The organism is Polynucleobacter sp. 86C-FISCH, from assembly GCF_018882415.1.
Taxonomy (GTDB): domain Bacteria; phylum Pseudomonadota; class Gammaproteobacteria; order Burkholderiales; family Burkholderiaceae; genus Polynucleobacter.
Genome location: NZ_JACVOL010000001.1, coordinates 115,344 through 228,852, shown reverse-complemented (window position 1 = coordinate 228,852; position 113,509 = coordinate 115,344). Strand labels below are relative to the sequence as shown.

The window sequence follows — 113,509 nt, the reverse complement described above, 5'->3', positions numbered from 1 at the left end:
ATTCGCGGCAAAGTGGTTTGGGAAACTTGGAAGCAATTGCCTAAGTACTGGGCTACTTCATTACGCAGCTGCTTAATTGGTTGCTGGATGGGTATTACTCCAGGCGGTGCAACACCTGCTTCTTTCATGGCTTACGGCGTTGCTAAGCGCGTATCCAAAGATGGAGACAAGTTTGGTACCGGCAAGATGGAAGGTATCGTTGCTCCAGAAACTGCAGCTCACGCTGCTGGTACTGCAGCACTTCTCCCAATGTTGTCACTCGGTATTCCTGGTTCACCAACAGCAGCGGTATTGCTCGGTGGCTTGTTGATCTGGGGCTTGCAACCTGGTCCTTTGCTTTTCGTAGAGAAGCCAGACTTTGTTTGGGGCTTGATCGCTAGTATGTACTTGGGTAACTTGGCTGGCTTGTTTGTTGTATTAACTTGCGTGCCACTGTTTGCCTCCATCTTGAGAATTCCATTCTCAATCATTGCACCAGTCATTATTGTGATTTGTGCGGTTGGTGCATACACCGTTCATAACGCCATGTTTGACGTTTGGTTGATGATGGGCTTCGGTATTCTGGGTTATGTCTTTAAGAAACTGGACTACCCAATGGCGCCAATGGTCTTGGCCTTGGTATTGGGCGACCGTGCAGAAGATTCGTTCCGTCAATCCATGTTGTTCTCACAGGGTAGCTTAGATATTTTCTTCTCTAACCCATTGGTAGGCGGCATTACATCTTTGGCTTTATTGCTCCTCTTCTGGCCATTGATTGGCAAGTTTGTAGGCAAGAAAAAGTCTGCTGCAGCATAAGTAACTCGCTAGAAATAGCGATTTCACAGGAAAAAGGGGCGTCAGCCCCTTTTTTCATGCGAAAGACAGAAGAAATACAAAATTCCGATAAAATTCCCCCATCATGAATTTCCATAAAAACCGCCTCATTCACTGGATTGCTGCATTTGCAATCGCAATGAGTGCGCTTGCGCCCGCTGTTTCTCAAGCAGTCTCCCTTGCTAAGCACGGTCAAGGTTTTGCGATGGAGATTTGTTCGGCTGATGGCAACAAGCTTCAGATTCAAGTGCAGGGGGATGAGCAAGAAGTAGCGGAGCAAGCTCAGCCATGTCCATATTGCGTAGCTCAAAATAGCATCACACCAGCCTTTAATACCAATCTCACTTTCCAAGCGCCGCAAACTTTAGCTTTGCTGCCACAGCTTTTCTATCAATCACCTAAACCACTCGCAGTTTGGGTAACACCTCCCTCAGCAGCTCCACCAGTAAACGCCTAATTAAATTTAGGGCATAGCCTAGCTATGTAGTTGGCAACGATTCATTTAAGACGTTGTCGCATTATCAAGTGGAGTAGTAAATGTTGTTTCAGCAAAAGAAAATTAGCGCATGCGTAGGCATGCTATTTGGTTCGGTATTCATTAATGCACAGGCGCAAATTGCGCCACCGCCAGACTACGATCAGAAGTTAAAGAGCGTGACCGTAACAGCCACCCGCTCAGGCACCCCATTGGATGAGATTCCCCTCAATACAACCGTTCTCACTAAAGAGGCGCTAGAAGTGGCGCCAGATCAGACCATTGATCAAATCTTAAAGAATGTACCTGGCGTGATCTTGAATGACCAGCCGTATTACCAAAAGGATCCAACGGGTCAAAGTATTAACGTGCGCGGCCTTGGTAATGCGCGTACTTTGGTGTTGATAGATGGATTGCCAGCTAATGACGCCTTTTATGGAACGGTACAGTGGAATTTGGTACCGATGTCCTCAATTGACTCTGTTGAGTTTATTCGCGGTGGCGTTTCCAGCTTATGGGGCAACTACGGCATGGGTGGCGTAATTAATATTAAGACTAAAACCCCAGTTAATAGTCAACAAGAGGTTTCTGCGAGTTATGGTGCGTTTGGTACTGGCAACGTAGCTGCATCCAAAGACCTCATTGCCTCTGAAAATCTCCAATTGCGATTCTCAGCTGATTATTTCAATACTGATGGCTATCAAAATATTGCAACAATCTCGCCAGCCTCACCAGCCAACATTAAGAATGGCCAAGGGCCAGCATCTTCACATAACTCTAACGTCAGAATGCAGGGTTACTTTAAGGCGACTCAAGATACCAATGGCTTCTTCCGTGTGGGCTATCACACAATGTCTGATCTCTCTTCTGGTTATGCATTTGCAACCAATCTTACGCAAGAGACAGATGTAGCTGGAGGTACAACTACCCGCTTGGACGATAAGTCAAAAGTGGATGTCAATTTCTTCTATGAAAATACTAATTTCAATAAGCAGAATGGCTCCACCACTACAAGCAGGTCAAACAATATTCCTGCCAATACGCCATATATCAATGCAACCTATAAGGACCCGTACAGTACAGTAGGTGCATCAGCCCAGTACACCCAAGAAGTTACGGGTTTAATCAATCAGTATGTAGTAGGTGTTGATGCACGCAATATTGCTGGGTCAAATTTAACAAATAACTTAAATAACAACGGCACTTCAGCTGCCGTGAATTATGGGCAAGGTCAACAATCATTTTATGGTTTGATGGGGCAACTAAAGTCTAATGCTGAATCTTTTCCGCTAGAAACAACATTAGCCGCCCGTGTGGATCAATGGAATAGCCAGACTCCTACCAACTACAACGCGGGCTCTAACGGCGCAAACCCTTCATATCAAAATGTGCCCAACCAAAGCAAGACACAATTGAGTCCTACCTTGGGATTGTTATATAAGATGAGCAAGAATTGGGATTTACGTTCTGCTGCCTATCAGGCATTTCATGCGCCTGGTATGAATAACACCCTACGCTCTTATGGCTCATCAAGTGGTTATAGTTTTGCCAACCCAAATCTAACGCCTGAAACGATGACGGGTTATGAGGTCGGTACAGACTATCGATGGAAGGGCGGCTTTGCGCAATTAACTGCATTTAACAACTATATTCAGAATGCAGTTGCAACTTATAGCCTCTCAAGTCAAAGCACAAGCGACGTAGTCTTAGCTAGAAGTCTGTGTGGCGCTACAGGAAACCCCTTGGCCGGAACTGGAAATGTTGGGATATGTAATTCAAAAAATATTAGTTACTACACCAATAACCAGAATCTCTTAAGTCAGGGTATTGAGTTTCAGTTTCATCACGACATTAACTCGAAGTGGGCTACTGATGCGAACTATGCATTTACTAGCACTAAGTTAACAATGAGCGCTACAAGTGACCCGATTAATAAGCAGGTTGGCGGCGTTCCGCAAAATATTCTGGGTGGTGGCTTAACCTATTATCCAGTGCCGCAAGCAAGCTTTACTGCCACAGTTCGTTATGTGGGGAGCTCTTGGTTGAACACTGCTAATACTTTGCCAGTGGCTTCTTATGCGGTGGTAGGTTTACGTGCTAACTATGAGGTGACTAAAAACGCTACTGTTTATGCCTCCGCAGTGAACTTGTTTAATCGTCAGTACATTACCTTTGGCACGGGTGGTAGCTCTACTTCCTATACACAAGGTATGCCACAAGCTATCTCAGTCGGTGGGCGTATTATCTTTTAATCATGATGCAAATCAATCGCTTGTTCAAATGCTCTGTATTGCTTTGTGCACTTCTTTTAGGTGTGCTAGGGGCTTTTGGGCAAGCGCAAGCACAGATGGACCATTCTTCGGGGATGGCCGGCGCCATGAAGACTAAGCCTAATGATGTTTGTCAGGGCGATGGATTGCAATGTGCGAATGCTGCAACGCCATTTTTTGGTCAGAATGGAAAACTACTATTGGCGTGGACGGCTAATGGAGTGGTTTCTGTAGCCCAATCGACAGACTTGGGGAAAACTTTTACGCCTGCAACCAAAATTGCGGAGCATGGAAAGTCGCTAGATACCGGTAGCGATGCAAGACCACAAATTGTTGCTGACAAAAATGGTAATGCATTTTTAGCCTATAGCTTTTTCAAAGATTCAAATTGGAATGCACAAATCAATACCGCCCGATCTGAAGATGGGGGCGCTACATTTACAGCATCAGCATCGCTGGTAAATGACAGTTCAAGCCAGCGCTTTCCATCGGTTTTGATAAAACCAGATGGCAATATCTTTATCTCTTGGATTGATAAACGTCTGGTTGCAGCAGCAAAGAAGGGTGGCGAGAAGCGTTTGGGTGGCTCTATTGCGTATTCAAGCTCTCAAGATGGTGGCAAGACATTTCAGGTGGAGCGTTTTGCCAATGAGAGTAGTTGCGAGTGCTGCCGCATTGGCGCAGCTCTGGATCCACAAAACCAGCCGGTCATCGTCTATCGAGCCATCTTCCCCGGAGGAATAAGGGATCAAGCCTCTCAGGTGATCTCTAGCAAGGGTGCTGAGACTGTTCGCAAAGTCGCTGATGACGACTGGAAGACGGATGCATGCCCGCATCACGGCCCATCTATTGCTGTTTCTGGCACTGGAAAATTCCATGTCGCTTGGTACACACAGGGTAGTAAGCGTTCTGGTGTCTTCTATGCCAACTCTAGTAACCAAGGATTAACTTATTCAAAGCCAAGCAGGATTGGTGCAGAAGCATCTAACGTTGCAAGACCTTATCTTTTTGCCTCAGGTCAGCAAATATGGCTGGTATGGAAAGAGTTCGATGGCAAGAAGTCATCTGTATACATGCAAGACTCAGCTGATGATGGAAACACTTGGAGTTCATCGAGAGTATTAGCAAGTACTGAAGGGTATAGCGATCACCCCTTGTTGTTATCTCATGGAGATGCGGTCTTTTTATCTTGGTTAACGCGAGCTGATGGTTATCAGCTAATCAATATTGGGCATAAAAAATGAAAAAGTATTGGATAGCATTGCTCTTGAGTTTATTTATGGTCAATATTGGGTTGGCCGATACTAATGCTCTGAAGCCATATCAAGCCGGGGATTGGAGTTCTCTAGTAAAGACTGCTAATGGCGCCCCCCTGGCGGTTCATTTTTGGGGCGTGACTTGCCCAGCCTGTGTAAAGGAGATGCCGCAATGGGGGAGCTTCGTAAAAAATAATCCTACTGCTAAGGTAATTTTTATTCAGGTGGATGATGTACCGGTTGATTCAATTAAAAAGATGTTGAACAAAGCAGGGCTGGAAAAAGCCAATAACTTATATGTGGCCGCCCCATTTGATGAGCGCTTGCGTTATGAGATCGATCCGAAGTGGCATGGTGAGACCCCTACAACGATCATGATCGATAAGAGTGGCAAAGCAACCCGTAAGACTGGATTGATTGATTTTCAAAAGCTACAAAAGGCTTTGATATTGGGTGGTTAAGTTTTGATATTGGAAATATTATTAAGGAGCAGGAATGAATTTGAAGTTTATTAAGTTTGGAATCGTTGCAGTTCTAACAAGCATTACGCTTTCATCCCAGGCGGGCGATAACGACCCTCTATTTATTAACTTAAGCACAGATGAGCCTGGCCGTTCTTCGATGGCGCTGAACTTTGGTAAGCACCACTCATCAAATGGTCACCCGTTAACGGTTTTCTTGAATGACAAAGCTGTTATTTTGGGTGTGAAAGCGGGCTCCGAGAAATATGCTGCTCAGCAAAAAGAGCTATCCGATATTGCTGCCAAGGGTGGTCTGGTAATTATGTGCCCAATGTGCCTTAAGCAAGCTGGGTATACAGAATCAGATCTTATTTCCGCGGTAAAAATTGGTGGTCCAAAGGTTACTGGCGATGCTTTATTTAAAGATGGCACTAAGACAATGAGCTGGTAATAAGCATTTATTAATGGCTTATGAGTTATCTAGCAGAGAATTTTTAGTATTAAATTAGTAACCATAGTTTGTAAATTTGCTCAAGAGGATTGGGCTTAATCAATGATTGTTAAAGAGGAGATGGCATGAAACGAAATACATTAGCTTTGTTATTACTGGCCTTAGGTTTGAGTTTTTCAGCTCACGCACAAAACGCTAAAGTAGGTAGCGTACAAATTGAGAACGCCTATACCCGCGCTACTGTTCCTGGACAGCAAGTTGCTGGTGGCTTTATGAAGATTGAAAACAAAGGCGCTGCTGATCAATTGGTATCCGCAAGCTCACCAGTTGCTGGCGAAGTGCAATTGCACGAAATGGCGATGGACGGCAACGTCATGAAGATGCGTCAGGTAAAAGATATCGCCGTGCCTGCTGGCGGTGCTGTGGAATTAAAGCCAGGCGGCTTGCACCTCATGTTTATGAACATTAAGGCCCCGTTGACAGCCGGTGAAACTGTTCCAGTCAAACTCAAATTTGCTAAAGCGGGTGAAGTAGAAGTAAAAATGCCTGTAAATGCGATGGGTAACCCAGGCGCTGGTCATGGCGGAGCAATGAAACACTAAGATTTGTATTCAGTAGCAATGCTGAGGTAATAAAAAAGCCCCTAGTTTTACTTTGGGGCTTTTTCTTTAGCGAAGCGGTTTAGATTTCTAAATCCAAATCCGTTACCGCACCTTTGCTGGCGCTACTTGCAAGACTTGCGTATTTTGCTAGCAGACCACGGGTATAGCGTGGCTTAGGCTGTTTCCAGACTGCACGACGCTTCGCAATTTCTGCTTCATCTACGTTGAGTTGAATCAGTAGCTTATGCGCATCGATTGTGACGGAGTCGCCTTCGTTGATGAGGGCGATGGTGCCACCGACATACGCTTCAGGAGCTACGTGACCAACTACCATGCCCCATGTGCCACCAGAGAAGCGACCATCGGTAATGAGGCCTACAGACTCACCTAAACCTTGGCCAACCAGGGCAGAGGTAGGGGCAAGCATCTCACGCATACCAGGACCGCCTTTAGGGCCTTCATAGCGTATGACCACGATGTCACCATCTTTAATCTTTTGCGCCATGATGGCTGCCATCGCATCATCTTCAGAGTCAAACACGCGGGCTGGGCCAGTAATAGATGGGTTCTTCAAGCCGGTAATCTTCGCAACGCAACCCTCAGGAGAGATGTTGCCTTTGAGAATGGCCAAGTGACCTTGCTTGTATAAAGGATTGTCTAAAGTGCGAATCACTTTCTGATCGGCGCGTGGCACTGATGGAACATCTTTCAGTACTTCAGCAATTGTCTTACCAGTGATGGTCATGCAATCGCCGTGGAGCAATCCACCGTCGAGCAAAATCTTCATCACTTGTGGAATACCGCCGGCCTGATGTAAATCAGTTGCCAGGTAAGTGCCTGATGGTTTCATATCCACGATTACTGGAACGCGCTTACGAATACGTTCGAAGTCGTCAATAGTCCAATCGATCTCAGCAGCGCTAGTAATGGCCAAGAAATGCAATACCGCATTGGTAGAGCCGCCAACAGCCATGATGACGCTCACTGCGTTCTCAATAGACTTCTTGGTGATGATGTCGCGTGGACGCAGGTTGTTTTTAACCGCTTCAACCAAGACACGTGCTGACTCAGCTGCGCTGGCTACCTTCTCAGCATCCACGTTAGCCATTGTGGAGGAGTAGGGCAAGCTCATGCCCAAAGCCTCAAATGAGGAGCTCATGGTGTTCGCTGTATACATGCCGCCACAGGAGCCGCTGCCTGGACAAGCGTGTTGTTCAACACCTTTTAAGTCTTCTTCGCTAAGTCGACCAGAAGTAAATTCACCAACTGCTTCAAATGCAGAAACAATATTGAGTTCTTTACCCTTGTAATGGCCTGGCTTAATTGTGCCGCCATAAACATAAATACCAGGAACGTTCGTGCGGGCTAAAGCCATCATGCCGCCTGGCATATTTTTATCGCAACCACCAATAACGACTACACCGTCTTGCCACAGACCATTGACACACACTTCAATACTGTCAGCAATGACTTCGCGAGATACGAGGGAATACTTCATACCCTCAGTACCCATACCGATACCATCAGAAACTGTTGGCGTACCAAATACTTGTGCTTTTGCGCCGGCTGCTTCAAGAGCCTCAACCGCAGCATCAGCTAATTTTTGCAAGCCACTATTACAAGGAGTGATAGTGGAGTGACCATTCGCAACGCCAACCATTGGCTTTACGAAATCCTTTTCTTCGTAACCCATTGCGTAATACATCGAACGATTAGGTGCGCGAGCGACTCCTTCGGTGACCATGCGCGAGCGTTCATTTAGGCGTTTCATGCTTATTACTCCAGAAAAGGTTTGTGTCGAAAGGCTCTATTGTGCCGTGAGATGGGTTTGAGGGTCCCATGGAGGCAGTGGAGAGTCTAAATGTTGCATTGCAATACAAATATACCAATGAAATCATTGATTTAGGTCTAAATATTAGCTAGATAGCTAATAGCTTCCTGAAAAGCACTGCAGTACATTAGCTCATCTATTACTTTTTCCTTTGAATTCAATGACTAAAGTCGGCCACATATACCTAATTGATGACGATGAATCGATGCGCATTTCTCTCTCAAGAATGCTGCGGGAACTGGGCTATCTGGTTGAAGACTATGCCTCTGCAACCCTGTTCTTAGAGAAGTCTGTTCCGGTATCCCCAGCAGTCATTCTTTTGGATATGCAAATGCCAGATATGACAGGTCTTGATTTGCAGGAAAAGCTCCTGAAGTTCGGACGCAAGACCCCCATCATCTTTGTTAGTGGACAAAGCCACCCGCATCAGATTGTTCAGGGGCTGAAGAAGGGTGCGGTAGATTTCTTATTTAAGCCATTTAACCTAGAAGAGCTCTTAAAAGCGGTTGCAGATGCAATTGACTTTGATAGTCGCCAGCTCAAGCGTGTTTCTTTAGATGTTGAGGCTAAGAAGGATTACGAAAGCTTGACCCCAAGAGAGCGTGAAGTGTGTGGATGGCTCGTTAAAGGCCTTTTAAACAAGGATATTGCAGTAAAGCTAGGGACAACCGATGCCACGATTAAGGTTCACAAGGCTAGGGTGATGGACAAAATGCACGCGGATTCAGTGCAGGTTTTAGTGAAGAAGTACCTTGAGTCCAATCTTGAGAGCCACCCTTTAAATAATTAGCTTGGCGGCTAATTACCCTTGCACCATTTTGGTATTACTATCAATCTTGTTACTTCCATATGAGATGGTTATTGCTTAGTGATTAATTCAGAAAAACTTCCAGAGATTCGTAAAGAAGCATTTACTAAGGCTAGAGAAAGTCTTGGTTTAAGCCTGAAAGATTTGTCTGGGATGTCATGCTTCTCGGTTCGCCAAATAGAGCAAATTGAGAGTGGTGAAAGCAGCAGTTTCTATGGCGCACAAGTTAAATTCACGGCAGCAAAAAAGGTTGCTGAATTATTAAAAATAAAACCAGAAGAGGCATTTGATTTTTCTGGAGTGGCGCAACCTGTTAACCCGGCTGAAGTAGAAGAAAAATTGCAGGAGGAGACAAAAGCCTCTGCAGCAGAGAAAAAAGCAAAGCCTGAAAAAGCTCACGACTCAAATGAAGTAAAAGAAAAAACAGCAGAAAAAGAAGCTGCGCCAGTAGCCAAAGTTGTGGAGCCTAAAGCTGAAAAACCTAGCGCAAGAAAAGTAACTGAGAGCATTCTTGATTACAGCGTGAAGTCAAAAGCATCTGTTGATCCCAAAAAGAAAATCATCCTCTTATTAGCAATTGCTGCTGCGGTGATTTTTTCCGTGGTGAACTTACGTCCACTATTTTTCCCTGAGCCAGTCAAAGAAGAAGTAGTCATCATTCAAGAAGTTGCTCCAGAGACTCCGCCAGCAAGCGCGCCTGCTGAGCCTGCGCCAGCTGCCCAGCCAGCAACACCTGTTCCTGCTCCGGCTGCTCAGCCTGTAGCGGCACCCGTTTCAGCTGAGTGCCCAGCTGCCGATGCTTCAGCTTTGAATTACAAACCAGACGCACCTAAAAAATCAGGTGACAATGTGTATTTGCAATCCAAGACTGCGCAAACTGTTTGTGTGGTCGATGCAACCGGTAAAACTCAAAACAAAATGCTTGAGCCTGGTGTTGGAGCCAGCGTGTATGGCAAGCCACCGTTCAAGGTCTTAACTGGTGGATTAAATCAAGTGGATTTGTATTTCCAAGGTGCGAAGGTGCGCACTGGCAATACGAGCAGCAAGACTATTATTTTGGAGCCAGCTGAAATTGTTCAGTCCGTAGCTCCAGCCGCCTCTACAGACTCTCAATTACGTTGATTCAAATAAAAACAGCGGCTAATTAAGCCGCTGGTTTAGGTAATGCATTTAATCGATCGTTAAACTGCTGCGTTATCAGTTTCGCCGGTACGAATACGAATCACTTGCTCAACTGCAGTAACGAAAATCTTTCCGTCACCAATCTTGCCAGTACGAGCAGCTTTAGTAATGGCTTCGATAGCAGCGTCTACGCGGTCATCGGCAACTACAGCTTCTACTTTTACCTTAGGCAAAAAGTCGACTACATATTCAGCGCCACGATAGAGTTCAGTATGACCTTTTTGGCGGCCAAAACCTTTAACTTCAGTAACGGTAAGGCCTGTAACGCCTACTTCAGCCAAGGATTCACGGACTTCGTCGAGCTTGAACGGCTTAATGATGGATGTAATTAATTTCATTTATTCCCCCTAATGCAGTAATCATACCTAGAACTTCAATAGCTTGCCAAAAAATGGCTATTTTCTGGGTGTCTAGGCTCTAAATTGTGATGTGATTGGGTAACGCCAATCCCGACCAAAAGCGCGGGTAGTTACACGGACCCCTGGAGGCGCCTGACGGCGCTTATATTCATTGAGCTTAATGAGGCGGGTAACCTTTTCTACACTCTCCGCATCAAAGCCTGCGGCAATAATCTGGGCGATAGATTGGTTTTGCTCCATATAGCGTTCAACGATCCCATCTAATACTTCGTAGGAAGGTAGGCTATCTTGATCTTTTTGGTCAGGGCGCAATTCTGCTGAAGGGGCGCGAGTCAAAATGCGCTCCGGAATGATGGGCTTAATACTGTTGCGATAGGCGCATAAGCGATACACCAAAGTCTTTGCAATATCTTTAATGACTGCAAAGCCACCGGCCATATCTCCGTAGAGCGTGCAGTAGCCAACCGCCATTTCGCTTTTGTTACCCGTGGTTAAAACGAGTCGACCAGTTTTATTGGATAGAGCCATGAGCAGGGTGCCACGCACACGTGCCTGAATGTTCTCTTCAGTAGCGTCAACATTTAAACCTTTAAATTGCTCAGCTAAGGATGCCTCTAAAGCATCAACCGGTCCGCTGATTGGAATCTCATCGTATTGCACGCCTAGGTTCTGTGCCATCTCCCGCGCATCGATCCAAGAGATGTCTGCGGTATAGCGTGAGGCCATCATGACGGTGCGTACCTTGTCGGCACCTAAAGCGTCTACAGCAATTGCTAGAACCAATGCTGAGTCCACGCCGCCAGATAGTCCAATAATCACACCAGGGAAGCGATTTTTAGTGACATAGTCACGTACACCCAAGACCAGCGCTTGATAGGCCTGTGCCTCAACAGACTGGGGTGGGGTAATCAAGCCTTTTTCTAATTCACCGGATGGGGAGGTTGCAACAATGCCTAAGCCAGTTTCAAACTGGGGCATCGCCATCACAACTTCACCTTGGCTATTTAGAGCAAATGAGCCACCATCAAAAACCAATTCATCTTGTCCGCCAACGGCATTGACATAGACCAGCGGCATTTTGGTTTGGGCAATATGGCCACGCAACACATCAATACGTAGCGCTTCTTTTTTCAAATGATACGGAGAAGCATTCGGCACGAGTAGTACTTGTGCGCCAGCAGCATGCGCTTGCTTAGCTGGACCAGCATGCCAGGCGTCTTCACACAAAATTAATCCGTAACGAATGCCGTCGCATTCAAATACGCAAGCTTGATTGCCGGGCACGAAGTAGCGCACTTCGTCGAATACTTCATGGTTAGGCAATTCTTGTTTCGCATAGCCTGCAATCACTTTGCCGTCTTGTAAAACGGATGCATAGTTTTGCAAACCTGCGGATGTCTTTTTGGGGTGCCCCACGATAACGGTCAGACCAGAGTGCTGAGCGAGCTCTTTCATCAAGAGTTCAAGTTGCTCCTGCGCCGCTTCAATAAAGGCAGGGCGGAGTAATAGATCTTCTGGGGGATAGCCTGTGAGCGAAAGCTCAGGGGTTACTACGAGTTTGGCGCCTTGAGAATAGGCGTCTAGAGCGGCCTTGTGAATCAGCTGCGCGTTGCCAGCCAAATCACCCAGTAATGGGTTGATCTGGGCTAAAGCAATTTTCTGTGCGCTCACTCCGATTCACAAAGCCTATCAATAATTTAAAAAATTACTTGTTCTCTTTGTTGTAGCGGTCGATGCCCTCAAGAATTTCTTGATGAGCTTCTGCAATGCCGCCCCAACCTTTAACTTTTACCCACTTACCTGGCTCGAGATCTTTGTAGTGCTCGAAGAAGTGTTGAATTTGGTTTAAGCGTAAAGGATTGATGTCCTCTGGTTTTTGCCAGTGAGTGTAGATAGGCAAAATTTTGTCTTCTGGAACAGCCAACAATTTCGCGTCTTGACCGCCTTCATCTTCCATTTGTAAAACACCAATTGCGCGGCAGCTAACAACCACACCTGGGATCAATGGAAATGGAGTAATCACGAGAACGTCAACAGGGTCGCCATCACCAGCGATTGTTTTGTTGATGTAGCCATAGTTACATGGATAGTGCATTGCAGTACCCATAAAACGGTCAACGAAAATTGCGCCACTCTCTTTGTCAACTTCATACTTGATTGGATCCGCATTCATTGGGATTTCAATAATGACGTTGAAGCTTTCAGGGATCTTTTTACCTGGCTTGACTTTGTCGAGACTCATAAATACTCCGAATAATGATTAGTAAATACCCTGATCCTATAAAGGGGGCGCAGGGGTGATTCTGTTACATACTGGTACTGCTTAAAGACCATAGTTTAAAGCTTTCGGGAACCAGGTCTACCTAAGTGCAGGTTATGCAAATCAATAAAGATTAACAAATGATTAACTTTAGGGAGTTCAAGCATGAGTAATGTCACTTTAGGCTTGTATTTTGCCTTGGCATGCGGTGTCCTAGCCGTAATTTACGGTTTTTTGATGCGCGGCTGGATCTTGAAGCAAAGTACTGGTAACGCCAAGATGCAAGAAATTGCGGAGGCGATTCAGCAGGGTGCGGCGGCCTATTTGTCGCGCCAATATAAAACGATCGCCATTGTTGGGGTAATCCTGACCATTTTGATGGCGCTCTTCCTCGATTTTGCGACTGCCATAGGTTTTGTTGTCGGCGCCGTCCTTTCTGGTGCTTGCGGCTTTATCGGCATGAACGTCTCGGTACGAGCAAACGTTCGTACTGCAGAAGCGGCTACCAAGGGAATGAACGAAGCGCTCAATGTGGCGTTTAAAGGTGGCGCCATTACTGGCATGTTGGTAGTGGGTCTTGGCCTCTTGGGTGTCGGCTTGTTCTTTATGTTCCTTGTATCGATTGGTGCAGGACAAGACCTCTCTTCTGTTCTTCATCCACTCATTGGTTTGGCATTTGGTTCGTCACTGATTTCGATCTTCGCTCGTTTGGGCGGTGGCATCTTCACTAAAGGTGCTGACGTTGGTGCTGACTTAGTCGGAAAAGTTGAAGCAGGTATTCCGGAAGATGACCCACGCAATCCCGCGGTGATTGCTGACAACGTTGGCGATAACGTGGGTGACTGCGCAGGTATGGCGGCTGACTTATTTGAAACTTATGCGGTAACTTTGATTGCAACCATGGTGTTGGGTTCACTCATGGTGACTGGTGCACCAGTAGCTGCAATTATTTATCCATTAGTACTCGGTGGTGTTTCAATCATCGCCTCCATCATTGGCTGCTCATTTGTAAAAGCAACGCCTGGCATGAGAAACGTCATGCCTGCTTTGTATAAAGGCTTGGTTATTGCTGGTGGTTTATCGCTGATTGCTTTCTACTTTGTAACCAACTTCATCATGCCGGACGATGCCTTGGGTATTCCAGGTAGCCAATGGCGCTTGTTTGGTTCAACTGTAGTGGGCTTATTGCTAACAGCTGGGTTGGTATGGATTACTGAGTACTACACCGGCACCCAATTCAAGCCAGTGCAACATATTGCAGAAGCATCTACTAAGGGCCACGGTACGAACATCATTGCTGGTTTGGGCATTTCAATGAAGTCGACTGCTTATCCAGTGCTGTTTGTGTGTGCCGCAATTTTTGCAGCGTATTGGTTGGCTGGTTTGTACGGTATTGCGATTGCAGCAACCGCCATGTTGTCGATGGCCGGTATTGTGGTTGCACTTGATGCCTACGGCCCAATCACTGATAACGCTGGCGGTATTGCAGAGATGGCAGGTTTGCCACAATCTGTACGCGACATTACTGATCCATTAGATGCGGTAGGTAACACTACTAAAGCGGTGACCAAAGGTTATGCGATTGGATCTGCTGGCTTGGCATCACTCGTGCTGTTTGCTGACTACACCCATGCCTTAGAAGGCATTGGCCAACAAGTGTCGTTTGATCTGTCTAACCACATGGTGATCATTGGTCTCTTTATTGGCGGCATGATTCCTTACTTGTTTGGTGCGATGGCAATGGAAGCAGTTGGTCGTTGCGCTGGCGCAGTGGTTGAGGAAGTGCGTCGTCAGTTCCGTGAAATTCCTGGAATCATGGAAGGTACAGCTAAGCCAGAGTACGGCAAAGCAGTGGATATGCTCACCTCAGCTGCGATTAAAGAGATGATCATTCCTTCACTCTTGCCAGTGGTTGCCCCAATCGTAGTTGGCCTCTTGCTAGGACCTGCTGCATTGGGTGGCTTGCTTATGGGCACGATCGTGACTGGCTTGTTTGTTGCAATCTCGATGTGTACCGGTGGCGGTGCTTGGGATAACGCCAAAAAATACATCGAAGAAGGTAACTTCGGCGGCAAAGGTTCTGAAGCTCATAAAGCGGCAGTAACTGGCGACACTGTGGGCGACCCTTACAAAGATACTGCGGGTCCTGCTGTTAATCCGCTGATTAAGATCATCAATATCGTGGCATTGCTCATCGTGCCATTGTTGCCAGTGGTCTCACGTTAAGCAATCAAGCCGTAATAAACAAAAACGCCTAGCAATGCTAGGCGTTTTTTATTTTGAAAGCACTTGACTATGGTAGGCCATTGGCCTACCATAGTGCTAATGGATTTTGAATGGGATTTGGCTAAAAGTAACTCATGCCAGATCTCTCGAAATTTTGATTTCGCATATGTGATATCAATTTTTAAAGATCCTACGATACTTATTGAGCATGACCAAAGGTGGGATTACGGGGAAGAGCGGTATCGCGCAATAGGAGCAATTGATAAAAGGGTCTTCGTAGTTGTGTTCACTAGAAGAGTTAAGGCCATCAGAATTATTTCAGCAAGGAAAGCTAACAACAGGGAGGTCAAGCGATATGAAAAAAATAGTACGAGTTAGCGTTGATCTAAATAACCCAAAAAGTTTCCCCAAGGGAGTTGTAAATAAGAAGTTATTAGATGCAACTTCTGAGCGCCTCATTAAGTTACACCAACAGCAAGACGATGACGAGGCCATGCAAGATGCTGCAAAGTATGCAAAGCGAGTCCGTGAACGGATTGGCTTGTCTCAACAAGAGTTCTCAAATCGCATAGAAGTCTCCTTGGAAACTATCCGAAATTGGGAGCAAGGGAAAAGAAGTCCAACAGGCGCAGCAAAGGCGCTGCTAAAAATATTGGATCGTGCGCCTGAGGTGGCTTTACTCGCCTTGAGCGTATAAGAAATCTCAAATAAAAACGCCTAGCATCGCTAGGCGTTTTTATTAGTGCAACTCTGAAAACTTATTCCAATGTTTCCAAGTAACGCTGTGCATCTAATGCAGCCATACAGCCTGTGCCAGCGCTGGTAATTGCTTGACGGTAGATGTGATCTTGTACGTCGCCCGCTGCAAATACACCAGGGATATTAGTGGCAGTAGCATTGCCTTCAAGTCCTGAGTGGGTCTTGAGGTAACCGTTTTTCATATCGAGCTGGCCAACAAAGAGCTCAGTGTTTGGCTTGTGGCCAATGGCAATAAAGGCACCAGTTACGGCGATGTCTTCAGTGCTGCCGTCTTGTGTCTTAATGCGCACACCAGTAACGCCTTTTTCATCGCCAAGCACTTCATCAAGAGTGGCGTTCAATTTCAACTCCACTTTGCCTTCAGCCACTTTCGCCATTAAGCGATCGTTCAAGATTGGCTCAGCACGGAATTTGTCGCGACGATGAATGACAGTTACTTTTTTAGCAATGCCTGTGAGGTAGAGCGCTTCTTCAACAGCAGTGTTACCACCACCCACTACGCAAACATCTTGATTGCGGTAGAAGAAACCGTCACAAGTTGCGCAACCAGAAACACCGCGACCCATGAATGCCTCTTCACTTGGTAAGCCAATGTATTGAGCAGAAGCACCAGTAGAAATAATTAAGGCATCACAGGTGTAAGTTCCAGAATCGCCAACCAAACGAATGGGTTTCTCTTTTAATGCTGCTGTATGAATGTGATCAAAAATGATTTCAGTATTGAAACGTTCGGCATGCTTCAAAAAGCGATCCATGAGCTCAGGGCCTTGAACGCCATCGGCATCCGCAGGCCAGTTTTCCACGTCGGTCGTGGTCATTAATTGACCGCCTTGAGCCAGTCCAGTAATGAGGGTAGGGTTCAAATTGGCTCGGGCAGCGTAGACAGCGGCTGTGTAGCCAGCAGGGCCTGATCCGAGGATGAGAACTTTGGAGTGTTTTGGGGTATTTGTAGTCATATTCAAATTATAGATTTGCTTGATTACAATCGGTAGAACATGGCAAGAACCACATATCCGAAGTCCAAGGCTCCATTGAGCCCCGAGCCCCCAGAGAACGGCGGGCAGGGCAGGATGCCCCGCCTCTTATTAGAGGCCCGCTGGTTCATTTCCCTAGGCCTTTGCCTGGGCTTATTTGCCATTTTGCTGACCTATTCCAAGGCTGATCCAGCCTGGTCCCATGCCAGTTTTGAGGATCCCAAGAACCTAGGTGGTCGTTTTGGGGCCTATTTAGCCGATTTAATGCTGTATGTCTTTGGTATTTCTGCCTTTTGGTGGGTAGCCCTGTTTGGACGCCGCGTCCTCAATGGCTGGCGTGAGCTTTGGAGCATTCCCCTGCCGCCGGATCCAGAGGCTAAGCCAGACTCCCTATTAATGCGCTGGTTGGGTTTTGGCCTGACTTTAGCCTGCAGCATGGGCCTTGAGTCTATTCGGATGCATTCGCTGTCCTGGGAGCTTCCTAGACCTCCTGGTGGCATTTTGGGTGAGCTGATTGGCGACCCATTGCAAATGTCCCTCGGATTTACCGGTGCCACTCTCGTTTTGTTATTCGGCCTATGCGCCGGCCTCTCCCTATTTCTACATTTCTCCTGGTTAGATGTCGCTGAAAAAGTAGGGCGTTTCTTAGAGGTATCTTTCCATCGTATTCGTGAGCGTCGCGATAGTGAAGAGGATCGCAAGCTAGGTGAAGCTGCTGCAGAAGAGCGCGAAGAATTTGTAGAAGAATTCCGTGGACGCGTTGAAGTTGCCGCGCCAGTACAAATTGTGCGTGCGCCTATTGAGATTCCAAAGAGTGCTCGAGTTGAGCGTGAGAAACAACAACCATTGTTTGTGGATATTCCAGATTCTGAGTTGCCACCGCTCGCATTGCTTGATCCAGTACCAGAAGCAAAAGAAACCATCTCTGCTGAAGTATTGGAATTTACTTCTCGTTTGATCGAGCGCAAGTTAGCCGAATTTAATGTTCAGGTAACCGTCATCGCCGCGTACCCAGGACCAGTGGTAACGCGCTACGAGATTGATCCAGCGGTTGGTGTGAAGGGTAGTCAGATTGTCAATCTCTCACGTGACTTGGCTCGCTCATTAGGCGTAGTCAGCATGCGTGTAGTAGAAACCATTCCTGGCAAGACTTGCATGGCTTTGGAGTTACCAAATCCAACACGTCAATCTGTTTACCTGTCAGAGATTCTGACTTCACAGGTTTACAACGACAACCACTCATTACTAACACTTGCTTTAGGTAAAGATATTTCCGGTAGCCCAATGGTGGCTGACTTAGCGAAGATGCCGCACTGCTTGGTTGCGGGTACTACCGGTGCTGGTAAGTCTGTTGGTATCAACGCCATGATCTTGTCACTGCTCTTTAAGGCTAAGCCTGATGAAGTGCGTTTGATCATGATCGATCCGAAGATGCTAGAGATGGCAATCTACGACAAGATCCCGCATTTGTTATGCCCAGTAGTAACAGACATGAAGCAGGCTTATAACGCGCTCAATTGGGCCGTGAATGAGATGGAGCGTCGTTACAAACTCATGAGTAAGTTTGGCGTGCGTAACTTAGCTGGCTTTAATAAAAAGATTTTAGAAGCAGAAGAAAAAGGTGAGAAGCTCACCAATCCATTTAGCTTGACACCGGATGATCCAGAGCCAATCTATAAAGCGCCAGTAATCGTCATCGTGATCGATGAGTTGGCTGACTTGATGATGGTCTCCGGTAAGAAGATTGAAGAGCTCATTGCACGTATTGCACAAAAAGCACGTGCTGCTGGCATCCATTTAGTTTTAGCAACACAACGCCCAAGCGTGGACGTGATTACTGGTTTGATTAAAGCCAACGTACCTACCCGTATCTCATTCCAGGTGAGCTCGAAGATCGACAGCCGTACGATTCTGGATCAGCAGGGCGCGGAAGCGTTGCTCGGTATGGGTGACATGCTTTATATGGCACCAGGTACTGGCTTGCCAGTGCGCGTGCACGGTGCCTTTGTATCCGATGATGAAGTGCATCGTGTAGTTGAGTGGCTCAAAGAGAAGGGTGAAGCCAACTACATTGATGGTGTTCTCGAAGGCGCTGAGGAATCCAATGTCGATGCATTGACTGGCGAGAGCGGTGGCGAAGCCGACCCGCTCTACGATCAAGCTGTTGCTATCGTTCTCGAAAACAAACGCCCATCCATCTCATTAGTGCAGCGTCATCTGCGCATTGGTTACAACCGTGCCGCACGTCTCCTTGAGGATATGGAAAAAGCAGGCCTCGTATCCAAGATGGGTAACGGTGGCAATCGCGAGATTTTGCATCGTCCTTCAGAATAAGAATCCATGCCAAGATTTCTAATTTCAGCAATTCTTGCGATTGCAAGCATTCTGTTTGCAGGTACAGCGCTCTCACAATCTGAAAGTGGTGCTGAGCAACTACGTCAATTTGTGCGTAACTCCAAAACTGCCGAAGGCGATTTTGTTCAGCAGCAGTTGCGCGCACCTAAGGCCAATGAGCCACAAGACAAAGGCTTGAAAGTTCTACGTCAAACGCAAGGACATTTTGTATTCCAGCGTCCAGGTCGATTTATTTGGGAAACGCAAAAACCTTACGAACAAAAGTTGATTGCTGATGGCAAACAATTAATCTTGTGGGATAAAGATCTAAACCAGGCAACTTTTCGTCCAGCAGGGCAAGCTTTAGCATCTACGCCGGCAGCCATTCTATTTGGTGAAACTTCACTAGACCAACACTTTGATCTAGTAGAGGGTGAAGAACGCTTGGGAATGAAGTGGGTTTCACTGACGCCTAAAAAAGATCCGAATGCGAAGAGCAAAAATGATCTGCCTTATACAAAGATCTCTATTGGCATGGCTAATGGCTTACCAAAGGCGCTTGAATTAACTGATGGACTAGGAAGCGTAGTCCTGGTTACCCTGGATAAGATCCAGCTCAATGTCAATTTACCCGCCAATCGCTTTACCTTTACTCCGCCTGCCGGGGCAGAAGTCTTGCGCTTAAACTAGAGTCACAATATTCACTCAGCACTAAAACAGAACAAACCAAACCAGAGCAACATATGATTGATCCGCAATTACTCCGTAAAGATATCGCCGCAGTTGCTGCACGTTTAGCTACTCGCAAATTCCAACTTGATGTTGAGAAATTCAACGCCCTGGAATCGGAGCGTAAATCACTTCAAACCCGTACCGAAGAATTGCAAGCCAAGCGCAACCAATTGTCTAAAGCGATTGGCATGAAAAAAGGTAAGGGTGAGGATGCTTCAGCTGAAATGGCTGAAGTTGCGCAAGTCAATACCGATATGGAATCTGGTGCAGCTAGATTAAGCACGCTCCAGGCGGAGATAGCTGATTTCTTGATGGGTATTCCAAATCTCCCGGATGAGTCTGTACCGACTGGTAAAGACGAAACCGATAACAAAGAAGTAAAGCGTTGGGGTGAGCAGCCCCTTTTTGATTTTGAGATTAAAGATCACGTAGACCTCGGCGGTCCATTGGGCCTCGACTTTGAGGTCGCGGCCAAGATTTGTGGCTCACGCTTTGTAGTACTCAAAGGACCAATCGCCAGATTGCACCGTGCTTTAGCGCAGTTCATGATCGATACCCATGCCACAAAGCATGAGTACCAAGAAGTCTACGCACCCTATATGGTTAACGCTGCTTCCATGCGCGGCACAGGCCAGTTGCCGAAGTTTGAAGAGGACCTATTTAAAGTTCCCCGCCAAATGGGTGGTGAAGATGAGGGTGGCGAAGCAAAAACAGAAAACTTCTACCTAATACCAACAGCAGAAGTGCCGGTGACCAATCTAGTTCGCGATGAAATCGTGAACGCCGATAACTTACCAATGAAGTTTGTAGCTCACACACCATGCTTTCGCTCAGAAGCGGGTAGCTATGGTCGTGATGTGCGCGGCATGATTCGTCAGCATCAGTTTGACAAGGTAGAGTTGGTGCAGATCACCAAACCAGAAGATTCTATGCAAGCCTTGGAAGATCTCACAGGACATGCGGAAAGAATCCTAGAACTTCTGGAGCTGCCTTATAGAAAAGTATTGCTCTGCACGGGCGATATGGGCTTTGGTAGCACTAAGACCTATGACTTAGAGGTTTGGGTGCCTTCACAAAATGCTTATAGAGAAATTAGCTCATGCTCAAGCATGGGTGATTTCCAAGCGCGCCGCATGCAAGCTAGATTTAAAGCTGGCCAAGGCAAGCCAGAGTTGGTGCACACCTTAAATGGCTCAGGCTTAGCAGTGGGTAGAGCATTGGTAGCTCTGTTGGAGAACAAGCAGCTGGTGGATGGCTGCATTGCTATTCCGAAAGCGCTGCAACCATACTTGGGCGGCTTAGAAGTGCTCAAGCCTATTTAATGTTTTCGCAAATGCATAAGCTCTCATTATTTCTAGCTCTCATCTGTGCGGTATTGATTTCTCCTGTTGTTTTAGCAACTGAAAAAACCTATCGATGCGAGGTTTTGAGTGACGCCTACATTAAAAGTAATGGAGAGTTAGATATCGTTAAAGACAGCCCCAGAATTGGTCAAGAATTTGCAGTGGTCAAGAAAACCGGGGAAGTAGTTGGTGATGTGATGGATTCTTTAGGGAAACCAAAAGTCATCGCATCTGGAAGTAACGGTAATGCTTACAAAGTCATCTGGACGCAAAAGTCTGCAGGTAAGAATGGCGCCTTTGTGGACTATCTCAGCATAGAAGGCTTTGCAAAAGATGGTAAGAAGCCTTTTGGATTCTTTTCTGGCGCACTGCTAATGACAGGCGTTTGCGACCAATAGATCAAAAAGCAGTAGGCAGAATCATCGTTTAAGTTTTATCTTAGACACACCGGAGAGGTGGCAGAGTGGTCGAATGTACCTGACTCGAAATCAGGCGTAGGGTCAAACCTACCGAGGGTTCGAATCCCTCCCTCTCCGCCAACTTCTTATGCAATCATTAATTGCATTTAAGGTATTTATTCTTCTTGGCATCCAGAAGATATCCATCAAATACTAGCAATGGATCAAACTGTTTTTCACCCAGAATCGCAAACCGAAACCCCTTAGGCGTCGCTTGGTTTGAGCCAAACCATGAGTAAGCGGTCATGTAACGAGCTGTCTTGCCATTGATTATTAGATCAACATCAGATGCAGTGCCATTCTTTTCTGGGTTAATCAGGCGATATTCAACAACGGTCTTGCCGTGACAGTACACAACACCTTCAGGCTTTTCTATGGCATTACTTAGGCCGGGCTGAAGTGCGAGCAATAACATTACGTATAGATACATTAATTTCTTCATCAATTTATTTCCTGAGATTAATTTGTAAGCTGGGTTTGATGTCATCCAAGCATGCTTGCGCATTTGCATTGTTCATCACGGCATTTCGGTATCCCACATAGTAGAGCGACCAGATGGCATAACAACGCGCCTCGATTTCATCATATCCAAAGTGGGTTAGGGCATCAGTAATGGGTTTAATCATTTGCATCACCTGTCCAATGATTAACGCTTCATACTTCCCTGACCATAGCCATCCAAATGCAGCGCCTTCTTTACGAATAGTCTTAATGGCTACATCCTGCTTGTATAGATCCAATAAATAGCTCTCGATAAAAACAACTGGATCCTTGTGCTTTGAAGATGAAAAAGGTTTGATCTTTTTAATAACTTCTTCATTCACTTGAAAAATGACTTCTGCCAATAGGTCCTGTTTGTCTAGACCAAGTCGATATACCTGTATTGGGCTCATACATGCCGCTTCAGCGATTTCTCGCATCCCAACCTTCTCAAAACCGCGACTTTCAAAAAGGCGATGAGCTACATCGACTACTTGCTTAAGGCGTAGTTGATTCTTTTCGCTTCTGGTTGATGTTGGGTCAGTCATTTTGCTTAAAAGGGCGGGGTCTGTATGTAATAATTATGCCTATATTTGATAACATGTTAACAAAATGAAGAACTTGAAGAGAATTTTCTTTGGCTTAGCGGCAATCATCGCCCTGGCTTCTTGTACTACCTATCGCTACGAATACATTGCGCCACCAACTGAGCATGGCAAAACCTGCGCAATGCAATGTATGACCACTAAGCAGGTTTGTTACAACAGCATGCAGCAGCAGGCTCAGAACAGCACAAACAACTGTCAGCAACAAAACCATTTGAACTATCAGGCTTGCGTCAATCGCGCTCAAAGCCATGATGATGTGAAAAAGTGCAACCCTAATGGCATGTACTGCCAAGCGCATGCCAACAATTGGCAGTGCGATGAATCCTATAGACAGTGTTTTGCTGCTTGTGGCGGAACGGTTAATGTATTTAAAAACGAGTAATCAATGCCATCAAAAATTACCCCATTTGTTATTAAGTTTTGTATTTTTCTTGGAGGGCTAGGTGCATTTAATGCTGCCTTTGCACAATGCTCTACCAGTGGCGACCCAGTTTCCATTACGGGAACAAATTGCCCAAACGTAGCTATAACCACCAATAAGTCGGAAGTAACTGTTCAATCTGGGGCTTATGTTGGAACCACTGCTTGGCTTCCAAATCCTGCGCTGTTAATTCAGAATGCAAATGTTGAAAATCTAAACAATTCAAGCCTAATTCAGGGTCAAACCACTAATACAAGCGGTATTCAGGTGGATGGCACAGCGGTTGTAAAAAATCTCAACAATGCAGCTCAAATTAATGGCGCTCTATATGCCATTCAACTTACCGGCTCTGGAAGTATTACAACAATAAATAACACCGGCTCCATTTACAACAATGGGAATAATGCGATCGCCCAAGGTATCTTTATGTCAACGGCCGGCGGATCGACATCCATTGGCACTATCAATAATTCTGGTGCTATTAATGGTTCCGCTGGCGCAATTTATCTTGATACGGCATCTGGTTCAAATACTGCATCGATAGGAACTATTAACAATAGCGGCTCGATAAATGGTGGACAGGATGCCGGCATCCTTGTTGGCACAGGCAATACTATCAATGTTATTAACAATAATTCTGGTGGAGATATTCGCGCTGGCGCTTGTAATGGACTTACTTGCTATAACTCAATTCGAAACTGGGGCACCATAAATGAAATTAATAACTTGGGCAATATCGCTGGCAGTACGGGCTTTGGCTTTACAGGTTACGGCATAGAAAATAATGGTCTCATTAAGACAATTAATAATGCGCAGTCAAATCTGACTTATACCGGCGTATTGCCAACTAACTACAACATCATTATTAATAGCGCTAGTAATTACGGCAAAACTACTTTTTCAAATGTCTCAGGTGGCCCACTAACCTTTGGCTTTGGTTCTGGTTCAGCGATTAGTCGATCAGGCACTTATGCGGATGTATTAAGTGGGCTTACAGCTCAAAATTTAGCAAATACATCCGGCTCTCTTGGTGGCGGCATTGTATTGACGCAATGGGTCTTATCAAATTCTTCTGGCACGAATTGGAGCTTAACTACAACGCCTGGCACTCCTGTGGCCCCATCCGTTCCAAATAGTTTTGCTGCAACGAAACTAGCGGCAGCCTTAACGGTTGCATATTCAGCAGCTGCGAGTGGGGGCTCAAATCCAACACTCTCCAATGGAACAAGTTTGGCTGGTGCTGTTCAGGGTCTAACGACCAGCCAGGTTAATCAGTTAGTCAACGTTCACGCAGAAGGTTACTCATCCAACATGACTATTGGTCTTGAGCAAATGAGTCATATCACTAATACAGTGATGGATCGCATTCATGCACCAATGGCTGCTTCACCTTCAACCAAGGTTTATCAGGATGATGAGGGAAGGTATGTTTGGGCTGATGCTGCTGCAGTCAAAGGTACAGTCAATAATTACAACAACCTTGCAGGATTTGGTTACAACTTGTACGACCTCATTATTGGTGGGGATATCAAGCGCTCTAAAGAGGGTGGTTTTGGTGTGTTTGCCGGCACCGGCTCCACTTCAATGACTGAGAGTCAGCAAGTAACTCAAAATTTCAACACTACAAACTTCTATGCTGGTTTGTATGGTGCACGTAATTTTGATGCTCAAGTGAAGTTATCTGGCGCCTTGGGTTACATGTATGGCAATACCAATGCAAACCGTAGCGCTCCTAATGTTGGATTATTTACAGGCGGCAATGCAACTAGCTCTTACAAAACAAACGGTATGTATGCGGCGGCAAAATTAGCCAAAGCCTATCAAGCTGAAAACTTTACCGTTTCTCCGTTTGTAGGTGCATCCTACTCTCAGTTAAGGATGGGCGGTGCTAGTGAGCAGGGCGGTAATGACTTTAACTTTGCTATTAGCTCTGCATCTGCATATACAGCAGTTACTTTTGCGGGATTGGATTTTGTTTATCCATTACTTAAGGGTACGAACGATCCACTGTCATTAATCGGTTTCTATAAGCTGGGTTATGACTGGTATGCCAATAGCAATTCGGCTCATTCAATTAAGGCTACAAGCCCAACTTATGGTGCCTTCACTCAGGTTGGCGCCAATATGGGTCCAGTCTCTAATATGGTGGGCCTAGGCATTCAGGGCGGCATTACCAAGGATGTATCTGCCCGTATCGGTGCAGTTGCTTCTTACAACACCTACGGTCATGAATACGGTGGTGGGGCAGAAGTTCGATTTAAGTTCTAAGTCTTGTTGGGGAGTCTCTTTATGAAAGAGACTTGGCTTTTGGGGCTCGACTTTTTTGACCGCTTAGCTTCAAGTCTAAATAGCGCTCTGGACTCAATGCAAGCTCGAGAACATGGGTAATTTGGTTACCTATGGGCTGTTAGCACAAACTGTTCGCATGCAATGGCGAGAGAATTACACTTCATCTCCCATAAGTATGTTTTCACTTTACAGTTGAAATATGACACCTTTATGTGAGTTTTATGACATTTCATAGGCTGAAATGATCTCAACTGTTCTTTTAAGGTTTTGGCTGATTCATGTTTTGTCTTAGCAGAATAGGGGTAAAGCTAAAGGGCTGCTCAGCCTTGGGGTCTACTTTTATCTCTACTGCCTGTACTTGATCGGCCCCCATAATCTGTAAGCGTAGAACGTTCTCGAGAATATGTTTTTGATCGACTGTTTTTAAGGGTTGATCAAGAATCAGCCGGTGACTATCCCCGTGAATTAATAGCACAGGCTTTTTGTATTCTTTTGCATTTTTGCTTAGAGCATGTAATGTGTCGCGATAGCCACTATCTTCACTGACTGCTTGAGCTGCCGTATAAAACGTATCGGCCTGATAAGCAAAAATGATACCTAAATATCCTTTGCTTGAGGCAAGTTCAAAAGCACCTTTTATCCAATCTAAGTTGGCCTGGTTGCGCTCATAGTACTCACTCTTTGCGCGCTCATCACGCTCAAAGTTATTGTTAGAGCCGGGGATATGTATGCTTACAAATAAAAATTGATTCTTTACCCAATAGGAATTTTCAACAAACTTCTGATAACGTGGGTCTGTATCGGCTTGTCTAATAAGGTCTAACTGACGTTTGCCAAAACTCTTATGAGTATTAAAAAAGATGGCTCTAAGATTATTTAAGCGCTCAATCGGATCGTAAGACCCCGCTAGCGGCCGATGGCAATCGGTCCATTCATTATCACCAACGCTGTAGATCAGCGGAGAAGTGAATTGATTAAAGTAGGTCTTGACCTTTTGATTGTATTCATCGCTACAAGGGGTAGATCCCGATTTTGTATCGCCAATAAAGATGCTGAAACTCGGATTCTTCTTATTGATTTCCGAAATCAGTCTTTCATAACGAACGTAATCCTCTGGGAGCTTGTAGGGCATATCACCTAAGGCTATGAACCTGAAGGGCTCAGATGATTGAGCCAAAACCCCAAAAGAGCAGACCAGGAAAATGCTGGCGACGAGTGTCTTAATAAAGTGAGTATTCATTTATACGAAGTAGGCGCTTCATCCAATGCCTTAATTTCGAGCTCCCCAAATATATAGGACTCAGAATTAATTTTTCTCCATCCTAGGTCGCAGTAAACATCTTCATAGCTTTTGGAAAACTTGCGGCTGCTTTGATAAAAGATGTCAGTTAATTCGTCTTGCTCATCTTCTTGGACAGTATCGGAGAAGTAAATAACTTTTTCTTCCCCATAAGTTTTTTCTAATGCTCCGCCTGGGATATCTTCTATACAAATCCCAATATTGGGGTCATAAGCCTTAAGGAAGACCGGTTTGATTGTGGTGATAACTGATCCTAGTTTCCAGACTGTGCCGCATTTAATTTCTTTATTTTCTTGTTGGAAAATATTGCGCTCTACTAATGAGCCCATCTCCAGAGGAATGATTTGATAGTGCATGCTTGACTCCAATTGAACTGCATTATGAGTTAGCCTAAGTTTGCTACGATATTGTGACAATTTGATTTTTCATGAAAATGGGGCATTTAGAACCTCCAGGTAATGCCCGCTTCAGTGCGTGTTGCGCCAGACTCTTGAGCGCCTATGGTAGCCCCGAAGCTTTGAGCAGTTCTCATATATGAAAGCCCTAAATCAACACTCTCATTGATTGAAAAAATAGCAGCAACCAAGGAGTAGTAGCTTAGGTATTGATCGTTGACTGGTGGATTTGTTGTGGCGCCTACATCCAAGGCTATGCGTACGTTTGGAGCCACCGTCCAGACGGGAGCAAGTGATAAAAGAAAGATGTCTGTTCTGCTATTGTCGGCTGCGTGCCCAATGCTGTAATTAGTATTGTATGGAGATCGCATGTACATAGCATTGAAGTGGAGTTCTACGCCATCCCAGTATTTTGAGGCAATAAAGTTAGCGCCATAATTGAATGCAGCCAAACCAAGGCCCTCTACTTGCTGTTGTTTGCTCGCGGGCAAAACTACCGTAGGTTTAATGGCAAAAGCATAACCAAGCTGTTCGTCTTCAAAAAAACGCCATTTACTAGCGAATACATAGTTTGAAAGTCTTGAGTAATTTCCGCTGGGACTGCTGTAATAGGTTGTTGATATAGACGCCTCAACTGTGTCGCTTAGACCTCTCGTATATGTAAATGGAAAGGCTTTTGCATCTGCGTTGCCCGTGTACTCTTCGCCAGGCGTAATAATATCCGACTGTTGTGACCCACCATGCCGATTAATAGAGAAAAAATATTGCTCTATCTGATTGCCATCTGACCTAACCGTACCTGCATCATCTGTATTTAAGGGTTCAAATGCAAAGACTAATACTGGAATCAGTAGGAGAGCAAGGCCTAAACTTTTCATGAGAATCTTGCTGGTCTATCGATAAAGGAAACCATTTATATAGAGTAATTTCATGTCATTTTGATGTCACGTGGGTGTCTTACACTTTCGCGATGACTACAGAAGTAATTTCAAAACCCTTTCCTGTTGCTGGTGTTGTATTTGCTTGGGCAATGCCTTCATCTGGCAACGGCTATGAAATTCCTTTATTTGAGATTACTGATGCGCTCGAAAACCCTGATATTTCTATATGGCTACATCTCAATTTATCTAACTCGCAGATCCAGAGATGGCTTGAAAATACACCGCTAATTCCTGAGCGCGTAGTAGAGATGATTCAAGAGGGCGTCAACCTTAGTCGCTTAGAGCGCATTGAAAAGCTGAATGACTGTCTCTTGATGGTGATGAATGACTTTCAGCAAGAGTTTGGAGATGAGGGGCTTGACTCTAGCTTGGGAACCCTCTGGGCGATTGTTACACCAAGATTAATGATCTCATTGCGCAACAACCCACTGAGAACGACCGACAAATTACGATATGACCTCAGAAGCGGCCAGTTAAATCCCGTCTCCGCTATTGAGCTATTTCATGAACTGCTTGATTTGCGCGCAGAACAATTGCGTACTTTATTAACGCATCTTTCGGCCGACATGGATGAGCTTGAAGAGAATCTGCTAAAGGGCAGGGAGTTTCCTGAACATGAAAGCTTAGGCAGAATCCGCATTCAATGCAGCCGTCTGCGCAGGCAATTTTCACCAGAATTAATCGCTTTACACCGCCTGCTAAAGCGTTTGCCGTATTGGTTTAGTGATGAGGATAAGAATGGTCTAAATGATGATTTAGATTTACTTACTTATTTGGTGCAGGAGATTTCCAGTCTTTATGACAGGGCGAAGGTGCTTCAAGATGAACAGGCTGCCCATGTCGCTGAATTCAATGCCAAGAATTTACAAGTCCTCTCCGTGATGACGGTCATTTTCTTGCCGATGACCTTGATCTCAGGGATTATGGGAATGAATATGGAGGATTTGCCTGGTTTAAAAGGGTCTTTCTATGAGGTGATGATTGTTATGTCTATCGCTGGTGCTGCAGTCTATGCGTCTTTGAAGTTAAAAAGAATCATTTAATTCACCATCTTCAGCATTTCCCCAAGGCTTGAAGTGACTTTCCTCCCAATGGATTCGGATTCCTTAAGATATTGATTTATAAAGATTATTTTCTATATTTTCTCTATGTCATGAAACCGTCATAGTGAAAACGTATCTTCCTACTATCGCAATGTTGCGTTATTTCAATATTAGGAACAATCACATGAAATCTTTTTTGAAAAAAGCACTAGTTATTAGCGCTATTTCACTTGCTCCAGCAGCTTTTGCTGTGGATATGACAGGTGCAGGCGCAACATTCCCATACCCAATTTACGCAAAGTGGGCTGAAGCCTTCAAAGCTAAGACTGGTTCTAACTTGAACTATCAGTCTATCGGTTCATCTGGCGGTATTAAGCAAATCAAAGCAAAAACTGTGGATTTCGGTGCAACTGATAACCCAGTGAAATTTGATGACTTAGAAAAAGACGGCATGGTTCAGTTCCCTGCCATCATCGGTGGTGTGGTTCCAGTGATTAACGTTGAAGGCGTAAAGCCGTATGAACTCAAGTTATCACCAGATACTTTGTCTGATATTTTCCAGGGCGTTATTACTAATTGGAACGACAAGCGTATTGTCTTGAACAACCCAGGTATGAAGATGCCTGACTTGGCAATCACTGTAGTTCATCGTGCTGATGGTTCTGGTACTACTGCAATTTTTACTAACTACTTAGCTAAAGTAAGTCAAAACTGGAAAGATGCTGTTGGTGAAGGTGCTGCAGTTAAGTGGCCTGCGGTTTCTTCTGTTGGCGGCAAAGGTAACGAGGGTGTTGCCGCAAACGTATCACGTGTTAAAGGTGCGATCGGTTACGTTGAATATGCATACGCCAAGAAAAACAAAATGACCAGCGTATCTTTGAAGAACAAAGATGGTCAATTTGTGCAGCCTGATGATGTTACTTTCGCCGCAGCTGCTGCTGGTACTGATTGGGCAAAGATTCCTGGTATGGGTACATTCATTACCAATGCTTCTGGTGCTAAGTCATGGCCAATCACTGGCGCCTCTTTCATCTTGCTTTACAAGAATCCTGAGAACAAAGCTAATGCAGCTGAAGTAATCAAATTCTTCGACTTTGCATTCAAAGATGGCAAGAAATTGGCGGAAGATTTAGATTACGTTCCAATGCCAGATGTTACTACTGACTTTATTCGCAAGAACGTATTCTCAAAAGTAGTAACTAAGTAATATTTGGAACTGACATTTTTAGTTTCTTACATAGCGGCTCCACCAATGGTGGGGCTGCTTTTAATTTAAATAAGCTCAAATATGATTGAATCATCTCAGTCGCACTCAGCGCCAACGCCGCAGGCTCTACGGATTGCTAAGTTACAGCGTATTCAAGACTTTTTATTTCACGGCATTACACAATTTTTTGCGCTGTCAGTGCTGATTGCTCTGGTAGGCATCATCATTTCATTGATTATTAATGCTTGGCCAGCGCTAGACAAATTTGGAATTGGATTTTTCTTTACCAAAGAGTGGGACATTGTTAATGGTGAGTTTGGTGGATTAATTGCAATTTACGGTACCTTGGTTACATCCTTAATTGCACTTCTGATCGCAGTCCCATTAAGTTTTGGTATTGCAGTTTTCTTAACTGAGTTATGTCCAGGGCCACTACGCAGACCACTAGGTACTGCGGTTGAGTTACTCGCTGCTGTACCTTCGATTATTTATGGAATGTTTGGCCTTTTTATATTTGCGCCACTTTTCGGGGAATATATTCAGCCAGCTTTGGCAGCCACCCTTGGACAAATTCCTGGCTTAGGAATTTTGTTCTCAGGCGCATTTAATGGTATTGGTATCTTGTGTGCAGGCCTTATTTTGGCGATGATGATTCTGCCTTTCATTGCATCTGTCATGCGCGATGTATTTGAAATCGTTCCACCAGTTCTGAAGGAGTCTGCTTACGGAATTGGCTGCACTACCTGGGAAGTGGTTAAGAATGTTGTGCTTCCATACACCAAGGCTGGTGTTATTGGTGGCGTGATGCTTGGGTTGGGTAGGGCGCTTGGAGAAACAATGGCTGTCACCTTTGTAATCGGAAATGCTCATCGCCTTTCAGCGTCTTTGTTTGCCCCTGGAAATTCAATTGCATCGACATTAGCAAACGAGTTTGGTGAGGCTGAGCTTGGCCCACATTACTCTTCCTTGTTTGCTCTTGGCCTTGCTCTATTCATGATTACATTCGTCGTTTTAGCGATCGCTAAGTGGATGTTGATGAATATGGAGAAAAAGCAAGGACTTAAAACATGAACGGTATTTCAAATATCAATCCCTCAATTTTTGCTAGACGCAAGCGTGCCAATAAGATTGGCTTAGTGCTCTCTACTGGGGCTATGGCTCTCGGTATGATTTTCTTGTTATGGATCTTGAGTGTTCTATTTATTAAGGGATTTTCATCTATTAATTTAGATGTCTTTCTGAATAGCACGCCCGCTCCTGGCTCTGAAGGTGGTGGCTTAGCTAATGCCATCGTCGGCAGCCTCATGATTGTGACAAGCTGTACCTTGATTAGTACTCCTATTGGCGTATTGGCTGGCTTGTACCTTTCTGAGTATGGTGATAGAAGCAAAGTTGCTTCTATCACACGCTTTGTTACAGACATCATGCTTTCAGCTCCTTCCATTGTGATCGGTCTATTTGTGTATGCAATCGTGGTAGCCCAGGTTCGTCACTTCTCAGGATGGGCCGGAACAATTGCCTTGGCCTTAATTGCAATTCCAGTGGTAGTTCGTACTACTGAAAACATGCTGCGCTTAGTTCCTGGAAGTCTTCGTGAGGCAGCCTATGCTCTTGGTACGCCTAAATGGAAAGTGGCATTCATGATCACTTTAAGAGCGGCGCAAAGTGGTGTTATCACTGGCATCTTATTGGCGCTTGCACGCGTTAGCGGTGAAACAGCGCCTTTATTATTTACAGCGTTAAACAACCAATTTTTCTCAACTAATATGAATGCGCCAATGGCAAACTTGCCTGTGGTGATTTTCCAGTTTGCGATGAGTCCATATGACAATTGGGTTGATTTGGCATGGGCAGCAGCGTTATTAATTACATTTGCCGTTCTTGGCTTAAATATATTAGCGCGAGTCGTATTCCGTGAGAAGGTGCAAGCATGATGAGCAATATGAACACAATGTTTGACTTAAATAAGATCGATAGTCAAGGGGGTAGAGTGGATACAACAAATCAACAACCAGCGCAGGCAGCTATCAATGCGCTTGAAGTCAGAAATCTGAATTTCTTTTATGGCTCCTTTCAGGGCTTAAAAGATATTAATTTGGATATTGAGCAAGGTAAAGTTACAGCCTTTATTGGCCCTTCAGGTTGCGGTAAGTCTACTTTGTTACGCACCTTGAATCGTATGTACGATCTCTATCCTGGTCAGCGTGCCGAAGGTGAAATCAATTTCTATGGTCAGAATATTCTTGAGCCAGGACAGGATTTAAACCTGCTGCGTTCACGTATTGGTATGGTTTTTCAAAAGCCAACCCCATTTCCAATGTCGATTTATGAAAATATTGCCTTTGGTGTTCGTCTCTATGAAAAGCTATCACGCTCTGAGATGGATGAGCGCGTTGAGTGGGCGCTTAATAAAGCTGCGTTATGGAATGAAGCTAAAGACAAGTTAAACCAAAGTGGTTTATCTCTATCTGGCGGACAACAACAGCGCTTATGTATTGCGCGTGGTGTTGCGGTAAAGCCTTCAGTCATTTTGCTAGACGAACCAACCTCTGCTTTGGATCCAATTTCAACTGGAAAAATTGAAGAGTTGATTAATGAACTCAAACATGAGTACACGATTGCAATCGTTACTCATAATATGCAACAGGCCGCCCGTGTATCTGACTACACTGCCTATATGTATCTTGGTAGCTTGGTCGAGTATGGTAAAACTGACGAAATATTTATTAAGCCTAAGCGCAAAGAAACAGAAGACTATATAACCGGCCGCTTCGGTTAATTGGAGACACTAAATGCCAGATAAACACTTATCATCACAATTTGATGCTGACCTCAATTCACTTTCAAGCCGTTTGCTTGAAATGGGCGGACTGGTTGAGTCACAAATTGCTACAGCGATGCGTGCTTTTACGCAAATGGACATTGATACTTGCAACATCGTAATTGATAACGAAAAGCTAGTTAATGATCTTGAGATTCAGATTGATTTAGCCTGCACGGAAGTCATTGCACGTCGTCAACCTACGGCCCGCGATCTTCGTTTGGTGATGGCAGTATCTAAAGCGATTACTAATCTAGAGCGTGCAGGTGATGAGGCGGAACGCGTTGCTAAGCGCACAAAACGCTTGATTGAATCTGGCGCGCCACACAATATTAATGTTGCCGAAATTCGCCTGTCAGGGCAAATGGCGATCAATTTATTGCGCCGTAGCTTAGACGCATTCGCCAGACTAGATACAGTTGCAGCAGCAGAAGTTGTAGCTGAGGATCGTCAGATTGATGAAGAATTCAGAGGCTTCGTTCGTAAACTTATTACTTACATGTCTGAAGACCCGCACACGATTAGTACCGGCCTAGATATGCTAACTATTGCCAAGGCAATCGAGCGTATTGGTGATCATGCTAAGAATATTGCTGAATTTGTAATCTACATTGCAAAAGGTTCTGATGTTCGTCACATTCCGCATGCAGATTTGGTGCGCGAAGCTACTAAAGAATAAATCGACCTATCCAAATGACTCACCGCATACTAATAGTTGAAGATGAGCCATCGATTGCGGAGCTAATCGCAATTAATTTGACCCATGCTGGTTATGAGGTTGAACGTGCAATGCAAACTGATATTGCTCAAGGCATTCTGAAAGATCGCCTACCAAGTCTGATTATTTTGGACTGGATGCTGCCTGGAAAGTCAGGTGTTCAGTTTGCTAAAGAGCTTAGGGCAAATGAGCGCACAAGAGGCTTGCCTATTTTGATGTTGACGGCTAAAAGCGAAGAGGCCGATAAGGTAATGGGCCTAGACTCGGGGGCGGATGACTATGTCACCAAGCCTTTTTCACCCAAAGAGTTAATTGCTCGGGTTAAAGCGCTGCTGCGTAGACAGACTCCGACAGAAGATACCGGACCCCTTACGGTTGGTCCATTGAAACTGGACCCAAGTTCCCATAGGGTCTTAGCAATCTGGCCTAATTCAGACCCTAAGCCAATCTCCCTAGGCCCTACGGAATATAGACTTCTGCAATATTTCATGGCCAATCCAGAGCGAGTGCATTCCCGAACAAGCCTGCTGGATAATGTTTGGGGTAACGAGGTTTATATTGAAGAGCGCACTGTGGATGTCCATATCAAGCGCTTGAGAGCTGCATTAAGTGCTGTAGATTGTGACCGCTTCATTGAGACGGTTCGGGGCAGCGGGTACCGTATCACTAAGATGCCAACCGAAGTCTAAAGCCGATTTTCCAGGCTTTTTACGGCCATTTCAAGGTTGTCCTTGAGATGGTCTAACATTGCAATATGATTTCTGCCTTAACCCGCTTTTTCTTTCTTATTTGCCTCGCATTTATAGTCGCATTAATAGTCCTTTATAACTGGGGCGCACAATGGGCTATCTTCTCGGCGATTGCGCTGCTATCTATCCCTCTGGTGTACTCCTACATCAATCTAGCCCGCCTGGAAAAAAGTATTCAATCGGACTCACTGGAGAGCATGTCTTTACCCAGCGGCTTTTGGGAAGAAGTTTTATTTAGGTTGCAGCGATTAGTCAAAGCTTTGAAGCAAAAGATGCGAACTGTTGAGCAGCAGCATAATCGTTTCATTGAGGCTTTTCAGGCATCCCCTAACGGCATTTTGATGTTAGATGAAAACGATCAAATTGAATGGTGCAATGCGATTTCAGAACGTTTTTTTGGGCTGAACTTCAAGCGAGATGTAATGCAGCGAATTAACTTCCTCATTCGTCGTCCAGAATTCATTCAATACATCAATAAGCGTAACTTTGATGAACCCTTGCTTCTCGAAAGAATGGGGCCGAGTAGTAGCCTGAGTCTCATGTTGCAATTATTTCCATTCGGTAACCAGCGCCACTTATTACTAGTTCAAAACGTCACCGACCTTCAAAAAGCAGATGCAATGCGACGAGATTTCGTTGCAAACGTTTCGCATGAGATGAGAACGCCTATCACTGTCCTCATGGGGTTTTTGGAGACAGTCCAAACCTTAGATCTTGAGAAGGGTCAACGTGATCAGTACTTTGACATGATGATGTCTCAAGCTCAACGCATGAAAAGTTTGGTTGAGGATTTATTAACCCTCGCCAATTTAGAGGCCAATTCATTGCCTGCGGCGAGCAAAGTCATTAATCCTGAAATGTTGATGGCTTTAATTAGAAATGATGCTGAAGCCTTGTCTCAAGGTAGACACAGTTTTAGTTTTGAAGTGCTCAATCAATGCTCCATATTGGGAGATGAAAGAGAAATACTCTCTGCATTTAGTAATTTGGTTTCAAATGCAATTCGTTATACCCCAGACATTGGTTCGATCAATGTGAAGTGGGATATTAATGCTGAAGGGTTTGGTGAGTTTTCTGTAACAGATACTGGTCCTGGTATCGCCTCTGAGCATCTCTCAAGACTCACTGAACGTTTTTATCGTGTCGATAGGAGTCGTTCAAGGGATACAGGTGGAACAGGATTGGGTTTGGCAATTGTTAAACATATTGCAAGTCGCCATCAAGCTCAACTCATTATTGAAAGTACGCCAGGCAAGGGCAGTACTTTCATACTGCGCTTTCCAAAAGAGCGGATTGCGCCCTAAGATTTAATCTTTTTTCTTTTTCTTCTTCTTTTTAGACTCTTTAGGAAGTTTTTCAGTTTTGCCGCCGGCGTATAGGCACCAAACTTTGATTTCTTCAAAAAGCTCTACAAGATCCTCGTGAGGAAGACTTTTCAGGTCCACCAGGCCAATAGCACCACTTTCCTGTAGCTGTTTTACTGCATCTGCGTATCTATATTCACTCATGGCATTTGATTGTCATTGTTGGGATGACTAATGCTAGCAAAGTAATATGACAAAACTGCATTTTTTGACTGTTTAAGTGGGTTTTAGTCAGGATCCCCCGAAATTTCGGAGCCTCTTTTGACGCCACTGAGCTGAGCAACCAGCCTTTCCAGCGGTCCACCAAGGGCTAAAGTAACCAAAATAGCCCCTAAAGAGAGCCCCCCAAGCGCAAATTGTCCGGCTCCAAAGGCTGCCCCAATGAGGGCGCATGCCCAAAGGCTGGCGGCAGTAGTAAGGCCGTGGACTCTTTGAGACCGTTGCTCATGAATAATGACTCCGGCACCCAAAAATCCTAATCCAGTAATCAGGCCCTGAAGGACGCGACTCACTGATTGAGCATCGTCTTGCACAAAGTCGCTGATGAGCATTACGGCTGTTGCAGCGCCAATGGCTACTAAAGAGTGTGTGCGAATTCCAGCTGATTTATGGTGCAACCAGCGATTGAGCCCAAGAATAGCTCCGACTAATAAAGCTAAAGCCAGGCGAAGTGCAATAGTTCCGTAGAGATTCCAATCGAGCATGTCATTTCCTTATTGGATATGCATTGATGTATCACTCAGTGTATCTCAGCCACATCATTCGGTCACAAAAGCGTCTTCACCTTGTCACTTGCCGCGTGAATAATTGAGTTGCAGTAAGAATCACATCTCTACAAGATAGAGTTGTGCAAAAAAATCTTTCACCATAAGGATGCAACATGAAAAAATTAATATTACGTATGTGGCAAGCATGGAATGAAGCGAAAGCTGCTTATGTCAATCGTTATGCAAGACATCAACTAGGAAGTTAGTCATCATAGTGACACAACCTTAAATTACATTGAATTGTCGGGGAGTATCCGGCCAAGATAAAGTGTATGTTTCCTTCACAACCCAGCACGTGCTGGGTTTTTTCTTGCCTAGGTTGTTAATAAAAGTGAAATAAATAAAGCCTAGGATGTCGATATTCATTATTTCTTAGAAAGAAAATCTCATGAATCACAAGCTCACTAAATATTTATCGGATGTATTTAGAAATGAAGTGCAAGAGAAATCCTTCGTAGGTTCGAAAGAATGTGACCCTAAGGGCACTTCATTAAGAGATCCAAAAATAAATCATTTTCTACTGGATAGAAAATATACATTGCGACTTGACGAAATCATTTGAAATCACCAGCTGATGACTCGACCTTACAACATTCTCTTTCTCTGTACTGGTAATTCAGCGCGTTCAATTTTGGGGGAGGCGCTTGCCACTACGCTTAGTCATGGGCGCTTTATTGGATATTCTGCAGGCTCGCAGCCAAAATTATTTGTACATCCAATCGCATTAAAACTTGCAAGGGAGATGGGTTATCCGCTTGAATTGCTGAGAAGCAAAACATGGGATGAGTTTGGCCGACAAGATGCTCCTCATATGGATTTCATCATCACCGTTTGCGATTCTGCTGCTGGCGAAGAGTGCCCATATTGGCCTGGCCATCCTACAACTGCTCATTGGGGGTTCATGGACCCAGCTGCGGTCGATGGCAGCGAGCATGATATGTGGGATGCTTTTAGAAAAGTTGAAATGGGTTTACGTAACCGTATTGAACTGCTGATTGATCTCCCAGTAGAAAAATTAGATCATTTGCAGATTAAAGAAGAATTGCATTCTATTCATCATCGATTTAACTAGGAATAGACCGTCTCAGCCTGTGGTATTTCCCTAATTTGAGTCCATTATTTATATAGGCGTTAATATCGTTGGGTATACCCTTTAGCTAGGTAACCCATGCCCTCCCAGAAGAAACCACAATTTGCTGTTTTGAGATCGGTAGAGTCCTTTAAGGACCCGCGTCCAAGTATCAAGAGGCGTATGGCAGATGGCAAGGCATTACGCAAGGTGGTGAGTATTGCAGACCAAGGGATATATACGCCCCCTAAAAATCGCATTGATCCTATACAAATATTAGAGGCGCAAGCCAAACAACGTATCGAATCTTTGATTCCAATTCGTTATGAACGCATGTTGCAATCGCCCTTTGCTTTTTATCGTGGCGGTGCCGCCATCATGGCGCAAGACCTTGCTAATCAGCCGACCACTAATATCACTGTCCAGCTTTGTGGTGATATGCACGTATCCAATTTTGGATTATTTGGTACCGCTGAGCACCGCTTGGTATTTGGTATTAATGATTTTGATGAGACTTTGCCGGGAAGCTGGGAGTGGGATATCAAACGTTTGGTTGCTAGTGCATTAATTGCCTCAGATAGCATGGGTGGCAATAAAGCATTGGGTAAAAAATTGGTTTATCAGATTACATCTGAATATCAAAAGCGTATTGAGCAATACGCAAAAATGCCGTATTTAGATTTGGCACAGGAGTTTATCGGCGAAAAAGATATTCGCAAGCACTTTAGTAAAGAGCACCAGAAGAAATTGGATGTGTATTTAAGGGAAACTAAAGGGCAGGGCAATATACAAGTGCTAGAGAGCTTGACGACTTTAGTGGGGAAGAATCGAAAAATTATCAACAGGCCCCCATTGATTGAGCATTTTAAAAAAGATGCCTACGGCACCTCTCTGATATCTTTAATTGATAAAGCCTTACTTAATTACGCCAGTAGCCTGCTGGCTGATAGGAAAATACTATTTCAGCGCTATTCCTTAAAAGATTTTGCCCGAAAGGTTGTGGGGGTTGGTAGCGTCGGTACTAATTGTATGGTTTTATATTTCGAGGGCGATAGTGGGGAGGACCCTTTATTTCTTCAATATAAGGAAGCCCAGCGATCTGTCTTAAGTCCATATCTTGGTGAATCCATCTATCGCGATATGGGGCAGAGAGTGGTAGCGGGTCAACGTTTATTGCAGGGTGCGCCCGATATCTTTTTAAACTACGGGGCAGTTCAATACGATATCAATAAAAGCCAGGGCTTCTATCTGCGTCAATTACGAGATATGAAGGGCGGTATTGGAGTTGGCAGCGGTGGAGTGACTTTAAAAACATTCCCAGACTATGCAAAGTTATTTGGCTGGGCTCTGGCCTTGGGTCATGCACGTTCCGGTGATGCCGCCATGATTGCGGGATATTGTGGTCAATCTGATGGGTTAAATGAGGCTTTATATGCTTTTGCAAAGTCTTATGCAAAGCAGAATATGAAAGATTATGAGCAGTTTTGTAAAGCTGTCAAATCTGGAAAATTGAAAGCAGCAAAGAAAAAAACAGCTTTGTAAGACAGGTAATATCAAGGGTCATCAGAATGTCATGAATTTGGGAGATATTGTAATTTGCCCAAATTTTTTGACTATTTTTACTTCATGATAAGTCTCCATTCTTTTAAATCGTTCGCCCTCATTCTGCTGGGATCAATTGCTGGCTTTGCGCATGCTGCTGCTATCTATCCAATCGATCAAGCGAGTATTTTGGCAGGTTCAAAATTTGATATCAAGATTGAGTTCAATCAGGTTGCTATCCCTAGCGATGTCATCATTGAATTAAATGGATTACCAATTAATAAATTAGTCTCCAGTAAATCTGAATTTATCTCTGATGAAAATGGCAAAGGTAGTGCGGTAATTTATCGAGATGTGCAATTGCCAAAAGCAGGCAAGTACGAACTAGTGGCGCGTACTGCGCAAGAAAAGTTAAAAGTGACTTGGGATGTTTACGCTAGCGGTCCGCGAAAAGTAAAGAACGTGATCTTATTTGTTGGTGATGGAATGACGATCGCCAATCGAACTGCTGCCCGCGTTTTATCAAAAGGTATCAGCGAAGGAAAATACCAAGGTCGATTGGCTTTCGATAACATGCCCAGTACTGCAATGATTGGGACTTCTGGTTCAGATTCTTTAATCACTGATTCTGCTAACTCCATGAGCGCCTACACCACTGGACATAAGACCGCTGTTAATGCAATGGGTGTCTATGTATCTCGTGCTAGCGATAACTTATCGCATCCTAAAGTAGAAACCATTACTGAACTTATAAAGCGCAATACCAAAATGTCAGTTGGTATCGTGTCAGACGCGGAATTGCAGGATGCTACTCCTGGAGCAATGGTTGCACATACACGCCGTCGAGCTGACAAGCAGTACATTGCAGATCAACTGCTGAAAAGTGGCGCAGAAGTCATTTTAGGTGGTGGGTCAGCCTATTTTTATCCGCAATCGATAAAGGGTTCGAAACGTAAAGACGATAAGAATTTAGTGGATATATTCAAAGCTGATGGATATCAGCTCGCTTTTACAAAGCAAGAGTTGGTAGCGGCTGCTGAAAATAAGAGCACTAGGAAGTTGTTTGGTGTTTTTCATCCGGGCAATATGGATGGGTCTTTAGATCGTCTCTTTCTCAAAAAGAATACCGTTGCTCAATACCCAAGTCAGCCTGATCTCACCGAAATGACTCAGTCTGCAATTGAAGTGCTGTCTCGAAACCCAAATGGATTCTTTCTGATGGTGGAGGCTGCTTTAATTGATAAGTTCAACCATCCACTCGATTGGGAGAGAGCGGCGTTTGACACCATCATGCTAAGTAATGCAGTGCAAATAGCCAAAGACTTTGCAAAAAAGAATCCAGATACATTAATTATTGTGACGCCTGATCACACTCATAGCGGCTCCATCAGCGGGGTAGTACATGATGATAAACCTGGGCCATTGCGTGAAAAAGTAGGCGTCTATGCAGCTGCTGGATATCCTAATTATCCTAAGGCTGATGTGCAAGGCTACCCAAGTCAAATTGACGTTTCTAAGCGCCTCGCATTCTTCTATGGCAATTATCCGGATCACTACGAGACTTTGCACCCAAAGCTGGATGGTACGTTTGTGCCTGCAGTAAAAGATGATTCTGGAAAATTTGTGGCGAATTCTAAATACATTCAATTGCAGGAAGATGCAATTCATGTGGGCGGAAATTTGCCATCACATCATGAGGTGGGAGTACATACTGCCGATGATGCCGTGTTAAATGCAATCGGCCCTGGATCAGACAAATTTAAAGGGTTCATGGATAACACTGAGGTATTTAAGGTGATGGTAGAGTCATTGGGTCTTAGCTCAAAACAATAAATCGCTCTATGGAATTTACGAACAACATTAACTATGTATCGTTAACCGATACTGCAATCAGCCTAACGGCTGCTTTTTTCTTTGGCGGATTAATCGGGCTAGAGCGTCAATATCGCCAACGAACTGCTGGTTTAAGAACGAATATTTTGGTGGCTATCGGGGCGGCGATCTTTGTGGATGCTGCCAATAGACTTACGGGTCATGAAGGCGCCGTCCATGTCATGGCCTATGTGGTTTCAGGTATCGGCTTTCTGGGGGCGGGCGTCATCATGCGCGAAGAGGGCAATGTCCGAGGGATTAATACGGCGGCTACTTTATGGGCTTCTGGCGCTGTAGGTGCTTGTGCTGGAGCCGACTTGATTTTAGAGGCTGGGTTGGCAACCATATTTGTATTAGCAGCCAATACTCTTTTGCGACCTGTAGTGACCTTTATCAACCGCCAGCCTCTAGATACCATCTCCGTTGAAGTGACAAACTCGGTTTACATCATTACCCCAAAGCATGCGCAAAAACAGGCGCTTAAGCAATTCATCAAGACTTTAGAGGGGGCCGGTTATCAAACGCAAGATGTTGAAGTACATCAATTCGGTAGCGATGATGTCGAGATTCAGGCGGTATTAACTGCCTCAGCCGTAGATGGGGATGAAATGGATCGTCTGATTGCAAAAATTGCCGATCAAGAATTTGTCTCCCAGGCTTTCTGGAGCCCAAGTACAACCGATTGATGCTCTTTGGTTTTCAATTTAATTTGACATACTATTGACACAATTTTGCTTCAGTATTTCATTGTGAATAAGACTATCCAATATCCGCAAGCTACTGTGACTTGCCCTCATTGCCAGACCTCTGAGATCATTACTTCCGAAGAGGGTGCCCAGCATTTTTATCGTTGCAGATCATGCAGTGCAATTTTGAAGCCTAAATCAGGGGATTGCTGTATTTTATGCAGCTTTGGTAACCGCGATTGTTCTAGTTCAGAGCAAAATTTAGCAGCTTAGACCAAGGTTCCGCGCCCTATATACAGGGCATTGCTGTGCATTTCATGAATATGTCATTGTTTTTACATAAAATAGACATAATTAGTGCAGCAATCAATATTGAGGAACATTTTGGCAAGTAATCCCGTAGATCCTTTAATAAACTCCGCAGAGCTTGTTGCTGCTGTCGATTTAGGATCCAATAGCTTTCGTATGTTAGTTGCTCAGGCGGTAAACACCCCCTCGGGTACCCAGTTGCGCCCCATAGATACGCTCCGCGAAACTGTTCGTTTGGCAGCCGGCCTTACTGAAAATAAATTGCTTGGCAACGATGCCTACCAGCGCGGCTTAGTTGCTATTAGACGATTTGGAGAGCGCATCCGGGGGTTTGATCCTTCCAATGTTCGAGCGGTTGCTACCAATACTTTGCGGGTTGCAAAAAATGCTCCGCAATTTGTAGAGGATGCGCAGGCTGCATTGGGATTTCCAATTGAAGTGATTGCGGGTGTCGAAGAGGCGCGTTTGATTTATATCGGAGCTGCGCATGAGGTTCAGGCTGTTCAGGGCAACAGGTTGGTCATCGATATCGGTGGAGGCTCTACAGAATTTATTATTGGCAAAGGTTATGAGCCAAAGTTAATGGAGAGCCTCTATATTGGCTGTGTGTCACATAGTTTGCGTTTTTTCCCTAAAGGGAATATTGATGCGCATGCCTTTAAAGAGGCTGAGTTGGCAGCTCGTCGTGAAATACAAGTCATTTCAGGTGCTTATTTAAAAAGCGGCTGGAAGCAAGTTATTGGATCCTCTGGAACTGCCAGGGCTTTAGCTGATTTGATTGCAAGCAATAACTTCAATAGACATGATGATGGTTTAACCATGGGTCGCGTCAACGGAACAAGTGGGCTTATCACTCGCGAAGGCTTGAAGAATCTTAAAAAGCATCTCCTGAAGTATGAACATGTAAATCAGGTTGAACTTGAGGGATTGAAGGATGATAGAAGGGCCGTATGGCCTGGAGGTTTAGCGATTATGCTGGCCGCCTTCGATGAATTAGGTATCGAAGAAATGGAAGTGACAGACGCTGCTTTACGTAGCGGTGTTTTATACGATTTGCTTGGCCGTTCTCAACACCATGACATGCGCTATGTCACTGTAGAGCAATTTATGCAACGATATGCAGTCGATCGTGAGCAAGCAGATAGGGTGGGTAAGTTAGCAGCAGATTTTCTTCAGCAACTACCTAAACCTCAATCTGAAAGTAGGGCAGACAATGTCGCCTTATTACAATGGGCCGCCAATCTCCATGAAATTGGATTATCAATCTCCCATAACGGATATCACAAGCACTCTGCCTATATAGCGGGTAATGCAGATATGCCTGGTTTTTCTAAGAATGACCAGGCAAGGCTTGCAGCGCTATTGATCGGGCATACCGGTAAGCTTGGTAAGTTAGCCAATAATCATGGCTTTGAAGACTGGCGTATGCTTTTTTGTTTACGTTTGGCTCAAGTGCTCTGCCGTGGACGAAGTGATATCAGCCTCCCTAAGGTAAAAGTTTCTGAGCATGATGGCTCGTATTTGGTGAGCCTGTCAAAAGAGTGGGCTGCCGAACATCCTCTGACTGAATTTAGTCTTTTAAAAGAGGCTGCAGAGTGGGAGAGAGTTGGTCGTTCTTACCAAGTGAGCTTTAAGTAAGTTTTTCCATTAAGCATAAAACGCCACTTCGATTTGAAGTGGCTTTTTGTTTAGCTCATGCTGCGCATAATTTATAAGCCTAAGAAGTGCTTCGCATATCGTGGGTTGATTTCAGACAGTCGCAGCATTGTTAATAGATCAGCGGTATTAAAGTCTGGATCCCAAGCAGGGGCGCTACAAATTTTAGCGCCAAGCTTGAGGTAACCCTTAATCAAAGGGGGAGGCTGTACATCCAAGCCACCATTAAGCTTATCTAAAGGCAATGGCAAGCGTGGGAAGGCATGGAACTCTGTAGGCGCCATTTGATCATTGCTAAGTGAGTTATAAAGACTCGCTGCAAAGTGTCCACCATCAGCCATGGGGATGCTGGCGCATCCCAACATGATTTCGTAGCCATTCTTTTGCATGTATTGAGCCAAGCCACTCCATAGGGCCATGATCACAGCGCCAGAGCGGTAGTCTTGATGAACGCAAGACCTGCCTAATTCAACTAATTTAGGACGTAGATGGTCAATACGAGATAAGTCAAATTCAGAATCAGAGTAGAGGCGACCAATTTCTTGAGCCTTGTGCGGGGGAAGTACACGGTAGGTACCTACGACCTTTAGACTGTCTTGATCGCGAATTAATAGATGGTCGCAATAGGCATCAAATTCATCAACATCAAGACCGTCTACATTATTTGGAAGGTTAGCCCCCATTTCTTCAGCAAAGACTTTGTAGCGCAATCTTTGCGCCTCTTTAATTTCGCCTGGAGTGCTAGCCCAAACAATCTGAAATGCAGGTTTTTTCGGTTTATCAATCTGTACCGCAGGAGCTATTATCGGCTCTCTGAGCTCAGATCTAGTTTTGGTAACAAATTTCTTTCCAAATAATTTTTTAGCAATTTTTTTAGAAAGTTTTGTGAATGCATTCGACTTTTTTCTTTTGAGCGCTTTAATTTTCTTAGGGGCGAAAATCTCAAATGAGCCGATTGGGTTAGGGATATCAGACATGGCTGGCCTCAGTAAATGAATGGTATTGGGAGTGGTGCATTTAAATCTTGAAAATCAAAGGAGTGCAAACTGCGGTCCAAAGAAGAGCAGCTACAAATAGGGCAAGCATGACGGCAGCACTGCCAAAGTCTTTAGCTCTTTTGGAAAGATCGTGGTGGTCAAATGAAATACGGTCAATTGCCGCTTCTACGCTAGAGTTCAACAACTCAATTACAAGAACCATGACCAATGAGGCGATCAGCAGTGACTTTTCTAGGAGTGTTATTGGTAAAACAAAGGCAATCGGAGTTAGTAAAGCAAGTAAGGTGAGCTCTTGTCTAAAAGCACTTTCTTCTTGGAATGCATAAACTAGACCGCACCACGAGTTTTTAGCTGCATGCCACGCTCTAGTAAGGCCTCTGTTGCCCTTGTGAGGGTTTTGGTCTACGTGGTACGGAGAATTCACTATCTGCTTTCTTTATGCTAATGCTGTTAAGTGAACTTCTGGCGTTGGCACAGGCTTTAGGTGCTGAGCAAACTGCTCAGAAGCCGCACGCCAGGAAAATTTCTCAGCATGGGCGCGTGCAACTTCGCGAGGAATCTTGAGTGCCTGCATACAAGCCTCTCGTAGATCTTCATTCATTGCACCTGAATTTGAATTTCCTAGTACATCAATAGGGCCCGTGACTGGATAAGCTGCCACAGGCGTACCGCATGCCATTGCTTCCAATAAAACTAGACCAAACGTATCGGTCTTGCTTGGAAATACAAATACATCTGCAGCTGCATACACTTTTGCTAGCTCATGCTGTTGTAATACACCCAGATAGTTCACTTCTGGATATTTTTCTTTTATTCCGGCCATAGCTGGCCCGTCTCCCACCACCCATTTTGAGCCTGGTAAATCAATTTCCAAAAATGCATTGATATTCTTTTCGACCGCTACACGTCCTACGTATAAGAAAATAGGGTGTGCTGTGTTTAATGCTTTTGATTCTTGTATCTTGAAAATATCAAGATCAACACCTCTTGACCACAGCACAACATTCTTGAGTCCGTACTTTTCAAGGTCATCCTTAACTACAATCGTTGGCGCCATTACCGCCATTGATGGACCATGAAACCAGCGAATAAAGGCATAGGTAATTGCCAATGGAATACCTGTACGTGCCTTAACGTACTCAGGAAAACGGGTGTGATATGCGGTAGAAAAAGGCAAGCGATTTTTGACTGCATATGCACGTGCCGATAAGCCTAATGGACCTTCAGTTGCAATATGCATGGCATCAGGCGCAAACTCTTTAATTCGACGTGCTACCTCTTTGCCCGGAAAGAGAGATAAGGCGATATCAGGATAGGTTGGGCATGGAATGGATTTAAAACCTGTTGGGGTGATCATCTCCACTTCATGACCCATGGCAATTAATTCTGCGCGGGTTTGTTTGAGAGTCCGAACAACACCGTTCACCTGTGGATCCCATGCATCGGTAATGATCATAATTTTCATAGCGCAGCCTCTTTGATAAGTGTTTGAACGGCAGGTTGAAGGGTAATTTGAGGGGCTTCAATTGGCTCACCTTTAATGTGTGTCCAATGAATAATTTTGAGTTCGCCAGTGTGTGTTTCAACAAGGGCGGTGAGGCTTTCGACCCAATCACCATCGTTGCAGTACAACAAGCCATCGATCTCACGGATTTCTGCTTTGTGAATATGTCCGCAAACAACACCATCACAGCCTCTTAGGCGAGCTTCTCTCGCCATAATGTGCTCAAAGTCGGCGATATAGCTGACTGCGTTTTTTACCTGGTGCTTGAGGTATTGAGATAAAGACCAATATTGCAATCCCATCTTGGCGCGGAGCATGTTGAAGTAGCGGTTGACGTAAAGAATGAACGAATACAAGGTGTCGCCAACATATGCCAGCCACTTGGCGTATTGCATCACTCCATCAAATTGATCGCCATGAGTTACCCATAGCTTTCTGCCATCGACCGTTGTATGAATTACTTCTTCAACAACCTTGACATCACCAAACGAAAGTCCAAAGAATTGTCTGGCGCTTTCATCATGATTGCCGGGGACATAGATAACTTCACTGCCTTTGCGAGCCTTACGCAGGAGTTTTTGTACTACGTCATTGTGTGATTGGGGCCAGTAGAATGACTTCTTAAGTCTCCAGCCATCAATAATGTCGCCTACTAGATAGAATTTCTCAGCCTCGTTATGCTTTAGAAAATCGAGAAGGTAGTTTGCCTGACACCCTGATGTTCCCAGGTGTACATCTGAAATCCAGATAGCTTTGTAATGCATCATGAAACAGTATTAAGCCAATAGAGTGTGAAAGCAGCATGACAGTTCTGAGGCAGTTTTGTGACGATGCAATAATTATTGGAATTTGATTTATATTGCTAATCCATATGAGCAAGAAATATCCCCTAAATCAATCTCGAAATACATCAATGGCTTGGTGTTGGGTTCTGGTATGGGCTCACGTGATTGCTGGCTTGGCTACTTTATCTTTTCAGTTTCCCTTCGCGGATCAAAAAAAGAAAAATAAGCTGATTCAGGCTTGGTCAAAAAGATTGCTAAATATTTTTGGCATCGAGCTAAGACTAAAAAATCAATCCATTCTTCCTGATTCACCATTTCTATTGGCGTCAAATCACATCTCATGGATGGATATCCATGCAATTAATGCCTTTAAGCCTATCCGGTTCGTAGCAAAATCCGATGTAGAAGGTTGGCCTATATTTGGATGGATGGCAAAGCAATTGGGTACGGTATTTATCAAGCGAGACAATTCCCGACATGGCAAGCATATTGCAGGAGAGGTTGCTAAGGTTCTTAAAACTCAGTCTGTCTGCATCTTTCCGGAGGGTACTTCCACAGCAGGGACGAGTGTTTTGCCATTTAAGCCTAATTTATTTGAATCGGCGGTGATTGCTGATGCGCCCGTCTATTCCTTGGCGATTGCCTATTATTCGTCAGTAACCGGCGAAAGAAGTGATGTTGCAGCTTTTGTGGGTGAAATGGGGTTGTTGGAGTCTATGGCTATGATTTTGCGCAATCGCCAGTTGATTGCGCAGCTAACCTTTATACCCCCCTCTGGATCCGCTCCAGAAAGATCTAATGATCGAAAGTGGTTAGCTTTGCACAGCCAAGAGACTATTTCTGATCATTTAAAGGTCGAACTGCGCTCGATGTAATAAATATGTCATCATTTCTCACTATAAATGCACTATAGGGAGTTGAAGCTAATGACATCAAAGCATAAGGAAATGGCCGAGTGGTATCGCCGTGCTCAAGAAGAGATTCTTGACAGCATGGATGAAGAGCTTGAAATGGAGCTCGATGATGATCGTCTATCGCCTGATGGTAGTGAGAGCTCCCAAATCCCCCGTAATGTTTACTTCAAAGAGCTTTTTAGGCTTCAGGGTGAGTTGGTAAAGCTACAAGACTGGGTTGTAGAGAATAAGCTCAAGGTTGCGGTTCTATTTGAAGGTCGTGATTCTGCAGGTAAGGGCGGCGCTATTAAACGGATTACCCAGCGTCTTAATCCCCGCGTGTGCAAGGTAGTTGCTTTACCGGCACCCAATGAACGTGAAAAGACACAGTGGTATTTCCAGAGATATATTTCCCATTTACCCGCAGGCGGCGAGATCGTTTTATTTGATCGTAGTTGGTACAACCGTGCTGGTGTAGAGAGGGTGATGGGGTTCTGTACCGATTACGAATACGAGGAATTTTTAAGAACGGTTCCTGATCTTGAGCGCATGATGATTAGCTCAGGCATTATCTTAATTAAATACTGGTTCTCTATTTCTGATGATGAACAGTACAACCGCTTCATGATGCGTATTCATGATCCACTCAAGCAGTGGAAATTAAGCCCAATGGATTTAGAGGCAAGAAGGCTATGGGAGGCCTATACCAAGGCCAAAGAGACAATGCTTGAGCGCACGCATATTCCAGAGGCGCCGTGGTGGGTAGTTGCTGCCAATGATAAGAAAAAGGCCCGCTTAAACTGTATTACCCATTTGCTAAATCAAATTCCCTATAAAGAAATTGATCATCCTCTGATTACATTGCCTGCACGCGTACATAATCCAGATTATTTAAGGGGCCCAGTACCTCCAGAAATGTACGTGCCTGAAGTCTTCTAAAGAATTTTATTTTTCGAGTTTAGATAAATCGCCATCCCATTTAAAGGCGATTTCTTTATCTGTCTTCAAAAGAGCCTTATCTTTTCCTGGGTAAGAAACTCTAGAGAGTAAATCTCGAATTAAATTTAAGTGAGTCAGTTTCTTGTCGTTAGCTTTAACGATTGTCCAGGGCGCAGCTTTGGGGCTAGTTTTTTCTAGCATTTCATCTCTACATTTGCTGTAGGCATTCCAATTTTTCTGCGCTTGCTGATCAATAGGGCTAATCTTCCACTGCTTTAGAGGATCATTTTCCCTAGCTTTAAGACGCAAAGCCTGCTCTTTCTTGGAAATGTCTAGATAGTATTTCAGGATAGTGATGTCTGAGCGCACTAGGATGGATTCAAAGTCATTTACGGTTTCTATGAAATTAACGTATTGAGCTTTGGTGCAGAAATTCATAACGCGTTCAACGCCAGCACGGTTATACCAACTGCGGTTGAATAGGACGAACTCACCTTGTTTTGGTAGTTGCGCCACATACCTCTGAAAGTACCACTCTGCAGATTCGCTATCCGATGGTTTGCCAAGCGCAACAATACGAGTTTCACGTGGGCTCAGATGTTCTGTGATGGCTTTAATAGTTCCATCTTTGCCTGCTGTATCTCGACCCTCTAATATGACTAGGATCTGATCACCATTTTTGATGAGGCTGTTTTGCAGCTTCACCAACTCAATTTGCAATTGGCGAAGTTCAGAGTCGTAACTAGAATCCTCTAGCTTTTCTTTGTTTTTGTGACCCATTAACTTGCTTCGGTATTGACCACGGGCTTTTTAGCGGCAGCTCTTTTAGCCGGCGCCTTTTTGGTAGGAGCCTTCTTTGCAGCAACCTTCTTCACTGGGGCCTTCTTTGCAGGCGCTTTTTTTGCTGCAGTTGATTTCTTGGCGGGGGCCTTCTTATCGGCCACCTTTTTCTCCAGCTTGTCCAAAGCTTTTGCCAGCTTATCGATGAGCTTTTCTCTATCGGACTCTAATTTATCGAGTTTTTTCAATAGTTGCTTCACTAGTTTCTTTTGGCTCATGTTTTTCCTTATTTTGATTTATGGACTATTAAGCCCATCCTACGTTTTAAATCTATCAATTTCAAGCAAATATGACACTTTTATGACGGTTCTCTAATCTTTACTTTAGCGTGCCCTAGAATAGAGTGACTTTTAAATCTTGAGGCATTCTTTAAAATGATTCGTTACTTAGTTGCTCTTCTTGGTCTTCTGTTGGCAGCTTGCTCAACTCCTCAGAGTGAATTCGGTGTCTATCAACAATCGGATGGAACGATTGGAGTGCATGCACCCAAGACGGCTAAAGAGACTGAAGCTCAGGAAGCGGCTCTTGTGGAGTGCAGGAAGCAGGGCAAAAGAACTGTGACGATTCTAGAAAGCAGAAAAACGGTCAATGACCGTTTTCCCATAACTTATATCTACCTTTGCAGATAGTGGCGGATAGTTAGTCCGCCATTAACAGTTGCTCAATTAGCTAAGAAGCCACTTCTTAATCGACTTATTTACACACATAGCATCTAAAGCAAGACCGAAGAACTCGGATCCATTGGTAACCATGCTTTCAATCGCTTCCACTTTGCCAGACTTAATGCCACGCAAATAGGTTGCTGCACGATAGCGCAAGAAATGCTCGGTTTCGCCTTCTTCGTTCTCAGTTGGGCATATTTCTAGGCTGCCATAACGAGTCTCTGGGTTGATGTTCAGAACAGCAAGGCTCAAAGCTCCAACCAATTTCTCAGGAACTGGAATAGGTACATAAGAGTAGAGGGAGATCATCATTTCTTCTTCATCGACTTCAATGATGTGATCAATATCCAGTACGTCTTTTTCAGTTAATTCGGTCTCGCCAGAGTCGCCACCACCAAAAGTAGATTCAAACTGCAGCATTGCAGTATTGCTTCCTTTGGAGATCTCAATCATGTCAGGGTAGCCAAGCAAGCCTTTCCACCAGTACATCAATGAGAAGGTGCATGGTTTTACTTCAACCAAGCCCTTGTTCGTAGACTTCGCAAAATACAAGCCGTAAAACTCATCATCTTGCTCTAGACCGTATTGATCTACCTTGGGCGCTTTAGATGAAGCTTGTTTTACTGCCTTCTTGGCAACTTTTTTTGCTGCTGGCTTTTTAGCCGCAGGTTTCTTTGTCGTTGTTTTCTTAGCTGCTACTTTTTTAGTGGCAGGTTTCTTTGCAGCGACTTTCTTCGCTGCTGGTTTTTTCACTACCTTTTTCACTGTCTTTTTAGCTGCTACTTTTTTAGCAGCAACTTTCTTGACAACTTTTTTTGCAGGGGCTTTTGTTACCACCTTAGTAGCTACTTTCTTTTTTGCTGGAGACTTCTTTGTAGCCATGGTCTATTACCCTTCTTTTGGTAGTTATTGTGCTTAATGCACTAGCTGATATTACTGCAATTTCCATAGGGAATTCGCCTTTCCTATATGGGGTTTTTCCGGCAGATTACAAGGGGAGGGGGTAAAACAAAAAGATCATCATGGGCATTGTTCTTGGAATGCAGGATTGCTAAACTGATCTCAGGCAGTTTTCTATAACCCTTATATCAAGAGGATCTATGTTTCCTGAATATCGTGAACTCATTACCAAGTTGAAAACGTCAGATCGTCACTTCCTGCACTTATTTGATAAGCACAATAATTTGGACCAGAAGATCCAAAGAATGGAGGCTCATACAGAGCCAAGCACCCAAGAAGAGATTGAGATTTTGAAGAAGGAAAAGCTTTTGCTAAAGGACCAGATATACACAGTTCTTAAAAAGGCGAGCTCTTAAGTCATTTCTGCTGAAAAAGCCTAGATTGAAACTGGATCTAGGCTTTCTTCAAGAAGCAAGCTTTGAGCAGCATATTGCCGGCTTCTGTTTTGCAATCCACTTCGTGGTCGCCAGAGACTAAACGAATACCTTTGATTTTGGTGCCAACCTTGAGGGTTGTGGATGAGCCCTTAACCTTTAAATCTTTAATGAGGGTCACAGTATCGCCATCTGCCAAAAGATTGCCATTGGCGTCTTTGACGATCAATCCCGCCTCTATTTCTTCTGCGGCAGCAGCCATAGGCCATTCATGACCACACTGGGCGCAAACGTAATTCTCCCCATCGGGATAGGTCATATCTTCCTGGCAGGCAGGGCAATTTGGCAAATTATCTGTACTCATAGGCGTATTTTAGTCTAGGGGTGGTTGAGGACGGTCGATTGCCTGGATCGCTTTAGAATGGTTGGGTGAACAAAGCCCTGAAGATTTCCTTAATCGCTTTTATAGCTATCCTGGCTGTTGCAGGGTTGGGCGCCTGGTACGCAGCTGCTTTTATTAATCCGACGCAATTAACTAAGCTCCTTAGTTCATCGGTCAAGGATGCTACAGGTCGGGAACTCAAGATTACTGGACCAGTTAGCCTTAATCTTTTCCCATCCATTAGTGTGAAGGCCGAACAGGTTTCATTGAGTAATGCATCTTGGGCAAGTAATCCCAACATGCTGACATTCAAGCAAATTGAGTTGGATATTAGATTGTTCCCACTGCTCAAGGGTAGCGTTGAAATTAGCAGAATAGGTGTTACAGGTTTAGAGGCTAACCTACAAGCTAATAAGAGTGGAGAGGGTAACTGGAATTTGACTCCGCCAGTCTTAACTAACAATGATTCGGCAACCCAAGCCCCAGGCAATACAGCAAGCAACGATTCTGCGGATAGCACATTTGTTTCTATTAAGACGCTGGACATTGTTGATGCCATCATCCGCTATCAAGACGGCAATCAGGCTGCAAAAGTCATTCATCTCCCGAAGCTAACTTTGGGTAGTAGAGAAGGAAGGTCGACGATTCTGTTGGATGTTCAGTACGAAAAATATAGCCTGAATCTAAAAGGTTCAACGGGTTCCTTGCGTAATGCTTACTTTGCTTGGGATCAGTCTCCGGTAAGTATGGATCTGGATTTGGATCTCACCTTAAATGGGAAAACACTCGCTATTAAGGGTGACATTGACAAGAAGCCTCAGGTTTTACCGACATTCAATATTCAGTTGAATTCCAAATCCTTTGATTTGGCTCCATTGGCCGGGTCTGCCGCCGTTGCCAGCAAGGCTGGAAGCGCTTCAACTGCGACTTCCCATAAACCGCAAGGTAATTATTTCTTCTCGGACGAGAAATTGCCTTTCGATTTACTGCCCTTGGCAGATGGAGTAGTCAACGTCAACATTGCTGAGCTGGGTGTTCCAGGGCAGGCTCCATTTTCGAACTTTAAAACAACACTGCAATTTAAGAAAAACAATATTGATGCAAATGATTTAAGTTTCAATGTTGGCAAGGGAAGTGCGCAGGCACAAATTTCTGTTGCCAGTTTTGATGGTTTAGCTCCAAAAGTATCTATCAAGGGACTTGCTAAAGACTTTAGCTTGGAGCAGATAGTCGCAAGTGCTGATTCGAGCGCTAAAGTTTCTGGGGGCGCCACTCACATAGCCTGGAACCTTAAGGGTAGCGGAGTAAGTCCACATCAATTGGTCAGTCGCGCTAATGGCGCTATTCAGATTTCAGTTGGGCAGGGAAAATTAGATTCGAAGTTTATTAATAAGGGCGGAGACTTTGTTGTTTCAGTTTTTGACGCAATCAATCCAATGCGAAAAAAATCTAACCAAACTATTTTGGAATGTGCTGTTGCCTATCTACCGGTCAACAATGGGATGGTCAATATTCAGGATTCGGTTGGCGTTGAAACAGATCGTTTAGACGTTACGCTATCTGGATCAGTCAACCTTGCCAGTGAGGCCCTCAATATCAGCATCAATCCAAGAGAAAAAACAGGACTGACAACTGGTTTAGATCTTGGGGGCTTGGTAAAAATTGAAGGCACCCTACAAAATCCAAAAGCTGGGGTCAACAAAGAAGGGGTGGTCAATAGTGCCGTCTCGATTGGATTAGGCTTTTTGACTGGCGGCATCAGTATTGCTGCCGAGAATGCTAAATCTTTGGCGACCAAGTCGCAGCCTTGTAAAACGGCGCTGCATTCTTGGTCGGATATTTATTCAGCGAGCAAATAAGAGAAACAAAGCTCGGAAAATATTTCTTAGAAAACTAAGCCGCTAACAAAGAGGCTGAATAAAGAAATAAAGATGCTGGCAAAAAATGCAGTCCAGAAGCTGGAAATCGTAAAGCCACTCACTACAGCAGAGACAAGCATCAACACTAAGGCATTAATCACGAGCAGGAAGAGGCCCATCGTGACTACAGTTAGCGGAAGTGTGAAAAGAACCAATAATGGCTTAACAATTGCGTTGGCAAAACCCAGAAGTAGGGCGGCAATAATTAAAGAGCCACCATCCGCAAAGCGTAAGCCACTAAAAATGTAGCTAGCTACCCAAAGGGATAAAGAAGTTAAGCCCCATTGGACTAAAAATAGCGTTAAGTTACTCATCATTTCCTTTTTAAATTGAGTCTATGTTGGAATACATATTATCAGCATCTCAGGCTGCAGCCTTGTGTTTTATAGGTTTAATCTGCTTGAAGTGAACTTGAATTTGAGAGTTAGTCGCTTTTGCGAACTTGGCTAAAGTGCGCATGGAGGGTAGGCTGGTGCCACTTTCCAGTCTTGCGATTGCAGATTGAGAGGTTTCCATAAGGGCCGCTAATTCCTCCTGGGAAAGACCACTTTTCATTCTGGCTTCTATGATTTCTTTTGCGATCTCAAATTCAATTTGAGTTTCTTCAAATGCTTTTTTATACGCCGGTTCTTTTAGCCAGCGCTTATGTAGGGTTGATATCTTAGTCATAGTAATTTGGCGCTTTTCGCTCTCTGTGTTGCGGTAAGGATGGCTTGCGGTGGTGTTTTTTGTGATTTCTTAATAAATGCATGCAAGAGCACAATTCTTTTACCTGTCGCATAAATATAAATTCCCCTGGCTATACCATCTCTCCCCGAGGCTCTAATTTCCCATAATTTATCTCCCAGACTTTTGATGTGAGGCATACCAACCTGTCTGGGGCCAAAAGCTTCTAATAAATTACAAACCCTCACAATGCGACTGCGTATATCGCTTGGAAGTGTCTCTAACTCCTTATCTACATCAGTATTTAGTGTCTCTACAATCCATTCAGTCATCAATAGATTATATCAATATTGATATATATCAAAAATGATATTACATGAGACTTAAGAAATCAAGGGGTATTTTTGTGGATTTGTATTAATAGTGCGGAGGAATTTCATCCTTCAAGCTACCGCCTCCGCCACCACCGCTACTAGCCTGCTCTTTGATGGCTTTGAGTTCGCGATACAGAAATTCAATTTGCTGCTGCTGTTTATAAACTGTCTCATTGAGTTTCTCGATGAGATCTTCGGTAAAGCTCAGTTTGATTTCGAGATTGGTGATGCGTTCTTCAGACATATGTATGTGACTTTCTTATTCGGAGATGAGTTCAAAGCGCCCATCTTCCATTTCTGTCTTAGGTCTAATCCAGAAATCATGAGATTGCATCGATTCATAAACATAAGCAGGCTCGAGGGTGGCCTCTACATTGGCAAGAAAGACAACCCTATAAAAGCCACCAGTCTTAATGTGCCTGAGTTTGCTACCTGGTTTAAATAAGCCGTCATCAGGGTCAGCCATTTTTGGTTTGCTCATATCATTATTATCAATCAAGTATCTTGTAATCGGCGGTAATGAGAACTTGTGCCGCCACTGCTTTATTTGCAAATCGAAGCACTTCATTATCTTTGCTAATGAGAGTGCAGGGCTTTGCGGTAAAGGCAAGATCCAAAAAGACCTGATCATCAGGGTCTTGGCATGCCCAGGGTGACTTCATTAGATCCTTGTCGTCCAGTACTCTAGCTAAGCCTTGCCATTGAAGAAAGATCTGCTCTTGTTGTGCTTGGTCTAATGAAAATAATGGTCGGGCAATGACGTCCGAAAATTCTTCTAAGGTCGCTGGTGTTGCCAGAGCATCTATCTTACCTTCAATGAGCGCTTGCTTTAAGTGCAGCACTCTAAAGTCATTAAAGACAAATAGATCTAACAAGACATTGGTATCAAAAACCACTACCTTCATATCTGAGGCCTATTGATTGTTGCGCCAAATCTCTGGGGTAATAGTCACTTGACCTTGGTCGGATGAAACATATGCTTCGCCATCTTGAATGTTGACATGAATGACCATGCTGCGCTCAACCAATTTATTTAAATCTTCAGCCTGTTCCGCCGGAATAGAAATCACTTGCAAGTTACGGGCGCGAGTTAGCTTATTAGCAATGCCATCCCACCAGATTTTGCTTGTGTGACCACCATAGCAATAGACAACCACTTGATCTGCGCGACCACAGGCTTTCAAAATACGACGCTCATCGGGTTGACCAATTTCAATCCAAAGCTTAATGGCGTCAGTGAGGTCCTTGATCCAAAGATCGGGCTCGTCGGTGTCACTCAGGCCCTTTGTGAAGACCAAGTCTTCGTGCGCCTGTAATGCAAAAGCGATGATCCGGATCATCATCCGCTGCTCTGTCTCGGAGGGGTGCTTAGCTATGGTTAAAGAGTGACTGCCGTAGTAATGACGGTCAGAATCTGCGACATGAAGGTCGGCTTTGTGGATAGTTGCGCGTAGAGCCATAACGCATTATCGCCTTTATGTGCGATCTCCTGGCCTGATTGAGTCCATAACCAGTATTATTTGGTCTATGGCTTCTTCGGGGGCTAAAAAGGCCTTAAATCACTGTGTATCGTAAAACTCCATGATCCGTATTACTGAATTGCGTCTACCTATCGACCATGCTCCTGAAGCCGTGGAGCAGGCGATTCTGAAACGCTTGGATTTGAATGCTAAAGACTTAATAGCCTTTGAGGTTTTTAAGCGAAGTTACGATGCAAGAAAAAACGTTGCCTTATCTTTTATCTACACCGTAGATTTATCCGTAAAGAATGAAGATGCTCTCCTGAAGAAATTTGCAGGCGATATTCATATTAGGCTATCCCCAGATACGAGTTACCACTTTGTAGCCAAAGCGCCCGAATCCATCGACTCCGGAAAAGTGCTGCGCCCAGTAGTAATCGGTTTTGGCCCCTGTGGAATTTTTGCTGCCTTGGTGCTAGCACAAATGGGCTTTAAGCCAATTGTTTTAGAGCGCGGTAAAAAAGTACGCGAGCGCACTCAAGATACTTGGGGCCTATGGCGCAAAAATAAACTTAATCCAGAGTCGAATGTTCAGTTTGGCGAGGGTGGAGCGGGTACGTTCTCGGATGGCAAGTTGTATAGCCAGATTAAAGATTCTAAGTTTTACGGTCGCAAAGTCATTCATGAGTTTGTGAAGGCCGGAGCGCCAGAAGAAATCACGTATGTAGCCAAGCCTCACATCGGTACCTTCCGCCTGGTTGGCGTAGTGGAAAAGATGCGCCAAGAAATTATTGATCTAGGCGGTGAGATACGGTTTACCCAAAAGGTAATTGGCTTTGATATTCAGAATGAGCAAATCACCGGGGTCAAGATAGAAGGGCAGCCAGATTTGCCTGCGAGTCATGTGATTTTGGCTTTAGGACATAGCGCGCGCGATACCTTTGAGGCTTTGCATCATGCTGGTGTCTATATGGAAGCCAAGCCATTCTCAGTAGGCTTTCGAATTGAGCATCCGCAGTCACTGATTGATAGAGCGCGCCTCGGTCCTCATGCAGGTAATGAGCTGATTGGCGCCGCAGACTATAAGTTGGTTCATCACGCTAAAAATGGTCGTTCGGTCTACAGCTTCTGTATGTGCCCTGGCGGAACGGTGGTTGCCGCAACCTCAGAACCTAATCGAGTTGTCACCAACGGCATGAGTCAATACTCGCGTAATGAACGCAATGCGAATGCCGGCATCGTTGTGGGAATTACTCCAGATGATTACCCTGGTGGCCCATTGGCAGGTATTGAGTTTCAGAGAGCGATCGAGTCTAAGGCTTTTGAGTTGGGTGGCGGTACGTATGAAGCGCCCGGTCAGTTGATCGGTGATTTTTTAGAAGGCAAGCCCTCCACTGAATTCGGCAGTGTTTTGCCATCCTATAAACCAGGCGTTCATCTAACGGATCTTGCTGATAGTTTGCCTGCCTATGCCATTGAGGCCATTCGAGAGGCGATACCGGCATTTGAGAAACAAATCAAAGGTTTCTCAATGAAAGACGCTGTATTGACTGGAGTCGAGACGCGCACCTCCTCCCCTTTACGAATTACACGCGGCACTAACTATCAAAGTCTCAACATCAAGGGGCTTTATCCAGCAGGCGAGGGTGCAGGTTATGCGGGAGGAATCTTGTCTGCAGGTGTCGATGGGATTAAAGTAGCGGAAGCGGTAGCTCTAGACTATTTGTCAAAGTAACTCCATATAAGCCCTCCATGACCTCTGTAGCAAATTCATCTTCAACCCAAGAGAAAGAAGTTTTATTTCATCCTGAGTTGTTGAAAAAGTTTGATATCAATGGACCTCGCTATACGTCTTATCCCAGTGCCGATCGCTTTCATAATGAATTCTCCGAGGCTGATTATTTAGGTGCGCTAGAGCGTGTAGCGAGAGTGGATGAACCTCTTTCCCTATATTTCCATTTGCCGTTCTGCCCCAATATTTGTTACTACTGTGGTTGCAACAAAATTATTACCAAAGATCATGGGCGCAGCGCTAAGTACATTAAGTACCTAGCTAAAGAAATGGCTATGGTGACTAAAGCCATGGGCGCCCAGAATAAGATCCCAATCACGCAATTACATTGGGGTGGTGGTACGCCCACCTTCCTCTCTCATGAAGAGATGATTGAGCTGATGCAGCACACTCGCGAGCATTTTGAGTTATTACCTGGCGGTGAGTATTCCATTGAGATTGACCCCAGGCGCGTTACCGAAAAGGACATCGCACTTTTAGCGGAGTTGGGCTTTAACCGCATTAGTTTAGGTGTACAGGATTTCAACTTAGCAGTGCAAGAGGCCGTGCATCGCGTACAAACAATTGAAGAAACTCAAGCGGTCATGGATTGGTCCAGAAAATATGGATTTAAATCGCGCAGCGTGGATTTAATCTACGGACTTCCTAAACAAACGCCTGCAACCTTTAAAGAAACTGTAGACGCGGTATTGGCAATGAATCCCGATCGCCTGTCGGTCTATAACTATGCACATCTGCCACACATCTTTAAGCCTCAACGTCGAATTGCTGAAGCAGACTTACCGCCAGCGGCCGACAAGTTGGATATTCTTTCCAATACGATTGAGCGTCTAGGTGAAGCTGGCTACGTCTTTATTGGGATGGACCATTTTGCTAAGCCCGATGATGAATTAGCGATCGCTCAAAAAGAGGGCAAGCTCCACCGTAATTTCCAAGGTTACTCAACCCAAGCAGAGTGCGATCTTTTGGCCTTTGGCATCTCTTCTATCGGCAAGGTGGATGATTGCTATTCGCAAAACGTGCGAACCCTTGATGAATATTACGAGGCACTCGATCATGGACATTTGCCAGTGCTACGTGGCTTAAGGCTTGATCAGGATGACCTAATGCGGCGCGAGTTAATTGGCGAACTGATGTGCCAATTCGCGTTGGATACCAAGTCCTTTGCCAAATCACACCAGATTGACTTCCAGGCTTACTTCAAAACTGAGATTGAAGAGTTAAAACATCTAGGCGAGGCCGGCCTTCTGGATTGGGAAGGCGAAACGATATTGGTTCCCACAAAGGGGCGCCTATTGGCTAGACGAGTCGCCATGACTTTTGATCGACACCTTAGGGAATCACAAGCAAAAGGAACTTACTCGAAGGTTCTATAGGGTAACTCTCTAGTCATTTGATCTAGATCAAATAAGCGTTAAAACTGTGTTGCTTTTTAGCATTCAAAAAATTCTCAAGCGCTTTCCATTTGATTTACATCAAATTCTCCCATTGGTATCAATTCGAAAATAGTTTCATCGAAATTGATAACAAAAAGGGAAACCATCATGCGTATTAAGTCACTCCTAGCAGCTATGGCTGCAGTAGCATCCTTAGCTCCAATCGCCGCACAAGCTCAAGCGGAAGAAAATCCTTGGATGGTGCGTGTACGCGCAGTAGATTTATTGTTCCAAAATGGTCAAACAAGCACTGTTGCGGATCTCAATGTTAAGGCTAAAAATCAAGTTATTCCTGAGTTTGACGTTTCCTACTTCTTTACTAAAAATATTGCTGCTGAATTAGTGTTGACATGGCCGCAACAGGTAAACATTACTGCAGGTCCTGGCAATACCAATATTGGTAAAGTTTCAGCGTTGCCACCTTCATTGCTAGCTCAATACCACTTTACTGATCTAGGCGCTTTCAAGCCTTACGTTGGTCTTGGCGTTAACTACACCATCTTCGGTAATCGCCAAAATTTCCCAGCTCTTGGAAATGCTGTGCAAGTTGACAACTCTAGTGTTGGTGTAGTTGGTCAAATCGGTATGGACTACATGTTTGATAAAAACTGGGGCTTAAACGTTGACGTGAAATACGCGACTATGAGCACCAATGTAACTACAGTTCAAGGTGGAACAAATCTTGGTAAGTTGACATTGAATCCATGGATGCCTGCTGTTGGTGTGACTTACAAGTTCTAAGAATTCAGTTCTTAGGTCTTGAGATAGGGCTCCTTAGGGGCCCTATTTTTTTATCTTCAATTTACCGAACTAAGTCATCGATGAGTTTTTCAAAAGAAGCTTCATTAAAAACAGAGTTATCGAATCGATGCAATAAAGCGTGTGTAGGCGGTTCAGTTCTGCGATTTGCATATTGATCCCAATGTGCCAGCTTCCACTCATCTCTGGGATCAGCGCGTTTCTCCATGCGTTTTTTGGCTTCAGACTCGTCTAAATCAATCCAGGCAATCTGAATATTCGTTTGCGGTGGCACACCTAGGGTTTGTGCATCAAACATTCTGCCACTCTGAATCTCTCTCGAGAATGGCCCAACCAGAATGACATTTACCCCTAAGAGTAAATTTTCTCTTGCGATATCAATAAGTCCTTGGTATTCCCAATCACGGAGATTTTCAAGATAGAAGGGGCTATCGCGATCATTGGGGTTTTGGGTGGTGAGTTGCATGACATGAGCGCTAAAGGCGCCATAGGCAGTGTCCTTGTCGAGAAAGAAAAAATCTTCCCCGGTTTTCTCAATAATCAAAGGCAAAGCTTTTTTTGCCAAAGTAGACTTGCCAGTGCCCGCATGACCGGCGAATAGGATGAGGCGGGGCGCAGAAGGAGTTAATTTGCAGACCATATAGAGCTAGTCTCGCAGAAATTGACCAAAATATCTCGTCTTTTGGGGAAGTGACGATAATGTCGCCATGGCTTTAATCGTACTCACTGATGCAAAACTGGCTTTTGGCCACGTTGACCTCCTCGCAAACACTGCTTTTTCACTGGAATCCGGTGAACGTGTTGGCTTAATTGGCCGTAATGGCACCGGCAAATCTTCCTTGCTGAAGATCTTGGCTGGCATCGAAAAAATGGATGATGGCCTCCTGCAATATCAGCAGGGTCTGCGCATTGCTTACGTCCCTCAAGAACCTATTTTTGAGGCTGAGGAAACTGTTTTTGATGCAGTGTCCAAGGGTGTGGCGCAAGCGAAAGCTTTGCGCGAAGAATATGAGGCGCTCAGCGTCGGCGAGTGGGATGACGCTTCCCATCATCGCCTAGATGAAGTGCAATCCCAGCTGGAAGCTTTAAGCGGCTGGAACTGGGAGCAGCGCGTTCATGAAACTCTAGATCGCCTCCATCTAGAAGCTGATTTGAAAATCAATACGCTTTCTGGCGGTACCAAAAAGCGGGTCGCTCTGGCGCGCGCTTTAGTAGAGATGCCAGACGTACTCTTGCTAGACGAACCAACCAACCATTTGGATTTGGATTCGATTGCTTGGCTAGAAGAGCTGCTGAAGGAATATCAAGGCTCAGTTATCTTGATTACCCATGATCGCGCCTTCTTAGATAACGTCTGCACACAAATTGTTGAGCTTGATCGCGGTATTCTGCGCAGCTACCCTGGAAACTTTACTCAGTATGAAGTTCTTAAGGAGCAAGAGCTTAATTCTGAATCCCTAGCCAATGCTCGCGCAGATAAATTGTTAGCGCAGGAAGAGGTTTGGATACGCAAGGGGGTTGAGGCTCGTCGCACGCGAAGTGTTGCCAGAATTGCACGCCTCGAAAAATTGCGTAGTAGCCGTGCCGAACGCCGAGATGCTATGGGGCAGGTGAAGTTAGCAGTTTCGTCTGGCGACCGTAGTGGCAAGATTGTGGCGGATCTGCAAAACGTCAGCAAGACTTATGATCGTCCGATTGTGAAAGACTTCACGGCAACGATTTTGCGTGGCGATAAGGTTGGTTTATTAGGTCCTAATGGCGCCGGCAAGACAACCTTACTCAAATTGATTTTAGGAACCATTGCACCAGACTCGGGCACAGCAACGATGGGCACTCGTATTGAGGTTGCCTATTTTGATCAAATGCGCGAAGGTCTAGATCTCAATGCTTCATTAGAAGATTACATTAGTCCAGGTAGCGAGTGGATTGAAATCAATGGCAATAAAAAACACGTTAAGAGTTATCTCAGTGATTTCTTATTTGCACCCGAGAGAACCAATTCACCCGTAAGCACCTTATCTGGTGGCGAGCGTAACCGCTTATTGCTAGCCCGTCTGTTTGCTAGGCCAGCCAATGTATTGGTATTGGATGAACCAACCAACGACTTAGATATTGATACTCTGGATTTGCTTGAGCAGCTCTTGCAAGATTACAAAGGAACTGTTTTCTTGGTCAGTCACGATCGTTACTTCTTAGATAACGTAGTAACAAGCATCATTGCAAATGAAGGCGATGGCTTCTGGCGTGAATACGAAGGTGGCTATGAAGATTGGAAGATTCAGAAGGCACGTTCAGACAAGATCCGCGCTGCTAACGCCAGCTCTAAATCAGTAGAGAAGTCAGAAGTAAAGGCTGAAGTAAAGGTGGAAGCTAAGGTAGAGGCAAAGCCGGCAGCTAAAAGCGGCGTTCAAAAGCTCAACGGTAAAGAACGCCAAGAGTTAGAAACTTTGCCATTGCAGATCGAAGCACTGGAAACTGAGCAGGCTGATATTGGAATTGCTATGAGCAATCCAGATTTATATAAGAATGAGCCTGAGCTAGCGGCGAGCATGCAAGCGCGTTTGAGTGAAATTACTGCCGACTTAGATCAAAAGCTGCAGCGTTGGGAGCAACTATTAAGTCGATCTGAATCTTAAGTCGTCGCGAGTTTAATCGTCTTACTTTAAGCGAGCACGCAGTTGGGCGATTTCATCAAGCAGATCAAGTGCTAGGGCAACCCCAGGCACATTCAACTCAAGATCGTGTGTAAGGTGAGCTGCAGTTTTGGCTCTTCTCAATGAGTCACCACTAAAACGCCAATCTTCTGGCGATGATCCTGCCGGGCTTAGTACGCCCTCAGAAACCCAAGTCATGATGAGGTCTTCTGGTGTGCGTGAAGCATGTGAGAGCTCAACAATCGTCATGTGAACTTCGTTCTCAACAACTTCGCCTTCAATCCAAGTGATATTCGTTTGTGTCATATCTATCATCCCTTCAAGTGAGATCTAGGGTTGAAATCAAAAGCCTTCTCAAAGTTTTGATAGGCTTCTTTTTGAGCATCAGTTTGTGCTGGTGGTAGGGCAATCGTAGGGACAACGTATAAATCACCCGGTTCTGAACTGGGGATGCCTTTACCTTTGAGGCGCATCTTGCGACCTGCTAATGTTCCTGCTGGGATTTTTAATTCCAGAGTGCTGCCAGCTGGAGAAGGTACATTGACAGTCGTGCCTAAAGCTGCTTCCCATGGTGCCAAAGGAATGTCAATAAATACATCCTTACCATCTACGCGATAGATGGGGTTTGGATGAAAGTCGATTTCTAAATAGAGATCACCGGCAGGGCCTTCGCCCATACCAGGGCCACCTTGGCCAGAAAGGCGCAAGTTTTGCCCGGCTTTAATGCCTTTGGGGATACTGACGTCTAACTTGCGCTCTTGTGTGCTGACATGACCGCTCGCATCTTGTGTAGGCATGTGCAAGGCAATCGTACGCTTAGCGCCGTTGTAAGCATCTGCGAGATCAATCAAGATTTTGGCGTGGTGATCTTGGCCTTTGAAGTTCATTCCCTGACGACTATTGCCGCCGCGTCCACCTTGACGATGTTTGCCTCTACCAAAGAGAGATTCAAAAAATTCGCTTTGATCACCCTCAAAGCCGCCGCCATAACCTGGATGACCGCCACCAAAGCCAGCATCAGAATATTCAAAGCCTTCATTCCAATTAGGGGGAGGGGTGAAGTCTTGACCGTTCTTCCAGTTTTCGCCAAAGCGATCATAGGCTGCACGCTTTTCAGTGTCTTTTAAAACGGCATAGGCTTCACCGATTTGCTTGAACTGTTCTTCAGCGCCAGCTTCTTTGTTGACGTCCGGGTGGTATTTGCGTGCTAGCTTGCGATAGGCTGATTTGATTTCAGCTTCGGTAGCGCCGCGAGCAACGCCGAGAGTTTCGTAGTAATCCTTAAATTTCATAAGCCTGTTTCAGTATCGTTTCTGTCTGGGTTGAGCTAATAGGATTAATTCTACAGTTCTCTTAGCTCATTACCCCAATTTGCCAGGGGACAAATTCATAGTCGCCTAAACCGAGTAGCTCACTCTTGGAGGCCTCACCAGAGGCAGTCCTGAGAAATAACTCAAATATCTGTTGCCCCATCTCCTGGACAGAGATGGTGCCATCTAAAATCTCCCCACAGTTGATATCCATATCTTCGGTAAGGCGCTGGTACATGGGGGTATTTGTAGCCAATTTGATGCAGGGGGCAGGCTTGGAGCCAAACATAGAACCTCGGCCCGTAGTGAAGGCTATGAGGTTAGCGCCTCCGGCTATTTGTCCGGTGGCAGAGACTGGATCAAATCCGGGGGTGTCCATAAATACAAAACCTTTAGCTGTGACTGGCTCAGCGTACTTATAGACTTCCATCAGTGGACCTGTTCCACCTTTCATGGAGGAGCCTAGTGATTTTTCAAAGATATTTGCTAGACCACCAATTTGGTTGCCGGGGCTTACTTGCCCATTAATTTGCACATCTCTACCAACGGAGTATTCATCTTTCCACCAGCGAATGCGTCGAATAAGTTTTTCGCCTACCGCTTTACTTACTGCACGACGGGTGAGGGTGTGTTCTACACCATAAATCTCTGGTGTCTCAGACAGAATGCCTGTTCCACCGTGACGAGACAAGATGTCAATTGCTGCACCCAGGGCTGGATTGGCCGTGATGGAGGAGAAGCCATCCGATCCACCGCATTGCAGACCAACACATAAATGACTTACTGAAACAGTTTCACGCGTAGCTTTATTTGCTTCTGGTAATAATGCTTTGACTGCTTCAATGCCGGCTTCAATCGTTTTGCGAGTGCCACCTGTTTCTTGCATGATGAAAGTGTGCAAGTTGGTATTCGCCGTGAGGTCCTCTTGCTCCATCAAGCCCTTCAGTTGATTGCGCTCACAACCAAGACCGACAATCAGTGCAGCCGCTAGGTTAGGGTGCCGCGCGTAACCAGCCATCGTGCGACGCAGTAACTCCATGGGTTCACCGCTCATCTCCATGCCACAGCCAATGTCATGACTAAATGCCACTACGCCATCTACGTTAGGAAAATCTTTGAGTCGCTCCGGCGTAAACCAATCTGCAATCTTATTAACAACAGTTGCAGAGCAATTTACCGTAGAAAGGATGCCGATGAAATTACGCGTTCCCACTTTGCCACTGGGTCTGACATAGCCCTGAAAAGTAGCGCGTTCAGATTCTGGCAATAAGGACGTAGGCTTATATTCGCTTGCGTAAGCATAGTCACGATCAAACTCACGAAACTCAGTATTGTGGCTATGGACCATCGTGCCAGCTTCAATATCGGTATTAGCAAATCCTACGGTGACGTTGTACTTCAGGATAGGCTCGCCCTTGAGTATTTTCTTAGACGCGATTTTGTAACCAGCAGGAACTTGGCTACGGCTTGTGAAATGCTCACTCGGTACTTCAGCGCCAATAGCAACATCTACTCGTGCAACCACAATATTGTCATTGGGGTGTAGACGAATAATCGGGCCGGCCAGTTTCTTTCCAGAGGTTTCAATCATGATCTTTTGATTTTCTAGGTATTGAGCTGATCGTATATCTAGAGGCTCAAATATTTAATGACTCAAGTCAAATATCAGCACTTCTGCATCAACACCATCGCTGATCACTAGGGAAGATTCATCTTCAATAAACAGAGCATCGCCACCGACCAATTTTTGGCCGTTAATGGTAAGCATTCCACGGATGAGATGAGCGTAAGATTTTCTCTTGGGGTCTAGTTCGAGTGTTGTTGATTGAGGGCCGTTGAAAAGTCCGGCATAAATCGTGGCATCTGCATGAATTTTCACAGCGCCATCATTTCCGGTAGGGGAGGCGACGATGCGTAGCTTGCCATCTTTTTCAATTGCTGGAATCGTTTTTTGTTCATAGCTAGGATCAATCTCAGAAACGTTGGGTTCTATCCAGATTTGTAGAAAGTGGGTGGTTTGGTCTTTGTCGTGATTGAACTCGCTATGGGTCACACCGCTACCAGCACTCATGCGCTGTACATCCCCTGGGGGTATGGACTCAATGTTTCCCATGCTGTCTTGATGGGCTAATTCACCCGAGAGAACATAGCTAATAATTTCCATATTGCGATGGCCGTGTTTACCAAAGCCCATTCCGGCTGCAACACGATCCTCATTGATCACACGCAAGTTCCCCCAGCCCATAAATTGAGGGTCATGGTAGCCAGCGAAGGAAAAGGAGTGAAAGCTTTTTAGCCAGCCATGGTCGGCATAGCCACGATCTTGGGATTTTCTGAGATTTATCATGGTTTTAGGGTGTCCAAAAGCAAATTGAAAGAATCTGTATAAGGACATTATCATTAGCTTTAACGAATTTTGCAGATTGCTAGCTCATGGGAAGTTTTAAACAAGACATAAAAGATACCTACTTAGGTCTTTCTGAAAGCCTTCAGGAAAACTGGAGTGACTTCACCCAATTTCTAAAAGAGACTTGGCCCTTACTAACCCTTCTGCTCATAATTTTGATGGGTGTTTGGTGGTACGCGGATCCTCCGCCTCCAAGACATGTGCTCATGGCGACCGGAGCTCCGGGCGGATCTTATGAAGTATTGGGGAAAAAGTACGCTGACTTTTTCGCAAAGAAGGGGATTACTATTGAGCTAGTGCCCACCTTAGGTGCACAGGAAAATATTGATCGCTTGGCCGACCGCAATGATCCCGTTCAGGCCGGCTTTGTGCAGGCAGGTGTAGCGCATGCAAAGGATGTTAAAGGCATTGAATCCCTGGGAGCGATTGCTTACGATCCAATATGGTTTTTTTATCGCGGTTCAGAAATTAAGAATGGTGACCTCGAGGCACATACTGGACATTTCAAGTACTTCTCCTCAAAAACAATATCTATTGGCGTTAAAGGTGGTGGGACTTATGCCCAAGCATCCAAGATCCTTGATGTTTCAGGATTTGAACATCTTCCACAGTTTGTTTATTTGCCTGGTGAGGAGGCCGTCAAGGCTTTAAAAGCAGGAAAAATTGATGGCGCTTTCATCGTTGACTCCTTTGAGGCCCCCAATGTTCAGGAATTACTCAATGATCCTAGTTTGCATTTAATCACCTTTAAGCGTGCTGAGGCCTATGTCAAAGTTATCCCACATCTTCATATATTGAATGTCCCGCAGGGTTCTTTTAATTTAGCGCGCAATTTCCCTCCGTCTGATATGAAGCTGTTGGCTACAACAACCAATCTTTTGATTGATGATCGTATGCATCCAGCAATTCAATTTTTATTTTTAGAGGCTGCTAGAGAGATTAACGGAAGAGAGTCTTTCTTCTCTGAACGTGGTGAGTTTCCATCGTTCAAAGATTCAATGTTGCCTGAAAGTCCTGTCGCAGTGCATTACGAAAATAATAACTATCCCTTATTGAGTGCTTATTTTCCATTTTGGATTGCTGAGCTTATTAACCGTCTCGTGTTTGTATTACTGCCATTCTGCGTTTTGGGCTATCCACTTTTACAAGCTCTTCCTGGCTACCGCGCTAAGCGAATGCAAAATAAGATTAATCGCTTATACGGCTCGCTGAAAGCCTTGGAGCAAGAGTTGCTGAATGGCTTTAACGATGAGCAGCGCGAAGAGTATCTGAAGAGGTTAAATCTACTGGAGTATCAAGCGCTCAGAATCACAGTCTCTAGGCGGCTGTCGAGTGATTACTACACCTTGCGAACTAGCATCGATTACGTACGCAATTGCTTGAATAGAGGTGAGCACCCCTATGGATATGAGGATTTTGTTAGCAGTAGCCAGCCCATATAGACGCAAAGGTATGTTTGATATAGCTTAGGTATATGATCTAAAGAAATAAAAAATTACATAAGCTATGAGACCATACGATCACCCATCTAGAGCGTTGTTGCATGAAGAGGTGCATGCTAGACCTCCTATTCCATTGTGGCCAAACGAGAGGGTGATTTCACAATCCTTCTTGCTGGATGCAGCCTCTCGCCAACAGCAGATAGCTTGGGTACAAAAGCTAAGCCTTGCTTTAGGTTGCACTCCTAGTAGAGATGATCACTCATTTATGACGCTGCATTTAGCGCCAGAACCAGAGAGAGTTTTAGTGAAATGGGAGTTGCATGGTGAATTTGCAACCATTGCAGTTATTGTTCACAATAAGACTAAGGTTAAAGAACCATTGCTCAAGTCGAGGTTGGAAATTGAGCGTGATTTGGATTTGCTTTTTAAGGGATTGGGTTGCCCAACCATTTCTGAGGCTGGTGGACAAAGAATTTCTGCCTTGGATGTAGTGTTCGAACATCGCCCTCTGTTTACTGAGGCGCTAGAAGTATCTGAAATTTTTAGTGGCAACACTGTACTTGGCAGCTTTATTCTCTCAAGTAAGAAAGCGCAGCTATGGACTGACTTGCAGCTTGATGAAGATGGCTTCATTTCTTTCTTTATCCCTCATGATGTATTGGGCTCTAGACAACTGGGCCGAATAGCTAGGGGTTTAGCAGAGGCTGAAACTTACCGCATGGTTGCTATGGTCTCGTTTCCAGTAGCCAAAAGCCTGTCACTGCCTTTGAGAGAGGCGGAGTCAGAGTTGGCTGCAGTATCTGAAAAAATATCTAAACTGCAAGCAGAGTCGGGTGTAAATACTGAAAAAGATGGCTTATTTCTAGAGGAACTTTCTCGTTTAGCTTCCCGTATTGAGCAATGGATCTCTGGATACGGGCTACGCTTTACTGCGGCCGAGGCTTATAGTCAGCTACTATCCAAAAATTTACTGGAACTAAACGAAACCTCTATTCCGGGGGTGCAAACGTTGTCAGAGTTTATGGATCGACGTTTTCAGCCAGCCATGGGTACTTGTATCTGGACTCAACGACGCTTGCGCGAATTGTCTGATCGTATTTCAAGAACAACGCAAACTCTGAGAACCCGTATTGAGTTTGTAAATGAGCAGCAAACGCAAAAGTTATTAGCCAGTATGGATCAGCGCGCAAGACTGCAACTCAGACTTCAAGAAACAGTAGAAAGTTTGTCGGTGCTGGTGTTAACTTACTATGCCGTAGGCTTATTGGTTTACATCATGAAGGGTGGAAAAGAAGCTGGATTGGCTATTCATCCTGAGATTATTGCTGCAATTGCTGCCCCAATCATTGCCATTAGCTTCTTGGTGATAAGTCGGCGCAGACGCCGCAGGCAAAAGTCATAATTGACCTATGAAATAAAAAAGAGACCCGAAGGTCTCTTTTTTATTAGCAGCGAAGGCCTTAGCTTCTTAACCCAAGCTATCTGCCCAGATATTGTGAGCCCAGCCCCAAGCATAGACTCCCTCAAGGGTGGATGGAGCAGGGGATAGACCGCCAGATCCAGGAACCGTTTTGAAAGTCTTTTCTGCCGCGTTGTATTGGTGGACGCTAGCAACGTGGACAACTTCCTTGGAATTAACAAAGCTATAGCAAGTGTTTGTTAATACCGGCGCTGGGTTAACTTCCCAACCGCTGAGTTCTGCGACGATAGCTGCAGCAGCTACTTTGGCATGTTGGTTGGCCATATGTCCAGACTTCGGCATTGCTGGCGCAATCTGAATCGCATCGCCTAAGACGTGAATGTCTTTACGTGCAGTGGATTCAAAATTGAGGAAGTTCACATTCGCCCAACGACCATTGGAATTTGCTAAGCCAGTCTTGATAGCAATTTCACCAGCGGCCATTTGTGGCAAGACATTGAGTACATCTGCCTTCACATCATCCTCAACTTCGAGTTTAAGTGTTCTGGTTTTGGCATCTACGCCAACCACATTACTCTTAGGTCGGTACTCAATGATTCCAGCGTACTGCTCAGCCCAAACTTTTTTGAACAAGGCGCCCTTAGAGGTGACGTCTTGGTTTGCATCCAAGATCAGTACCTTGCCACGCGGGTTGTTTTGTTTCAGATAGTTAGCTACCTGGCAAGCACGCTCGTATGGTCCAGGAGGGCAGCGATACGGGGCTTCTGGAATGCTGATCGCAAAGGTGCCACCTTCACGCATTGCTGCAATTTGCTTATGTAGTGCAACTGTTTCTGGTCCAGCCTTCCAGGCTTGCAGAGTAACGCCATCTTTATTAGCTTGTGCAAGACCTTCAATACTTTTGAAGTTAAGTGATACACCTGGAGATACAACCGCTTTGTCATAACGCAAAGTTTTCCCAGAGGCTAGTTTTACGATTTTCTTGTCTGGGTCAATACTGCTCACGCTATCTTGAATAATCTTAATGCCATGACGTTTACTGAGTGTGTCATATGGTGAAGTGATTTCAGCCAGAGTGCGTGAACCACCAATCACTAGGTTAGACATTGGGCAAGAAATGAAAGAGGTGTTAGGCTCAATCAATGTGACCTTGGCTGTGTTGTTGGAAAACAAGCGAAGATATTTAGCGGCAGTAGCGCCGCCATATCCGCCACCAATCACCAGAATTTCTGCTTTTTGTAAATTAGCACGTGCTTGTCCAGAGAAGCCAGCCAATAAGCCAATTGCTGCTGCGCCTTGGCCAATAAAGTGTCTGCGATCCATGATGGGCTTCCTTATTATTTCTTGCCAAGTTGATTGGCGATGGTTTCGAGTTGCTCGTCGGTATAGCCTTTAGCTAACTGCGGCATGATGGTGCCTTCACGTGCGCCAGACTTAAATGCTTTCATTTGAGTCAGAATTTGTTCGCTGGTGAGGTTGTTTATCAATGGCATACCGCCATCAACTACACCCTTGCCATCGGTTCCATGACAATTGGCGCAGGTGGCTGCAAGGCCACGTTTATATAGATTGCTGGCATCGGCATTCTGCGCGAGGGCAGCGCCACTCCACTGGCTAATACCAATATAAATAGATGCTAGGATTGCGGGTTTTAAATACCTTGCTCGCATATGGCGGTTCTCCGTTCGGATTATTTCTAAGTAATAAGTTGTAAATTCGTTTGTAGGTATCTTAATCAAGAAACTCTTAAAAACTGATATTCACATCAGATTCGTTTTTCATAAGCTCATTCAAAAATACAGGCATTAGCAGTTTTATAGGGCTTTCCTGCAAGCCCTATAAACTATAGCTATGCGTGGCTCATTTTCTTACCGTTCTGCCGTATTAATCCTACTTTTAGGTGTATTTACCTATCTTTACGGCCTAGATAGTCGTTTTGCCCCTAAAAACGGTGATGAGTATCCTTATATGCACATTGTGCGGATGACGGCAGATGCAGGGCAGTGGTTGCCTTTGCAGTCTGAAATGGATGGCATCAAAAACACCAAGCCTCCGCTTATTTTTTGGCAGGGTATCGCTAGCACCTATTGGGCATCCGATTGGACTTTGGCTAATCTGCGCTGGCCTAGTGTTTTATATACCAGCTTAACTGCTTTCTTCTTATTTTTGGCAGTACGTCGGTTTAGCGGTAAAACACAAACAGGATTATTGGCCGCGGTAGTCTGGCTATCTTTTTTTGCAACTTATCGCTATGGTCGCCCATTCTTGGCTGACCCTCCCGAGGTCTTCTGGATATCGTTACCATTTTTTGCAATCTTATATTGGGGTAAGGGCGCTTTTGAATCCAAATTCTTTTTCCCTTTGATGGCGGGAATATGTTTTGGCTTTGCATTGTTTGCAAAATCCTTTGCATATATCGTGCCAGCTTCTTTTGCCTTAGGTCTTTACTACTGGCGCTGGCGGCAGTGGAGTATTCCGCAAGTTTTGTTACGGGATCTCTATAAGTTATTCCTCATTGCCGTCCTTGCCTTGGGCGTATTTGCCTTATGGTTTGCCATGGACCCATATCCTGAGGCAGTTTGGAGGGAGTTTGTCCTTGGTGAGAATGCTGGCAAGTTTGCTGCGCGCCAATCTAGTTACTTCATGGATTTACTTCGTGGTGGCGACAGTATTTGGTTGCTGTTACTGACCACCATTGCAAATGCTGGCTTATTTAGTTTTGTGCTGATATCCGCTTTGATGCAATGCTGGCGTGCACGTCGTTTTCTGACTCTAGAAGAAGTGTTGTTATTGCTATTAATCGCAGCATTCTTCATTGTGTTTAGTTTGCCCAGTCAGCGCTCGGGGCGCTACTTACTCCCAGTGATGCCGGCATTTGCCGCATTGATTGCTTTGTATTGGGATAGGTTACCTTTATGGGGATTCCGAATTGCCTTGCTACTGCAGTTGCTGGTCATATCACTATTGATATGGATTGGCGGAAATCTGCAGTTTTCCCAGTTCATGGGTGATGCTGGTCAGTGGTCTTATTCCTATTGCCACTGGATTTTGATGGCAGCGAGTTTACTAGTCGTCTTGATTGGTTTGTTTAGGCGCAGCCAAACCAAAGTACTAGCATTAGCGGCTTGCTTTCTGGTTTATTGCGCTTTGACGAGCAGTCTAGCGCCCTTAGAAGGGCGTTTGGGGCGCTATTCCACCGAGACTATTACCCAGACACAAGGTAAGGACGTTTGGATTCCTTGCGACTACCGCGCTAAAGATGAGGAGTATCGCCTGCTCTTACCAGGCGCAAAGTTGCATGGTTACTTAGCCAAAGACGCTGCTGATATCAACGGACTGACTGCTAGCTATCCTCTGGTAGCGGTGCATTCGCCTCTTGGTGTTGCGCCTACCTTATGTGAATCTTGTCAGATTGTTGGACAAAGAATGGAGATGCGGGCACGCCACTCTAATGAAGAAATTGCGGAGATGTTGGCGGGACAAATTGGCAAACACTTATTTATAAATGAGTATTTGATTGCTACTCCAGCTGCTATGCCAGATTTATCAAACCTGAAGGATGTTTGTAGATGAGCCGTATTGTTGCCCTCTGTTTTTTATTGCTTGCTGCTGTATTGGGCTTTCTACATATCGATAGTCGTCCTGTTTGGGCGCCATTTGTAGTGTCCGCTTTTCCTCAAACGGAGGAGGTGGCAGATGAGACTGTAACTACAACAGCCAAGACCAAGGCCCCGTCCAAGGCTATTGCACCAGCAGCACAGGCGAATTGGTTGCCCGATACCGGAGCTCCATCGGTTCACGCGGCTTCATTAATTGCTTTAAAAGATGGCGCAGTTCGAGCATTCTGGTTCGCAGGCAGTCGTGAGGGTGCTGCGGATGTTTCGATCTATAGCTCGGTATACGATTCGCATTCCGCTAACTGGAGCGCACCTACCGTTGTGATGGATCGAGTTAGCGCCGAGAAAGGTTTGTCGCGCTATATCGCTAAGTTAGGTAACCCTGTACCAAGTAGATTGCCCGATGGAAGGTTGCAACTATTTTTTGTGACTGTTTCTATTGGTGGTTGGGCGGGAAGCTCAATCTCTGCGATTACTTCGGATGATGAGGGATTGACGTGGAGTCATCCACAGCGATTGATCGCTTCTCCGTTATTGAACTTAAGTACCCTCGTGAAATCTCCGAGCGTCTCATTCACTGATGGCTTGTTGGGTTTGCCTGCCTATCATGAGTGGGTAGGGCGCTTCGGTGAGTTTTTGAGGGTAGATGCCGGGCGCATAATCGATAAACGTCGTATGAGCTCTGGCCGTAGTGCAATTCAGCCGCTGGTGTTTGTGAGCGACGCTCAAGATGCTAGCGCTTATTTCCGACAAACGCGTAGCTCTGGATTGCCAAAGCAAATTCCGGTTAGTAGTACGCAAAATGCGGGCCAAAGCTGGCAACAGGCTGAGGACTTGGCAATTGCCAATCCTAATTCCGCAGTGGCAGGCATAACCCTTAAGAACGGCACTCGCATCTTGGCTTTAAATAATATTGAGTACGGTCGCCATCGATTAGTTTTAATGATGAGCAGTCCCAAGTCGGGTCAATGGCAAACCGTTGAGGTATTGGAGGATGACGAAGCCTTGCCGGATGCACAGCGGAAAGAGTTTTCATATCCATACATGATTACCGTTGATGGCGATGATGCCCATTTGGCATACACCTGGGATCGTAAAAAAATTCGCCATCGTTATTTTTCGGGTGCTTGGCTAAAACATGCCTTAAGTAAGATGCAGGCTCAAGCACAAGAGACAGAAGCGCAGCGTTCGGAGGTTCAGCAATGAATTCATTAATGCAAGTTTTGTCTTTGATTGAGCTATCCATCACGACCGCGGTTATTTGTATTTGGGTGTTACAAAAATTCTCCCCAAATCCTTTTCCATTCGCCGTAAAGCTTTTCTTGGTTCTGTTAATCGGCAATGTATTGTTCTGGCCGCTAGGTTTAGGCATGGAATTGCCCTTGGTAGCTTATGTACGTGGAGTAACTGGAGATCTTAGTATTGTCTTAACTCTATTGCTGTGGAGTTCTTTGTTGCCTTCAAGCAAGCCGACACCTATGGCGTTTAAGTTTGCTGTTGCCATCGTTGCCTTCTGCTTTTATCCATTTGCCCTGGGATTGGGAATGATTGATCCCTACGCATGGGGATATGGCTCTATTGCATTCTTAATAGCGGTTCTAGTATTCGCAGTAGTTTGTGCATTAACCAATTGGACTAAGGGTGTTTGGATTATTGCGATTGCCATCATTGCTTGGGCGGCTCAATGGCATGAATCTAGCAATCTTTGGGATTATTTGCTCGATCCGTTCCTCGCGATTTGGGCTTTGATTGCCTTTTTTGGAATGCTCTACAGAAGGCGCCGCGATAAGGCCCGCTCTGGATACTTATTTAGACCGGGTTAAGATTGGTTGGCGACTCGCTAGACCATCCGAGTATTTATTAAGAAATAAAATATCAAGAAACAAAAAAGCCAGCATTGCGCTGGCTTTTTTGTTTGATGCTATTAATGCTTAGTCTGGGATGTTCGCTTTACGAATCACTGGACCCCAAACGTTGATCTCTTTCTCAAGATGATCTTTCAAGCCTTTGGCAGAAACCTTGTCTGCTGGAACGATGTCAATATTGGCATCTTCTAAACGCTTCTTCACATCAGGATTATTCAAGGCTTTCTTCAAAGCAGCATTGATCTTATCCAGAATTGGCTGTGGAGTGCCTTTTGGCGCATAAACACCGTGCCAAACTTTAACTTCGAAGCCTTTGAGGCCTTGTTCGTTCAAAGTTGGAACATTCGGAATCGCTGGCAAACGCTTCATGGTGGTTGTGCCGAAAGCCTTTACACGACCATCCTTGATGTACGGAATAGTCTGAGTTGTTTGGTCGCACAAGAGGTCAACCTGACCACCCAAAAGATCTGTCAATGCAGGACCGGTTCCTTTGTAAGGAATGTTGGTGAGTTTTACGCCCAAACGGCTTTGGAACAACAGGCCGCATAACTGTGACACTGCACCTGGACCAGCATTTGCCATAGTCACTTTTGAACCATTAGCGCGGATGTAAGCCTCAAGTTCTTTAAAGTTATTTGCTGGCAAATCTTTTTTACCCAACAACACCATTGGTACGTCAGCAACTTGGCCAACGTATTCAAAGCTAGTCATTGGATCGTATGGGAGCTTGTCATACAAGGCGTTAGCAGTAGCCATGCCCATGTGGTGAATGTAAATGGTGTAGCCGTCTGGTGCAGCACGCGCCACTTTGGTAGAGGCGATTGTGCCGCCAGCACCTGGAACGTTCTCAACAACCACAGTTTGGCCAAGGGCTTGACCCATTGGCACTGCAATTAAACGAGCGATAGAGTCGGTAGGGCCACCAGCTGCAAATGGAACGACCAACTGAATTGATTTAGTAGGCCAATCTTTTTGCGCAAGAGCGCTAGTACTTAGAAATGCGCCAGCGGTTAATGCTGCAGCAATTCCTGAAAATAAAAATTTCTTCACTTTCACTTTGATCTCCATGTTGTTGTTATGTTTGTCAATTTTGCCACTTATAAAGGGCTTTTGTGTTGAAAGACCCTAGTGTTTACCAGTAATTGCTAGGGTTCTCTGGGCTAATAACACTACTGGCCTATCAATCATGCGACCATCCAGCTTTACGGCACCGCCTTTAGAGGCTTTATCTGCATCAATCACTCGCTGGGCCCATGCCAGTTCTTCTTCTGTGGGTGTAAACGCAGCAATGACGATGCCTACCTGCTTAGGATGAATGCAGAGTTTTCCGCCAAACCCCATGCGTTTTGCGCGTTCTGCATCTTCTGCAATGCGCTCAACATCATCGGTAGAGGGCGTAACCCCATCAATTGGAGGGGCAATTTGTGCCAGGCGAGAGGCTAAAACAATTTGATAGCGAGCAGTTTGCAGCTCGGTTTCTTGACGGTCGCAAACCATACCAAGGTCAGCCTGTAAATCCAAGTTACCCAAGGCGAGACGAATGACTTGGTTTGCGTTAGCGATTTCTTTCAGTTGATCCAGGCCGACTGCAGTCTCAATCATCGGAATGATGGCGGTGTTGGGTAATATCAAAGCGGCGCCATTAATTTGATCGAGCGATTCGCTTTTAGGAATGAGTAGGCATGCTACTTGCAGTTCTTGCGCAAGAATGAGATCGGCTGCATAAAACTTGCTACCTGGTGAGTTCGTGCGAATCACCAAACGTTTCTTTTGCTCGGCACTAAAGTTAGGCCAAGCAGCGCGAATGGCATCGCGCGCGCTTACTTTATCTTCCTCAGCAACAGCATCTTCAAGATCTAATACAACACCACTGGCACCGCTATCAAGTGCTTTTACAAAACGCTCAGGGCGAGTGCCTGGAACAAATAAAAAGTTGGTGCTAAATCCTAAAGGTGTATCAAGTGGGTTCATAGGTTGGTATGTGCTTAATTCGAGGGAAGTAGAAAGCCTATCTTGGCTTGTTTGCGGATATTCCACAAGAGATCAATTGCTTTATTCATCTCGGCAGGGCTGGCGCCACCGCTGAAGGCAGCTAGACGCATCGCTTTGTCGGTAATTTCTGCGCGAGACAGGGTATTGCCAGGATCGCCCTTAGGCTCGTCTACACGACCATCCAATACTTGCCCATTCTTTAAATGCACTTTGACTTTACCGATCCAGCGTTGTGGATAGGCACCATCTACTTCGGGATCTAGAGTCATCGTAACGCGCTCGCGGAATGCGCAGATCTCATCATCATGAAAGTGTTTGTCAAATTCTTGAAGGCCGGCAAATTGATAATGAGCAACTAAAGCCAAGACTGTGCCCATAGAAAACTTAGATTGATGCACGGTAGCCGGATCAGTGACTGGTCCCAAAACATCAATAGCGCCCTGATGAACTAAAGTCTCGACCTTGGCGATATCGCTAGGGGATAACTTATTAGCCAACATCACTTGCAATAAAGCATCTGCAGCAGGGTGAGTATGGCGGCATGAGGCGTAGTACTTAAAACTGGTTTCTGCTAAAGCCCAGCGACTGCCCAAACGATCTACGAGCTTACTTGGATCGCTATCGCTGGACATGCCAGCAGCGAGTCCTTGCTTGCCCTCAAGGATATGTTCAGCGCCCGTAAAGCCAGCTTGCGCAATATAAGCTGACATTAATCCGGTAGAGGCTGCATGTGCTGTATGTAGTTGTTTGGAGTCGGCCGCATCGCGTAGGAATTCCCAAAGACCAGCTGACTGTGTGCCCGCTGAACCAAAGGCGTTGAGCATTTGCTCCGGAGAAAGTTTTAAAAGTCTGCCAACTGCTGCAGCCGCCGCTAGAGTGCCAGCGGTGCCAGTGGTGTGAAACACTTTGTAATGAGAGCGACCTAGAAATTCACCAACGCGAATACCAACTTCATAGCCCGCTACTGCAGCAACCAATAATTCTTCGCCAGATGCACCAAGTGCTTGTGCACAAGCAAGTACCGGCGGAAATACTACCGTCGCCGGATGAAAGACTGAGCCATTGTGCACATCATCTTGTTCTGCAACATGGGATGCTGCCGCATTTGCCATTGCCGCTAAAAAGGGGCTGGAGGTTTTGCGTGAAACCAAAATCTCAGATGGGCCAGCGTGTGCCGTATCAAACCCACCCATGTTCTGCGCAAATTGGGTAATAAGCTCAACCGGGCGTGAGCCTTTGCCGGCAATGGCAGAGCCAAACCAATCTACCAATAAATCTTCGGCACGGTTCATGACATCGTTAGGGATGTCTGCAGCCTTGAGATTGGCTGCAAAGCTGGCGAGCTCACGGGAGAGGTGTTGAGTGGTCATAAATAAATAGTGTTTGATTAAGCTAGTACGGCAGTGGCTTGCATCGTGAGCCAACCTTCATGATCTTGCGCCCAAATCGAAATCGTTTTTCCGCTTGGATCTTTTTCCAAATCAGGCTTGGCATTCACTTTAAAAATGTTGATGTCAAAAGTCGGGCGAATGGCGCGGAACTCAAAAGTCTTGAGCTTGCAGCCTGGAATACTTTGACGCACTAGATCAACTAATAAGGTTGCAATCAAAGGGCCGTGCACGATTAAACCTGGATAGCCTTCAACCTCAGTGACATATTTGCGATCGTAGTGAATGCGATGACCATTAAATGTCAACGCTGAGTAGCGAAACAGCAATACATCATCTGGCGTAATTGTTTTACTCCATTTAGCATCTGTTGGTGCAGGAGTAGGGGCTACAGGCTTATCGTCTGGTCCAGGAGCATCGCGATATACGATGTCATGTTCTTCTATGATTGCTAAGCCATTTTGATTGGAGATCTTGTGGTTAACCAAAACGAAAATCAAATCACCAGTGCGACCTGCTTTATGAGTGACAGACTCAATTGTGGAAACTCGTTCAATTTCATCGCCAACAGCTAATGGTTTTAGCCATTCAATACGACTACCTGCCCACATGCGACGTGGCAATGGAACGGGAGGTAAAAAACCGCCGCGTTTTGGATGACCATCTGGGCCGATTTCAGATTCGCGGGCATGAGGCAAGAAGTACAGCCAGTGCCACAGCTCAGGCAAAAACGTGCCTTTATTTGGCGCGGGATCTTCGCGATCCAAGGTAGCCGAGAGGGCGCGCACTGGCGCTGATGTAACTGTGTCTTGTAATGACTCCGTTTTACCGAGCCATTCTTGAAGGTGGGTGATAGTTTGGGGTTCGATTCGCATAACTTCCATTATGCCAATCTTAGGGAAAACTCACCCCATCAAGATGGAGATGTAATGAAAGAGTAATCCAGCCAAGGCAGATCCGCCCAGTACGGTGAGAACACCCTTTTGAAATTTAAATAAGGCTAATCCAGCCAAGAGGCAGATCAAGATCGAGATCCAAGAAATCGAGCCACCAATGCCCCTTGGCAAAAAGACGTGATAAGCAAAAAAGAGACCTAGATTAGCGATGACACCAACAACAGCTGCAGTGATGGCGGTCAGCGGAGCTGTAAAGCCCAGCTTGCCGTGAGTTGATTCAATGAGTGGTCCACCAACCAGGATAAAAAAGAAGGAAGGTAAGAAAGTAAACCAAGTAGCAACGCATGCACCCAGCGCACCAAACCAAAAAGGATTGCTAGCGCCTATCAAGTGTTGAATATGTCCAGCAAGGTAACCAACAAAAGCGACCACCATGATGAGTGGGCCCGGCGTAGTTTCACCAAGCGCCAAACCATCAATCATTTGGTTAGCGCTGAGCCAATGGAAGTGATCAACGGCGCCTTGATAAACGTAGGGAAGTACTGCGTATGCACCACCAAACGTCAGAAAGGCAGCTTTAGTAAAGAACCAGGCTATTTGCGGATATAAAGTTTTCCAGCCGAAGAGTAAGGCTAGAGCGCCTATAGGTAGCAGCCAACAACCCAGAGCAATCAAAGAGTGGCGAATTGTTTTTTGATAACTAAATTGCGCATGCTCAGGGGTTGGGGTGTGATCATCAATAATCGCACTGCCATACCCACTAGCCTCTTTGCTGCCGTGCGTATTTTTTTGTTGAAAAGATTCTGGATATTTTTTGCCACCCCAATATCCAACCGCTGCAGCAATCGCCACGATGATCGGAAAGGCAAGATTCAGAATGAAGATGGCTAAGAAAGAACCTAAAGCAATCCATTGCAACGCTTGGTTATGAATGGTGCGTTTACCAATACGTACCGCAGCATGCAAGACTATTGCAGTGACAGCGGGCTTGATGCCAAAAAAGATCGCCGCAATCCAAGGAACCTGCCCAAAGGTGAGATACACCCAGGATAGGCCAATCAATATGAATAAAGAAGGCAACACAAAGAGCGTTCCCGCCAGAATGCCGCCCCAGCTGCGGTGCATCAGCCAGCCTATATAGGTCACCAGCTGTTGAGCCTCAGGCCCGGGAAGGAGCATGCAATAGTTCAGCGCATGTAAAAAGCGCCGCTCAGAAATCCAGCGACGCTTTTCAACTAACTCTTGGTGTAGAACGGCGATTTGTCCTGCCGGCCCACCAAAACTAATGAAGCCCAGCTTGGCCCAAAACTTCAGGGCCTCGCGTAGTGGAACATTCAAACTTCGTCCATTCCGCCAACTACTTGGCTAAAGCCGTTATCAACATAAATGATTTCAGCAGTAATGCCATTTGCTAAATCAGACAACAAGAATGCTGCAGTGTTGCCTACATCATCAATGGTGACATTGCGACGCAGTGGTGCAGTTTGTTCAACCGCTTCCAAAATTTTGCCAAAGCCTTTAATGCCAGATGCTGCCAAAGTTTTAATTGGACCAGCAGAAATACCGTTGGCACGAATACCTTTAGGGCCAACTGAGCCAGCGAGGTAGCGCACGGAAGCTTCAAGAGAAGCTTTAGCTAAACCCATGGTGTTGTAGTTGGGAACATTCTTCATCGAGCCCAAATAAGTCAGGGTGAGTAAAGAGGATTTATCGCGCAACATAGGTAATGCCTCTTTTGCCATTGCTGGGAAGCTATATGCTGAAATGTCATGAGCAATCTTGAAGCCTTCACGAGAGAGGCCCTCTAAAAAATCACCGGCAATAGCTTCGCGCGGTGCAAAGCCAATGGCATGAACAAAACCGTCAAACTGAGGCCAGGATTTAGCCAAATCCTTGAAAAGGGCGCTAATTTGCTCATCGCTGCCCACATCACAGTCAAAAATCAGGTCGGTATTGAATTCTTTTGCAAAATCAACGATGCGGTCCTTAAAGCGTTCACCCACGTAGGTAAACGCTAGTTCAGCGCCTTCGCGGTGGCAAGCCTTGGCAATGCCATAGGCGATAGAGCGGTTTGAGAGGAGGCCGGTAATGAGGATTTTTTTGCCGGAGAGAAAGCCCATGTTGTGTCCTTTGCTTCAAATATGATTAGCTATCTACAATTGTTGCATATATGCCCACCCTAAAACCCATTCGCCAAATTGCCCATTTCTTGCTGCTAGCGCTGCTAGTAGGGCTAGGAGTCAATTCGGCCATGGCAGGACAGGGCATTGCGCAATACGGTAAACCCAAGTATCCCGATGGATTCGCCCATTTTGATTACGTGAATCCGAACGCCCCGCGGGGTGGGACCTTGGTATTGCCCAATCCGGGGCAAAGAACCAGTTTCGATAAATTCAATCCGTTTACTTTGCGTGGCATTACTGCCCCAGGTATTGATTTGATGTTTGAATCTTTGGCTGAGGGAAGTGCTGACGAGGTATCCAGTATTTACGGATTATTGGCTGACGATATTCAGGTGGCCAAAGATCACAAGTCAGTAACGTTTCATATTCGTTCAGAAGCAAAGTTTTCTGATGGTAGTCCAGTATTAGCTGCTGACGTTAAATACAGCTTTGATACTTTAATGAGTGGTAAAGCCCACCCACGCTACAAGACAACTTTTGCTGATATTAAAGAAGCAGTAGTTTTATCTGATCGCTCCATCCGCTTTGACTTTAAAAATGACAATGCAGAGTTGCCAATCTTAGCGGGCACCTTTCCAGTGTTCTCACGTAACTGGGGTAAGCGGCCTGATGGGTCGATGATCCCATTTGAGAAGCTTGCCTTTGAGGCGCCGATTGCAAGCGGCCCTTATTTGATTGAGTCTTTTAAAGCTGGCAAGTCGATTGTCTATAAAAAGAATCCAAACTATTGGGCCGATCAACTTAGCAAGCCACTCAACGTGCGCGTTGGTTTTTATAACTTTGATCGAGTGCTGTACAAGCTCTACAGTGATGATGCTGTCAGGTTAGAGGCCTTTAAAGCAGGGGAGTTTGATGCTCTAGTGGAGTATCGCGCCAAGATTTGGGCCAAAGGCTATGTTGGTTCAAAGTTTGATAAAGGTATTTTGCTGAAGAAGGCATTCCTCAATCACAACGGTGCTGGGATGCAGGGTTTTGCAATGAATGTGCGCCGCCCAATCTTTAAGGATGCGCGAGTTCGCGAAGCATTGGGATATGCCTTAGATTTTGAGTGGCTCAATCGTCAGATATTTTTTGATCAATACAGTCGTATCAATAGCTACTTTACGAATAGCGACTTAAGTGCCAATTTTGATGGCCCTCGTAAACCAACTGAAGCTGAGCTGAAATTACTTAAACCTCTGAAAGCTAAATATCCACAGTGGGTTCCGGATGCTGTCTTTGGTCCAATGCCTGCGGCACCATCAACCAAGCCGCCTGGAAGTTTGCGTCAGAACTTAAAGAAAGCGCGCGAGCTTCTCATGCATGCTGGATGGCAGTATCGCGATGGCGCATTGCGCAATGAAAAGGGTGAGCCATTTCGTTTTGAGATTGTGGAAGATGGTGGCTTCTTCTTGAGAGTCATTTCTGCGTATGTTCGTAACTTAGAGAAGTTGGGAGTGCAGGTTGATATTCGTACGAGCGACTTTGCCTTGCATCAAAAGCGTATGAACGAGTATGACTTTGATATGACCACCGTACGATTCCAGGATTCTCAAAACCCAGGCAACGAGCTCTGGGATCGCTTTGGTAGCCAAGCCGCCAAAGAAAAGGGTTCCGATAACGTGATTGGCGTGCAATCACCTGTAGTCGATGCCTTAATTGATGAAATTACCAAGGCGCAAAATCGTGAGCAGTTAAGAACTGCTACTAGAGCGCTTGATCGTGTCTTGTGGAATAGTTATTACGTAGTTCCTCAGTGGTACAACCCAACCCATCGCGTTGCCTTCCGTCACGAGATGCGCTACCCAGAGCCACCTTTGTACTATTCAGCTGAACTGTGGATCATGCAAAATTGGTGGAAAGAGGAGTCAAAATAATGCAGGATCAAATGCGCGCCTATATCTTCAAGCGTTTACTCTTGATGATCCCAACGATCTTGGGTGTATTAACTCTTACCTTTGCCGTAGTGCAATTTGTTCCGGGTGGTCCAGTAGAGCAAATGGTGTTGGAGTTAAAGGGCAAAGGTAGCGCAGCTACAGGTGGCTCAGAGTCATCGGGCTCTGGTGCAACCTATCGCGGTCGTCAAGGTGTCGATGCGCAACGCCTTGAAGAGGTGAAGGCCTTATATGGTTTTGATAAGCCACCTCTTGAGCGTTATTTCATGATGTTGGGCCGCTTTGCTAGATTCGATTTGGGTCAAAGTTATTACCAGCACGAAAGCGTTTGGCGTTTGGTGGTCTCAAAATTGCCGGTATCGATCAGCATCGGTTTGTGGACTTTCTTTATTACCTATTTAGTTTCTATTCCTTTGGGTATTGCTAAAGCGGTACGAGACGGCTCACGCTTTGACGCTATCACTAGCAGCATGATCCTTGTGGGTTATGCGATTCCAGGATTTGTGTTGGGCGTCTTATTGCTAGTGGTCTTTGGCGGGGGAAGTTTTTTACAGATCTTCCCGTTAAGAGGGTTAACTTCTGATAACTGGAGTGATCTTAGTCTCATTGGCAAGATCATGGATTACCTGTGGCATTTGGTGCTGCCGATTACTGCATCCGTTTTAGGAAGCTTTGCAGTGGTGACTATGTTGACCAAGAATTCATTCCTAGAGGAGATCCGTAAGCAGTACGTTCTGACTGCGCGCGCAAAAGGGCTTACAGAAAAGCAAGTTCTTTGGAAGCACGTCTTCCGCAATGCGCTGTTACCACTGGTAACGGGTTTCCCTGCAGCATTTATTGGCGCATTCTTTACAGGCTCCTTGTTGATAGAGACCTTGTTCTCCTTAGACGGGCTTGGCTTGCTTTCGTACGAGTCAGTGATGCGCCGTGACTATCCAGTTGTATTTGGTACTCTCTACTTATTCACCTTAATTGGTTTATTTACGAAGTTGATTTCTGATCTTTGCTATGTATACATCGACCCACGCATTCAGTTTGGTGCGGGAGGCGGTTCATGAATCGTTGGCAACGTTTTAAGAACAGTCGCATGGGCTACGCCAGTCTGTGGATCTTCATGGTGCTCTTCGGTTTGTCGATGTGCGCCGAGTTGATTGCCAATGACAAACCTTTGGTAGTTCGCTATGAAGGCTATTTTTATTTTCCGATCGTGAAGAGCCAACCAGAAACGGTATTTGGTGGAGACTTCGCCACGCCGACTGATTTCTTGGATCCAGATATTCGTCACAACATCACGAGCAACGGTAACTGGGCAATTTATCCACCGATTCACTATAGCTATGAGACGCTGAATTACTTCTCTAAGGTACCCAATCCAGCGCCTCCTTCTTGGGAGAACTGGTTAGGGACTGATGATCGCGGACGCGATGTTTTGGCGCGTTTGATCTATGGTTTTCGCTTATCCATTCTTTTTGGTTTAGCACTCACTATTGTTGGCGTCACTGTGGGCATCATTACTGGATCTTTGATGGGATTCTTTGGCGGTAAGTTTGATTTGATTTCTCAGCGACTGATTGAGATTTGGTCTGCTATGCCAGAGTTGTACTTGCTCATTATTTTTGCTTCGATCTTTAACCCCAGCGTTTCCTTGCTCATCATTTTGCTGGCAGCCTTTGGTTGGATGGGCTTATCGGATTACGTTCGTGCGGAATTCTTCCGTAACCGCGCCCTGGAGTATGTACGCGCAGCTAGAGCCTTGGGTTTAACAAATGTACAAATCATGTGGCGCCATATATTGCCCAATAGCTTGACGCCAGTAATTACCTTTTTGCCATTCCGCATGAGTGCAGCCATTCTTTCTTTAACGAGCTTGGATTTCCTAGGCTTAGGAGTGCCTCCGGGTACGCCAAGCTTGGGTGAACTGTTATCTCAAGGCAAGAGTAATCTCGATGCTTGGTGGATCTCCTTATCTACCTTTGTGGTCTTGGTAGCAACCTTACTGCTATTGACCTTTATGGGCGAGGCATTACGTAATGCATTTGATTCTCGTAAAGCAGGCTTGATGAGTGGAGGTCGCTCATGAGTTTGCTGCGCTATGAAGATCTGTGTATTTCTTTTGGAACAGGTCGCCGTGAAAAGTTTGCCGTCAATCATCTTGATTTAGAAATTGGCATAGGCGAACGTGTTGCCCTCGTCGGTGAGTCTGGTTCTGGTAAGACTCTGACTGCGCTTGCGCCACTGAGACTTGAGCCGGAAGGTGCGAAAGTTTCTGGAAAGATTCTCTGGAATAGAAAAGACGGGAAGGGCGAAGTAGATTTGCTATCCATGTCTATTCAGGACATTCGAGAGATTCGTGGCCGCGAAATTGCGATGGTGTTTCAGGAGCCGATGACGGCTTTGAATCCATTGTTTACTGTAGGCAATCAAATTATTGAAGCTGTACAGATTTATCAGCCTTTGATCTCTAAAGCAGATGCAATGGATGCCGCGGTTGATTTACTGCGCAAGACAGGCATCCCTGAGCCTGAGCGTCGTTTTCACTCCTATCCACATCAACTCTCTGGTGGCCAGAGACAGCGCGCCATGATTGCTATGGCTTTGGCATGCAAGCCACGCCTTCTCATTGCAGACGAACCTACAACAGCATTAGATGTGAGTTTGCGTTTACAGATTTTGGATCTACTCAAAGAGCTACAAGAGGAATCTAAAGATGATGGTGGCATGGGAATTTTATTGATTACTCATGACCTCAATCTAGTGAAACACTTTGCGCAGCGTGTGGCTGTCCTGAACCAGGGCAATCTGATGGAGTCTGGATCAACGAAGCAAGTGTTTGAGCATCCCGAAGATCCATATACTCGCGCTTTGGTAAACAGTGAGCCTGTGCGTGACTTGGCACCACTGATGCCATTGGCTCCAGTGTTATTAAAAACAGAAGAGTTGTCAGTAGCCTACCCAAGCTCTGAGTCAGCATCTTGGTTTAAAAAAGCACCACCACATAAAGTTCTGAAAAAAGTCAGCTTCTCGCTAAAGCAAGGTCAAACCATTGGTGTAATTGGCGAGTCTGGTTCTGGCAAGACAACACTAGGCATGGCCGTTCTGGGATTGTTGGGTGATTCAGCAGCGCAGGTATCTGGTGATGTTGATGTGCTTGGCAATGATTGGCAGAAACTCAAACCCGTGGAGAGAAGAGCGCTTCGCTCGAGCCTACAAGTGATCTTCCAGGACCCATTTGGATCGCTATCACCGCGCATGAATGTATTGCAGATTGTTTCAGAAGGTTTGGATGTGCACTTTCCAAAGCTGTCGACAGCAGAACGGGAAACTCGCGTGGTAGATATGCTCAAAGAGGTTGGTCTGGATCGTTCAGCGCTTCTGCGTTATCCCCATGAGTTTTCTGGTGGTCAGCGCCAACGTATTGCGATTGCACGTGCACTTATCCTTCGCCCCCAAATTTTGGTTCTAGATGAACCCACTTCCGCGCTAGATGTTTCTATTCAGAAACAGGTGCTCGCCTTATTGACTGAGCTGCAGAAAAAGTACAACTTAGCCTATCTGATGATTAGTCATGATTTGGCGGTTATTAGAGCTATGTCACACGAGGTCATGGTTCTTAAGGGCGGCAAAGTGGTGGAGTTCGGGGATACCGAAACCCTCATAAAGCATCCCCGCCAAACCTATACCAAAGAGCTTTTTGCAGCTGCAGAGCTAACTTAGGGGGCTTCTGAGGAGGGGGCAAACCCCTGCTAAATGGGCTAATTTGGTGCATTTGCCCTCATTTAGTGAAAATTAATCTTTATAAACAAGGACTTGGGTCTAAATTGAAGACTTGGTAAATTAAGGGTTCTTTGTTAAACTGATCTGATGTCATTGAAAAAAACAATGCTTTCTAAACTCCTGGGCTTTGGTCTAGGTGCATTCATTTGCGTATCCGCTTATGCGGCAGACCCTGTGGTCGAGCCAAATGCAGATGCAGCAGCAGCTGTGCCTAAAGAAAGCATGTTCCAAGCAGGGCGCTCATACATTGCCCGCGTTTCTGATCGATTGGCAGATACCGTTACAGGTAAATCAGAAGAGTTAATCAACCGCGCTATGGAAGTGATTGGCGTTCGTTATCGCTGGGATACAGAGCTGCCACAGTCCGGATTGGACGGTAGTAGTTTTGTTGGTTATGTCTTCAAAGACAAACTTGGATTTTTATTGCCACGTAAATCTACTCAGATGAGTCGTGTTGGCAAACCGATTACTCGTGAAGAGTTGCAACCAGGCGACCTCGTATTCTTCAACACCATGCGTTTAACTTTTTCTCACGTTGGCATTTACGTGGGCGATAACAAATTTATTCACTCACCTTCTAAAGGTACGAACGTCAGAGTGGATGATCTCGGTAGCCTCTACTGGGATAAACGTTTTGATGGTGCGCGCCGATTAGACGGTAGCGACAATCTCAATGATTCAGAGCGTCAAGAACTTCTCAACGAAGTAAAAAATCTTAAGCGTAAATCACGCAACCTCTAAGACAATAGGGCTGCTAAGCCTTAAACCTATTAGCTTTTCAGCTTTTCCTTAATGAGCGCCATTTGTTCTTGTGCTGCAGCTTCGCCTGCAAGAATGGCTGCGTTTCTGGATTTGAAATCCCCGCCACCCATTTGTTTTAATTGCGGCTGAATCACAATGTCAGCACTTTTTAATTCGTACTGATTGATACTTCGTTGCATGATGGAGATAGTTTGCTGTAAGACGCCAAGAGTTCCGCTGGCATCTTGATGAACCGGTTCAGAAGAAATGTTGACTGCAATCACTAAAGTTGCACCCATTTGTCTTGCATAGCTAACAGGTACTGGTGCCACTAAGCCACCATCTACATATTCTTTGCCGCTAATCACTGCTGGCTGAAAAACGCCTGGCACGCTGCAAGAGGCGCGAACTGCTAAACCGGTGTTGCCCGTTCTGAATAAAACACCTTTGCCTGACTGTAATTCCGTAGCAACAATGCCCAGGGGTATGCGCATTTGTTCAATGGATTTGTTTTGCACCTCTCGGTTCACCATATTTTGTAGGGCATCCCCTTTAATGAGCCCCCCAAAACGACCGGCAAAAGGAAGTCCCCAGTCAGCAATAGTGGCCTCATCTAGGTTGAGAGCCAAGCGATTGAGTTCGTTGCCAGTCGCCCCTGAGGCCAATAAGGTAGCAATCACGCTGCCAGCGCTGCTGCCAACAACAATGTCGGGTCTAATGCCTTGGGCTTCTAAAGCCTTAATAACGCCTACGTGAGCAAAGCCTCGTGCTGCTCCGGCCCCCAAAACCAAGCCAACGACCGGTTTTTTGCTACTCATAAGACTGCAGGAGCTCAAGCCCGCGCCCCCAAGAATGGTGCCCACACCAATTCCAAGGCTCAGGAGCTTGCGACGCTCCATATAGACAGGGGCATCAGATGTCAGAAAAGGGGGTTTGGTGTATTTCTTATGCATGTGGCTATTGTATTGAGCCTACCTTATAATGGGCGCAAGGTGAACGAAAAGGACTTCGTTTCAGCGCGGACATATTCCAATAAGAACTGATGAGATGGATTGCCCGTAGTCGCTAGAGAACACCAAAACCCATTACTAAATACATTTTTAAAGCCTAGTCAGGATGATTCCTGGTAGCCCGACTTTTATGGACGATCACAATAAGCGCGTAATTGAAACAGCCCTCCTGTGCGCACAGGAGCCACTCACCGTTGCTGATTTGTCTCGCCTGTTTGTTGAAGACATCACTACGGCAGATATCGATGAGGCATTGGTCGAGCTGCAACGTGCTTGGGACGACAAGGGTATGGAATTGGTTCATATCGCAACAGGTTGGCGCTTTCAGAGCCGTCTGTCTATGCGTGAGTACCTCGATCGCCTCACACCTGAGAAGCCACCTAAGTATTCACGTGCAGTTATGGAGACTTTGGCCATCATCGCTTATCGCCAGCCAGTGACTCGTGGTGAGATTGAAGAGATTCGTGGTGTAGCAGTTAGTAGTAATGTGATGAAGCAGTTAGAAGACCGCGGTTGGGTTGAGGTGATTGGCCATAAGGAAACTGTTGGACGTCCTGGTTTATACGCAACCACTAAACAATTTTTAGATGACCTCAGTCTGACCAATTTACAAAGCTTGCCAATTTTGGAAGACGCGGCGCCAATGGCGGCTGCAGAACAATTAGGTCAAGCGGTAATGGAATTTGATCCGTCTGCAACTGTAGAAACAGTCATCATTGATGGCGAAGAACAAGCAATTGAAGTAGAGGCTTTAGAAGTAACTGAAATCACAGTAGAAGAAACAGTGATTGAAGAGACTGAAGAACTTACAGAAGAAGTTACCCCTGAGTCTGAAGACAAACCAGACGAAACAAAATAATTATTAATGACTAGCTCTAACGAAAACGATTCATCCCCGGTAGTAAATCCATCGGCAACTCCATCAAATGCAGACTCTGCACCATCAAACGCTGATGGTCAGAAGACTGAGGGTGGAGAGCGCACAGAACGTGGTGATCGTCGCCCACGCCGTCAAGGCGCTGGTGGCAGTAAACACCCATTCAATAAAAAGCGCCCTTTTAATAAAGACCGGCCACGCCGCGAGGGTGGTGAAGGCAATGGTCCGCGTGAAGGCGGCAATCAATCTGCCAAATTAGCACCTAACCCAGCTGAGAGCGAAGCTTTATTTGCCTCAGTAGTATCTGGTGAGTTTGATGCAGCTTTAGACGCCCCAGAAGTTGAAGAAGTTAAAAATCCTGATGGTCTCAATGAGAGTGAAATCTCTCATCAAACTGGAGCAGAGCGTCGCGCACAACGTGCACAACGTTCGCGCGAAGATGAAGATCCAGATGCGCCAACAGAAGAAGAAATGAGTAGTTTGCAATTTGCAAACGTCGATGACTTGCCTTTGAGTTTGCGTGATGAAGTGTGGTCAGACCTTGATGGTTTAGATGACGATGCTGATGATGAAGACACCGTTAAGTTACATAAAGTATTAGCTGACGTTGGCATGGGATCACGGCGCGATATGGAAGACTTGATTATTCAAGGACGTGTTTCTGTAAACGGATTGCCAGCTCATATTGGTCAACGCATTGGACCAACAGATCAAGTACGAATTAATGGCAAGCCAGTTCATCGCAAGATTCAGACTAAGCCGCCGCGCGTGATCATGTATCACAAGCCTGCTGGTGAGATCGTCAGTCAATCCGATCCAGAAGGACGCCCAACCGTATTTGATCGTTTGCCAAAACCACGTCAAGGTCGCTGGATTGCAGTCGGTCGCTTGGACTTTAATACTGAAGGACTGTTGTTGTTTACTACTTCAGGTGAATTGGCGAATCGTTTGATGCATCCGCGTTATGGTGTCGAGCGCGAATACGCCGTTCGCATTTTGGGTGACCTGAGCCAAGAAAACACAGCGCTATTAAAGAGTGGCATTACGCTTGATGATGGCCAAGCAAAATTCTTACGCCTAGCAATGGGTGGTGGCGAAGGTGCTAACCGTTGGTATCACGTTGCATTAAACGAAGGCCGTAATCGAGAAGTGCGTCGTATGTTTGAGGCGGTTGGTCATGTGGTATCCCGTCTAATCCGAACTCGTTACGGCATTTTCTTATTGCCCCCACGCTTACGTCGTGGCAAATGGGAAGAGATTGAAGCTGGCGGCATCTATAACTTGATGAAGTCTGCGGGCTTAAAAATGCCTCAGCCACAAGATAAGGGTCGTAACCCTAATGCAAGTAGCCGTGATCGTCGCCCGATGGGTGAAGATTTTCAGCCTGATCCAATGCAAACCTCAGTTTCTTACTGGGGCTCCCGTGACGCTTTGACCCTTGCTAGCGGCCATAACGGCCTGACTCATCAGGGCAGAGGCGGCAAACCTGGTGGTGGCGGTGGCTCTGGTGATGGGCGCGGTCCTTTCCGGGGTCGTACCCAGGGCGGTAGACCTGGCCAGGGCGGTCAAGGTGGTCGCGGAGGCCAAGGCGGTCAGGGCGGCGGCCAAGGCCAAAACCGCAGTAAAGGCGCCAAAGTTCACCATGGACAGTCCGCATTTGTGACTGGGAACCCTCAAAGTCCTGGAAATGGCCCTAAACGAGGCGCACCAAAAGGGCGCAAACCCTTCAATAAAGGGCCTAGAAAACCGCGTAATCCGGGCGAAAGCTTCTGATTTGTATCGGTTTTCTGCCAAATAGGCTATAATTTTGGTCTTACAGCAGGATTCTGCTGTTTTTAGTGGTTACCGACTGATGTTGCGATCAACGTAAGTCGGCCTGTTCTGAATTTCGAGAATATGGGCTTTGAAGCCCATTTTTTTTTGCCATTTTGGTATGAAGGGGTGTCGTGAAGGATCAGCAGGTTATTTCTGCAGAGCTGGAAAACTTGGGTTATACGCTAGTTGAGATTGAGCGTGAAGCCGGAGGTTTGCTGCGCGTCACGATTGAAAACCCAGATTACGAGCGCTTGATTTCGGTGTTGGATTGCGAAAAGGTGAGTCATCAGTTGAGCTACACCTTGCCGGTTGAAAACATTCCATATGAGCGCTTAGAGATTTCATCTCCAGGATTGGATCGTCCGGTAAAAAGTGCCGCTGATTATGAGCGCTTCGCTGGAATGCAAGTGGATTTGAAGTTGCGTGTTGCTGTTTGCAATCGCAAGAATTTTCGTGGTGAGTTGCAAGGTTTGCTGAGTGGTGAATTGAATTCACCGGATGCAAAGTTTGGTTTGGTATTTGAGGGTGCTGATGGTCAGCCTTCTCAATTGGAGTTCTCTTTAGCCGAGGTCGATAAGACTCGGTTGGTCCCTGTTATTGATTTCAAAGGAAGAAAGTCATGAGCCGAGAAGTTCTCATGTTGGCAGACGCGCTAGCGCGTGAAAAGAACGTTGATCAAGCTATCGTTTTCGAGGCGTTGGAGATGGCTTTAGCCTCTGCAACCAAGAAGCGTTATGCCACAGAAGACGTGGATATCCGCGTTTCGATTGATCGCGAAACTGGTGAATACGAAACCTTCCGTCGCTGGTTGGTAGTTCCAAACGAAGCCGGTTTGCAAGAGCCTGATAAAGAGATTCTGCAATTTGAAGCTCAAGAGCAACTTGCTGACATGGAAGTTGGCGACTATATCGAAGAGCAAATCGAATCTTTAGCTTTCGGTCGTATCGGCGCACAAGCTGCCAAGCAAGTGATCTTGCAACGCATTCGTGATGCTGAGCGCGAGCAAATTTTGAACGACTACCTTGAGCGTGGCGAAAAAGTCATGACCGGTACCGTGAAGCGTGCAGACAAAAATGGTCTCATCATTGAATCTGGTCGGGTTGAAGCGTTGCTGCGCCGCGATCAAATGATTCCAAAAGAGAACTTGCGTTCTGGTGACCGCGTACGTGCTTACATCCTCAAAGTGGATCGTGAAGCTCGTGGCCCACAAATTGAACTCTCACGCACTTGCCCAGATTTCTTGATCAAGTTGTTTGAGAACGAAGTTCCAGAGATGGAGCAGGGCTTATTAGAGATCAAAGGCGCTGCCCGTGATCCTGGTATCCGCGCAAAGATTGCCGTCATTACTTATGACAAGCGTATCGACCCAATCGGTACTTGCGTTGGTGTTCGTGGCACACGCGTTACTGCAGTGCGTAACGAAGTGGCTGGCGAAGCAGTGGATATCGTGCTGTGGTCTGAAGACCCAGCGCAGTTTGTGATTGGTGCTTTGGCTCCAGCCCAAGTTTCTTCTATCGTAGTTGACGAAGAGCGTCACGCGATGGATGTTGTAGTTGACGAAGAGAACTTGGCAATCGCGATTGGCCGTAGCGGACAAAACGTTCGTTTGGCGAGCGATTTGACTGGTTGGCAGATCAACATCATGACTCCTGAAGAGTCTGCTGAGAAAACTGAGAAAGAAGCTTCTTCTGTGCGCCAATTGTTTATGGACAAATTGGACGTAGACCAAGAAGTAGCTGATATCTTGATTGAAGAAGGCTTCAACACATTGGAAGAAGTGGCTTACGTGCCATTGTCTGAAATGTTAGAAATCGATTCATTCGACGAAGACACTGTGAATGAGTTGCGTACTCGTGCTCGTGATTCCTTGTTAACGATGGAGTTAGCAAAAGAAGAGCGTATTGGCGAAGTTTCGCAAGACTTGCGTTCCCTAGAAGGAATGACTACAGAGTTGATTGCGAAGCTTGCTGACAATCAAGTACATACCCGTGACGACCTTGCTGAACTAGCTGTTGATGAGCTGGTTGAGGCGACACAAATTGACGAAGAAACTGCGAAAACGCTCATCATGAAAGCGCGCGAACATTGGTTTACTTCATGAGAGGAAGTAGTGCATGGCAACAACAGTAAAAGTACTCGCTAAAGAATTAAAACGTACCGCGCCAGACCTCTTGGAGCAGTTGAAGGCGGCCGGTATCGAAAAAGGTTCTGAGGACGAAAGCATTACCGAGAAGGACAAAACTGTCCTTCTCGAGCACTTACAAAAAGCGCATGGTAGCGCTGATACAGGCGCGCGCAAAAAGATTACTTTAATCAAGCGCGAAAGCTCAGAGATTCGTCAAGCAGACTCTGCTGGACGTACTCGTACTGTGCAAGTGGAAGTACGTAAAAAGCGCGTGCTCGTTAAGGCGGGTGACAAAGCTCCTGAGCCAGCGGTAGAAGAAGCTCCAGCGAAAGCGGCAGCAAAAGCTGCGCCAGCTAAACCCGTTATTTCTGAAGAAGAGTTAGAGAAGCGCGCAGCAGAGGCAACTCGCCAAGCTGAGTTGCTAGCTCGTCAAGAAGCGGAAATGAAAGCGGCTGAAGAGGCACGTCAAAAAGAAGTTGCCGCTCCAGTAGTGAAAGAAGTTGCTCCTGTAGATGAGGCTCCGGATGCTGCTGCAGCTGCTGCAGAGAAAAAGGCGACCGCTGACAAAGCTGCAAAAGACTTAGCTGCAACTAAAGAAAAAGAATTAGCTGACATTCGTGTACGTCGTGCTGCTGCTGAAGCGGAGGCTTTGGCAATTCGCGACATGATGAGTGCTCCTGCTCGTGTTCTGAAGGCACCAAGTGAAATTGCTGCTGAAGAAGCGAAAAAAGGTACTTTGCATAAGCCTGCTAAGGCTGAAGGCGCCGATGACAAGAAGAAGGCTGTTGCCAAAGTTGGCGGCAAGACTATTAAATCTTCTGAAACATCATCCACATGGCAAGAAGAAGGCGCTAAGAAACCTGGTGGCTTAAAAACTCGTGGTGATTCATCTGGTGGTGTTGGTGGTTGGCGTTCAGGTGGCGGTCGTAAGAAGCAGCGTCAAATCGCTGAAGCAAACGTCGACACAAACTTCCAAGTTCCTACTGAGCCAGTAGTGCGCGATGTTCATGTTCCAGAAACGATTACTGTTGCTGAGTTAGCTCATGCAATGGCAGTGAAGAGTGCAGAAGTGATTAAGTTATTGATGGGCATGGGCCAAATGGTCACCATCAACCAAGTGCTTGACCAAGATACTGCAATGATCATTGTCGAAGAAATGGGCCACAAAGCCTTCGCTGCGAAATTGGATGATCCAGATTTGGATCTCGGCACCGACGGTCATGATGCAGAGTTATTGCCACGTCCGCCAGTTGTAACGGTGATGGGTCACGTTGACCACGGTAAAACATCTTTGCTCGATAAGATTCGTGCAGCAAAAGTCGCTACTGGTGAAGCCGGTGGTATTACTCAGCACATTGGTGCGTACCACGTTGAAACTCCGCGCGGCATGATTACGTTCTTGGATACTCCGGGTCACGAAGCCTTTACGGCAATGCGTGCTCGTGGTGCTAAAGCAACCGATATCGTGATCTTGGTGGTGGCTGCTGATGATGGCGTGATGCCACAAACTAAAGAAGCGATTCACCATGCAGTAGCGGGTGGCGTACCTTTAGTAGTGGCAATCAATAAGATTGATAAACCAGAAGCAAATTCTGAGCGCGTTAAAACAGAATTGGTTGCTGAGCAGGTTGTTCCTGAAGAATACGGTGGCGATGTGCCATTTATTCCAGTGTCCGCTAAAACAGGTGAAGGCATTGATGCTTTGCTAGAGAACGTTCTCTTGCAAGCTGAAATTCTCGAGCTCAAGGCCCCTAAAGATGCGCCAGCCCAAGGTTTGGTCATTGAAGCGCGTTTGGACAAAGGTAAGGGACCTGTTGCAACCATCTTGGTTCAATCTGGAACACTCAAGCGTGGCGACATGTTGCTAGCTGGCTCTACATTTGGTCGTGTACGTGCGATGTTGGATGAAAACGGTAAGCCTTGTAATGAGGCTGGCCCATCCATTCCAGTGGAAATCCAAGGTTTGTCAGAAGTTCCCGCTGCAGGCGAGGCGGTACAAGTAGTTCCTGATGAGCGTAAAGCTCGTGAGATTGCATTGTTCCGTCAAGGCAAGTTCCGTGATGTGAAGTTGGCTAAACAGCAGGCATTCAAGCTTGAAACCATGATGGAAAACATGGAAGAAGGCGCAATTGAAGCTAAATTGTTACCGCTGATCATTAAGGCAGACGTTCAAGGCTCACAAGAAGCTTTGGCTCAATCATTAATGAAGCTTTCTACACCAGAGGTGAAGGTGCAAATCGTTCACGCTGCTGTGGGTGGCATTACTGAAACTGACGTTAACTTAGCGGTTGCTTCTAAGGCGGTTATTTTTGGATTCAACTCCCGCGCTGATGCAGCTGCTCGTAAGTTAGCCGAGAACAATGGCGTTGATATTCGTTATCACAACATTATTTATGACGCAGTAGATGAAGTGAAGTTAGCTCTGAGCGGTATGTTGACTCCAGATAAGAAAGAAGAAATCACCGGTCTCGTTGAGATTCGTCAAGTCTTCTTGGTATCTAAAGTTGGCGCAATTGCTGGTTGCTTGGTCGTTGACGGTATCGTTAAACGTACTTCAAGTGTTCGTCTCTTACGTGACAACGTGGTTGTTTGGACTGGTGAGCTTGATTCCCTCAAGCGCTTCAAAGATGACGCAAAAGAAGTTCGTGCCGGTGTTGAGTGTGGCTTGTCATTAAAAGGCTACAACGACATCAAAGAAGGCGATCAACTTGAGGTGTTTGAAGTAACTGAAGTTGCACGTTCACTCTAAGCAATATGCACAAGACTAGCCCGCATCGTAACCAGCGTCTCGCCGATCAAATTCAGCGAGACCTGGCCGAGCTCATTCCTCGTGAATTGCGCAGCCCAAGTTTGGGTTTGATTACTTTGCAAAGTATCGAGCTCACGCCTGACTTAGCGCATGCCAAAGTGTTTTTTACTGTTTTGGGTGCTGAGCCTGAGCATGCTTTAAAAGCACTCCAGGAAAAAGCAGGGTACTTACATTCATTGCTGTTTAAACGTTTGCACATTCATACAGTCCCTACATTGCATTTTCACTATGACAGCTCAGTTGAGCATGGCATAGAAATGTCTCGTTTGATCGATCAGGCAGTCGAGAGCGATCAAAAAGACGAGACTAAGTAATTCATGGCTATTAGAATCGACGGCGTAGTGCTGCTAGATAAACCCGCTGGAATGAGTTCGCAGGGCGCAGTTACAGCCGTCAAGCGTGCTTTTAACGCTGACAAAGCGGGACACACTGGTACTTTAGATCCGATGGCTACTGGTTTGCTGCCAATCTGCCTTGGTGAGGCTACTAAGTATTCCCAAGACTTACTCGAGGCAGATAAAACTTATATCGCCCAAGTGAAATTTGGTTCACGCACTGATACAGGTGATGCAGAAGGCCAAATTATTGAAGAGTTGCCTTTACCAGCATTCGCAAGTGATGTGGAAATGAAAGCCGCCTTAGATGCGTTACTACCTAAATTTACTGGTGCCATTTCTCAAGTGCCGCCAATGTATTCGGCTTTGAAACGTGATGGCAAGCCTCTTTACGAATATGCTCGTGCTGGTGTTGAATTAGAGCGTGCGCCACGTGACATCACTATTCACTCTATTCGCTGGACTAATATTAACTGGCCAGAAGCTACTCTAGAAGTGAGTTGTAGTAAGGGCACCTATATTCGTGTTCTGGCTGAAGATATTGGTAACGCCCTGGGTTGCGGTGCTCATTTAGTCGGCTTGCGCCGTACTGAAGTAGGGCACCTAACACTCGAACAGTCTTTTACGATCGAATCAATTCAAAGCGGCCTACAAAATACTGCTGACTATATATTGCCAGTAGACGCGCTCTTGCAAACATTGCCACACCTCACGGTGGATGAGCAACAAGCTAAGCGTCTGGAGATGGGGCAACGTGTTCCGCTCAATTTGCCTTCAATCGAGGCATTAGTTCGCATCTATCGCGCAACTGCTGCTCCCCATAACTTTATTGGTACTGCTGATTGGCGCTCTGGAGTTTTACATCCAAAACGTTTGATTTCGCAGGCACATTAAACATTATTTATAACCCTTTTACTTATCTTTAACTTTAGAAGCTTCACATGACTAAACGCGCACTTCGTAACATCGCCATCATCGCCCACGTTGACCACGGTAAAACTACTTTGGTTGACCAACTCTTGCGCCAATCTGGCACATTCCGCTCCAATGAAAAAATGACCGAACGCGTCATGGACTCAAACGACTTGGAAAAAGAGCGTGGTATTACTATTTTGTCTAAGAACTGTGCGGTTGAGTATGACGGCACACATATCAATATCGTTGATACCCCAGGACACGCGGACTTCGGTGGTGAAGTAGAGCGCGTACTCTCCATGGTTGACGGTGTATTGCTCTTGGTTGATGCGGTTGAAGGCCCAATGCCACAAACTCGTTTCGTAACCAAGAAAGCATTGGCTTTAGGTTTGAAGCCAATCGTTGTTATTAACAAAGTGGACCGCCCAGGTGCACGCACTGATTACGTTATCAATGCAACTTTTGAGTTGTTTGACAAATTAGGCGCTACTGAAGAGCAGTTGGACTTCCCAGTTGTATACGCTTCAGGCTTGAATGGCTACGCTGGCTTGACTGATGATGTTCGTGAAGGCGATATGCGCCCATTGTTTGACACAGTGTTAAAGCACGTTCCAGTTCGTGATGACAACCCAGAAGGTCCTTTGCAGTTGCAAATTACCTCTATTGAATACAGCACATACGTAGGTAAGATTGGTGTTGGCCGTGTTAACCGCGGAACTGTTAAGCCTTTGATGGACGTTGTATTCATGGATGGTCCTGATGGCGTACAACGCAAAGGCCGTATTAACCAAGTATTGAAATTCCGTGGTTTAGAGCGCGAAATTGTTGACGAAGCGCAAGCTGGCGACATTGTGTTGGTAAACGGTATTGAAGATTTGGCCATTGGAACAACAATCTGCGCACCAGATGTTCCAGAAGCATTGCCAATGCTCAAGATTGACGAGCCAACATTGACCATGAACTTCATGGTGAACACTAGCCCATTGGCTGGTCGTGAAGGCAAGTTCGTTACTAGCCGTCAGATTCGTGAGCGTCTTGACCGCGAATTGAAGTCAAACATGGCTTTGCGCGTTAAAGAAACTGATGATGACACTGTATTTGAAGTGTCTGGTCGTGGCGAATTGCATCTCACTATTTTGGTAGAAACAATGCGTCGTGAAGGCTACGAATTAGCAGTTTCTCGTCCACGCGTTGTTTTCCATGAAGAAGATGGCGTGAAGATGGAGCCGTACGAGAACCTCACTGTTGACGTTGAAGATACAACTCAAGGCGCCGTGATGGAAGACTTGGGCAAGCGTAAGGGTGAATTGCTCGACATGGTGAGCGACGGTAAAGGCCGTACACGTCTTGAGTACCGCATTCCTGCACGTGGTTTGATCGGCTTCCAAGGTGATTTCATGACCATGACTCGTGGCAATGGTTTGATGAGTCATACATTTGATTCATATGCACCAGCTAAAGACGGAATCTTGGGTGAGCGTCATAACGGCGTATTGATTAGCCAAGACGATGGTGAAGCAGTTGCATACGCATTGTGGAAGCTACAAGACCGCGGCCGTATGTTTGTGAGTCCTGGCGATCCTTTGTATGAAGGTATGGTCATTGGTATCCATAGTCGTGATAACGACTTGGTTGTGAACCCTATTAAAGGCAAGCAATTAACCAACGTTCGTGCATCCGGTACTGACGAAGCGGTTCGCTTAGTTACTCCAATCGCTATGAACCTGGAATACGCAGTTGAATTTATTGATGATGATGAGTTAGTTGAAGTAACGCCTAAGAGTATTCGTATTCGTAAGCGCTACCTCAAGGAGCATGAGCGTAAAAAAGCCTCACGCGAATAAGCTAGCTTAGCTGCATAACAAAAGTCACCTACGGGTGGCTTTTGTTCTTCAATCAATACTAATATTCCAAAAATAGAACGCATCCGAGTCAGAAAACTAAATAAATGCTGCCATCAATTGAACAACGTCTTGCCCAAGAACTTTCTGCAAAGCCCGCCCAAGTAGCAGCTGCCATCGCTTTGATGGATGAGGGTGCAACTGTGCCTTTTATCGCCCGGTATCGCAAAGAAGCAACTGGTGGCCTAGATGATGCACAGCTGCGCTTATTAGAGGAGCGTCTGAGTTACCTTCGTGAATTAGAGGACCGTCGCAAAACGATTGTTGCTTCAATTGAAGAGCAGGGCAAGATGACGCCAGAATTGCTGAAGGCGATCATGTTGGCAGAAGATAAGACCCGCTTAGAGGATTTGTATCTTCCTTATAAGCCTAAGCGAAGAACTAAGGCACAGATTGCTCTGGAAGCTGGCTTGGAGCCGCTAGCGAATGATTTGCTTGCCAACCCTAATTTAGACCCTGAAACAGAAGCCGCTAAATACATTAAAGAAGCATTTGACGTAGATGGGACTAATAACCCTGGGGTGCCTGATACCAAGGCTGCTCTCGAAGGTGCTCGCCAGATCCTGATGGAGCGTTTTGCTGAAGATGCCACACTAGTTCAGTCGCTTAGAGAGTATTTGCAAGACCATGGCGTAGTGGAGTCCAAGGTGATTGCCGGTAAAGAGCAAGAGGGTGAAAAGTTTGCAGACTACTTTGACTACTCTGAACCGATTAAGGCGATTCCTTCACATCGCGCTTTAGCTTTGTTTAGAGGTCGCCGTGAGCAAATGCTGATGGTGAGCTTGCGGTTAGATTCTGAAGAAGAGAAGCCTAAGTGGGATTCACCACACAATCCTTGTGAGAATCGTATTGCTAATCACTTCAAGATTAAAAATGATGGTCGTCCAGCTGATGCATGGTTAGCAGATACCGTGCGCTGGACTTGGCGCATCAAGTGCTCGTTACATCTAGAGTCTGAGTTAATGACTGCTTTGCGTGAGCGCTCAGAAACTGAGGCAATCAATGTGTTTGCCCGTAACCTCAAAGACCTGCTCTTGGCTGCTCCAGCTGGACCCAGGGTGACGATTGGCCTAGATCCTGGTGTGCGAACTGGTGTAAAGGTGGCAGTCGTTGATGCTACAGGCAAAGTAGTTGATACCGATGTGATCTATCCTCATCAGCCTAAGAATGATTGGGCAGGTTCATTGCATACCCTGGCTAAATTAGCCGAGAAACACAATGCGACTTTAATCTCTATTGGTAATGGCACTGCATCGCGCGAGACCGATAAATTGGCTCAAGAGCTGATTAAAGCAAAGCCTGAGTTAAAGCTGACCAAGATTGTTGTCTCTGAAGCGGGTGCTTCTGTTTACTCCGCATCTGAATATGCTTCGAAAGAATTACCAGGTATGGATGTTTCATTGCGTGGTGCAGTATCTATTGCTCGACGCTTACAAGACCCACTTGCAGAATTGGTCAAGATCGATCCTAAATCGATTGGTGTTGGTCAGTATCAGCATGATGTGATGCAAACCCAATTAGCCAAATCATTGGTTGCGGTTGTGGAGGACTGTGTAAACGCGGTTGGTGTTGATGTGAACACAGCCTCTGCGCCATTGCTGGCGAGGGTTTCAGGGCTAAGTACTACCGTAGCGGAAGGCATTGTGGCCTATCGCGATAGTAAGGGTGCGTTTAAGTCCAGAGCGGATCTTAAGAGCGTTCCTCGACTTGGAGACAAAACCTATGAGCAGGCTGCAGGTTTCTTGCGCATCATGAATGGCGATGATCCATTGGATGCCTCCGCAGTCCATCCAGAATCCTATCCATTGGTTGAAAAAATTCTGAAGGATATTAAGAAGGGTGTAAAAGAAGTGATCGGTGATGCAAGTTTATTGAAATCACTTTCACCAGAAAAGTATGCCGATGGTCAGTTCGGTGTGCCGACAGTAACCGACATCATTAAGGAGTTGGAAAAGCCTGGTCGCGATCCGCGTCCTGAATTTACTACTGCAACTTTTAAAGATGGCGTAGAAAAAATAAGCGATCTGAAGGCAGACATGATTCTGGAAGGTGTTGTTACCAACGTAGCGGCCTTTGGCGCCTTTGTAGACATTGGCGTACATCAGGATGGCTTGGTGCATATTTCAGCGCTCTCCAATACTTTTGTCAAAGATCCGCATAGCGTTGTTAAAGCAGGGCAGGTCGTGAAGGTTAAAGTGCTTGAAGTAGATGAAAAGCGCAAACGAATCGCCTTAACGATGCGCTTGAGTGATGAGGCGCCTAAGGCAGGCGCCAAGCCCGAACAAAGAGCCCCAAATCGCCCCAGAACAGCCGAGCCTAGAAAACCCCAAGAGGACAGAAGGCAAGCGCCCCCAATCAATAATGCGATGGCAGCGGCATTTGGTAAGCTCAAAAAGTAAAGAGCAAACCAATCTCAAACTAAGCATCAAAGTATTTACAGGCCCTAGCGGCCTGTAATATTGTTGTCATATATTTCTATATAATTGGAAATATGAAAAATACAGATGCTGTTCAGGCTTTCTTGGCTTTAGGCCAAGAATCTAGACTCAATGTCTTTCGCTTAATTGTTCAGCGGGGGGATGTTGGTCTAACACCAAGTCAAATCATTGAGAAATTGGGTATCCCGAACGCTACTTTGAGTTTTCATCTCAAGGAGCTAGTGCACGCAAATCTTTTATTGGTTGAGAGACAAAGTCGTAATTTGATTTATCGACCGAATGCCAAGCTCGTACAGAATCTCAGTGAATTTTTATTGGAAAACTGCTGTGGTGGGCAAGACTGCAGCACTGTCAAAGTAGTCAAAAGGTCTAAATCGATATGAAGCAATACAACATTCTTTTTCTTTGCACTCATAATTCAGCACGCTCAATTTTGGGTGAGGCATTAGCCTCTACACACCCAAGTGGCAAGTTAAGAGGCTTCTCAGCAGGCTCTACACCTGGAACCAGTGTTAATCCGATTGCGGCAGATATCGCTGTGGAGCTTGGTATGGACCGCGCCTTACTCAAATCCAAAAGCTGGGATGTTTTTGGCGAGCCGAATGCTCCTAAGATGGACTTCATTGTTACTGTTTGCGACAACGCTGCGGGTGAGGTCTGCCCATTCTGGCCTGGTAATCCAGTAACCGCACACTGGGGCTTTCCAGACCCATCCCAAGTCCAGGGTACCGATATTGAAAAGAGGGCTGCTTTTAATGAGGTGATGAACGGCCTCAAAAAGCGCATTGATATCTTGGCTGCAATGCCGTTAGACAAATTAGACTCCATGAGTCTTAAAAACATTCACGTACAGATATAAACAGCATCATGACTTCACTAACTAAAAAACTATCTTTTCTAGACCGCTATTTAACGGTTTGGATCTTTGCCGCGATGGCATTTGGAATTGGCTTGGGATACTTTTTTCCTGGGGTAGAGGGATTTATCAATTCATTTCAGGTGGGCAGCACTAATTACCCCATTGCGATTGGCTTGATTTTGATGATGTATCCCCCATTTGCAAAGGTGCGCTACGAAGACTTGCCGGATGTCTTTAGAGATAAGAAGATCTTTGCCATTGCCTTCTTAATGAATTGGATCATTGCTCCTGCATTCATGTTTATTCTGGCGATTACCTTTGTTCCCGATCAACCGGAGTACATGGCCGGTCTGATCTTGATTGGTATTGCACCATGTATTGCCATGGTTATTGTTTGGAATGACATTGCTAAAGGCTCCACAGAATATGCAGCTGGCTTGGTAGCATTTAATGCCATTTTTCAGGTTCTGTTCTTTAGCTTATATGCCTATTTCTTCTTAACAGTATTGCCACCATTCTTTGGATTGGCCGGCTCTAACGTCAGCATTACGATTGCAGAAATTGCCAAAACTGTCTTTATCTATTTAGGTATTCCTTGTATCGCTGGCTTGCTAACTAGGTACGTGGCACTCAAGTTTGTTTCTAAAGAGTGGTATCACGAACACTTTGTGCCAAAAATTGGGAAGATCACTTTAATCGCCTTGTTATTCACAATCGTGGTGATGTTTAGCTTAAAGGGCAAGTTAATCCTGCAGCTGCCTGGCGATGTGTTGACTATTTCAATTCCATTGCTCATTTACTTTGGCGTGATGTTTGTGATTACCTTTGTCATAACAACCAAGATGGGCATGGATTACAAGCGTTGCTGCACTTTATCCTTTACTGCTTCTAGTAATAACTTTGAGCTGGCTATAGCGGTTGCCATAGCTGTATTCGGCATTAATTCTGGTGCGGCATTTGCAGCGGTGATCGGTCCTCTTGTTGAGGTACCCATCATGATAGGCTTGGTTGCGGTTGCCTTATGGATAAAAGACCGATATTTCAAAGCTATTTGAGATTAATTTAAACTAAGCTCCTAAAGGCATTTTTCAGTGGAGCTTTATGAAGGTTAATTCAGAAGGGGTATCAGCATCGCGGGTCTATTTACCTGCTGATCAAGCCCATCCGAATTTACTCACTTTTTTTGTAAAGCAATTTCCTCATATTGCGGAAGAGGAATGGGCCTCTCGTTTCAGCGAAGGGCTTATTCTTGATCAAGAGGGCCATGCTCTATCCGCCAATGATCAATATCTCCCTAATACGCATTTAATCTACTTCAGAAGGCTGGAGCGCGAGCCAGAAATTCCCTTTCAAGAGAGTGTTCTGTACCAGGATGAGCATATTCTGGTTGCAGATAAACCCCACTTTTTGCCTGTGACGCCGAGCGGTCTTTATTTGCATCAAACCCTGCTTAATCGCCTAAAGAAATCAACAGGCATACAAACGCTAAGCCCCATTCATCGCATTGATCGAGATACCGCTGGTTTGGTAATCTTTTCGGTTAACCCGAATGAGCGGGCACAATACCAAAACCTATTCAGAGATAGAGTGGTGAAGAAGGTGTATGAGGCTATTGCGCCTTACTCAAAAGAGCTCGAACAAAAGCTTCCAATGACTTATCAAAGTCGTCTGGAGGAATCTGAGCACTTCTTGCAGATGCATGAAGTTCAGGGCGAACCAAATTCAGATACTCTGATTGAGGTTTTGGAGGTTAAGGCCCCATACGCGAGATATCGGTTAACACCAGGTAGCGGCAAAAAACATCAGCTTCGATGCCATCTAAATGCCCTCAGTATTCCCATTAAGAACGATCAGATCTACCCAGTTCTGACCCCTTATCAAGAATATGACTTGGACTTTTCTAAGCCTCTTCAGCTATTGGCCAAGGAGGTCTCATTCCAAGACCCTATTACTGGGCAGTCAAGGGTGTTTAGCAGTCAGCAAGAGCTGTTGATTTAAAAGAGTTAGTCTTAAGCGCTCTAGTTTTTTAAGACAGAAAAGCTCTGCGCTTGCGAGCGATGCCAATACAGTTCAAAAACTCGCGGTAAATTTAGGCTCGAATCAATGTGATCGGCCGTAAGCAGAAGTCCTGCTGGCATTTCTGGTAACAAGAAGGATAAAAGACGTACTTCATGTTTGTTGATACGTCGAATGATGTGTGGCGCATCAATCTCACCAGGGTGATGCAATCCTGCCGCCTCAACCAGCGCCTTTAATGTTTTTAGGGTTTCATTATGGAAATTAAATACGCGCTCGGCTTTGTTCGGAACTACTAGAGCCTTTTGGCGCAATGGATTTTGCGTGGTCACTCCGGTAGGGCAGTTTCCGGTATTGCAGACCTGTGCCTGAATGCACCCAATAGAGAACATAAACCCACGGGCGCTATTGCACCAGTCTGCGCCCAAGGCAAAGGCAACTGCCATATCAAATGCGCTAATAATTTTTCCGGCGCAACCAATCTTAATTTGATCGCGAAGATTCACGCCAACCAGCGTGTTGTGAACCAGGCGCAATCCTTCTTGCAGTGGTGTGCCAACGTGATTAGTGAATTCAACTGGTGATGCGCCTGTGCCACCTTCAGATCCATCCACCACAATGAAGTCAGGATAGATGCCGGTTTCTAGCATGGCTTTAACAATCCCAAACCACTCCCATGGGTGACCCACGCAGAATTTAAATCCAACTGGTTTTCCACCAGAAAGGTCGCGCAGTTTCTTAATAAAATGCATGAGCTCTAGCGGCGTAGAAAACGCGCTATGCGAAGCAGGGGAGATGCAAGCTTCACCTTCTTTAACGCCGCGCGCAGCAGCAATTTCGGCTGTTACCTTTGAGCCCGGCAGAATGCCGCCATGACCAGGCTTTGCACCCTGACTTAATTTCAGCTCAATCATTTTGACCTGAGGATCAACGGCATTCTCAGTATATTTTTCAGCATTAAATCTACCATCTGGATTGCGACAGCCAAAGTAGCCGGAGCCAATCTCCCAAATGAGGTCGCCACCATGGATGCGATGGTATTTAGAGATGGATCCCTCGCCAGTGTCATGTGCAAAACCACCTTTTTTGGCGCCAAGATTTAAGGCCATAACAGCATTAGCGCTTAGAGATCCAAAACTCATTGCTGAGATATTAAAAATACTGGCCGAATACTTTTGTTTACAGTCCTTACCGCCAATCTCAACTCGAAAGTTGTGACTCAGCAAGCGGGTAGGGGCTAGCGACTGGTTAATCCATTGATACCCCGGGGCCATCACATCTAAAGTTGTGCCGAACGGAATCTCGTCGGGCACAGCTTTGGCACGTGAATAAACTAAAGTGCGTTGCTCTTTAGAGAAGGGGGTTTCATCATTGTCGCCCTCAATAAAGTACTGGCGAATTTCTGGGCGAATAAATTCGAGCATGAAACGCAAATGTCCAATTACTGGATAGTTGCGCAGGATAGCCACTTTGGTTTGCAGGAGATCGTAAACGCCGACTAAAGTTAGAAATCCAAATATCAGCATGAATTGGTATGCTTGCCGATGGAGCTCTAGCGCTGCAAAACTAGCGATGGCCGCCAAAATACACAGTCCAAACGGAATGTATCTAATGGGCATGTATTTATTGGGTGAGATGGCCATAGTTAACCTAAATGTGAATAATTTCAGTATACGAATTTAATACTAATTCTATTCATTTGACTTAAATCAAGCGTATATGGCATTTATGGGGTCTGGCAGGAGTATTCTCAAAGGGTAGTCATTATTAATAATAGGAAGAATATGTCATTAAATCACGCAGTTATTTGGATTGACCATCAAGAAGCGCATGTTATGTTTTTGAGCGAGCAGGCCAGCGAGGCTGAAGTTATTCGTAGCAAAACCACTCATGCTCATTTGCATCACAAGGGCGGTGAAGTGGGTAGCGGCAAACTTGCTCTAGATTCCAAGTATTTGCATTCAGTAATTAATGCCGTAAATGAATCCAAGGAAATTTTGATTCTCGGACCAGGCTCTGCAAAATTAGAATTAATTAAGCATGCTCATAAACATGACGCTAAGATTGCTGAAAATATTGTTGGCGTAGAAACTGTTGATCATCCTACTGATAAAGAGATTCTTGCTTATGCACGCAAGTTTTTCTACAAAGTAGATCAGATGCTGTAAATCTAGATATATAGGAAAATGCAAATGACTAAAGAAGCTTTGGGACCAGACGGTCTGCCGGGACACGATTATTTTCTTGATGCGGTAAATCATATTGATGAGGCAGTTGCCAACAATACGATTGCTGCAGGCGCAGCTAAAGGGATTATTTTTAGTCTGGTTGAAACGCTGGGTGCGATGGTTGGTGATCCTGATCTACCAAATCATCTCAAGTCTGGTTATATGGGCGCTTTAGATCTTGCGGTAGAGCTAGAGGCAAAGTTGGCCAAGCTGAAATAAGTAAGCGCCATATCTCTACTAAGTAGTGTTAAGGGCAACTTCGGTTGCCCTTATGCATTAAAGTGGCTCAATAGCGCTTCAATGTCCTTTGGTGGATATAGCGTGTGCTGTTGCAGATCCCATTGTCCGAAATAGGATGGTGGCATTTTGTTCCTCACTGCAAATCCGGCAGCTATTAAATTGCTCATATCGGTATTTCGCCACAATATTGCCAGCTTGATCAGTAATCGTTGTTTCCATGATTGCCCCTCCGGATCCAACCACACCGTTGGTGTCTAGCTTAGATTCGGCGCTATTTGGAAGTCGAACGTTTACGAGTGTAATTTGCATTGTTAGGCCAGTGCTTGCCTTTGGGTTTAGTAGACCGTGCTCCGCTAGCACTTCATTGATCATGGCCTCAAACTTGAACTGGTCATACCCTCGCTTTTTCAGCCAAGACATATCCTCCTTTACCTTGTCTGAATTAATCAGGGTAAAGCTAGCGATCTGGTTGTCTTTTGAGATTATGGTTTTTTGAACTTCCACCCTAGTGTCAAAATTTTGAAACTTACTCTCACCAGAATTGCCATGCCAGTAACTCCTATTGCCATCAGCGTTTATGCAGCCAGCAAGAAGTATGAATAGCGATAGGGTAAGGTAGCTGGTAAATGTCATTAAGGTCTCGAATGGGGTTCTATTTTTAACAATAAATTATGTTACACCAGGCAAATCCAGCTAAATCCAATGCTGGAAGGGTTTTTATCAAGGGCTCCAGCCCGATATAATCCTTTGATCCGAACTTGAGCGCTCTAAGGCGCATGAGTTTTTGGTATTGAAAGCTCTACAAATAAAGAATGAACGATCGAATCTCTAACAAAAGACTAGCAGTCGCTCCCATGATGGAGTGGACTGATCGTCATTGCCGTTCTTTCCATCGCACGCTATCTAAACAAGCTGTTCTCTACACCGAGATGGTTACCACTGGAGCGTTGTTGCATGGGGATGTGCCGCGTCATTTGGATTACTCACAAGACCAGCATCTGGTAGTGCTTCAACTTGGAGGCTCCGAGCCTTCTGATTTGGCTAAATCAGCAGAGCTAGCTCAGCAGTGGGGTTACGATGAAATCGATTTGAATTGCGGCTGTCCTTCTGAGCGTGTTCAGCGCGGCGCTTTTGGCGCTTGCTTAATGGCAGAACCTAATTTAGTCGCTGACTGTGTCAAAGCAATGAGGAATGCCGTTGATATTCCGATATCTGTAAAACATCGCCTAGGCTTAGATTCGATGGATGCATCCAGCTCAAAAGAAGATTATCAATTTGCTCTGAACTTCATTCTTGCTGTTGCTGATGCTGGCGCTAGTCAAGTCACCATTCATGCGCGCAATGCCGTGCTCAAAGGCTTATCCCCAAAAGAGAATCGTAGCAAGCCACCATTACATTACGAAGTGGCCGCACAACTTCGCTTAGATGCGCAAAAGCAATTTCCTAATTTAAAAGTCTTGCTCAATGGCGGTTTAGAAACTAACGAACAAATTGCTGGTCATTGGGATGACTTTGATGGTTTTATGGTGGGAAGGGCAGCCTATCATTTTCCTGCTCTTCTTTTGGGTTGGGATGACATGATCAACACAGATGGTGACGCTGCTGGATATCTCTTTAGTGAAACTGAATGGCATCGCATACAAATTGCATTGGTTAAGCAGGTTCACGCCTGGTTTGAGGAATGCCAGGCTAAAGGTAAACCTTTCTATATAGGCGCTTTCACTAGACATATTTTGGGCCTTGCTCATGGCAGGGCAGGTTCCCGCTATTGGCGTCAACGACTCTCAGATCACCACGCCTTAGCCAAGGTGCAGAGCAAAGCGGCAATCACAGACTTTTTCATAGATGCTAGTCTGTGCCTTGGGGATTGGGCTGCTTTTGAGTTCGAAAGCGCCTAGATAAGCCCGAAATACTGTGTTTTTGACAGGTTTTTGGCTGAAAAGCTATAATATGACCTCTACAACGGCGGACGTAGCTCAGTTGGTAGAGTCCCAGATTGTGATTCTGGTTGTCGCGGGTTCGAGCCCCGTCGTTCGCCCCATCTAGACCTTAAATTCAATGCATTCTCTTAACCCCTTAGAATGCAACTAGATGCAGTTAGCCAATCAAACCTTCTATCTTTCCATTCTGATAGTCCTTTTAGGGCTTATGGCTGGTTTCATATCGCGCCAAGACGGATACCGAACTGCTAAGTTTATTCTTTACTGGCCTCTCAGTATTTTGTTTCTATCGACTTCAATGGGGTCATTTTTTATCGCCTCATGGGGAAGTAAATTCTTTCTATCTTTAGCTAATATCTCATTAATTGGTGGCGTTATTTGTATTAGCCTCCTGTTTAGATCTTGGCGCGAACCAATTACTCGTAATGTAAGGTTGATTGCAGGTGGAGCATTCATTCTCTCCTCTGGTATTTACCTCTATCTTTTATTTAACGGCACAACGAATAGCCGTATCTATTTGCTAAATAGCATTTTGATTCTTGCTTCCTGCTGGCAGCTCCTGGAGTTGGTTAAATTAGTTGGGCGTAAAGTAAAGGCTTATCAAATTAAAGTTCTGATGGGTATTGAGATCGCCGAGATCATTGTGCGCCTCATGCGATCGGCCCATTTGTACTTCTATACAGAAGCAAATCTGGGCAGTCTTTATCAAGAGGGGGCGATGGGGTTCTCTCTCAGGGTCGCCTCGATTCTGCTATTGGTCATGACCTGCGTCTTAATTACGAACTATTACCTAGAGATACTTTGGCAAGAGCAGCGCAATAACGTCCGGTCAATTGAGAGCGGTATGCTCCAGAGTCTCAATGCCTTATCTATGGTGAGGGATAACGAAACTGGTAACCATATTCTGAGAACTCAGAGCTATGTCAAAAAATTGGCGCAGCGCTTAAAGGAGATGGGTATTTACGTTTCTGAATTATCCGAGAATGCAATTGAGCGAATGACTAAGGCAGCTCCATTGCATGATATAGGTAAGGTGGGAATTCCGGACGGCATATTAAAGAAAGAGGGCAGCCTCACACCAGAGGAGTGGGCTGTAATGCAAACTCATGCAGAGTTGGGTGAAAACGTATTAAATGCTGCCAAGCTTGATGATAATAAGCATGTAAAAGTTTTAGATGTAGCTATTCAGATTGCTGGATCGCATCATGAAAATTGGGATGGCAGTGGCTACCCAAGAGGCTTAAAAGGCGAAGAGATTCCGTTAGCTGCTCGCATTATGGCCTTGGCTGATATGTATGACGCCTTAGTTAGTGAGCGAGTCTATAAGCGCAAGTGGACGCATGAAGAGGCTTGTGAAGAAATACTAAAGAACAAGGGTAAGCGCTTTGACCCAGCTGTTGTGGAAGCCTTTATTCACGAGCAGCCATACTTCAATGAAATAGCGAATTACTACGGCGATAGCTAAAAGAAATATTCATGGTCTACTTCGTCCCTCCAGTTGTGAAGCGTAATACACGCATCATTATCATTACTGCGATATTGCTGGCAGTCATGTTGATTGCTAATGCAGTAGTTTCTGCTTATCTACTGCGTGAAAATACGATTAAATCGCGCATGAACCAACTGTCTAATCTCACAGTGATTCTGGCTGAGCACACTTCGCAGACAATCTATTCAGCAAAGACAGCCCTAGAGAGTATTGAGGATGTATTGGAGTTATCTAATATTCAAACTGAGCAAGACTATCGAAAGTTTGCAACTCAAAAACAGCAATTTGATCTTCTTGAAGAAAAAACAAAATCCAACTCTATTATTGATGTAGCGACATTTGTTGGTAAGGATGGGGAGGTGCTCAATTTTTCAAGATCGTATCCAGCACCTAAGATTAACTTGGCTGAGCGTGATTACTTTCAGTATTTGAGTGTCAATGATGACCCTGAAACTTTTTTTAGTTTACCCGTGCAAAACAAAGGAAATGGTAAGTGGGTTTTCTATTTGGCTAAACGAGTCAATGGGTCTAATAATAAGTTTCTAGGCGTCATTTTGGTTGGCGTATCAGTCGAAGTCTTCTCCAGTTTGTATGAGCGCATTGGAGCTAGTCTTGGTAATGGATCCTCGGTGACCTTATATAGAAAAGATCATCGCCTGCTCACTCGCTGGCCTTTTGTTGACAAGATGATTGGCAAACTGAATACAGGCACGGTAATCCAAACTTCTTTGCAAAATGAAGAAGATGGGGGCGTTATTTTTACGAGTGCTCCTGGCTTCAATATGAATAATGATCCCGTAGAGCGCATGGTGTCATTTAGAAACGTCAATGGTTATCCGCTCATTGTTGGATCTACAGTAACAAAAGAGTTGTATCTGGCGGGCTGGCATTCCAGTCTTTGGGGGGTTATTTACACCACGGTATTTAGCCTTGCTCTCATCTTATTGGCCACACTGCTTTTAATTCGCACTTATCAAAAAAATGCTAAGGCAGAATATTTTGCGCACCATGATGCGTTAACAGACTTGCCTAATCGCCTGCTGCTTTCTGATCGTATTCAAGTGGCCATGACCTTGGCAAAGCGTAATTCTTCGAAAATGGGTATCCTGTTCGTGGATTTAGATAACTTGAAAACAATTAATGACACCGTTAGTCATCAAGCGGGTGATGCAGTATTGATTGAGTCGGCAAAGAGAATGCAGGCTTCCATTAGGGATTCCGACACGATTGGCAGGGTAGGTGGCGATGAATTTATTGTCTTGCTACCAGATCTGCATTCCGAGACAGATGCGCTGGTCGTTGCTAATAAAATTCTGAAAAATATTGCGGCAATAATACCTTTTGAAGGAATCGAATTATCAACAAGTGTCAGTATTGGGGTTGCTATCTATCCAGATCATGGTCTTGATCAAGTAGAGCTAATCAATAATGCTGATATCGCCATGTACGCAGCCAAAACGAGTGGTAGAAATGCGATCCGGGTATTTGGTACGCCAGTATTGGCTGAAACGATTAAAGTTCTTTGCTGATTAATTCTCAGTTTTAGACTCTATTAACTCTTATTATTTTTTCTAGCGCTACGCGCAGATTCTGAGGCAGCATTTGACATCCGGACGGCTTCGGCTGCAGCATCGGCCGCGCGTTTAGTTGCTTCAGCTGCTTCAGCAGAAGCTTTCACTGAATATTCTTCAGCTTGATGGGCTACTGCAGCAGCAGCAGCGGAAGCAGCTGCAGATGCAGCAGCGGCTGCTTCAATAGCAGCCTCTGCAGATGCAGCGGCAGAATCCGCTGCAGCTTCTGCGGCGTCAATGATTGCCTCAGATGCTGCCAGTTTGGCAGCGGTAGCAGCGTTTACCGCCGCTAATAGTGCTTTTTCTGCGGCAACTGCAGCACGTTTTGCGGCCTCTAAGGTGCTTGCCGTCAAAGTCTTTAGGGTTCCGATGGCCTCAGAATAACGCTGATTAACAACGATATAACCCTGGCGCAAGTTGTTCACCTCTGTTTCGAGATTGACAATTTTGCTGTAGATATCTTCTATTTCTTTGTTCATGCTATTTTCCTGTGAGCAACTTTCATGTTCCGCCAATTGCAGGTCAATAGCAAGGGATATTAGGCTTTAATTTATATGTATAGCGAGCACAAATTTAGGCCTCATAATGTCTATATGGAAACCAATTCACAGAGAAAAATTGACCCTCTGCCGCCGGAGATTCAACAAGAACTCGAAAAGCGTGGGTGGGCCTTGTCTGCGCTCTCTGAGGCTGCAGCAGCTCTTGCTCGTGCTGACTCTGTCGACTTATTGATTCAAGAGGTTTGCGCCGCGATTGCGGCTCAGGGTCCTTATGTCTTGGCCTGGGTTGGCAAGGCTGAGGATG

General features: G+C 45.4%; 115 protein-coding genes and 2 tRNA genes (2 of these 117 only partly in view). 73 read left to right on the top strand and 44 right to left on the bottom strand.

Features of this window, described 5'->3' with window-relative positions:
- The 7 genes from ICN10_RS01050 to ICN10_RS01020 form a co-directional block, all read left to right on the top strand.
- On the top strand, positions 1–795 hold the 3' portion of the coding sequence (locus ICN10_RS01050) for a tripartite tricarboxylate transporter permease (protein WP_216211504.1). The gene continues 705 nt to the left of window position 1, outside the view; 795 of the gene's 1,500 nt are visible here — the last part of the coding sequence; the start codon falls outside the window, past its left edge; it ends in the stop codon at positions 793–795.
- Positions 796–898: 103 nt separating this feature from the next.
- Positions 899–1,270: a DUF2946 domain-containing protein gene (locus tag ICN10_RS01045; protein ID WP_216211501.1), complete on the top strand. Its 372-nt coding sequence runs from the start codon at positions 899–901 to the stop codon at positions 1,268–1,270.
- Positions 1,271–1,350: 80 nt separating this feature from the next.
- The gene (locus ICN10_RS01040) at positions 1,351–3,540 is read left to right on the top strand and encodes a TonB-dependent receptor (protein ID WP_216211498.1); all 2,190 of its coding nucleotides are present in this window, start codon (positions 1,351–1,353) and stop codon (positions 3,538–3,540) included.
- 2 nt (positions 3,541–3,542) lie between these two features.
- Positions 3,543–4,802: a sialidase family protein gene (locus ICN10_RS01035; protein ID WP_216211495.1), complete on the top strand. Its 1,260-nt coding sequence runs from the start codon at positions 3,543–3,545 to the stop codon at positions 4,800–4,802.
- The gene (locus tag ICN10_RS01030) at positions 4,799–5,275 is read left to right on the top strand and encodes a redoxin domain-containing protein (protein WP_216211492.1); all 477 of its coding nucleotides are present in this window, start codon (positions 4,799–4,801) and stop codon (positions 5,273–5,275) included. The genes ICN10_RS01035 and ICN10_RS01030 overlap by 4 nt, the downstream gene beginning before the upstream one ends.
- Positions 5,276–5,309: 34 nt before the next feature.
- Positions 5,310–5,726, top strand: coding sequence for a DsrE family protein (locus ICN10_RS01025; protein WP_216211490.1), 417 nt, complete (start codon positions 5,310–5,312; stop codon positions 5,724–5,726).
- Between the two features lie 125 nt (positions 5,727–5,851).
- Positions 5,852–6,328: a copper chaperone PCu(A)C gene (locus ICN10_RS01020; RefSeq protein WP_216211487.1), complete on the top strand. Its 477-nt coding sequence runs from the start codon at positions 5,852–5,854 to the stop codon at positions 6,326–6,328.
- A gap of 79 nt (positions 6,329–6,407) precedes the next feature.
- Here ICN10_RS01020 and ilvD read toward each other — a convergent pair whose 3' ends face one another.
- Positions 6,408–8,099, bottom strand: a complete 1,692-nt coding sequence (gene ilvD, locus ICN10_RS01015) for a dihydroxy-acid dehydratase (protein WP_216211484.1) — start codon at positions 8,097–8,099, stop codon at positions 6,408–6,410.
- 220 nt (positions 8,100–8,319) lie between these two features.
- Between ilvD and ICN10_RS01010 the strand changes: the two genes are divergently transcribed.
- Positions 8,320–8,949 (top strand): response regulator transcription factor, encoded by a 630-nt coding sequence (locus tag ICN10_RS01010; RefSeq protein WP_216211480.1) that lies wholly within the window; start codon positions 8,320–8,322, stop codon positions 8,947–8,949.
- Positions 8,950–9,027: 78 nt separating this feature from the next.
- Complete coding sequence (locus tag ICN10_RS01005) at positions 9,028–10,089, top strand: helix-turn-helix domain-containing protein (protein WP_216211477.1); 1,062 nt, start codon at positions 9,028–9,030, stop codon at positions 10,087–10,089.
- A gap of 59 nt (positions 10,090–10,148) precedes the next feature.
- Here the strand turns inward: ICN10_RS01005 and glnK are convergent, their stop codons facing one another.
- The 3 genes from glnK to ppa all read right to left on the bottom strand — a co-directional run bounded on the left by glnK (position 10,149) and on the right by ppa (position 12,750).
- Positions 10,149–10,487 carry a P-II family nitrogen regulator gene (glnK, locus tag ICN10_RS01000; RefSeq protein WP_215359446.1) on the bottom strand — a complete coding sequence of 113 codons (339 nt, stop codon included), beginning with the start codon at positions 10,485–10,487 and terminating at the stop codon, positions 10,149–10,151.
- A 72-nt stretch (positions 10,488–10,559) separates the two neighbouring features.
- Positions 10,560–12,179 (bottom strand): NAD+ synthase, encoded by a 1,620-nt coding sequence (locus ICN10_RS00995; RefSeq protein ID WP_216211475.1) that lies wholly within the window; start codon positions 12,177–12,179, stop codon positions 10,560–10,562.
- A 34-nt stretch (positions 12,180–12,213) separates the two neighbouring features.
- Positions 12,214–12,750: an inorganic diphosphatase gene (gene ppa / locus ICN10_RS00990; RefSeq protein WP_216193676.1), complete on the bottom strand. Its 537-nt coding sequence runs from the start codon at positions 12,748–12,750 to the stop codon at positions 12,214–12,216.
- A 183-nt stretch (positions 12,751–12,933) separates the two neighbouring features.
- Here ppa and ICN10_RS00985 point away from each other — a divergent pair, with 183 nt between their 5' ends.
- The 3 genes from ICN10_RS00985 to ICN10_RS00975 all read left to right on the top strand — a co-directional run bounded on the left by ICN10_RS00985 (position 12,934) and on the right by ICN10_RS00975 (position 15,691).
- Positions 12,934–14,994: a sodium-translocating pyrophosphatase gene (locus ICN10_RS00985; RefSeq protein WP_216211472.1), complete on the top strand. Its 2,061-nt coding sequence runs from the start codon at positions 12,934–12,936 to the stop codon at positions 14,992–14,994.
- Between the two features lie 69 nt (positions 14,995–15,063).
- Positions 15,064–15,372: a BrnT family toxin gene (locus tag ICN10_RS00980; protein WP_370626185.1), complete on the top strand. Its 309-nt coding sequence runs from the start codon at positions 15,064–15,066 to the stop codon at positions 15,370–15,372.
- Positions 15,350–15,691, top strand: a complete 342-nt coding sequence (locus ICN10_RS00975; RefSeq protein WP_216211465.1) for a DNA-binding transcriptional regulator — start codon at positions 15,350–15,352, stop codon at positions 15,689–15,691. Before ICN10_RS00980 ends, ICN10_RS00975 begins: the two co-directional genes overlap by 23 nt.
- A 61-nt stretch (positions 15,692–15,752) precedes the next feature.
- On the opposite strand, the gene trxB is transcribed toward ICN10_RS00975, so the two are convergent.
- Positions 15,753–16,709 (bottom strand): thioredoxin-disulfide reductase, encoded by a 957-nt coding sequence (gene trxB / locus ICN10_RS00970; protein WP_216211462.1) that lies wholly within the window; start codon positions 16,707–16,709, stop codon positions 15,753–15,755.
- Positions 16,710–16,748: 39 nt separating this feature from the next.
- Here trxB and ICN10_RS00965 point away from each other — a divergent pair, with 39 nt between their 5' ends.
- The 5 genes from ICN10_RS00965 to ICN10_RS00945 all read left to right on the top strand — a co-directional run bounded on the left by ICN10_RS00965 (position 16,749) and on the right by ICN10_RS00945 (position 21,675).
- Positions 16,749–19,061: a DNA translocase FtsK gene (locus ICN10_RS00965; RefSeq protein WP_216211459.1), complete on the top strand. Its 2,313-nt coding sequence runs from the start codon at positions 16,749–16,751 to the stop codon at positions 19,059–19,061.
- A gap of 6 nt (positions 19,062–19,067) precedes the next feature.
- Complete coding sequence (locus ICN10_RS00960) at positions 19,068–19,751, top strand: outer membrane lipoprotein carrier protein LolA (protein ID WP_216211458.1); 684 nt, start codon at positions 19,068–19,070, stop codon at positions 19,749–19,751.
- A gap of 53 nt (positions 19,752–19,804) precedes the next feature.
- Positions 19,805–21,115: a serine--tRNA ligase gene (gene serS, locus ICN10_RS00955; RefSeq protein ID WP_216211456.1), complete on the top strand. Its 1,311-nt coding sequence runs from the start codon at positions 19,805–19,807 to the stop codon at positions 21,113–21,115.
- An 11-nt stretch (positions 21,116–21,126) separates the two neighbouring features.
- On the top strand, positions 21,127–21,534 hold the full coding sequence (locus ICN10_RS00950; protein WP_216211455.1) for a hypothetical protein: 408 nt from the start codon (positions 21,127–21,129) through the stop codon (positions 21,532–21,534).
- Between the two features lie 51 nt (positions 21,535–21,585).
- Positions 21,586–21,675 (top strand) — tRNA-Ser (locus ICN10_RS00945).
- Between the two features lie 16 nt (positions 21,676–21,691).
- Here ICN10_RS00945 and ICN10_RS00940 read toward each other — a convergent pair.
- Both ICN10_RS00940 and ICN10_RS00935 read right to left on the bottom strand, forming a co-directional pair.
- Positions 21,692–22,039: a hypothetical protein gene (locus tag ICN10_RS00940; protein ID WP_216211454.1), complete on the bottom strand. Its 348-nt coding sequence runs from the start codon at positions 22,037–22,039 to the stop codon at positions 21,692–21,694.
- A 1-nt stretch (position 22,040) separates the two neighbouring features.
- The gene (locus ICN10_RS00935; RefSeq protein ID WP_216211452.1) at positions 22,041–22,622 is read right to left on the bottom strand and encodes a TetR/AcrR family transcriptional regulator; all 582 of its coding nucleotides are present in this window, start codon (positions 22,620–22,622) and stop codon (positions 22,041–22,043) included.
- Between the two features lie 64 nt (positions 22,623–22,686).
- Between ICN10_RS00935 and ICN10_RS00930 the strand changes: the two genes are divergently transcribed.
- Together ICN10_RS00930 and ICN10_RS00925 are read left to right on the top strand one after the other, a co-directional pair.
- Positions 22,687–23,064: a hypothetical protein gene (locus ICN10_RS00930; RefSeq protein WP_216211450.1), complete on the top strand. Its 378-nt coding sequence runs from the start codon at positions 22,687–22,689 to the stop codon at positions 23,062–23,064.
- 3 nt (positions 23,065–23,067) lie between these two features.
- Entirely contained in the window at positions 23,068–25,371 is a 2,304-nt protein-coding gene (locus ICN10_RS00925; RefSeq protein WP_216211447.1) for an autotransporter domain-containing protein, read from the top strand.
- Positions 25,372–25,651: 280 nt separating this feature from the next.
- Here ICN10_RS00925 and ICN10_RS00920 read toward each other — a convergent pair whose 3' ends face one another.
- The 3 genes from ICN10_RS00920 to ICN10_RS00910 all read right to left on the bottom strand — a co-directional run bounded on the left by ICN10_RS00920 (position 25,652) and on the right by ICN10_RS00910 (position 27,965).
- The gene (locus tag ICN10_RS00920; protein ID WP_216211445.1) at positions 25,652–26,632 is read right to left on the bottom strand and encodes a hypothetical protein; all 981 of its coding nucleotides are present in this window, start codon (positions 26,630–26,632) and stop codon (positions 25,652–25,654) included.
- Positions 26,629–27,048, bottom strand: coding sequence for a hypothetical protein (locus tag ICN10_RS00915; RefSeq protein WP_216211442.1), 420 nt, complete (start codon positions 27,046–27,048; stop codon positions 26,629–26,631). The genes ICN10_RS00920 and ICN10_RS00915 overlap by 4 nt, the downstream gene beginning before the upstream one ends.
- An 86-nt stretch (positions 27,049–27,134) precedes the next feature.
- Entirely contained in the window at positions 27,135–27,965 is an 831-nt protein-coding gene (locus ICN10_RS00910; protein WP_216211438.1) for a hypothetical protein, read from the bottom strand.
- 92 nt (positions 27,966–28,057) lie between these two features.
- On the opposite strand from ICN10_RS00910, the gene ICN10_RS00905 reads away from it, so the two are divergent.
- From ICN10_RS00905 to phoR, 8 genes are all read left to right on the top strand, one after another.
- The gene (locus ICN10_RS00905) at positions 28,058–29,071 is read left to right on the top strand and encodes a CorA family divalent cation transporter (RefSeq protein WP_216211436.1); all 1,014 of its coding nucleotides are present in this window, start codon (positions 28,058–28,060) and stop codon (positions 29,069–29,071) included.
- 184 nt (positions 29,072–29,255) lie between these two features.
- Positions 29,256–30,278 carry a phosphate ABC transporter substrate-binding protein PstS gene (gene pstS, locus ICN10_RS00900; RefSeq protein ID WP_216211431.1) on the top strand — a complete coding sequence of 341 codons (1,023 nt, stop codon included), beginning with the start codon at positions 29,256–29,258 and terminating at the stop codon, positions 30,276–30,278.
- An 81-nt stretch (positions 30,279–30,359) separates the two neighbouring features.
- Positions 30,360–31,349: a phosphate ABC transporter permease subunit PstC gene (gene pstC, locus ICN10_RS00895; RefSeq protein WP_216211427.1), complete on the top strand. Its 990-nt coding sequence runs from the start codon at positions 30,360–30,362 to the stop codon at positions 31,347–31,349.
- Positions 31,346–32,212 (top strand): phosphate ABC transporter permease PstA, encoded by an 867-nt coding sequence (gene pstA, locus ICN10_RS00890; protein ID WP_216211425.1) that lies wholly within the window; start codon positions 31,346–31,348, stop codon positions 32,210–32,212. Before pstC ends, pstA begins: the two co-directional genes overlap by 4 nt.
- The gene (gene pstB, locus ICN10_RS00885) at positions 32,212–33,057 is read left to right on the top strand and encodes a phosphate ABC transporter ATP-binding protein PstB (RefSeq protein WP_370626210.1); all 846 of its coding nucleotides are present in this window, start codon (positions 32,212–32,214) and stop codon (positions 33,055–33,057) included. Before pstA ends, pstB begins: the two co-directional genes overlap by 1 nt.
- Positions 33,058–33,070: 13 nt before the next feature.
- Positions 33,071–33,778, top strand: coding sequence for a phosphate signaling complex protein PhoU (gene phoU / locus ICN10_RS00880; RefSeq protein WP_216211422.1), 708 nt, complete (start codon positions 33,071–33,073; stop codon positions 33,776–33,778).
- Positions 33,779–33,792: 14 nt separating this feature from the next.
- Positions 33,793–34,506, top strand: a complete 714-nt coding sequence (gene phoB / locus ICN10_RS00875; RefSeq protein ID WP_216211419.1) for a phosphate regulon transcriptional regulator PhoB — start codon at positions 33,793–33,795, stop codon at positions 34,504–34,506.
- A gap of 65 nt (positions 34,507–34,571) precedes the next feature.
- Positions 34,572–35,870 (top strand): phosphate regulon sensor histidine kinase PhoR, encoded by a 1,299-nt coding sequence (gene phoR, locus ICN10_RS00870; RefSeq protein ID WP_216211416.1) that lies wholly within the window; start codon positions 34,572–34,574, stop codon positions 35,868–35,870.
- Positions 35,871–35,873: 3 nt separating this feature from the next.
- Here phoR and ICN10_RS00865 read toward each other — a convergent pair whose 3' ends face one another.
- The gene (locus ICN10_RS00865; protein WP_068323546.1) at positions 35,874–36,074 is read right to left on the bottom strand and encodes a hypothetical protein; all 201 of its coding nucleotides are present in this window, start codon (positions 36,072–36,074) and stop codon (positions 35,874–35,876) included.
- 83 nt (positions 36,075–36,157) lie between these two features.
- The gene (locus ICN10_RS00860) at positions 36,158–36,634 is read right to left on the bottom strand and encodes an MgtC/SapB family protein (RefSeq protein ID WP_216211412.1); all 477 of its coding nucleotides are present in this window, start codon (positions 36,632–36,634) and stop codon (positions 36,158–36,160) included.
- Positions 36,635–37,271: 637 nt separating this feature from the next.
- Here ICN10_RS00860 and ICN10_RS00855 point away from each other — a divergent pair.
- From ICN10_RS00855 to ppx, 6 genes are all read left to right on the top strand, one after another.
- A complete protein-coding gene (locus ICN10_RS00855; RefSeq protein WP_216211410.1) occupies positions 37,272–37,769 on the top strand; it encodes an arsenate reductase ArsC in 498 nt (165 codons plus the stop codon).
- A 180-nt stretch (positions 37,770–37,949) separates the two neighbouring features.
- On the top strand, positions 37,950–39,308 hold the full coding sequence (locus tag ICN10_RS00850; protein ID WP_216211407.1) for a DUF2252 domain-containing protein: 1,359 nt from the start codon (positions 37,950–37,952) through the stop codon (positions 39,306–39,308).
- Positions 39,309–39,392: 84 nt separating this feature from the next.
- Complete coding sequence (locus ICN10_RS00845; protein WP_216211405.1) at positions 39,393–41,141, top strand: alkaline phosphatase; 1,749 nt, start codon at positions 39,393–39,395, stop codon at positions 41,139–41,141.
- An 8-nt stretch (positions 41,142–41,149) separates the two neighbouring features.
- On the top strand, positions 41,150–41,866 hold the full coding sequence (locus ICN10_RS00840) for an MgtC/SapB family protein (protein WP_216211402.1): 717 nt from the start codon (positions 41,150–41,152) through the stop codon (positions 41,864–41,866).
- 63 nt (positions 41,867–41,929) lie between these two features.
- Complete coding sequence (locus ICN10_RS10170; protein ID WP_082786419.1) at positions 41,930–42,139, top strand: GDCCVxC domain-containing (seleno)protein; 210 nt, start codon at positions 41,930–41,932, stop codon at positions 42,137–42,139.
- 111 nt (positions 42,140–42,250) lie between these two features.
- A complete protein-coding gene (gene ppx, locus ICN10_RS00835; RefSeq protein WP_216211399.1) occupies positions 42,251–43,813 on the top strand; it encodes an exopolyphosphatase in 1,563 nt (520 codons plus the stop codon).
- A 71-nt stretch (positions 43,814–43,884) separates the two neighbouring features.
- Here the strand turns inward: ppx and ICN10_RS00830 are convergent, their stop codons facing one another.
- The 4 genes from ICN10_RS00830 to ICN10_RS00815 are packed head-to-tail and all read right to left on the bottom strand — an operon-like array spanning position 43,885 to position 47,100.
- On the bottom strand, positions 43,885–44,808 hold the full coding sequence (locus ICN10_RS00830) for a GNAT family N-acetyltransferase (RefSeq protein WP_216211397.1): 924 nt from the start codon (positions 44,806–44,808) through the stop codon (positions 43,885–43,887).
- A gap of 40 nt (positions 44,809–44,848) precedes the next feature.
- Positions 44,849–45,253, bottom strand: a complete 405-nt coding sequence (locus ICN10_RS00825; RefSeq protein WP_216211394.1) for a diacylglycerol kinase — start codon at positions 45,251–45,253, stop codon at positions 44,849–44,851.
- A gap of 12 nt (positions 45,254–45,265) precedes the next feature.
- A complete protein-coding gene (locus ICN10_RS00820; RefSeq protein WP_216211392.1) occupies positions 45,266–46,294 on the bottom strand; it encodes a glycosyltransferase family 1 protein in 1,029 nt (342 codons plus the stop codon).
- Complete coding sequence (locus tag ICN10_RS00815; RefSeq protein WP_370626184.1) at positions 46,291–47,100, bottom strand: UDP-2,3-diacylglucosamine diphosphatase; 810 nt, start codon at positions 47,098–47,100, stop codon at positions 46,291–46,293. The genes ICN10_RS00820 and ICN10_RS00815 overlap by 4 nt, the downstream gene beginning before the upstream one ends.
- Before the next feature lie 104 nt (positions 47,101–47,204).
- On the opposite strand from ICN10_RS00815, the gene ICN10_RS00810 reads away from it, so the two are divergent.
- Complete coding sequence (locus ICN10_RS00810; RefSeq protein WP_255536775.1) at positions 47,205–47,993, top strand: 1-acyl-sn-glycerol-3-phosphate acyltransferase; 789 nt, start codon at positions 47,205–47,207, stop codon at positions 47,991–47,993.
- Between the two features lie 51 nt (positions 47,994–48,044).
- Positions 48,045–48,950 (top strand): polyphosphate kinase 2, encoded by a 906-nt coding sequence (gene ppk2, locus ICN10_RS00805; protein ID WP_216211389.1) that lies wholly within the window; start codon positions 48,045–48,047, stop codon positions 48,948–48,950.
- 6 nt (positions 48,951–48,956) lie between these two features.
- Here ppk2 (ICN10_RS00805) and ppk2 (ICN10_RS00800) read toward each other — a convergent pair whose 3' ends face one another.
- On the bottom strand, positions 48,957–49,730 hold the full coding sequence (gene ppk2 / locus ICN10_RS00800; protein WP_216211385.1) for a polyphosphate kinase 2: 774 nt from the start codon (positions 49,728–49,730) through the stop codon (positions 48,957–48,959).
- On the bottom strand, positions 49,730–50,008 hold the full coding sequence (locus ICN10_RS00795) for a serine/threonine protein kinase (protein ID WP_216211383.1): 279 nt from the start codon (positions 50,006–50,008) through the stop codon (positions 49,730–49,732). Before ICN10_RS00795 ends, ppk2 (ICN10_RS00800) begins: the two co-directional genes overlap by 1 nt.
- A 156-nt stretch (positions 50,009–50,164) precedes the next feature.
- Here ICN10_RS00795 and ICN10_RS00790 point away from each other — a divergent pair, with 156 nt between their 5' ends.
- A complete protein-coding gene (locus ICN10_RS00790; protein WP_216211380.1) occupies positions 50,165–50,419 on the top strand; it encodes a hypothetical protein in 255 nt (84 codons plus the stop codon).
- A gap of 36 nt (positions 50,420–50,455) precedes the next feature.
- Here the strand turns inward: ICN10_RS00790 and ICN10_RS00785 are convergent, their stop codons facing one another.
- Complete coding sequence (locus ICN10_RS00785) at positions 50,456–51,334, bottom strand: hypothetical protein (RefSeq protein WP_216211377.1); 879 nt, start codon at positions 51,332–51,334, stop codon at positions 50,456–50,458.
- A gap of 218 nt (positions 51,335–51,552) precedes the next feature.
- On the opposite strand from ICN10_RS00785, the gene ICN10_RS00780 reads away from it, so the two are divergent.
- A complete protein-coding gene (locus tag ICN10_RS00780) occupies positions 51,553–51,768 on the top strand; it encodes a YdcH family protein (protein WP_216211375.1) in 216 nt (71 codons plus the stop codon).
- A gap of 37 nt (positions 51,769–51,805) precedes the next feature.
- On the opposite strand, the gene ICN10_RS00775 is transcribed toward ICN10_RS00780, so the two are convergent.
- On the bottom strand, positions 51,806–52,150 hold the full coding sequence (locus ICN10_RS00775) for a zinc ribbon domain-containing protein YjdM (protein WP_216211371.1): 345 nt from the start codon (positions 52,148–52,150) through the stop codon (positions 51,806–51,808).
- Between the two features lie 65 nt (positions 52,151–52,215).
- Between ICN10_RS00775 and ICN10_RS00770 the strand changes: the two genes are divergently transcribed.
- Positions 52,216–54,027 (top strand): AsmA family protein, encoded by a 1,812-nt coding sequence (locus ICN10_RS00770; RefSeq protein WP_216211368.1) that lies wholly within the window; start codon positions 52,216–52,218, stop codon positions 54,025–54,027.
- A 26-nt stretch (positions 54,028–54,053) separates the two neighbouring features.
- Here ICN10_RS00770 and ICN10_RS00765 read toward each other — a convergent pair whose 3' ends face one another.
- The 7 genes from ICN10_RS00765 to ICN10_RS00735 all read right to left on the bottom strand — a co-directional run bounded on the left by ICN10_RS00765 (position 54,054) and on the right by ICN10_RS00735 (position 56,587).
- A complete protein-coding gene (locus tag ICN10_RS00765) occupies positions 54,054–54,404 on the bottom strand; it encodes a phage holin family protein (protein WP_215346665.1) in 351 nt (116 codons plus the stop codon).
- A 46-nt stretch (positions 54,405–54,450) separates the two neighbouring features.
- Positions 54,451–54,756, bottom strand: a complete 306-nt coding sequence (locus ICN10_RS00760) for a helix-turn-helix transcriptional regulator (protein ID WP_216211365.1) — start codon at positions 54,754–54,756, stop codon at positions 54,451–54,453.
- Entirely contained in the window at positions 54,753–55,085 is a 333-nt protein-coding gene (locus ICN10_RS00755) for a type II toxin-antitoxin system RelE/ParE family toxin (RefSeq protein ID WP_216211361.1), read from the bottom strand. The genes ICN10_RS00760 and ICN10_RS00755 overlap by 4 nt, the downstream gene beginning before the upstream one ends.
- Positions 55,086–55,170: 85 nt before the next feature.
- Positions 55,171–55,371 carry a SlyX family protein gene (locus ICN10_RS00750; protein WP_068323479.1) on the bottom strand — a complete coding sequence of 67 codons (201 nt, stop codon included), beginning with the start codon at positions 55,369–55,371 and terminating at the stop codon, positions 55,171–55,173.
- A gap of 15 nt (positions 55,372–55,386) precedes the next feature.
- Positions 55,387–55,608 carry a hypothetical protein gene (locus tag ICN10_RS00745; RefSeq protein ID WP_068323477.1) on the bottom strand — a complete coding sequence of 74 codons (222 nt, stop codon included), beginning with the start codon at positions 55,606–55,608 and terminating at the stop codon, positions 55,387–55,389.
- A 10-nt stretch (positions 55,609–55,618) separates the two neighbouring features.
- The gene (locus tag ICN10_RS00740; RefSeq protein ID WP_216211358.1) at positions 55,619–56,032 is read right to left on the bottom strand and encodes a putative toxin-antitoxin system toxin component, PIN family; all 414 of its coding nucleotides are present in this window, start codon (positions 56,030–56,032) and stop codon (positions 55,619–55,621) included.
- Positions 56,033–56,041: 9 nt separating this feature from the next.
- The gene (locus ICN10_RS00735; protein WP_216211355.1) at positions 56,042–56,587 is read right to left on the bottom strand and encodes a YaeQ family protein; all 546 of its coding nucleotides are present in this window, start codon (positions 56,585–56,587) and stop codon (positions 56,042–56,044) included.
- Between the two features lie 121 nt (positions 56,588–56,708).
- Here ICN10_RS00735 and ICN10_RS00730 point away from each other — a divergent pair, with 121 nt between their 5' ends.
- From ICN10_RS00730 to ICN10_RS00720, 3 genes are all read left to right on the top strand, one after another.
- Positions 56,709–58,322: an NAD(P)/FAD-dependent oxidoreductase gene (locus ICN10_RS00730; protein WP_216211353.1), complete on the top strand. Its 1,614-nt coding sequence runs from the start codon at positions 56,709–56,711 to the stop codon at positions 58,320–58,322.
- 17 nt (positions 58,323–58,339) lie between these two features.
- Entirely contained in the window at positions 58,340–59,755 is a 1,416-nt protein-coding gene (gene hemN / locus ICN10_RS00725; RefSeq protein ID WP_216211351.1) for an oxygen-independent coproporphyrinogen III oxidase, read from the top strand.
- A gap of 168 nt (positions 59,756–59,923) precedes the next feature.
- Entirely contained in the window at positions 59,924–60,556 is a 633-nt protein-coding gene (locus tag ICN10_RS00720; protein WP_216211348.1) for an OmpW family protein, read from the top strand.
- Positions 60,557–60,617: 61 nt separating this feature from the next.
- Here ICN10_RS00720 and ICN10_RS00715 read toward each other — a convergent pair whose 3' ends face one another.
- Positions 60,618–61,214, bottom strand: a complete 597-nt coding sequence (locus ICN10_RS00715; RefSeq protein WP_216211346.1) for an ATP-binding protein — start codon at positions 61,212–61,214, stop codon at positions 60,618–60,620.
- Between the two features lie 67 nt (positions 61,215–61,281).
- On the opposite strand from ICN10_RS00715, the gene ICN10_RS00710 reads away from it, so the two are divergent.
- Positions 61,282–63,210, top strand: a complete 1,929-nt coding sequence (locus ICN10_RS00710) for an ATP-binding cassette domain-containing protein (protein WP_216211343.1) — start codon at positions 61,282–61,284, stop codon at positions 63,208–63,210.
- 21 nt (positions 63,211–63,231) lie between these two features.
- Here ICN10_RS00710 and ICN10_RS00705 read toward each other — a convergent pair whose 3' ends face one another.
- The 4 genes from ICN10_RS00705 to ICN10_RS00690 all read right to left on the bottom strand — a co-directional run bounded on the left by ICN10_RS00705 (position 63,232) and on the right by ICN10_RS00690 (position 66,885).
- Entirely contained in the window at positions 63,232–63,534 is a 303-nt protein-coding gene (locus ICN10_RS00705; RefSeq protein ID WP_215346654.1) for a chaperone modulator CbpM, read from the bottom strand.
- A 5-nt stretch (positions 63,535–63,539) separates the two neighbouring features.
- Positions 63,540–64,520 carry a DnaJ C-terminal domain-containing protein gene (locus ICN10_RS00700; RefSeq protein ID WP_216211340.1) on the bottom strand — a complete coding sequence of 327 codons (981 nt, stop codon included), beginning with the start codon at positions 64,518–64,520 and terminating at the stop codon, positions 63,540–63,542.
- Positions 64,521–64,581: 61 nt separating this feature from the next.
- Positions 64,582–66,129 carry a UxaA family hydrolase gene (locus ICN10_RS00695; RefSeq protein WP_216211338.1) on the bottom strand — a complete coding sequence of 516 codons (1,548 nt, stop codon included), beginning with the start codon at positions 66,127–66,129 and terminating at the stop codon, positions 64,582–64,584.
- Between the two features lie 54 nt (positions 66,130–66,183).
- Positions 66,184–66,885: a pirin family protein gene (locus ICN10_RS00690; RefSeq protein WP_216211337.1), complete on the bottom strand. Its 702-nt coding sequence runs from the start codon at positions 66,883–66,885 to the stop codon at positions 66,184–66,186.
- A gap of 86 nt (positions 66,886–66,971) precedes the next feature.
- Between ICN10_RS00690 and ICN10_RS00685 the strand changes: the two genes are divergently transcribed.
- Together ICN10_RS00685 and ICN10_RS00680 are read left to right on the top strand one after the other, a co-directional pair.
- Positions 66,972–68,387 (top strand): TAXI family TRAP transporter solute-binding subunit, encoded by a 1,416-nt coding sequence (locus tag ICN10_RS00685; protein ID WP_216211334.1) that lies wholly within the window; start codon positions 66,972–66,974, stop codon positions 68,385–68,387.
- Between the two features lie 64 nt (positions 68,388–68,451).
- Positions 68,452–69,789, top strand: coding sequence for a DUF3422 domain-containing protein (locus tag ICN10_RS00680; RefSeq protein WP_216211331.1), 1,338 nt, complete (start codon positions 68,452–68,454; stop codon positions 69,787–69,789).
- Between the two features lie 66 nt (positions 69,790–69,855).
- Here the strand turns inward: ICN10_RS00680 and ICN10_RS00675 are convergent, their stop codons facing one another.
- Positions 69,856–71,130 (bottom strand): NAD(P)/FAD-dependent oxidoreductase, encoded by a 1,275-nt coding sequence (locus ICN10_RS00675; RefSeq protein ID WP_216211328.1) that lies wholly within the window; start codon positions 71,128–71,130, stop codon positions 69,856–69,858.
- Positions 71,131–71,144: 14 nt separating this feature from the next.
- A complete protein-coding gene (locus ICN10_RS00670) occupies positions 71,145–71,477 on the bottom strand; it encodes a c-type cytochrome (RefSeq protein ID WP_216211323.1) in 333 nt (110 codons plus the stop codon).
- 181 nt (positions 71,478–71,658) lie between these two features.
- Here ICN10_RS00670 and ICN10_RS00665 point away from each other — a divergent pair, with 181 nt between their 5' ends.
- Genes ICN10_RS00665 through ICN10_RS00655 form a run of 3 tightly spaced genes read left to right on the top strand, consistent with a single transcriptional unit; the run spans position 71,659 to position 75,247 of the window.
- Complete coding sequence (locus ICN10_RS00665) at positions 71,659–73,380, top strand: glycosyltransferase family 39 protein (RefSeq protein ID WP_216211319.1); 1,722 nt, start codon at positions 71,659–71,661, stop codon at positions 73,378–73,380.
- Positions 73,377–74,630, top strand: a complete 1,254-nt coding sequence (locus ICN10_RS00660) for an exo-alpha-sialidase (RefSeq protein WP_216211316.1) — start codon at positions 73,377–73,379, stop codon at positions 74,628–74,630. Before ICN10_RS00665 ends, ICN10_RS00660 begins: the two co-directional genes overlap by 4 nt.
- Positions 74,627–75,247 (top strand): hypothetical protein, encoded by a 621-nt coding sequence (locus ICN10_RS00655; RefSeq protein ID WP_216211313.1) that lies wholly within the window; start codon positions 74,627–74,629, stop codon positions 75,245–75,247. Before ICN10_RS00660 ends, ICN10_RS00655 begins: the two co-directional genes overlap by 4 nt.
- A gap of 108 nt (positions 75,248–75,355) precedes the next feature.
- On the opposite strand, the gene ICN10_RS00650 is transcribed toward ICN10_RS00655, so the two are convergent.
- The 6 genes from ICN10_RS00650 to fabI are packed head-to-tail and all read right to left on the bottom strand — an operon-like array spanning position 75,356 to position 81,685.
- Positions 75,356–76,357, bottom strand: coding sequence for a tripartite tricarboxylate transporter substrate binding protein (locus ICN10_RS00650; RefSeq protein ID WP_216211311.1), 1,002 nt, complete (start codon positions 76,355–76,357; stop codon positions 75,356–75,358).
- A gap of 57 nt (positions 76,358–76,414) precedes the next feature.
- Positions 76,415–77,260 (bottom strand): CoA ester lyase, encoded by an 846-nt coding sequence (locus ICN10_RS00645; RefSeq protein ID WP_216211308.1) that lies wholly within the window; start codon positions 77,258–77,260, stop codon positions 76,415–76,417.
- 14 nt (positions 77,261–77,274) lie between these two features.
- A complete protein-coding gene (locus ICN10_RS00640) occupies positions 77,275–78,651 on the bottom strand; it encodes an MmgE/PrpD family protein (RefSeq protein WP_216211305.1) in 1,377 nt (458 codons plus the stop codon).
- A gap of 17 nt (positions 78,652–78,668) precedes the next feature.
- Positions 78,669–79,553, bottom strand: a complete 885-nt coding sequence (locus ICN10_RS00635) for a MaoC family dehydratase N-terminal domain-containing protein (protein ID WP_216211301.1) — start codon at positions 79,551–79,553, stop codon at positions 78,669–78,671.
- Positions 79,554–79,574: 21 nt separating this feature from the next.
- On the bottom strand, positions 79,575–80,903 hold the full coding sequence (gene chrA / locus ICN10_RS00630; RefSeq protein ID WP_216211298.1) for a chromate efflux transporter: 1,329 nt from the start codon (positions 80,901–80,903) through the stop codon (positions 79,575–79,577).
- Entirely contained in the window at positions 80,900–81,685 is a 786-nt protein-coding gene (gene fabI, locus ICN10_RS00625; protein WP_216211293.1) for an enoyl-ACP reductase FabI, read from the bottom strand. Before fabI ends, chrA begins: the two co-directional genes overlap by 4 nt.
- A gap of 50 nt (positions 81,686–81,735) precedes the next feature.
- Here fabI and ICN10_RS00620 point away from each other — a divergent pair, with 50 nt between their 5' ends.
- The 5 genes from ICN10_RS00620 (at position 81,736) to ICN10_RS00600 (ending at position 88,137) form a co-directional block, all read left to right on the top strand.
- On the top strand, positions 81,736–83,604 hold the full coding sequence (locus tag ICN10_RS00620) for an extracellular solute-binding protein (RefSeq protein ID WP_216211290.1): 1,869 nt from the start codon (positions 81,736–81,738) through the stop codon (positions 83,602–83,604).
- Positions 83,605–83,615: 11 nt separating this feature from the next.
- The gene (locus ICN10_RS00615; protein WP_216215080.1) at positions 83,616–84,680 is read left to right on the top strand and encodes a microcin C ABC transporter permease YejB; all 1,065 of its coding nucleotides are present in this window, start codon (positions 83,616–83,618) and stop codon (positions 84,678–84,680) included.
- The gene (locus ICN10_RS00610) at positions 84,677–85,702 is read left to right on the top strand and encodes an ABC transporter permease (RefSeq protein ID WP_216211288.1); all 1,026 of its coding nucleotides are present in this window, start codon (positions 84,677–84,679) and stop codon (positions 85,700–85,702) included. Before ICN10_RS00615 ends, ICN10_RS00610 begins: the two co-directional genes overlap by 4 nt.
- Positions 85,699–87,336, top strand: a complete 1,638-nt coding sequence (locus ICN10_RS00605) for an ABC transporter ATP-binding protein (protein WP_216211285.1) — start codon at positions 85,699–85,701, stop codon at positions 87,334–87,336. The genes ICN10_RS00610 and ICN10_RS00605 overlap by 4 nt, the downstream gene beginning before the upstream one ends.
- Before the next feature lie 147 nt (positions 87,337–87,483).
- Positions 87,484–88,137, top strand: a complete 654-nt coding sequence (locus tag ICN10_RS00600; protein ID WP_216211282.1) for a C40 family peptidase — start codon at positions 87,484–87,486, stop codon at positions 88,135–88,137.
- Positions 88,138–88,166: 29 nt separating this feature from the next.
- Here the strand turns inward: ICN10_RS00600 and ICN10_RS00595 are convergent, their stop codons facing one another.
- The gene (locus ICN10_RS00595) at positions 88,167–89,036 is read right to left on the bottom strand and encodes a patatin-like phospholipase family protein (RefSeq protein ID WP_216215079.1); all 870 of its coding nucleotides are present in this window, start codon (positions 89,034–89,036) and stop codon (positions 88,167–88,169) included.
- 241 nt (positions 89,037–89,277) lie between these two features.
- Between ICN10_RS00595 and scpB the strand changes: the two genes are divergently transcribed.
- The 14 genes from scpB (at position 89,278) to ICN10_RS00530 (ending at position 105,219) form a co-directional block, all read left to right on the top strand.
- Positions 89,278–90,006, top strand: coding sequence for an SMC-Scp complex subunit ScpB (scpB, locus tag ICN10_RS00590; RefSeq protein WP_216211279.1), 729 nt, complete (start codon positions 89,278–89,280; stop codon positions 90,004–90,006).
- A 6-nt stretch (positions 90,007–90,012) separates the two neighbouring features.
- Positions 90,013–91,797 (top strand): pseudouridine synthase, encoded by a 1,785-nt coding sequence (locus tag ICN10_RS00585; RefSeq protein ID WP_216211276.1) that lies wholly within the window; start codon positions 90,013–90,015, stop codon positions 91,795–91,797.
- Positions 91,798–91,970: 173 nt separating this feature from the next.
- Complete coding sequence (gene rimP / locus ICN10_RS00580) at positions 91,971–92,462, top strand: ribosome maturation factor RimP (protein ID WP_216211272.1); 492 nt, start codon at positions 91,971–91,973, stop codon at positions 92,460–92,462.
- On the top strand, positions 92,459–93,940 hold the full coding sequence (nusA, locus tag ICN10_RS00575) for a transcription termination factor NusA (RefSeq protein ID WP_215361312.1): 1,482 nt from the start codon (positions 92,459–92,461) through the stop codon (positions 93,938–93,940). The genes rimP and nusA overlap by 4 nt, the downstream gene beginning before the upstream one ends.
- A 13-nt stretch (positions 93,941–93,953) precedes the next feature.
- Positions 93,954–96,713 carry a translation initiation factor IF-2 gene (gene infB / locus ICN10_RS00570; protein ID WP_216211269.1) on the top strand — a complete coding sequence of 920 codons (2,760 nt, stop codon included), beginning with the start codon at positions 93,954–93,956 and terminating at the stop codon, positions 96,711–96,713.
- A 5-nt stretch (positions 96,714–96,718) separates the two neighbouring features.
- Positions 96,719–97,087 carry a 30S ribosome-binding factor RbfA gene (gene rbfA / locus ICN10_RS00565; RefSeq protein WP_068323359.1) on the top strand — a complete coding sequence of 123 codons (369 nt, stop codon included), beginning with the start codon at positions 96,719–96,721 and terminating at the stop codon, positions 97,085–97,087.
- Positions 97,088–97,090: 3 nt separating this feature from the next.
- On the top strand, positions 97,091–98,002 hold the full coding sequence (gene truB / locus ICN10_RS00560; protein ID WP_216211267.1) for a tRNA pseudouridine(55) synthase TruB: 912 nt from the start codon (positions 97,091–97,093) through the stop codon (positions 98,000–98,002).
- Between the two features lie 47 nt (positions 98,003–98,049).
- Positions 98,050–99,867, top strand: coding sequence for a translational GTPase TypA (gene typA / locus ICN10_RS00555; protein WP_068323346.1), 1,818 nt, complete (start codon positions 98,050–98,052; stop codon positions 99,865–99,867).
- Positions 99,868–99,918: 51 nt separating this feature from the next.
- Entirely contained in the window at positions 99,919–100,032 is a 114-nt protein-coding gene (locus ICN10_RS10180) for a helix-loop-helix domain-containing protein (protein WP_370626209.1), read from the top strand.
- The gene (locus ICN10_RS00550; RefSeq protein WP_370626208.1) at positions 99,984–102,323 is read left to right on the top strand and encodes a Tex family protein; all 2,340 of its coding nucleotides are present in this window, start codon (positions 99,984–99,986) and stop codon (positions 102,321–102,323) included. The genes ICN10_RS10180 and ICN10_RS00550 overlap by 49 nt, the downstream gene beginning before the upstream one ends.
- Before the next feature lie 92 nt (positions 102,324–102,415).
- Complete coding sequence (locus ICN10_RS00545) at positions 102,416–102,745, top strand: helix-turn-helix transcriptional regulator (RefSeq protein ID WP_216211261.1); 330 nt, start codon at positions 102,416–102,418, stop codon at positions 102,743–102,745.
- Positions 102,742–103,221, top strand: a complete 480-nt coding sequence (locus ICN10_RS00540) for an arsenate reductase ArsC (RefSeq protein WP_216211259.1) — start codon at positions 102,742–102,744, stop codon at positions 103,219–103,221. Before ICN10_RS00545 ends, ICN10_RS00540 begins: the two co-directional genes overlap by 4 nt.
- An 8-nt stretch (positions 103,222–103,229) precedes the next feature.
- Positions 103,230–104,276, top strand: a complete 1,047-nt coding sequence (arsB, locus tag ICN10_RS00535) for an ACR3 family arsenite efflux transporter (protein ID WP_216211256.1) — start codon at positions 103,230–103,232, stop codon at positions 104,274–104,276.
- 46 nt (positions 104,277–104,322) lie between these two features.
- A complete protein-coding gene (locus ICN10_RS00530) occupies positions 104,323–105,219 on the top strand; it encodes a pseudouridine synthase (protein ID WP_216211253.1) in 897 nt (298 codons plus the stop codon).
- A gap of 20 nt (positions 105,220–105,239) precedes the next feature.
- Here the strand turns inward: ICN10_RS00530 and ICN10_RS00525 are convergent, their stop codons facing one another.
- On the bottom strand, positions 105,240–106,880 hold the full coding sequence (locus ICN10_RS00525; RefSeq protein WP_216211251.1) for an FMN-binding glutamate synthase family protein: 1,641 nt from the start codon (positions 106,878–106,880) through the stop codon (positions 105,240–105,242).
- A 141-nt stretch (positions 106,881–107,021) separates the two neighbouring features.
- Between ICN10_RS00525 and ICN10_RS00520 the strand changes: the two genes are divergently transcribed.
- Both ICN10_RS00520 and ICN10_RS00515 read left to right on the top strand, forming a co-directional pair.
- Complete coding sequence (locus ICN10_RS00520; protein ID WP_216211247.1) at positions 107,022–107,405, top strand: translational machinery protein; 384 nt, start codon at positions 107,022–107,024, stop codon at positions 107,403–107,405.
- 24 nt (positions 107,406–107,429) lie between these two features.
- Positions 107,430–107,684 (top strand): hypothetical protein, encoded by a 255-nt coding sequence (locus tag ICN10_RS00515; RefSeq protein ID WP_216211245.1) that lies wholly within the window; start codon positions 107,430–107,432, stop codon positions 107,682–107,684.
- Between the two features lie 78 nt (positions 107,685–107,762).
- Here the strand turns inward: ICN10_RS00515 and ICN10_RS00510 are convergent, their stop codons facing one another.
- On the bottom strand, positions 107,763–108,125 hold the full coding sequence (locus ICN10_RS00510; RefSeq protein ID WP_216211240.1) for a hypothetical protein: 363 nt from the start codon (positions 108,123–108,125) through the stop codon (positions 107,763–107,765).
- A gap of 392 nt (positions 108,126–108,517) precedes the next feature.
- On the opposite strand from ICN10_RS00510, the gene dusA reads away from it, so the two are divergent.
- The 4 genes from dusA (at position 108,518) to ICN10_RS00490 (ending at position 112,663) form a co-directional block, all read left to right on the top strand.
- Positions 108,518–109,603 (top strand): tRNA dihydrouridine(20/20a) synthase DusA, encoded by a 1,086-nt coding sequence (dusA, locus tag ICN10_RS00505; protein ID WP_216211238.1) that lies wholly within the window; start codon positions 108,518–108,520, stop codon positions 109,601–109,603.
- A gap of 67 nt (positions 109,604–109,670) precedes the next feature.
- A tRNA-His gene (locus tag ICN10_RS00500) sits at positions 109,671–109,746 on the top strand.
- Positions 109,747–109,943: 197 nt separating this feature from the next.
- Positions 109,944–111,110: an HD-GYP domain-containing protein gene (locus ICN10_RS00495; RefSeq protein ID WP_216211235.1), complete on the top strand. Its 1,167-nt coding sequence runs from the start codon at positions 109,944–109,946 to the stop codon at positions 111,108–111,110.
- 11 nt (positions 111,111–111,121) lie between these two features.
- Positions 111,122–112,663, top strand: a complete 1,542-nt coding sequence (locus ICN10_RS00490; protein ID WP_216211232.1) for a sensor domain-containing diguanylate cyclase — start codon at positions 111,122–111,124, stop codon at positions 112,661–112,663.
- A gap of 23 nt (positions 112,664–112,686) precedes the next feature.
- Here ICN10_RS00490 and ICN10_RS00485 read toward each other — a convergent pair whose 3' ends face one another.
- Positions 112,687–113,184, bottom strand: coding sequence for a hypothetical protein (locus tag ICN10_RS00485; RefSeq protein ID WP_216211229.1), 498 nt, complete (start codon positions 113,182–113,184; stop codon positions 112,687–112,689).
- 114 nt (positions 113,185–113,298) lie between these two features.
- Here ICN10_RS00485 and ICN10_RS00480 point away from each other — a divergent pair, with 114 nt between their 5' ends.
- Positions 113,299–113,509, top strand: partial view of an HD domain-containing phosphohydrolase gene (locus tag ICN10_RS00480; RefSeq protein WP_216211226.1) — the beginning only. It continues 1,016 nt past the right edge of the window; 211 of the gene's 1,227 nt are visible here — the first part of the coding sequence; the start codon lies at positions 113,299–113,301; its stop codon lies off the right edge, out of view.

What these genes read in the sequence shown, in the direction of transcription:
- ICN10_RS01045 (WP_216211501.1), top strand. Translation starts at nt 899, where the DNA reads ATGAATTTCCATAAAAACCGCCTCATTCACTGGATTGCTGCATTTGCA.
- ICN10_RS01040 (WP_216211498.1), top strand. Translation starts at nt 1,351, where the DNA reads ATGTTGTTTCAGCAAAAGAAAATTAGCGCATGCGTAGGCATGCTATTT.
- ICN10_RS01035 (WP_216211495.1), top strand. Translation starts at nt 3,543, where the DNA reads ATGATGCAAATCAATCGCTTGTTCAAATGCTCTGTATTGCTTTGTGCA.
- ICN10_RS01030 (WP_216211492.1), top strand. Translation starts at nt 4,799, where the DNA reads ATGAAAAAGTATTGGATAGCATTGCTCTTGAGTTTATTTATGGTCAAT.
- ICN10_RS01025 (WP_216211490.1), top strand. Translation starts at nt 5,310, where the DNA reads ATGAATTTGAAGTTTATTAAGTTTGGAATCGTTGCAGTTCTAACAAGC.
- ICN10_RS01020 (WP_216211487.1), top strand. Translation starts at nt 5,852, where the DNA reads ATGAAACGAAATACATTAGCTTTGTTATTACTGGCCTTAGGTTTGAGT.
- ilvD (WP_216211484.1), bottom strand. Translation starts at nt 8,099, where the DNA reads ATGAAACGCCTAAATGAACGCTCGCGCATGGTCACCGAAGGAGTCGCT.
- ICN10_RS01010 (WP_216211480.1), top strand. Translation starts at nt 8,320, where the DNA reads ATGACTAAAGTCGGCCACATATACCTAATTGATGACGATGAATCGATG.
- glnK (WP_215359446.1), bottom strand. Translation starts at nt 10,487, where the DNA reads ATGAAATTAATTACATCCATCATTAAGCCGTTCAAGCTCGACGAAGTC.
- ppa (WP_216193676.1), bottom strand. Translation starts at nt 12,750, where the DNA reads ATGAGTCTCGACAAAGTCAAGCCAGGTAAAAAGATCCCTGAAAGCTTC.
- ICN10_RS00985 (WP_216211472.1), top strand. Translation starts at nt 12,934, where the DNA reads ATGAGTAATGTCACTTTAGGCTTGTATTTTGCCTTGGCATGCGGTGTC.
- ICN10_RS00980 (WP_370626185.1), top strand. Translation starts at nt 15,064, where the DNA reads ATGGTAGGCCATTGGCCTACCATAGTGCTAATGGATTTTGAATGGGAT.
- ICN10_RS00975 (WP_216211465.1), top strand. Translation starts at nt 15,350, where the DNA reads ATGAAAAAAATAGTACGAGTTAGCGTTGATCTAAATAACCCAAAAAGT.
- trxB (WP_216211462.1), bottom strand. Translation starts at nt 16,709, where the DNA reads ATGACTACAAATACCCCAAAACACTCCAAAGTTCTCATCCTCGGATCA.
- ICN10_RS00965 (WP_216211459.1), top strand. Translation starts at nt 16,749, where the DNA reads ATGGCAAGAACCACATATCCGAAGTCCAAGGCTCCATTGAGCCCCGAG.
- ICN10_RS00960 (WP_216211458.1), top strand. Translation starts at nt 19,068, where the DNA reads ATGCCAAGATTTCTAATTTCAGCAATTCTTGCGATTGCAAGCATTCTG.
- serS (WP_216211456.1), top strand. Translation starts at nt 19,805, where the DNA reads ATGATTGATCCGCAATTACTCCGTAAAGATATCGCCGCAGTTGCTGCA.
- ICN10_RS00950 (WP_216211455.1), top strand. Translation starts at nt 21,127, where the DNA reads ATGCATAAGCTCTCATTATTTCTAGCTCTCATCTGTGCGGTATTGATT.
- ICN10_RS00935 (WP_216211452.1), bottom strand. Translation starts at nt 22,622, where the DNA reads ATGACTGACCCAACATCAACCAGAAGCGAAAAGAATCAACTACGCCTT.
- ICN10_RS00930 (WP_216211450.1), top strand. Translation starts at nt 22,687, where the DNA reads ATGAAGAACTTGAAGAGAATTTTCTTTGGCTTAGCGGCAATCATCGCC.
- ICN10_RS00925 (WP_216211447.1), top strand. Translation starts at nt 23,068, where the DNA reads ATGCCATCAAAAATTACCCCATTTGTTATTAAGTTTTGTATTTTTCTT.
- ICN10_RS00920 (WP_216211445.1), bottom strand. Translation starts at nt 26,632, where the DNA reads ATGAATACTCACTTTATTAAGACACTCGTCGCCAGCATTTTCCTGGTC.
- ICN10_RS00915 (WP_216211442.1), bottom strand. Translation starts at nt 27,048, where the DNA reads ATGCACTATCAAATCATTCCTCTGGAGATGGGCTCATTAGTAGAGCGC.
- ICN10_RS00910 (WP_216211438.1), bottom strand. Translation starts at nt 27,965, where the DNA reads ATGAAAAGTTTAGGCCTTGCTCTCCTACTGATTCCAGTATTAGTCTTT.
- ICN10_RS00905 (WP_216211436.1), top strand. Translation starts at nt 28,058, where the DNA reads ATGACTACAGAAGTAATTTCAAAACCCTTTCCTGTTGCTGGTGTTGTA.
- pstS (WP_216211431.1), top strand. Translation starts at nt 29,256, where the DNA reads ATGAAATCTTTTTTGAAAAAAGCACTAGTTATTAGCGCTATTTCACTT.
- pstC (WP_216211427.1), top strand. Translation starts at nt 30,360, where the DNA reads ATGATTGAATCATCTCAGTCGCACTCAGCGCCAACGCCGCAGGCTCTA.
- pstA (WP_216211425.1), top strand. Translation starts at nt 31,346, where the DNA reads ATGAACGGTATTTCAAATATCAATCCCTCAATTTTTGCTAGACGCAAG.
- pstB (WP_370626210.1), top strand. Translation starts at nt 32,212, where the DNA reads ATGAGCAATATGAACACAATGTTTGACTTAAATAAGATCGATAGTCAA.
- phoU (WP_216211422.1), top strand. Translation starts at nt 33,071, where the DNA reads ATGCCAGATAAACACTTATCATCACAATTTGATGCTGACCTCAATTCA.
- phoB (WP_216211419.1), top strand. Translation starts at nt 33,793, where the DNA reads ATGACTCACCGCATACTAATAGTTGAAGATGAGCCATCGATTGCGGAG.
- phoR (WP_216211416.1), top strand. Translation starts at nt 34,572, where the DNA reads ATGATTTCTGCCTTAACCCGCTTTTTCTTTCTTATTTGCCTCGCATTT.
- ICN10_RS00865 (WP_068323546.1), bottom strand. Translation starts at nt 36,074, where the DNA reads ATGAGTGAATATAGATACGCAGATGCAGTAAAACAGCTACAGGAAAGT.
- ICN10_RS00860 (WP_216211412.1), bottom strand. Translation starts at nt 36,634, where the DNA reads ATGCTCGATTGGAATCTCTACGGAACTATTGCACTTCGCCTGGCTTTA.
- ICN10_RS00855 (WP_216211410.1), top strand. Translation starts at nt 37,272, where the DNA reads ATGACTCGACCTTACAACATTCTCTTTCTCTGTACTGGTAATTCAGCG.
- ICN10_RS00850 (WP_216211407.1), top strand. Translation starts at nt 37,950, where the DNA reads ATGGCAGATGGCAAGGCATTACGCAAGGTGGTGAGTATTGCAGACCAA.
- ICN10_RS00845 (WP_216211405.1), top strand. Translation starts at nt 39,393, where the DNA reads ATGATAAGTCTCCATTCTTTTAAATCGTTCGCCCTCATTCTGCTGGGA.
- ICN10_RS00840 (WP_216211402.1), top strand. Translation starts at nt 41,150, where the DNA reads ATGGAATTTACGAACAACATTAACTATGTATCGTTAACCGATACTGCA.
- ICN10_RS00830 (WP_216211397.1), bottom strand. Translation starts at nt 44,808, where the DNA reads ATGTCTGATATCCCTAACCCAATCGGCTCATTTGAGATTTTCGCCCCT.
- ICN10_RS00820 (WP_216211392.1), bottom strand. Translation starts at nt 46,294, where the DNA reads ATGAAAATTATGATCATTACCGATGCATGGGATCCACAGGTGAACGGT.
- ICN10_RS00815 (WP_370626184.1), bottom strand. Translation starts at nt 47,100, where the DNA reads ATGATGCATTACAAAGCTATCTGGATTTCAGATGTACACCTGGGAACA.
- ICN10_RS00810 (WP_255536775.1), top strand. Translation starts at nt 47,205, where the DNA reads ATGAGCAAGAAATATCCCCTAAATCAATCTCGAAATACATCAATGGCT.
- ppk2 (WP_216211389.1), top strand. Translation starts at nt 48,045, where the DNA reads ATGACATCAAAGCATAAGGAAATGGCCGAGTGGTATCGCCGTGCTCAA.
- ppk2 (WP_216211385.1), bottom strand. Translation starts at nt 49,730, where the DNA reads ATGGGTCACAAAAACAAAGAAAAGCTAGAGGATTCTAGTTACGACTCT.
- ICN10_RS00795 (WP_216211383.1), bottom strand. Translation starts at nt 50,008, where the DNA reads ATGAGCCAAAAGAAACTAGTGAAGCAACTATTGAAAAAACTCGATAAA.
- ICN10_RS00790 (WP_216211380.1), top strand. Translation starts at nt 50,165, where the DNA reads ATGATTCGTTACTTAGTTGCTCTTCTTGGTCTTCTGTTGGCAGCTTGC.
- ICN10_RS00785 (WP_216211377.1), bottom strand. Translation starts at nt 51,334, where the DNA reads ATGGCTACAAAGAAGTCTCCAGCAAAAAAGAAAGTAGCTACTAAGGTG.
- ICN10_RS00780 (WP_216211375.1), top strand. Translation starts at nt 51,553, where the DNA reads ATGTTTCCTGAATATCGTGAACTCATTACCAAGTTGAAAACGTCAGAT.
- ICN10_RS00775 (WP_216211371.1), bottom strand. Translation starts at nt 52,150, where the DNA reads ATGAGTACAGATAATTTGCCAAATTGCCCTGCCTGCCAGGAAGATATG.
- ICN10_RS00765 (WP_215346665.1), bottom strand. Translation starts at nt 54,404, where the DNA reads ATGATGAGTAACTTAACGCTATTTTTAGTCCAATGGGGCTTAACTTCT.
- ICN10_RS00760 (WP_216211365.1), bottom strand. Translation starts at nt 54,756, where the DNA reads ATGACTAAGATATCAACCCTACATAAGCGCTGGCTAAAAGAACCGGCG.
- ICN10_RS00755 (WP_216211361.1), bottom strand. Translation starts at nt 55,085, where the DNA reads ATGACTGAATGGATTGTAGAGACACTAAATACTGATGTAGATAAGGAG.
- ICN10_RS00750 (WP_068323479.1), bottom strand. Translation starts at nt 55,371, where the DNA reads ATGTCTGAAGAACGCATCACCAATCTCGAAATCAAACTGAGCTTTACC.
- ICN10_RS00745 (WP_068323477.1), bottom strand. Translation starts at nt 55,608, where the DNA reads ATGAGCAAACCAAAAATGGCTGACCCTGATGACGGCTTATTTAAACCA.
- ICN10_RS00740 (WP_216211358.1), bottom strand. Translation starts at nt 56,032, where the DNA reads ATGAAGGTAGTGGTTTTTGATACCAATGTCTTGTTAGATCTATTTGTC.
- ICN10_RS00735 (WP_216211355.1), bottom strand. Translation starts at nt 56,587, where the DNA reads ATGGCTCTACGCGCAACTATCCACAAAGCCGACCTTCATGTCGCAGAT.
- ICN10_RS00730 (WP_216211353.1), top strand. Translation starts at nt 56,709, where the DNA reads ATGATCCGTATTACTGAATTGCGTCTACCTATCGACCATGCTCCTGAA.
- hemN (WP_216211351.1), top strand. Translation starts at nt 58,340, where the DNA reads ATGACCTCTGTAGCAAATTCATCTTCAACCCAAGAGAAAGAAGTTTTA.
- ICN10_RS00720 (WP_216211348.1), top strand. Translation starts at nt 59,924, where the DNA reads ATGCGTATTAAGTCACTCCTAGCAGCTATGGCTGCAGTAGCATCCTTA.
- ICN10_RS00715 (WP_216211346.1), bottom strand. Translation starts at nt 61,214, where the DNA reads ATGGTCTGCAAATTAACTCCTTCTGCGCCCCGCCTCATCCTATTCGCC.
- ICN10_RS00710 (WP_216211343.1), top strand. Translation starts at nt 61,282, where the DNA reads ATGGCTTTAATCGTACTCACTGATGCAAAACTGGCTTTTGGCCACGTT.
- ICN10_RS00705 (WP_215346654.1), bottom strand. Translation starts at nt 63,534, where the DNA reads ATGACACAAACGAATATCACTTGGATTGAAGGCGAAGTTGTTGAGAAC.
- ICN10_RS00700 (WP_216211340.1), bottom strand. Translation starts at nt 64,520, where the DNA reads ATGAAATTTAAGGATTACTACGAAACTCTCGGCGTTGCTCGCGGCGCT.
- ICN10_RS00695 (WP_216211338.1), bottom strand. Translation starts at nt 66,129, where the DNA reads ATGATTGAAACCTCTGGAAAGAAACTGGCCGGCCCGATTATTCGTCTA.
- ICN10_RS00690 (WP_216211337.1), bottom strand. Translation starts at nt 66,885, where the DNA reads ATGATAAATCTCAGAAAATCCCAAGATCGTGGCTATGCCGACCATGGC.
- ICN10_RS00685 (WP_216211334.1), top strand. Translation starts at nt 66,972, where the DNA reads ATGGGAAGTTTTAAACAAGACATAAAAGATACCTACTTAGGTCTTTCT.
- ICN10_RS00680 (WP_216211331.1), top strand. Translation starts at nt 68,452, where the DNA reads ATGAGACCATACGATCACCCATCTAGAGCGTTGTTGCATGAAGAGGTG.
- ICN10_RS00675 (WP_216211328.1), bottom strand. Translation starts at nt 71,130, where the DNA reads ATGGATCGCAGACACTTTATTGGCCAAGGCGCAGCAGCAATTGGCTTA.
- ICN10_RS00670 (WP_216211323.1), bottom strand. Translation starts at nt 71,477, where the DNA reads ATGCGAGCAAGGTATTTAAAACCCGCAATCCTAGCATCTATTTATATT.
- ICN10_RS00665 (WP_216211319.1), top strand. Translation starts at nt 71,659, where the DNA reads ATGCGTGGCTCATTTTCTTACCGTTCTGCCGTATTAATCCTACTTTTA.
- ICN10_RS00660 (WP_216211316.1), top strand. Translation starts at nt 73,377, where the DNA reads ATGAGCCGTATTGTTGCCCTCTGTTTTTTATTGCTTGCTGCTGTATTG.
- ICN10_RS00655 (WP_216211313.1), top strand. Translation starts at nt 74,627, where the DNA reads ATGAATTCATTAATGCAAGTTTTGTCTTTGATTGAGCTATCCATCACG.
- ICN10_RS00650 (WP_216211311.1), bottom strand. Translation starts at nt 76,357, where the DNA reads ATGGAGATCAAAGTGAAAGTGAAGAAATTTTTATTTTCAGGAATTGCT.
- ICN10_RS00645 (WP_216211308.1), bottom strand. Translation starts at nt 77,260, where the DNA reads ATGAACCCACTTGATACACCTTTAGGATTTAGCACCAACTTTTTATTT.
- ICN10_RS00640 (WP_216211305.1), bottom strand. Translation starts at nt 78,651, where the DNA reads ATGACCACTCAACACCTCTCCCGTGAGCTCGCCAGCTTTGCAGCCAAT.
- ICN10_RS00635 (WP_216211301.1), bottom strand. Translation starts at nt 79,553, where the DNA reads ATGGAAGTTATGCGAATCGAACCCCAAACTATCACCCACCTTCAAGAA.
- fabI (WP_216211293.1), bottom strand. Translation starts at nt 81,685, where the DNA reads ATGGGCTTTCTCTCCGGCAAAAAAATCCTCATTACCGGCCTCCTCTCA.
- ICN10_RS00620 (WP_216211290.1), top strand. Translation starts at nt 81,736, where the DNA reads ATGCCCACCCTAAAACCCATTCGCCAAATTGCCCATTTCTTGCTGCTA.
- ICN10_RS00615 (WP_216215080.1), top strand. Translation starts at nt 83,616, where the DNA reads ATGCGCGCCTATATCTTCAAGCGTTTACTCTTGATGATCCCAACGATC.
- ICN10_RS00610 (WP_216211288.1), top strand. Translation starts at nt 84,677, where the DNA reads ATGAATCGTTGGCAACGTTTTAAGAACAGTCGCATGGGCTACGCCAGT.
- ICN10_RS00605 (WP_216211285.1), top strand. Translation starts at nt 85,699, where the DNA reads ATGAGTTTGCTGCGCTATGAAGATCTGTGTATTTCTTTTGGAACAGGT.
- ICN10_RS00600 (WP_216211282.1), top strand. Translation starts at nt 87,484, where the DNA reads ATGTCATTGAAAAAAACAATGCTTTCTAAACTCCTGGGCTTTGGTCTA.
- ICN10_RS00595 (WP_216215079.1), bottom strand. Translation starts at nt 89,036, where the DNA reads ATGGAGCGTCGCAAGCTCCTGAGCCTTGGAATTGGTGTGGGCACCATT.
- scpB (WP_216211279.1), top strand. Translation starts at nt 89,278, where the DNA reads ATGGACGATCACAATAAGCGCGTAATTGAAACAGCCCTCCTGTGCGCA.
- ICN10_RS00585 (WP_216211276.1), top strand. Translation starts at nt 90,013, where the DNA reads ATGACTAGCTCTAACGAAAACGATTCATCCCCGGTAGTAAATCCATCG.
- nusA (WP_215361312.1), top strand. Translation starts at nt 92,459, where the DNA reads ATGAGCCGAGAAGTTCTCATGTTGGCAGACGCGCTAGCGCGTGAAAAG.
- infB (WP_216211269.1), top strand. Translation starts at nt 93,954, where the DNA reads ATGGCAACAACAGTAAAAGTACTCGCTAAAGAATTAAAACGTACCGCG.
- rbfA (WP_068323359.1), top strand. Translation starts at nt 96,719, where the DNA reads ATGCACAAGACTAGCCCGCATCGTAACCAGCGTCTCGCCGATCAAATT.
- truB (WP_216211267.1), top strand. Translation starts at nt 97,091, where the DNA reads ATGGCTATTAGAATCGACGGCGTAGTGCTGCTAGATAAACCCGCTGGA.
- typA (WP_068323346.1), top strand. Translation starts at nt 98,050, where the DNA reads ATGACTAAACGCGCACTTCGTAACATCGCCATCATCGCCCACGTTGAC.
- ICN10_RS00545 (WP_216211261.1), top strand. Translation starts at nt 102,416, where the DNA reads ATGAAAAATACAGATGCTGTTCAGGCTTTCTTGGCTTTAGGCCAAGAA.
- ICN10_RS00540 (WP_216211259.1), top strand. Translation starts at nt 102,742, where the DNA reads ATGAAGCAATACAACATTCTTTTTCTTTGCACTCATAATTCAGCACGC.
- arsB (WP_216211256.1), top strand. Translation starts at nt 103,230, where the DNA reads ATGACTTCACTAACTAAAAAACTATCTTTTCTAGACCGCTATTTAACG.
- ICN10_RS00530 (WP_216211253.1), top strand. Translation starts at nt 104,323, where the DNA reads ATGAAGGTTAATTCAGAAGGGGTATCAGCATCGCGGGTCTATTTACCT.
- ICN10_RS00525 (WP_216211251.1), bottom strand. Translation starts at nt 106,880, where the DNA reads ATGGCCATCTCACCCAATAAATACATGCCCATTAGATACATTCCGTTT.
- ICN10_RS00520 (WP_216211247.1), top strand. Translation starts at nt 107,022, where the DNA reads ATGTCATTAAATCACGCAGTTATTTGGATTGACCATCAAGAAGCGCAT.
- ICN10_RS00515 (WP_216211245.1), top strand. Translation starts at nt 107,430, where the DNA reads ATGACTAAAGAAGCTTTGGGACCAGACGGTCTGCCGGGACACGATTAT.
- ICN10_RS00510 (WP_216211240.1), bottom strand. Translation starts at nt 108,125, where the DNA reads ATGTCTTGGCTGAAAAAGCGAGGGTATGACCAGTTCAAGTTTGAGGCC.
- dusA (WP_216211238.1), top strand. Translation starts at nt 108,518, where the DNA reads ATGAACGATCGAATCTCTAACAAAAGACTAGCAGTCGCTCCCATGATG.
- ICN10_RS00495 (WP_216211235.1), top strand. Translation starts at nt 109,944, where the DNA reads ATGGGGTCATTTTTTATCGCCTCATGGGGAAGTAAATTCTTTCTATCT.
- ICN10_RS00490 (WP_216211232.1), top strand. Translation starts at nt 111,122, where the DNA reads ATGGTCTACTTCGTCCCTCCAGTTGTGAAGCGTAATACACGCATCATT.
- ICN10_RS00485 (WP_216211229.1), bottom strand. Translation starts at nt 113,184, where the DNA reads ATGAACAAAGAAATAGAAGATATCTACAGCAAAATTGTCAATCTCGAA.